This window comes from Rhodococcus sp. WWJCD1 (genome assembly GCF_002258735.1).
Lineage (GTDB): Bacteria > Actinomycetota > Actinomycetes > Mycobacteriales > Mycobacteriaceae > Rhodococcoides.
The window spans coordinates 112,493-203,387 of the sequence record NZ_NOXY01000021.1 but is presented as its reverse complement, the minus strand read 5'-3'; the positions used below and the strand labels follow the sequence as shown (position 1 = coordinate 203,387).

Annotated in this window: 73 protein-coding genes and 1 rRNA gene (1 of these 74 only partly in view); 37 read left to right on the top strand and 37 right to left on the bottom strand. The window is 65.0% G+C overall.

Going from position 1 to position 90,895, the window contains the following annotated elements; genetic code table 11:
• Both CH286_RS16170 and CH286_RS16165 read right to left on the bottom strand, forming a co-directional pair.
• Nucleotides 1–95: ribosomal RNA gene (locus tag CH286_RS16170) — 16S ribosomal RNA — on the bottom strand; the annotation flags it as partial.
• A 467-nt stretch (nt 96–562) separates the two neighbouring features.
• On the bottom strand, nt 563–1,972 hold the full coding sequence (locus tag CH286_RS16165; protein ID WP_094609719.1) for a plasmid pRiA4b ORF-3 family protein: 1,410 nt from the start codon (nt 1,970–1,972) through the stop codon (nt 563–565).
• A 103-nt stretch (nt 1,973–2,075) separates the two neighbouring features.
• Here CH286_RS16165 and CH286_RS16160 point away from each other — a divergent pair, with 103 nt between their 5' ends.
• Complete coding sequence (locus tag CH286_RS16160; RefSeq protein ID WP_094609743.1) at nt 2,076–2,963, top strand: LysR family transcriptional regulator; 888 nt, start codon at nt 2,076–2,078, stop codon at nt 2,961–2,963.
• A gap of 50 nt (nt 2,964–3,013) precedes the next feature.
• Here CH286_RS16160 and CH286_RS16155 read toward each other — a convergent pair whose 3' ends face one another.
• From CH286_RS16155 to CH286_RS16125, 7 genes are all read right to left on the bottom strand, one after another.
• Nucleotides 3,014–3,712 (bottom strand): SDR family oxidoreductase, encoded by a 699-nt coding sequence (locus tag CH286_RS16155; protein WP_094609718.1) that lies wholly within the window; start codon nt 3,710–3,712, stop codon nt 3,014–3,016.
• Nucleotides 3,713–3,821: 109 nt separating this feature from the next.
• Complete coding sequence (locus CH286_RS16150) at nt 3,822–4,370, bottom strand: LpqN/LpqT family lipoprotein (protein WP_094609717.1); 549 nt, start codon at nt 4,368–4,370, stop codon at nt 3,822–3,824.
• A 76-nt stretch (nt 4,371–4,446) separates the two neighbouring features.
• Nucleotides 4,447–5,364: a hypothetical protein gene (locus tag CH286_RS16145; RefSeq protein ID WP_094609716.1), complete on the bottom strand. Its 918-nt coding sequence runs from the start codon at nt 5,362–5,364 to the stop codon at nt 4,447–4,449.
• 4 nt (nt 5,365–5,368) lie between these two features.
• On the bottom strand, nt 5,369–6,295 hold the full coding sequence (locus CH286_RS16140) for a hypothetical protein (RefSeq protein WP_094609715.1): 927 nt from the start codon (nt 6,293–6,295) through the stop codon (nt 5,369–5,371).
• A gap of 63 nt (nt 6,296–6,358) precedes the next feature.
• Nucleotides 6,359–7,198: an HAD family hydrolase gene (locus CH286_RS16135; protein WP_094609714.1), complete on the bottom strand. Its 840-nt coding sequence runs from the start codon at nt 7,196–7,198 to the stop codon at nt 6,359–6,361.
• Nucleotides 7,199–7,226: 28 nt separating this feature from the next.
• Entirely contained in the window at nt 7,227–8,432 is a 1,206-nt protein-coding gene (locus CH286_RS16130; protein ID WP_094609713.1) for a metallophosphoesterase, read from the bottom strand.
• Between the two features lie 9 nt (nt 8,433–8,441).
• Nucleotides 8,442–13,562, bottom strand: a complete 5,121-nt coding sequence (locus CH286_RS16125) for an AAA domain-containing protein (protein ID WP_094609712.1) — start codon at nt 13,560–13,562, stop codon at nt 8,442–8,444.
• 293 nt (nt 13,563–13,855) lie between these two features.
• Here CH286_RS16125 and CH286_RS16120 point away from each other — a divergent pair, with 293 nt between their 5' ends.
• Together CH286_RS16120 and CH286_RS16115 are read left to right on the top strand one after the other, a co-directional pair.
• The gene (locus tag CH286_RS16120) at nt 13,856–14,545 is read left to right on the top strand and encodes a TetR/AcrR family transcriptional regulator (protein ID WP_032403858.1); all 690 of its coding nucleotides are present in this window, start codon (nt 13,856–13,858) and stop codon (nt 14,543–14,545) included.
• Nucleotides 14,546–14,945: 400 nt separating this feature from the next.
• Nucleotides 14,946–20,423: an ATP-binding protein gene (locus CH286_RS16115; RefSeq protein WP_094609711.1), complete on the top strand. Its 5,478-nt coding sequence runs from the start codon at nt 14,946–14,948 to the stop codon at nt 20,421–20,423.
• A 97-nt stretch (nt 20,424–20,520) separates the two neighbouring features.
• On the opposite strand, the gene CH286_RS16110 is transcribed toward CH286_RS16115, so the two are convergent.
• The 4 genes from CH286_RS16110 to CH286_RS16095 form a co-directional block, all read right to left on the bottom strand.
• On the bottom strand, nt 20,521–20,733 hold the full coding sequence (locus CH286_RS16110) for a hypothetical protein (protein WP_141215851.1): 213 nt from the start codon (nt 20,731–20,733) through the stop codon (nt 20,521–20,523).
• 98 nt (nt 20,734–20,831) lie between these two features.
• Nucleotides 20,832–21,707 (bottom strand): pseudouridine synthase, encoded by an 876-nt coding sequence (locus CH286_RS16105; protein ID WP_094609742.1) that lies wholly within the window; start codon nt 21,705–21,707, stop codon nt 20,832–20,834.
• A 3-nt stretch (nt 21,708–21,710) separates the two neighbouring features.
• Nucleotides 21,711–22,553, bottom strand: a complete 843-nt coding sequence (gene trhO, locus CH286_RS16100; protein ID WP_037153401.1) for an oxygen-dependent tRNA uridine(34) hydroxylase TrhO — start codon at nt 22,551–22,553, stop codon at nt 21,711–21,713.
• An 18-nt stretch (nt 22,554–22,571) separates the two neighbouring features.
• Nucleotides 22,572–24,224, bottom strand: coding sequence for an alkaline phosphatase D family protein (locus CH286_RS16095; RefSeq protein WP_094609709.1), 1,653 nt, complete (start codon nt 24,222–24,224; stop codon nt 22,572–22,574).
• Between the two features lie 127 nt (nt 24,225–24,351).
• Here CH286_RS16095 and CH286_RS16090 point away from each other — a divergent pair, with 127 nt between their 5' ends.
• The 3 genes from CH286_RS16090 (at nt 24,352) to CH286_RS16085 (ending at nt 27,633) form a co-directional block, all read left to right on the top strand.
• Nucleotides 24,352–25,824, top strand: coding sequence for a cryptochrome/photolyase family protein (locus tag CH286_RS16090; protein WP_094609708.1), 1,473 nt, complete (start codon nt 24,352–24,354; stop codon nt 25,822–25,824).
• A 403-nt stretch (nt 25,825–26,227) separates the two neighbouring features.
• Complete coding sequence (locus tag CH286_RS28225) at nt 26,228–26,662, top strand: DUF222 domain-containing protein (RefSeq protein ID WP_255182670.1); 435 nt, start codon at nt 26,228–26,230, stop codon at nt 26,660–26,662.
• Nucleotides 26,638–27,633, top strand: a complete 996-nt coding sequence (locus CH286_RS16085; protein ID WP_369597540.1) for an HNH endonuclease signature motif containing protein — start codon at nt 26,638–26,640, stop codon at nt 27,631–27,633. The genes CH286_RS28225 and CH286_RS16085 overlap by 25 nt, the downstream gene beginning before the upstream one ends.
• 107 nt (nt 27,634–27,740) lie before the next feature.
• On the opposite strand, the gene CH286_RS16080 is transcribed toward CH286_RS16085, so the two are convergent.
• Nucleotides 27,741–28,805, bottom strand: coding sequence for an iron-siderophore ABC transporter substrate-binding protein (locus CH286_RS16080; RefSeq protein ID WP_094609707.1), 1,065 nt, complete (start codon nt 28,803–28,805; stop codon nt 27,741–27,743).
• A 102-nt stretch (nt 28,806–28,907) separates the two neighbouring features.
• On the opposite strand from CH286_RS16080, the gene CH286_RS16075 reads away from it, so the two are divergent.
• Nucleotides 28,908–29,729, top strand: coding sequence for an SDR family NAD(P)-dependent oxidoreductase (locus CH286_RS16075; RefSeq protein WP_094609706.1), 822 nt, complete (start codon nt 28,908–28,910; stop codon nt 29,727–29,729).
• A complete protein-coding gene (locus CH286_RS16070) occupies nt 29,729–30,223 on the top strand; it encodes an SRPBCC family protein (RefSeq protein ID WP_037153306.1) in 495 nt (164 codons plus the stop codon). Before CH286_RS16075 ends, CH286_RS16070 begins: the two co-directional genes overlap by 1 nt.
• Before the next feature lie 3 nt (nt 30,224–30,226).
• Here CH286_RS16070 and CH286_RS16065 read toward each other — a convergent pair whose 3' ends face one another.
• Complete coding sequence (locus CH286_RS16065) at nt 30,227–30,736, bottom strand: mycothiol transferase (RefSeq protein ID WP_037153308.1); 510 nt, start codon at nt 30,734–30,736, stop codon at nt 30,227–30,229.
• A 99-nt stretch (nt 30,737–30,835) separates the two neighbouring features.
• Between CH286_RS16065 and CH286_RS16060 the strand changes: the two genes are divergently transcribed.
• Complete coding sequence (locus CH286_RS16060; RefSeq protein WP_094609705.1) at nt 30,836–31,870, top strand: NADPH:quinone reductase; 1,035 nt, start codon at nt 30,836–30,838, stop codon at nt 31,868–31,870.
• A gap of 1 nt (nt 31,871) precedes the next feature.
• On the opposite strand, the gene CH286_RS16055 is transcribed toward CH286_RS16060, so the two are convergent.
• Nucleotides 31,872–32,345 (bottom strand): phosphoribosyltransferase, encoded by a 474-nt coding sequence (locus CH286_RS16055; protein WP_094609704.1) that lies wholly within the window; start codon nt 32,343–32,345, stop codon nt 31,872–31,874.
• 83 nt (nt 32,346–32,428) lie between these two features.
• Between CH286_RS16055 and CH286_RS16050 the strand changes: the two genes are divergently transcribed.
• From CH286_RS16050 to CH286_RS16040, 3 genes are all read left to right on the top strand, one after another.
• Entirely contained in the window at nt 32,429–33,097 is a 669-nt protein-coding gene (locus CH286_RS16050; RefSeq protein ID WP_094609703.1) for a class I SAM-dependent methyltransferase, read from the top strand.
• Nucleotides 33,098–33,106: 9 nt separating this feature from the next.
• A complete protein-coding gene (locus tag CH286_RS16045; protein ID WP_037153314.1) occupies nt 33,107–33,469 on the top strand; it encodes a VanZ family protein in 363 nt (120 codons plus the stop codon).
• Nucleotides 33,470–33,621: 152 nt separating this feature from the next.
• Nucleotides 33,622–35,121, top strand: a complete 1,500-nt coding sequence (locus tag CH286_RS16040; protein WP_170944765.1) for a stealth family protein — start codon at nt 33,622–33,624, stop codon at nt 35,119–35,121.
• Here the strand turns inward: CH286_RS16040 and CH286_RS16035 are convergent.
• Nucleotides 35,118–36,029, bottom strand: coding sequence for a phosphodiesterase (locus tag CH286_RS16035; protein WP_094609741.1), 912 nt, complete (start codon nt 36,027–36,029; stop codon nt 35,118–35,120). The genes CH286_RS16040 and CH286_RS16035 overlap by 4 nt on opposite strands.
• 158 nt (nt 36,030–36,187) lie before the next feature.
• On the opposite strand from CH286_RS16035, the gene CH286_RS16030 reads away from it, so the two are divergent.
• Entirely contained in the window at nt 36,188–36,997 is an 810-nt protein-coding gene (locus CH286_RS16030) for an alpha/beta fold hydrolase (protein ID WP_094609702.1), read from the top strand.
• A gap of 75 nt (nt 36,998–37,072) precedes the next feature.
• On the opposite strand, the gene CH286_RS16025 is transcribed toward CH286_RS16030, so the two are convergent.
• Both CH286_RS16025 and CH286_RS16020 read right to left on the bottom strand, forming a co-directional pair.
• On the bottom strand, nt 37,073–38,200 hold the full coding sequence (locus CH286_RS16025) for an acyl-CoA dehydrogenase family protein (protein ID WP_094609701.1): 1,128 nt from the start codon (nt 38,198–38,200) through the stop codon (nt 37,073–37,075).
• 16 nt (nt 38,201–38,216) lie between these two features.
• A complete protein-coding gene (locus CH286_RS16020; RefSeq protein ID WP_094609740.1) occupies nt 38,217–39,392 on the bottom strand; it encodes an acyl-CoA dehydrogenase family protein in 1,176 nt (391 codons plus the stop codon).
• Between the two features lie 78 nt (nt 39,393–39,470).
• Between CH286_RS16020 and CH286_RS16015 the strand changes: the two genes are divergently transcribed.
• From CH286_RS16015 to CH286_RS16000, 4 genes are read left to right on the top strand one after another with little or no spacing between them, the layout of a single operon-like run.
• Entirely contained in the window at nt 39,471–40,025 is a 555-nt protein-coding gene (locus tag CH286_RS16015) for a histidine phosphatase family protein (protein ID WP_094609700.1), read from the top strand.
• Nucleotides 40,026–40,039: 14 nt separating this feature from the next.
• Complete coding sequence (locus CH286_RS16010; RefSeq protein ID WP_032403841.1) at nt 40,040–40,522, top strand: RidA family protein; 483 nt, start codon at nt 40,040–40,042, stop codon at nt 40,520–40,522.
• A 39-nt stretch (nt 40,523–40,561) separates the two neighbouring features.
• Complete coding sequence (locus tag CH286_RS16005; protein WP_080730752.1) at nt 40,562–42,052, top strand: ABC transporter permease subunit; 1,491 nt, start codon at nt 40,562–40,564, stop codon at nt 42,050–42,052.
• Nucleotides 42,049–42,795, top strand: a complete 747-nt coding sequence (locus CH286_RS16000; protein ID WP_094609699.1) for an amino acid ABC transporter ATP-binding protein — start codon at nt 42,049–42,051, stop codon at nt 42,793–42,795. Before CH286_RS16005 ends, CH286_RS16000 begins: the two co-directional genes overlap by 4 nt.
• Before the next feature lie 141 nt (nt 42,796–42,936).
• On the opposite strand, the gene CH286_RS15995 is transcribed toward CH286_RS16000, so the two are convergent.
• Genes CH286_RS15995 through CH286_RS15980 form a run of 4 tightly spaced genes read right to left on the bottom strand, consistent with a single transcriptional unit; the run spans nt 42,937 to nt 48,352 of the window.
• A complete protein-coding gene (locus CH286_RS15995) occupies nt 42,937–45,000 on the bottom strand; it encodes a xanthine dehydrogenase family protein molybdopterin-binding subunit (RefSeq protein ID WP_094609698.1) in 2,064 nt (687 codons plus the stop codon).
• Nucleotides 44,997–45,992, bottom strand: coding sequence for an FAD binding domain-containing protein (locus CH286_RS15990; RefSeq protein ID WP_094609697.1), 996 nt, complete (start codon nt 45,990–45,992; stop codon nt 44,997–44,999). Before CH286_RS15990 ends, CH286_RS15995 begins: the two co-directional genes overlap by 4 nt.
• Nucleotides 45,989–46,489, bottom strand: a complete 501-nt coding sequence (locus CH286_RS15985) for a 2Fe-2S iron-sulfur cluster-binding protein (protein ID WP_094609739.1) — start codon at nt 46,487–46,489, stop codon at nt 45,989–45,991. The genes CH286_RS15990 and CH286_RS15985 overlap by 4 nt, the downstream gene beginning before the upstream one ends.
• 54 nt (nt 46,490–46,543) lie before the next feature.
• Nucleotides 46,544–48,352: a DEAD/DEAH box helicase gene (locus CH286_RS15980; RefSeq protein WP_032380623.1), complete on the bottom strand. Its 1,809-nt coding sequence runs from the start codon at nt 48,350–48,352 to the stop codon at nt 46,544–46,546.
• Between the two features lie 276 nt (nt 48,353–48,628).
• Between CH286_RS15980 and CH286_RS15975 the strand changes: the two genes are divergently transcribed.
• Nucleotides 48,629–50,416, top strand: coding sequence for an AMP-dependent synthetase/ligase (locus CH286_RS15975; RefSeq protein WP_037172286.1), 1,788 nt, complete (start codon nt 48,629–48,631; stop codon nt 50,414–50,416).
• A gap of 62 nt (nt 50,417–50,478) precedes the next feature.
• On the opposite strand, the gene CH286_RS15970 is transcribed toward CH286_RS15975, so the two are convergent.
• Nucleotides 50,479–51,096 (bottom strand): alpha/beta hydrolase, encoded by a 618-nt coding sequence (locus CH286_RS15970; protein WP_032380625.1) that lies wholly within the window; start codon nt 51,094–51,096, stop codon nt 50,479–50,481.
• 81 nt (nt 51,097–51,177) lie between these two features.
• On the opposite strand from CH286_RS15970, the gene CH286_RS15965 reads away from it, so the two are divergent.
• Nucleotides 51,178–54,627 carry a TM0106 family RecB-like putative nuclease gene (locus tag CH286_RS15965; RefSeq protein ID WP_094609696.1) on the top strand — a complete coding sequence of 1,150 codons (3,450 nt, stop codon included), beginning with the start codon at nt 51,178–51,180 and terminating at the stop codon, nt 54,625–54,627.
• Here CH286_RS15965 and CH286_RS15960 read toward each other — a convergent pair.
• Both CH286_RS15960 and CH286_RS15955 read right to left on the bottom strand, forming a co-directional pair.
• Nucleotides 54,597–55,811, bottom strand: a complete 1,215-nt coding sequence (locus tag CH286_RS15960) for an alanine racemase (RefSeq protein ID WP_037153337.1) — start codon at nt 55,809–55,811, stop codon at nt 54,597–54,599. The two genes, CH286_RS15965 and CH286_RS15960, sit on opposite strands and share 31 nt — an antisense overlap.
• A gap of 76 nt (nt 55,812–55,887) precedes the next feature.
• A complete protein-coding gene (locus CH286_RS15955; RefSeq protein ID WP_032403836.1) occupies nt 55,888–56,529 on the bottom strand; it encodes a TetR/AcrR family transcriptional regulator in 642 nt (213 codons plus the stop codon).
• A gap of 123 nt (nt 56,530–56,652) precedes the next feature.
• Here CH286_RS15955 and CH286_RS15950 point away from each other — a divergent pair, with 123 nt between their 5' ends.
• The gene (locus CH286_RS15950) at nt 56,653–57,966 is read left to right on the top strand and encodes a D-arabinono-1,4-lactone oxidase (protein ID WP_094609695.1); all 1,314 of its coding nucleotides are present in this window, start codon (nt 56,653–56,655) and stop codon (nt 57,964–57,966) included.
• A gap of 134 nt (nt 57,967–58,100) precedes the next feature.
• Entirely contained in the window at nt 58,101–59,588 is a 1,488-nt protein-coding gene (locus CH286_RS15945; protein WP_094609737.1) for a molybdopterin-dependent oxidoreductase, read from the top strand.
• Between the two features lie 19 nt (nt 59,589–59,607).
• On the opposite strand, the gene CH286_RS15940 is transcribed toward CH286_RS15945, so the two are convergent.
• Both CH286_RS15940 and CH286_RS15935 read right to left on the bottom strand, forming a co-directional pair.
• Nucleotides 59,608–60,549, bottom strand: coding sequence for an adenosine deaminase (locus CH286_RS15940; RefSeq protein ID WP_094609694.1), 942 nt, complete (start codon nt 60,547–60,549; stop codon nt 59,608–59,610).
• 10 nt (nt 60,550–60,559) lie between these two features.
• Nucleotides 60,560–61,351, bottom strand: coding sequence for an enoyl-CoA hydratase/isomerase family protein (locus tag CH286_RS15935; protein ID WP_094609736.1), 792 nt, complete (start codon nt 61,349–61,351; stop codon nt 60,560–60,562).
• Nucleotides 61,352–61,440: 89 nt separating this feature from the next.
• On the opposite strand from CH286_RS15935, the gene CH286_RS15930 reads away from it, so the two are divergent.
• On the top strand, nt 61,441–62,586 hold the full coding sequence (locus tag CH286_RS15930) for an acyl-CoA dehydrogenase family protein (RefSeq protein ID WP_032396497.1): 1,146 nt from the start codon (nt 61,441–61,443) through the stop codon (nt 62,584–62,586).
• Nucleotides 62,587–62,683: 97 nt separating this feature from the next.
• On the opposite strand, the gene CH286_RS15925 is transcribed toward CH286_RS15930, so the two are convergent.
• The 3 genes from CH286_RS15925 to CH286_RS15915 form a co-directional block, all read right to left on the bottom strand.
• Nucleotides 62,684–64,138: a DHA2 family efflux MFS transporter permease subunit gene (locus CH286_RS15925; protein ID WP_032403833.1), complete on the bottom strand. Its 1,455-nt coding sequence runs from the start codon at nt 64,136–64,138 to the stop codon at nt 62,684–62,686.
• Complete coding sequence (locus CH286_RS15920) at nt 64,135–64,797, bottom strand: PadR family transcriptional regulator (RefSeq protein ID WP_249305341.1); 663 nt, start codon at nt 64,795–64,797, stop codon at nt 64,135–64,137. Before CH286_RS15920 ends, CH286_RS15925 begins: the two co-directional genes overlap by 4 nt.
• Nucleotides 64,798–65,104: 307 nt before the next feature.
• Nucleotides 65,105–65,308: a cold-shock protein gene (locus CH286_RS15915; protein WP_008714360.1), complete on the bottom strand. Its 204-nt coding sequence runs from the start codon at nt 65,306–65,308 to the stop codon at nt 65,105–65,107.
• A gap of 173 nt (nt 65,309–65,481) precedes the next feature.
• On the opposite strand from CH286_RS15915, the gene CH286_RS15910 reads away from it, so the two are divergent.
• The 8 genes from CH286_RS15910 to CH286_RS15875 all read left to right on the top strand — a co-directional run bounded on the left by CH286_RS15910 (nt 65,482) and on the right by CH286_RS15875 (nt 78,808).
• Nucleotides 65,482–66,225, top strand: a complete 744-nt coding sequence (locus CH286_RS15910; RefSeq protein WP_094609693.1) for a GNAT family N-acetyltransferase — start codon at nt 65,482–65,484, stop codon at nt 66,223–66,225.
• Between the two features lie 66 nt (nt 66,226–66,291).
• Nucleotides 66,292–67,308, top strand: coding sequence for a glutathione S-transferase family protein (locus tag CH286_RS15905; protein WP_094609692.1), 1,017 nt, complete (start codon nt 66,292–66,294; stop codon nt 67,306–67,308).
• A 30-nt stretch (nt 67,309–67,338) separates the two neighbouring features.
• The gene (locus CH286_RS15900; RefSeq protein WP_037153347.1) at nt 67,339–68,058 is read left to right on the top strand and encodes a hypothetical protein; all 720 of its coding nucleotides are present in this window, start codon (nt 67,339–67,341) and stop codon (nt 68,056–68,058) included.
• A 43-nt stretch (nt 68,059–68,101) separates the two neighbouring features.
• A complete protein-coding gene (locus CH286_RS15895; protein WP_094609691.1) occupies nt 68,102–68,941 on the top strand; it encodes an LLM class F420-dependent oxidoreductase in 840 nt (279 codons plus the stop codon).
• 110 nt (nt 68,942–69,051) lie between these two features.
• Nucleotides 69,052–70,164, top strand: coding sequence for an ABC transporter ATP-binding protein (locus tag CH286_RS15890; RefSeq protein ID WP_094609735.1), 1,113 nt, complete (start codon nt 69,052–69,054; stop codon nt 70,162–70,164).
• Nucleotides 70,161–70,931 (top strand): ABC transporter permease, encoded by a 771-nt coding sequence (locus tag CH286_RS15885; protein WP_032403829.1) that lies wholly within the window; start codon nt 70,161–70,163, stop codon nt 70,929–70,931. The genes CH286_RS15890 and CH286_RS15885 overlap by 4 nt, the downstream gene beginning before the upstream one ends.
• A gap of 231 nt (nt 70,932–71,162) precedes the next feature.
• Nucleotides 71,163–74,891: an ABC transporter ATP-binding protein gene (locus CH286_RS15880; protein WP_255182673.1), complete on the top strand. Its 3,729-nt coding sequence runs from the start codon at nt 71,163–71,165 to the stop codon at nt 74,889–74,891.
• 110 nt (nt 74,892–75,001) lie between these two features.
• Entirely contained in the window at nt 75,002–78,808 is a 3,807-nt protein-coding gene (locus CH286_RS15875; protein WP_094609690.1) for a multifunctional oxoglutarate decarboxylase/oxoglutarate dehydrogenase thiamine pyrophosphate-binding subunit/dihydrolipoyllysine-residue succinyltransferase subunit, read from the top strand.
• A gap of 227 nt (nt 78,809–79,035) precedes the next feature.
• On the opposite strand, the gene CH286_RS15870 is transcribed toward CH286_RS15875, so the two are convergent.
• Complete coding sequence (locus CH286_RS15870; RefSeq protein ID WP_037153351.1) at nt 79,036–79,686, bottom strand: TetR/AcrR family transcriptional regulator; 651 nt, start codon at nt 79,684–79,686, stop codon at nt 79,036–79,038.
• Nucleotides 79,687–79,755: 69 nt separating this feature from the next.
• On the opposite strand from CH286_RS15870, the gene CH286_RS15865 reads away from it, so the two are divergent.
• Genes CH286_RS15865 through CH286_RS15855 form a run of 3 tightly spaced genes read left to right on the top strand, consistent with a single transcriptional unit; the run spans nt 79,756 to nt 83,123 of the window.
• Nucleotides 79,756–81,327, top strand: a complete 1,572-nt coding sequence (locus tag CH286_RS15865) for a flavin-containing monooxygenase (protein ID WP_032403041.1) — start codon at nt 79,756–79,758, stop codon at nt 81,325–81,327.
• Nucleotides 81,324–82,157 (top strand): SDR family NAD(P)-dependent oxidoreductase, encoded by an 834-nt coding sequence (locus CH286_RS15860; protein WP_032403040.1) that lies wholly within the window; start codon nt 81,324–81,326, stop codon nt 82,155–82,157. Before CH286_RS15865 ends, CH286_RS15860 begins: the two co-directional genes overlap by 4 nt.
• A gap of 12 nt (nt 82,158–82,169) precedes the next feature.
• On the top strand, nt 82,170–83,123 hold the full coding sequence (locus CH286_RS15855) for an alpha/beta hydrolase (protein WP_094609689.1): 954 nt from the start codon (nt 82,170–82,172) through the stop codon (nt 83,121–83,123).
• On the opposite strand, the gene CH286_RS15850 is transcribed toward CH286_RS15855, so the two are convergent.
• Complete coding sequence (locus tag CH286_RS15850; protein WP_094609688.1) at nt 83,079–83,966, bottom strand: glycine betaine ABC transporter substrate-binding protein; 888 nt, start codon at nt 83,964–83,966, stop codon at nt 83,079–83,081. The two genes, CH286_RS15855 and CH286_RS15850, sit on opposite strands and share 45 nt — an antisense overlap.
• 206 nt (nt 83,967–84,172) lie before the next feature.
• Between CH286_RS15850 and CH286_RS15845 the strand changes: the two genes are divergently transcribed.
• From CH286_RS15845 to CH286_RS15830, 4 genes are read left to right on the top strand one after another with little or no spacing between them, the layout of a single operon-like run.
• A complete protein-coding gene (locus tag CH286_RS15845; protein ID WP_032403038.1) occupies nt 84,173–85,147 on the top strand; it encodes an ABC transporter substrate-binding protein in 975 nt (324 codons plus the stop codon).
• Nucleotides 85,147–86,298 (top strand): ABC transporter ATP-binding protein, encoded by a 1,152-nt coding sequence (locus tag CH286_RS15840; protein ID WP_037153363.1) that lies wholly within the window; start codon nt 85,147–85,149, stop codon nt 86,296–86,298. The genes CH286_RS15845 and CH286_RS15840 overlap by 1 nt, the downstream gene beginning before the upstream one ends.
• Nucleotides 86,295–86,960 carry an ABC transporter permease gene (locus CH286_RS15835; protein ID WP_032403036.1) on the top strand — a complete coding sequence of 222 codons (666 nt, stop codon included), beginning with the start codon at nt 86,295–86,297 and terminating at the stop codon, nt 86,958–86,960. The genes CH286_RS15840 and CH286_RS15835 overlap by 4 nt, the downstream gene beginning before the upstream one ends.
• Nucleotides 86,957–87,649: an ABC transporter permease gene (locus CH286_RS15830; RefSeq protein WP_032403035.1), complete on the top strand. Its 693-nt coding sequence runs from the start codon at nt 86,957–86,959 to the stop codon at nt 87,647–87,649. Before CH286_RS15835 ends, CH286_RS15830 begins: the two co-directional genes overlap by 4 nt.
• A 106-nt stretch (nt 87,650–87,755) precedes the next feature.
• On the opposite strand, the gene CH286_RS15825 is transcribed toward CH286_RS15830, so the two are convergent.
• The 4 genes from CH286_RS15825 to CH286_RS15810 form a co-directional block, all read right to left on the bottom strand.
• Nucleotides 87,756–88,961 (bottom strand): NAD(P)-dependent malic enzyme, encoded by a 1,206-nt coding sequence (locus tag CH286_RS15825; RefSeq protein ID WP_170944760.1) that lies wholly within the window; start codon nt 88,959–88,961, stop codon nt 87,756–87,758.
• A gap of 267 nt (nt 88,962–89,228) precedes the next feature.
• Entirely contained in the window at nt 89,229–89,522 is a 294-nt protein-coding gene (locus CH286_RS15820; protein WP_052058643.1) for a hypothetical protein, read from the bottom strand.
• Nucleotides 89,519–90,133, bottom strand: coding sequence for a MarC family protein (locus CH286_RS15815; RefSeq protein WP_032375910.1), 615 nt, complete (start codon nt 90,131–90,133; stop codon nt 89,519–89,521). Before CH286_RS15815 ends, CH286_RS15820 begins: the two co-directional genes overlap by 4 nt.
• On the bottom strand, nt 90,130–90,895 hold the 3' portion of the coding sequence (locus tag CH286_RS15810) for a PHP domain-containing protein (protein ID WP_037153364.1). The gene runs 71 nt beyond the window's last position; 766 of the gene's 837 nt are visible here — the last part of the coding sequence; the start codon falls outside the window, past its right edge; its stop codon occupies nt 90,130–90,132. Before CH286_RS15810 ends, CH286_RS15815 begins: the two co-directional genes overlap by 4 nt.

Below are 90,895 nucleotides of genomic sequence, written 5' to 3'. Positions count from 1 at the left end.
CCGCTCGTGTACCCCGAAAGGCCTTACCGCTCGACTTGCATGTGTTAAGCACGCCGCCAGCGTTCGTCCTGAGCCAGGATCAAACTCTCCGTAAAAGACTCTCGATCAACAGTCGAAACTGCAAATCAGTCATAAACATAAAGAGTCAAATCACTAGCAAATAAACTCAACTAGCATTTTCAAACAACACCCGACAACAACCACCACAAGCGGATGGCTGATACATCGAACGCTTTCACCAAACAAAAATTCGGCACTGACATTCATCGACACACTGTTGAGTTCTCAAAGAACACGCACACACTCGAACCCCACGAACACACAGTCCGAAGGCCTCAAGGGCAACTGTTCCAGCCTATCCCAGCTTGGTCTCGGACACAAGGCCCGACTCTTGGGGGATAAAACCTGCCGAGCCACACGTCCAACCTCGTTCACCCAGTCCGTGAAGACCGGGTCGGTGTCCGTCGCTCTGACTCGACAAAAGTTACGCCACCAACCCCACCAACGCAAATCGGCAGGTCAGGAGTGTCCACAGCAAGATCGACCCCGTTGGACGCCCGAATCAGGTGAGCAAGGCGTCGCGCGCGAATCGCCGCGACCAGCTCGGCGAGTCCGATACACCCTGCCGGAAGTAGAACTGCGGACCGTGGGCACCGATGAGGTCGAGGAAGCTCACTGTGGCCTGCGCCGCGAACTGCGCGTCGAACACACCGGAATCCTCACTTGCCCAACCCAGCTCGGCCACGGTCTCGATCAGCATTTCGTTGCGATGGGTGGAGGAGGCAGATGCAGCGAGCGAGATCAGGAAGAGCGTCGCGGCGTCGGTCTCGTACGTCTCCTTACCCAACGGAAGTCGCGAGGCTGCATGTCGCCACAGCCCGACTGGGTCGGCGGCCAAGCTCGCCCCTAGCTTCGTGCGCATCAGTCGCCCCTTGGATACCCGCGTCAATCCGAGGTGTCGCACGGCTTCGCGAAGGTCGGTCACCTGATGGTGGTCGATCTCGCGGTTGCTCGTTCCTACCCATCCAAGACCCCAATCGAGCTCTTCGCGGATCGCCGCGATGAGTGCGGGCTTGAGATAGCCGGCATCTGTCAGGACAACTCCGTCGTCGCCGATCCGGGCGAGGAACCACACCACCTTGGCCATCGCGATCTCGGCCACCGGAAGATCCACCGAACTCTCGATGGTGAGTTCGCATCGGGGTAGCAGCGCCATCAAGGACGGCACTTCCGTGGGACGCACGCGATCGAAGAGTCTGCCGATAGCGGGTGCCGTCGCCACCGCCTCGGCGAGAACCGAGCGTCCCGTGTCGAGCGCGTGCAACTTCTTGTTGACCGCACCGACGTCGAACCGGTAGGGGTTGAATGCCGGACCCCACCTCTCGAGCAGGCGGGGAAATTCGGGATCGGCTGGATCGGCAGCGATGTCGAGATCCTGCGCATAATGCGACGGCCCGCCGCAATCCTCGGGCGGGCACGCGCGAGCTCCATCGAGGCAGACCGATCGCAGGTCGTCGATGTCCGAATCGATCTGCTCCAGAACGATGGTGTGTGTCCATCCGTCACCGAAGTCGTACTCGTAGATCAGCACGGATCCGCGCACCGTGAGCACCTCGTCGAGCCGAACCCGCTCTTCGCTCACTGCCTCGTCGTCCGGTTCGTGATCGAGTGTCTCGGCCATCTCGAAGCGACGCATCGCACCGACGGTTCCGATGCTGAAGGCGTGCATGTGCCGGTCTTCCCAACCCAGCACGCACTGCAACACCGAGTGCAGTTCGGACAGCAGCAAGTCCGAGCGCACCCGCACCCGACGCCAAATCTCCGGTCGCGTGTGATCGATGGTCACTCCGAGCACCAGGCTGACCAGGCTTCGCCCCGTAACCTGTGTCGTACCGCCGTCCGATAGCTCCCCGGGATCGGGGAGATCCGGGACCACCGACAAGTGCCGGACGCGGCCGGTTCTGATCGACATGCGATCGACCTTAGCCGGATCGATGCGTCGGACACAGGCGTCGGACCCCGTGAGGCGATCCGACCCGTGCGGTGAGCACACGGCCGTCACCTACCCTCGAACCGTGCCGACCTTGCGTGCCCTCGAATGCTTCGTCGCCGTCGTCGAGTGCGGCTCGGTCACCGCGGCGTCGGTGCGCCTACACCTTTCGCAACCCGCCCTGTCGCATCAGTTGGCCGCGTTGGAAACCGAGATCGGCACATCCCTTCTCGAGCGACTACCTCGCGGCGTTCGTCCCACCCCGACCGGGTTGGCAATACTCGCCGACGCCGAAGCCGCACTGGCAGCGGCCGATCGGGTGGTCGAGACCGGACGAGCCGTGGCCGACGGTTCTCGCGGACGACTGCGGCTGGCCTGTGTGGAAACGATGACAGTCCCTGTGGTCGCTCCGATCGTGCGCACGTGGGCCCGTAAGTATCGCAACGTCGACGTGGAGCTTTCCGAACACAGCAGCGCCGACGCCATGGCCGACTCCGTGGCCACCGGCGCGTCCGACCTGGCCGTCGGCCCAGCGTCCGACCGATTCACCGGGCAGGTCACCGAGATCGGCACCGAGGACATCGTCGCGGTGATACCCGAAGGCCTCGACCTCACCGACGAGCCGAGCATCTCGTGGAACGACCTCCGCGGTAGACCGATGGTCCACTACCACCCGTCGAATGGACTCGGAGGGTGGATAGACGCCGAGGCCGCGGCGCACGATATTTTCCCGACGGTCAGCACGCGTACTCGAAGCGCCACTACCGCAGCGCAATTGGCCCGCGCAGGCTTGGGGATTGCGCTGGTGCCGACGTCTGCTCTCCCTGACCGATTCGACGGCGTCGTCAAGCCCCTACAACCGAACCTGCGTCGCACCGTGGTCGCAATGGTCGGATCGCCGAGTGACGCCTTGGTTCAGCGATTCGTCGCCGACCTGCTCCGCCGCGGGATTCCAGCCGGCCCGCGGCGATGACATGCGTTAGCTCGTCCCCACCAGCAACAACAACCCGAGCGACACCCGCCTCAGACGAACCGTCCTCCGCCGTCGACGTGCACGGTGGTACCGGTGACGAATGTGTTGGTGAGCGCAAAGAGCACCGCGGCCACCACGTCGTCCGGCCGGCCGACCCGACCCGCAGGATTGGCTCGCGCTGTCTCGGCGAAGAACGGGTCCTTCCCTGCTCCCATCGAATCCCACGCGCCGGAATCGACGATGCCCGGCGACACCGCGTTGACCCGAATCGGAGCCAATTCGACCGCGAGCGCCTCCACGAGAAACACCACGGCCCCGTTGGTCGTCGCCATCACCGAGAGACCGGGTGCCGGCTTCCACGCGGCCACCCCGGAGAAGAACAGTAGCGAGCCGCCCTTCGCAATACTCGATGCGAAATGCTTGGCCAGCACAATGGGCCCGATCACTTTCGTGTCGAACGCCTTTCGGATGTCGGCGACGTCGAGGTCGGCGACCGAACCGTTCGCGTGATCGGCCGCGAGACTCACCACGTGATCGACCGATCCGACCTCCGCGGCCGCTGCAGCGATCGATTCCTCGTCGGTCAGATCGACGATCACCGAGGTTGCCCTTGGACCCATCGCCGCGGCCGCGTCGTTCAGCACATCCGGACGTCGACCGGCGAGGATCACCTCGCCTCCCCCGTCGACGATCTCGGCCGCAACGGCCCGCCCGATTCCCGACGCTCCACCTATCAGCAGTACTCGCATGACGCATCACCCTTCGCTCGATTGGTACCTCACCAGCCAAGCGAAGAGTTCACCGTCGGACAATCGTAATTACCTGCTACTGCCATAAATTACATCGATGGATCCGAGGCTACGATCCGTCGGTCGTCAAGCCGTCGTTGATCGCTGTGACGTCGAAGGCCAACGCGTCGAGCTGAGATGCCAACGTCGTTACCGTCAACTGCACCAGGTACTGGGTATCGACGCCCACCAACACGTACCGAGTCGTCACCGCTGCTTCGAGTTGTTGCGCGACGTAGGAACCCCGAATGAATCGCGACGGCCAACCGAGCCACGACGCCGTACTCGCCTCGCGCTCCACCCAGCCGGGCATCGCCCGCCCGTCTCCGAAACCCAACGCCATCAACGCTTCCGGATCGATCGTGCGCGAGAGAGCACCGACGAGAAGCACAGCATTGGGAGCGAATCCGTTCTCCACGAGATTCGGTTCCACGATCACCTGGGTGGCACCGGGAAACTGCGCCGGATCGAGCGTCTGCCAGCCTGCAGGCACCGGCACGGTGATGCCCAGCTCTGCCGCCGCGGCACCGTCGAGCGGGGACACCCGTATCGCGTGCGCGTTCAAGTACTCGGCAATCGTGGTGGGTTCGGTCGGCTCCGGCGACTGGGCGTCGTTCACAGCATGGGCCTTTCGGTGGCGGACGAATCACTGGCACGCCAGAGGCTACCTCCGCCGATCCGGGCCTCGACAATCGCTAGAGGCAGTGCCCCGCGGGAAGCCGATCACTGCGCGACTCCAGCCAGCCACCGACCGCGTCGAGCATGGCGGTTCCGTCGGTGAACGAACCCGAATCCGGTTGCGCCGCAATCGCTACACCGACACGTCCAGCAACGGTGGTGACGATACCGACTTGTCGCACGACGTAGCCACCATCCACGCGCGGCCCCCAGCCGCCTTTGAACGCTGCGTCGGACAGCTGCCCCAGGCCCCACTGCTGCTCCGGCACAACATTGTTCATCATCTCGACCACGGGTCCTGCATCCGGAATGCACGACAAACCGGCCGCGAACGTCGCCTGGTCCTGCGTAGACCATTCGGTCTGCCCGAACGCGCTGAATTCGGGACGGATCCGCTCCCTCCGAATCGTCGTGGCAGAGTCACCGCCTTGCCGCAGAACCGACTCGACCGCGGCACCCGCAGCAGCGGAATCACCCAGCGAACCCCACAGCACGTCGGCCGCCGCGTTGTCGGAGCTTTCGATTGCCGCTGCGGCGTCGGCCAGAACCGCGTCACCGCCATTGCGTAGAGCGGCGACGGCCATCGGTACTTTGACCGTCGACCACGCGACACCGGAGGTCCACGTTCCGAGCACGGTGGCCGGACCGCCGCCGACCGGAACCAGAGCAAGGCCGATGGGGCCACCTGCCGCGGATTCGAGTACGCCGAACTCCTCAGCGAGATCGGCGACAGACAACGGTTCGACCGGAACTGCGGTGCTCCACACTCCAGGGTCCGACGTCGGTCGGTCCGACCGGGGCATCGGCAGGGACGTCGACGCGGAGACCCCCGACGTATCCGTCGCAGTGCCGTCGTCCGTGGCAATCGTGCAACCGGAGACCAGCAGTGCAAGCGAAAGAGCGACCGCGTAGAAGCTTCCGTTGCCGCGGTGCATCGACCTAGAAGAGGTAGACAACAGCGTTCTCGCCACCGGTGCACGTCACCAACTGCGCGGACGACACGCAGTTCATCTCGTACCGCTTGCCGGTGACAGGACTGCTGGCCACCACCGTTCTGGAATTACGATCCGAGCCGCCACGCGTGTAGGCCAACCGCACTTCCTCGGCGAACGGGCACGACGTTGCTGTCGACCCCACTGCCGAACCCCGAAGGCCGCCGGTCGACGCAACGGTGGCCGGGCAGGTCTGCGCACCCGCCGGCAGAGTCGTCATGGCCGATTCCTGTCCACCCGTCGAGGAGGAGCCCGGCACCGCGCCCGAAGCGCTGCCGTCGCTCTCCACCGACGGCGGTGCGGCACTCGCCGACGCCACGGCTGTACTGGCGTCGTCGCGCAGCGTCAACCAGGCGAACACTCCACCGAGAATCAGTGCTACCGCCACCAGAACGGCAACGACGATCCAGAGACCGCCGTTCCCATTGCGCGGCGACTGCGGCGGACCACCCGCGAACACCGGCGGGAAGGGAACTGCGCCGGGCCCTCCCGACTGCGCTGCGACATCGGGCTGCACTGCGGCACGAGGCTGCGCTGCGACATTGGGCTGCACTGCGGCACGAGGCTGCGCTGCGACATCGGGCTGCACTGCGGCACGAGGCTGCGCTGCGACATTGGGCTGCACTGCGGCACGAGGCTGCGCTGCGACATTGGGCTGCACTGCGGCACGAGGCTGCGCTGCGACATTGGGCTGCACTGCGGCACGCGGCGGGCGAAGGGGACGACCGGACGGAGACGGGGAATCGGAAGCCCCGGAGTCGGCAGTGTCCGGTGAATACCCCGGCGGTGGAATCACTCGATCGGACGGATTCGGCTGCGCGCCGTACTGCCCGTAGGCGCGCTGCGAGGGGTCCCCCGAACCTGGATAGCTCATGGTGTCCTTCTGCCGATGATGGGGCCAGCCTTTCACACAGGGTCGAAACGAGCAGACCGGACGTTACAGTTCGGCGCGGAGTGCGGTGAGTTCTTCCAGGTAGCGTGCGACCGCGTCGTCGTCGTTGCATCCGAGGACTCGATCTGCGACGGCAAGCACCGGTGCCGCGGCATTCGACGGACACAACGCCGTGCCCGCCCAGGCGAGCATCGGCAAATCGTTGCGCGCATCTCCTACTGCTGCAACCGAATCCGCCGATACACCCCACTGCTCACACAACTCGCGCAGCGCGCTTGCCTTCGAAACTCCCGCAGCGGACATCTCGATGTACGGCGCACCCGAGTGCGTCAACTCCACCCCGGTCAGGCCGGCCGCAGCGACGAGCTCGTACAGGGCCTCACTGCTCGTATCCCTGTGTCGGGCAACAATTTTGACCGTCGGCTCGACCTCGGCCGACAAGCCGTTATCGGAGAGTTCCATCTCGTGGGGTTGCCGATGATGGTCGGCGAACACGCACAGTTCCGCATACCCGGCCTCTGCCACGAATCGAGTGGCACCGACGGTCGCGAAGGCCACGCCGGGTACGAGAGACCGCACGACCGACTTGACCGACGCGACCGTCTCGGCCGGTACCGATCTGGTACCGACGATGTTGGGGGTACCGTCGGCCAGATCGAGAACCACCGCCCCATTGGCCCCGATAGCCGTCCCCCGGAAGCCACAGGACGCAGCGAGTTCGTCGATGGAGTGACGCGCCCGTGCGCTCGCCCACACCACCCTTATTCCGGCGGCGTCGGCACCGGCCATCGCGTCGGCCGTGCGCGCCGAAATCGTTCGGTCCGAACGCAACAGCGTGCCGTCGAGATCGGTTGCGACCACAACGACGTCTTCGGCTCTGTTCACGTCACCGATACTGCCAGGTGTCGCTGCCTCAGCCGGCGACCAACGTCAGAACGGAAATCTCACTCGGTGCGAACACCCGGAACGGCGGACCCCAAAAGCCCGATCCGCGGCTGGTGTAGAGCTGAGTTCGGTCGCCATGACTGCTCAGTCCGTGTACGACCGGCTGGTCGAGGCGGACCAATGCCGAGAACGGCCAGATCTGGCCGCCGTGCGTGTGACCGGACACCTGCAGATCGACACCCGCCAGGACGGCGTCGCCGATCTGTTTGGGCTGATGGGCCAGCAACAACACAGGCGTCGAGGGATCGGTACCTGCGAGAGCTCGAGGAAGATCGGCACCGTGGCCTGGCGCACCGGAACCCTTCGCCGTGGCGTCGTCGACGCCGGCGATGATCAGGGCATCGTCACCGCGATGGAGCACCACGTGCCGATTGTGTAGAGAGTTCCACCCGATGCTCTCCATGTGATCGAGCCACTCCTGCGCCTCGCCGAAGTACTCGTGATTGCCGGTGACGTACACGCGCGCCGATGTTGCGAGCATGGATTCGAGCGGTGCCGCCTGCTGTCGACGCCGACCGACCGAACCGTCGGCTATGTCTCCCACATGGGCCAACACATCGGGTTCGAGTGCATTGACCGCATCGGTCAATCGGTGCGACCACGTTGTCCGATCGAGCGGACCGAAATGCGTGTCGGTCACCAGAACTACTCGCAGACCGTCGAATCGAGGGCCGAGCCGGTCGATCCGCACAGTCGTGTGCCGCACCCGCGGTGTGCGCATCGCCTCGTAGTGACCCCACAGGGCAAGGACCACCACAATTCCCACGGTCGAAACCGACACGATCCGCGATCGCACCGGGTCGTCGACTCCGGCGAACCACAGGCCGAGCCGCAGCAGCAACGACAGCGCCGACCACACGAATGCGATCCAGACCAGACCGAGCAGCACATCTCCGACGCGCGCCCAGGCATCTTCGCTTCGCCCCTCGGGACCGGGCCGGTGACCCATGTACATCGACGTGGGCAGCGCGAGGAACGCGGCGGCCGCAACCGAGGTCCCGACGACCTGCACAGCCGATCCCCACTGTGCGCCCGCGAACACAACCGTCCACGTCGGCAGCGCGAAAAGTACCGCGCAGACCGAGAACACGACGGTGGGCACCACTATCCGGCGGCGACGCGAACGAGAGGGTGAGGCCGGCCGGTCGGGTTGCTGAGTCCGGCGATCTGTCATCGGCGGGCGCTACGGTCGACGCCGCGTGGTGTAGCCGCGGAGTCCGTTGAGCGGGAGTTCGTGCTCGGCGATCTTCTGGTCCTCCGATTCTTCGAGACCGACGCTCGTCTCGACGTCGGTCTTCTCGGGCTCCACCGGACTTTCGTCCGCCCCGTTCGACTCGGCAGTGCCGGACTCGGCAGTGCCGGACTCGGTAGTGCCGGACTCGGGCGGCACGACGCTCGGCGTGGTCTCGTCTCGAGCCGCAGCCTCCTCCCCTGCCCGTGCAGGTGATGTCGCTCCGTTGTCGGCCGAATATTCGGCCTCTGCGGGTGCCTGCTTCTCGAGCTTGGGCTGCGTAGATCCGTTGGTCATCGGCGATCGACTCGACGTCGCAGACCCGTTCGGGTGTGCAGAGCCACGGGACGCGGTGGACCCGCCGGATCCGTTGGTCGCGTGAGCGCCGTTGGTTCCCGACCCGTTGGTCGTTCCGGTTCCGTCGGCGCTTCGAGAGCCGTTGGTCGGCGTCGGAGTCGATGTTTCTCGATCTCCGGAGTTGGCCTCGGTCGGGATGTCGATGTGCGGCATGCTCCACAGGGACAGCACCGATCGATGGTGCACCGAAGAGTCGTCGGTGGACGAGGTATCGAAGGCACCGGAATCGTCGAACTGCGAGGCCTCGAGCGGCACCGGCGTCCACGCTTCGCCGGAAGACGTAACGCCCTCCACCACAACACTGTTGGGCTTGATTCCCAGCTGCGCCAACGTTGCCCAGAGACTTTCCAACGCCGCATCGTGGTCGAGGTAGTACTCCGATTCACGTACCCGCCAGAACGTCCAGCCGCAGCGCTTGAGTTCCTGCTCACGCTGCAGATCGGCCAACCGCTGCGCCGAGGTGGACAGGAAGGTGTCACCGTCGCACTCCACCGCCAGCCGCGAGGATTCCCCGGTGACCACGAGGCCCAGACGCCGATTGTTCACCATCACACCGGGATTGACGTGAAATCCACGTTCGACGAGGTCGCTCCACAGCTGCTGCTCGAGAAGCGTCTCGAAGGGGGCCGTCCGGACCTCCCGTGAGACGTTCACCGGCATCGGGTCGGCCGGTGCGGGCGAAACGGAGGTGACATAGCTCAGCAACGAGTTGCGCAGGTCCGCTCGCTTGAGGCGGTCGACCGTCACCGAGTGGAAGAGCCACAACTGATCCTGTGCCCGCGAGGCCGCCACGTTGAACCGCCGCTTGTACTGGTTGGCGGTGAGGGTGGCGAAATTTTGGTCGGGTGCCACCACCATCGAGAGAAACACGACGTTACGTTCGTCTCCCTGGAAGTCCGGCGGTGTGCCGACGCGCAGCCGCCGCTGCTCCCACTGTTCGATGCCGATGCGCTTGATCAACTCGTTGCGAATCTCGTCGACCTGCGACTGTCCTTGCAGCACAACGACGCCGAAGGTCAAGTTGTCGTACGAGGGATCCTCGAGGCAGTCGGCGATCTGTTGAGCGATCGCAACGGCCTCGGTGCGGTTGACGAGCGACGCATTCTTTCCGGTCACCGTTGCACCGCGAACGTACGTGTGCCGCAACGGCGGTAACCGATCTGCCCCGAACTGCCGCACGGGAACGAGCGGTGAGTCTCCGTAGAACTGCTGGCTCGACCAATTGATGATCTCGGGCATCGACCGGAAGTGCTCGCGTAACCGCACCACCTGGCCGAACCTGGTGCGCAGCATGGAGAACAGACTCGACCTCGGCGTCAGAGTTGCCCGTACGTGTTCGGGCAGATCGGGCAGGTAGACGTCCAACCGATCGAACACGTCCTCGAGGGTGCCGGTCTGCATGACATCGGCTGGTGCGCACTGCCGGTCGTCACCCACCACGATCACGCGAGGCGCGAGATACAGCAGGAAGAGGCTGGTGATGTCGGCCTGGCTGGCCTCGTCGACGATGACAACGTCGAAGCTACCCGGTACCGGCGGAATCGACGCCAGCACCTGCGAGAGCGGCATGACCCAGGCAGGCACCGCGCTCTGCGCCTCGCGCATCGCCGATCGTGCTGCACTGCGGTAGGTTTCGGCGTACTTGCCGGCCCCGGATCCGATGCTGGAGATGTGCTCGCGGTAGGTCTGCAACGCACGGACCTCGACGGCCGTCATGCGCTCGAGACTGTTGCGCCACGCACTCGCGGCAGCGAGACGGGTAGTGAGATAAGCGATATCGGTATCGGCAGCGGCCAATTCCGCTTCGAGTTGCTGTTCGAGACCGCCATGATGCTGCTCGCCGACCCACTCGCGAGCACGACGCCACGCCCAGGCCTTCGACATCTGCCAACTGAGCTCGTCCCATTCGAGATCGGCGGCGGTGTCCTCGACCAGATCGAACAGGGCGGGTGCCACCGCGGACAACGACGCCGACATCGATTCGAGCAGGAGTTGATCTTCTTGCTCTGCACATGCCTGCGAATACGAGGCAACGGCGGCAGCCAATTCCACCGGATCGGCGGTGCTCAACGCACTCACCAGGGTCGAGCCCTCGGGCGACGGCCCGGCATCGATGCGAGTGGCGACCGAGAACTGCAGGGCCTCGAGTTCGGCACGCGCGGCGTCGATGTCCGCTCGCTGGGCGATGGCGTCGGCAGCTCCGGCGACCTCGTGAGCCTCGGCCAGGCTTCGAATCCACGGTGCCGCAGGGGAAATGGCGTAAAGACGGTGCACCAGGGCGTCACGTGCGGACACCACCTGCGCCACCAGGCCGAGCCGATCGGCGATCCGCGCCACGTCGTTCACACGAATCGAACGCGTTCCGTCGAGCGGAACGACGATCGCAAGGTCGGCCAGCAGCACCGCTGCGCTCTGCACGGAGTCCAGCGCGCGGAGGTGTTCGGCCACCAAGCGCGCGGCCATCGCCGTCGTCGCGGGCTGTCCGTCGACCGTGGCCACGATGTCGAGAGCCTCGACGGCTTTCTGTTCCTCGCTGCGACGGAACCGCGGCTTCCATTCGACACCCGACTCCAGTGCTCCGGCCAGCGCATCCATCGCCGCCAGCGCCGCCGACGAACTCGACGAACACTGCACGTCGTGCGCACCGACGTAGCGATCCGACGCAGCTGCCGTCTCCACCATCAGGTCCAGTCCGCTGACCCGGGACCACAGGTGCGCGGCTTCGCCGGACAGCACCGAATCGGTCAGGCGCGAATAGGAATCGTCGAGTTCGACCACCGCTCGAACTCGGGCGGCAAGTTCTTCGCACAGTTGCCTGATCTCGGCGGACACCGCCGGCTGCACGCCGTCGAGCAGCGTGATGAGGGACTGGGCCTGGGGCGAGACAGTGTCGATCTGCGCACCTGCACGCTGGCAGAGCACTGCGAGTTCGGCCGAATTCGGCAGCATCGTCTCCGGGCGGGGCAGCACCTGGCGGGAGCGCAGTGCACGATTCTCGTCCGAGGTAGCGATCAACGTGCGCAAGCGATCGACCTGAGCACCGTCGAGTGGTGGCCGATCGGCCAGCAGCGGGCCCGGCAGCCACTCATGTGAGCTCTCGGCCGCTTTGACCTTGCGCACGATCGACGACACCGTGCCGTCGTATCCGTCCGAAACATACTCGTGCACAACAGTTTCGGACTCACGGAGCGCGCTGACGCGGTCCAGCAGCTCGGCTCGCCGAGTGAGAGCCGCCGCACGCTGCGTCGTCAGTGCCTCGATCTTCTGCACCTCGCTGGCCTCGTCGAACGAGGTCTTGCGTTCGGCTATCTTCGCGACGCTGCGGTTGAGCTCGTCCGAACCACCACGAGAGAGGTCGGTGATGGACACGCAGAGCTCCTGCAGCTCCGGCGGCAGTTTGTCACGCAGCACCCGCAAAGCTTGTGACTTTTCACTAGTGACCAGAACCCGCTGACCGCGCGCCAGCAGACCTGACATCAGGTTCGCGATGGTGTGGGTCTTGCCCGTACCGGGTGGCCCCTCGACCACGACACCGCTGTCGCGTCCGAGACGTTCGATGATCTGCGACTGCTCCGCGTTCGCCGGCAACGGAAACAGAGGATCCTCGGCCAGTACCGCCGACTCACCTGCTCCGGTGCGCTCGAGCCACGCCAACCGATCGGCCGGTTCGATGGCGTCGACGAGCTGCGCGAGACCCAGCGGTACCGGGGAGTCGGCGAACTCGAGATCGGCGATCATCTGCTCGTAGTACTCGACCAACGCAAACGAGTTGCGGGTACGGAGCACGAGGGCAGGCGAGATGGTCAGTGTTCGGTCGTCGTCGATGTAGGCGAGAGCTCCGGGCGGTCCGACCCGATCGAGTACCTCGATCTCGTGCCGCGGAACTCGCGCAGCCCAGTTTCGGAGGAATTGCTCCATTCCGGCTCCGACGGGCGAGGTGACCGAGTCGTGAAGTTGCTGCGCCAGGTCAACCGATCCGGAAGTATCGAATTCGTTCGAGCCCGTCAGCAGCTGCCCGTCCTCGAGCCGCGGGGTTGTGTTCGCCGCGAGACGTACCAGCAGGTCCCCGGTACGAACATCCCGCTCGATGTTGGCCGGCTGCGTGACCAGGTGGGTGCGCACACTGCGCTGCGGATCGACGTTGCTCGACGTCAGCAACCCCGACGCCACCACCAGTTCGATCGACTCGGGCCGAGACGCGAGCTCTTGCATCATCAACTGCAGGGCCTGGTAGATCGCGGCCTGTGGACGCCGCTCCCGGTCCTCCTGCGCCCACTCCTTCCACGACTGCGAGTACTCCTCGAAAGCCTTCTTGATCTCGTACGCCTTGCGGATGTCGAAGTCGGCATCGGATTCCTGCGCCTCGGCACGACGGCGGGACGTCACCGACGCCGCGTCGGCCAGCTCCAGCTCGCGGTAGCGGCTGTCGGCGACGATCTGAGGATCGAGCCACCCCGACAGCAGTTCGGGAGGTGCGGGCGGCTCGTCGACCGCGATGCGCGGCGCACGGAGCACCACGCCACCCTGCTTGGCCAGCAGGTCGAGCTGCATGGGCACGTCACCGGAATGCACCCACTCGACCTGGACGTGATCGTCGAATCGCAGCACAGGGTTCGATCTCGCCTCGACGATCTCGCGAAGGAAGCGCAGCAGGCGTTGCACCCTGCTCTTGAGCTCGTCGTCGTGTTCACGACCGGTAGCCGCTGCAGCCGTCACAGTTTCCCCACAAATACTCGAATGGTCGTCCCATTTCAGGGACAGTGCTTGCGCACCCCGGCCACACTAGCCGCTCGAAAGCAGTTGTTCACCGCGTGCTGAGCACACAGAATGCGTTCTAGTGCCCGGTCACAAAGACCGAGTTTCGGTGGCCGTCTGCACCACAGCGGAACACCCCGATCCACTCCCTCGGCGCCCGCTCGAATCCGCACGATGACGCGAGTTCCGCAGCGGGGTGAGATTCGCAGGTTCATCCGGACGGAACCGTGCGCACAATGACGTATAAAGACTGAATGCCTGCTGCGCCGGAGTCCGATGGCGACCTTCCGAATCGGGAGCTGCCGATCACCCCACGCGGGCTACGAACTCGATCCTCGCTCGTCGCGGCCGCACGACGCGTCTTCGAGGAGAGCGGATACCTCGACTCCCGACTGATCGACATCACCCGCGCTGCTCGGTGCTCCGCCGGAACCTTCTACACGTACTTCACCAGCAAAGAAGAAATCCTGGCCGCGGTGCTCGAACAGGCCAGGGACGACATGCTGCACCCCGGAACGGAACGGGTGGATCCCCACGAAAACCCGGTAGCCGTGATCGCAGCGAGCAATCGCGCCTACTTCGAGGCGTACCAGCGCAACGCGAAGCTGATGGCCCTGCTCGAGCAGGTCTCGAACATCGATCCCGAATTTCGCCGGCTACGTCGCGAGCGCGCCGACGCCTTCGTCAGACGCAATGCTCGCAGCATCGAGAGCCTGCAGAACCGAGGCCTGGCCGACACCGAACTCGATCCCCTTCTCGCTTCCCGAGCCCTCTCTTCGATGATCAGTCGTCTGGCGTTCAATCACTTCGTCGTCGACGCCGCCGGCGGTCGGTCCGCGGCGGACTACGAGGGCCTGCTCGAGACCGCGACGAGGCTGTGGGTCAACGCGCTGCGGCTGCCGTTCACCGACGACGGAGACGCCGAGCGAGGGCTGGATGCGTGACGTATCGGCTTACTCGACGGGACTCGGCCGAGTTGTACCCACCGGTAATGTACTCGCCGGTAGGAACGTAGGTGTCCGAACAGCGAATTAGCTGTTACGCCAACGCTACTCGCGGGTACGAGAGTGTTACTGCCCGGTAGCACCGTCCGGAAGGAATCGAAATAGGTTGTCACAGAGGATAATTCCGATCTTGGTGATCAATCACACTCACGCCGAACGTCGTTGGCGATGCACGGGGGCGCATTGCAGTTAGAATAGGTCGGTCGGAGTGCTGCATGAGCGTAGGAGTGGAGCCTGCGGAACGACCCGATGGCACATAAACGGACATGCTCAGCACCAATCCACGTTCCATCGAGAGTGCACCGACGAAGTGCGCCCATACCGAGCGAAGAGAGATACGTTGTTCAAGCGGATTGCAGTAGTCAACCGAGGCGAGGCAGCAGTACGGCTGATCCGAGCCGTCCGAGAGCTCAACGCCGAACACGATTACGGCATCCGCACCGTAGCGCTGCACACCGAGGCGGAGAAGCGGGCCATGTTCGTCCGCCAGGCCGACGAGGCCGTCACGCTGCGTAAGCCTGCGAGCGGCTCGGCGTACCTCGACTACAGCGTCCTCGAGGCGGCGCTGGTGGAGTCGGGTGCCGACGCAGTGTGGGTCGGGTGGGGCTTCGTCGCCGAGGACCCCACGTTCGCGGACCTCGTCGCCCGACTGAACATCACCTTCATCGGCCCGTCCGCCGACGCGATGCGTCTGCTCGGCGACAAGGTCGAGGCCAAGATCCTCGCCGAAAAGGTCGGCGTACCGGTCGCACCGTGGTCCGGTGGACCGGTCGAGACCCGCGCCGACGCCAGGCGTCACGCAGCGGCGATCGGCTACCCGCTGATCATCAAGGCCCGCTCGGGCGGCGGCGGGCGCGGTATCCGCAAGGTCTTCCACGAGGACGAACTCGAACTCTCCCTCGAGCGCACCCAGGGCGAGGCCGAGCGCTCGTTCGGCGACCCGGTCGTGTTCCTGGAGCGTCTGGTCACCGATGCCCGCCACGTCGAGGTACAGGTCATCGCCGACAGCCACGGCAACGTGTGGGCTCCGGGTGTGCGCGACTGCTCGATCCAGCGTCGCAATCAGAAGGTCATCGAGGAGTCCAGCTCGCCGCTTCTGACCCAGGAACAGGCCGATCAGCTGCGCACGGCCTCCGCCGAACTCGTCAAGGCCGCCGGCTACCAGGGCGCAGGCACCGTCGAGTACCTGTACCAGCCCGAGCAGAAGATCTTCACGTTCCTCGAGGTCAACACCCGACTTCAGGTCGAGCACCCCATCACCGAGTACACCACCGGCATCGACCTGGTGAAGCTGCAGATCCTCGTCGCCGACGGTCAAGCACTGCCCGGCGAGTGCCCCACCGAGTTCGGTCACGCCGTCGAGGCCCGCCTCAACGCCGAGGACGCCGACAACGGCTTCGCGCCGGCTCCCGGCACAGTCGAGCTGCTCAAGTTCCCGCTCGGCACCGGCATCCGCGTCGACACCGGTATCGCCCAGGGCGACGTGATCCCGCCCGACTACGACTCGATGGTCGCCAAGGTGATCGCCTGGGGCCGCGACCGCAGCGAAGCTCTCGCACGGTTGCGGAACGCACTACGCGAGACCACCGTCGTCATCGACGGCGGCACCACCACCAAGTCCTTCCTGCTGAGCCTGCTCGACCGCGAGGAAGTCATCTCCGCCTCGGCCGACACCGGCTGGCTCGATCGCACCGAGGCCGGCTCGCAGGTGGGCCCGACGGCCGTCGCGGACATCGCCATCATCGCCGCGGCCATCGATGCCTACGACGCCGAGGAAGGCCGCGAGCGCACCGCGTTCCTCAACTCCGCTCGCGGTGGTCGTCCGCGCGCCACCCATGCCATCGGCCGCACCGTCGAACTGAACTACCAGGGCCAGGCCTACAAGATCGAAGTAGGCCAAACCGGCACGCACCGCTACAGCATCGACGGAGATGCCATCGGGGAGTTGCAGGTCGACGTCGAACGCCTCGGCGCCTACGAGAGCCGTTTGGTCATCGGCGACCGTCGCTACCAGGTCGTCACCGTCGCCGGAGCCGCCCACTTCCTCGTCGAGGTCGACGGCATCAGCCACCAGATCTCCCAGGACGAGGCCGGGTTGGTCCGCGCGCCTGCCCCCGCCGTCGTCGTGGCCGTCCCGGTCGCCGTCGGAGACGAGGTCGAAGCGGGACAGACCCTCGTCGTCCTCGAATCGATGAAGATGGAAACTGCCGTCCGGTCCCCGTACGCGGGCACCGTGCGTGAGGTACTGGCCTCGGTCAACGGCCAGGTCGACGCCGGAGCAGCCCTGCTGCGCGTCGATCAGGCCGGTGAGCAGAAGGTGTCCGAGCAGGCACCGCGCGTGCAGTTCCGCGGCATCGACGACGCCGCGCAGCGCTCGCCGCAGCGCCGCGCCCTGGACCGCCTCGACGAGCTCGCAGCCCTCATCACCGGTTTCGACGTCAGCGGAGCTCGCGCTCGAAACCTGTTGTCCACCTACGAGACTCTGCGTGCCGACGTGCCGCGGAACGACTCGGAGCTGGTGAGTGCCGAACTGTCGTTGCTCAACACATTCGCCGATATCTGTGAACTCTCGCGCAACCGACCGACGATGGACGAAGAGAGCAACGACGAGCGCGTCCACTCCCCTCGCGAGCACTTCCACTCGTTCATGCAGTCGCTCGACGCAGACGTGCAGGGACTGCCGGAATCGTTCCGAGGCAAGCTCACTCGCGCCCTGGCGCACTACGACGCCGCCATCGACGAAGGCCGCACACCCGAGCTCGAAGAAGCCGTCTACCGCGTCTTCCTCGCCCTGCAGCGTATGGAGAACCAGGTTCCGGTCATCGCTGCCCTGCTCGGCCACTGGCTCAGCGATTGCTCGGAACAACCCGACGCCACTCCGGCCATGGCCGAGGTACTCGAACGACTCATCGGTGCCACCCAGGCCCGCTACCCCGTCATCGGCGACGTCGCCCGCAACCTGCGCTTCCGACTGTTCGACGAGCCGCAGATCCGCACCGCACGAGAGAAGATCTACGACGGAGTCCGCGGCAGTCTGCAGTACCTCGCCGAGAACCCCGACGCCGCCGACTACTCGGCGCGCGTCGCCGCTCTCGTCGCTACCCCGGAGCCGTTGATCGAGCTGCTGGCACAACGGATCACCGATCCCGGAGCCCTGCTCGAGGTGATCACCCGCCAGTACTACGAGATCCGCACCCTCGAAGACGTCAAGGCCTTCGACCGCGACGGCAAGCACTTCGTCACCGGTAACTTCGAGCTCTCCGGCGAGCGACTGCACCTCGTCTCCACCGCCACCGACTTCGATTCTCTCGCAGCCACTCTCGATGCGGTCGAGGACATCGCCGGTCCGTCACCGGAGCACCTGGCCGTGGACCTCTACCTGTCCTGGCCGGACGCGCCGACGGACGGCGACGCCCTCTCGGAACAACTCCAGGCTGCACTGGCCGCGCACCCGAGCACCGGCCGCTGGCGTCGCGTCACCGTGACCGCGTTCGGGTCCGCGACCCGAAAGATGACCTACCGCCGCACCACGGTCGAGGGATCCGAGCCCCTCGCCGAGGACACGATCATCCGGGACATGCACCCGCTGACCGGTCAGCGGCTCGACCTGTGGCGACTGAAGAACTTCGACGGCGTTCGCCTGCCTGCCAGCGCCGGAACGTACCTGTTCCACCTGACGTCGAAGGCCAACCCCTCCGACGAGCGACTGGTTGCCCTGGCCGAGATCCGCGGTGTCACAACACAGTTGGACGACGCCGGCAACATCGTCGCCGTACCCGAGATCGAACGCACCGTCGCAGCCTGCCTCGACGGAATCCGCCGGGCCCAGGCCGGACGCGGCAAGAAACGCCTCGACGCCAACCGCGTCGTGCTCTACGTCTGGCCGGTACTGAACGTGCCCGCCGACCGCATCGCCACCATCGCCCGGCACATCGCGCCGCTGACGATCGGTGCAGGCCTCGAGGAGATCACCCTCATCGCACGTCTGGCCGAAACACCCGGCGCAACACCGCGAGAGGTCGCGTTGCGTCTGTCGTACCGATCCGGCGCAGGCATCGTCGCCAAGGTGACCCCGCCGCCGACCGAGCCGATGCGCCCACTCGACGAGTACACCCAGAAGGTGCAACGCTCCCAGGCCCGCGGCACCGTGTACCCGTACGAGCTCATTCCGTTGCTGAGCAGCAACGGTGGCATGTTCACCGAGTACGACTTCGACGCCGACGGCGTACTCGCACCGGTCGATCGTCCCTACGGCCGCAACACCGCAGGCGTCATCGTCGGTCTCGCGACCACACCGACCGCCAAGTACCCCGAGGGCATCACTCGCGTCGCACTGTTCGGCGACCCGACCAAGGCACTCGGCACGGTCGCCGAGGCCGAGTGCTCGCGGATCGTCGCGGCCATCGACCTCGCCGAGCAACTCGGTGCGCCCGTCGAGTGGTTCGCATTGTCCTCCGGTGCAACGATTTCCATGGAATCGGGCACAGAGAACATGGACTGGGTCTCGCGCGGCCTGCGTCGCATCATCACCTTCACTCAGGCCGGCGGTGAGATCAACATCGTCGTCGCAGGCATCAACGTCGGCGCGCAGCCCTACTGGAACGCCGAAGCCACGATGCTCACCCACACCAAGGGCATCCTGGTGATGACCCCCGACAGTGCGATGGTGCTCACCGGAAAGCAGTCCCTGGACTACTCCGGTGGCGTCTCGGCCGAGGACAACTTCGGTATCGGTGGCTACGACCGCGTCATGGGCCCCAACGGCCAGGCGCAGTACTGGGCACCGAACCTGCGGGCCGCGTGCGACATCCTGTTCGCGCATTACGACCACGCGTATGCCGCACCGGGAGAACGCTTCCCACGCCGCGCAGCCACCGCAGACCCGACCGAGCGCGACGTGCGTACCTACCCGCACGTGCACCCGTCGAGCGACTTCACCACCGTCGGCGACATCTTCTCCTCGGTCACCAACCCGGACCGCAAGAAGCCGTTCGACATTCGCACCGTGATGCGCGCCGTGGTGGACCAGGACCACTCGGTGCTCGAGCGTTGGGCCGACATGGCCGACGCCGACACTTCCGTGGTGTTCGACGCCCACCTCGCCGGAATCCCGGTGTCCGTCATCGGTATCGAGTCACGGGCCATCCCCCGCAAGGGCTGGTTCCCCTCCGACGGCCCCGATCAGTGGACCTCGGGCACCTTGTTCCCGAACTCGTCGAAGAAGACCGCTCGCGCCATCAACGCCGCCAGCGGAAGCCGGCCGATCGTGGTGCTGGCCAACCTCTCCGGCTTCGACGGATCACCGGAATCGCTGCGCAACATCCAGCTCGAATACGGTGCCGAGATCGGCCGTGCCATCGTCAACTTCGACGGACCGGTCGTGTTCTGTGTGGTCTCGCGTTACCACGGCGGCGCGTTCGTGGTGTTCTCCGGAGCGCTCAACGACAACATGGAAGTCCTCGCCGTCGAGGGATCCTTCGCCTCCGTACTCGGTGGTGCCCCGGCAGCAGCAGTGGTGTTCACCCGCGACGTCAACGCCCGCACCGCAGCCGACTCCGAGGTCAAGGAACTCGAAGCACGACTGAACGCAGCCGAGGACGACGCCACCCGCTCGGCACTGCGCGTCGAGCTCGGCACTGTGCGAGCGAACGCCCGCAACGCCAAACTGGGTGAAGTGGCAGCCGAATTCGAGGCCATCCACAACATCCAGCGCGCGCAGAACGTCGGATCGGTGCACCACATCGTCCCCGCCGCCGAACTGCGCCCGCAGCTGGTCGCCGCCATCGAACGCGGAATGGCGCGGTCGTTGGCCAAGTAGGGCTCTGGTTCTCGCAAACGCGCGCGCGTTTGCTGGAGGCCCACGGAATGGTTACCCATTCCGCAAGCGTCTGGCGAATGCGCGCGCGTTTGTCGGTTCAGGGGAGGTTGTACTGAGGAATCGTGGCCACGATTCCGGTGCACTGTCCCGTGAAGATGGTCAGCGCGCAGGCCTCCCACAACCGAGACAGATCCGAAATCGCTCCGCTAGAGCTACCGGTGCTGGCGCTTCCGGTATCGGCTACCGCGACCGCAGGCGATGCTACGGCGATGACTGCGGCTCCCAACACGACAGCAATACGACGCTTCACGCTGTTCTCCTCTTCGATTCCGTCGAACACGTTCCGAACGCGACGGTAATCGCGCGCCCGAATCGTCACAATCGTCCGAACGAACGATTCGAAACCCGTCAGACCTCGAGTACGCGGGCGCTGACGAAGCGCCTGGCCTCACCGGTCAGGGGGTCCGTGAAGTTCAGTGCCCGGGCGAGGAGCTGCAACGGTCGGGTGAAGTCATCGGCAGGAACCGAGGTGAACACCGGATAGTACGGGTCGTTCTCGATAGGAATACCCAACGAGGACAGATGAATCCGCAGCTGGTGCGTCTTTCCCGTCTTGGGAAACAGTCGATAGCGGGCACGATCACCGAACGTTTCGCCGAGTTCGATGCGCGTCTCGCTGTTCGGCTCCCCCGGCTCCTCGTACGCCGTCATGACCCCGTGCTCCTTGAGGATTCGGCTCCGTACGATGCGCGGAAACTGCAGCGCCGCATCGAATCCCGCGACGGCCTCGTATTCTTTGGCGACGTTCCGCGTCGAGAAGAGTTCCTGATACGGCCGTCGGGCATGCTTGGTCTTGGTGAAGAGCAGCACCCCGGCGGTGGCGCGATCGAGTCGGTGCGCGGGCGTGAGGTCGGGGCAGTCGAACTGCTTACGTAGTCGCACCGTCGCGGTTTGTGTGACGTGCCGACCACGCGGGATGGTGGCGAGGAAGTGCGGCTTGTCGACCACCAGCAGGTCGTCGTCCTCGTGCAGGATGCCGATCTCGAACGGAACCGGAACCTCCTGCGCTGGAACACGATAGAAGTACACCTGACTGCCGGCGCGGTACCGTGTGTCGACGGAAACGGGCCTGCTCTTCTCGTCGACCACTTCGGCGTCGAGCATGGCCCGCCGCCAGTCGTCCTCGGGCATCTCACGTTCCAGATACTCGGCGATCGTGGTAGCCGGATCACCATGCGGTAGAAGCAGTCTCAGAGGCGCGAGACCGTCCCGAAAAGGCAGCATCACTCAGGCGCAATCGAGACAGATCAACCGCAAACCACGGCCGGCATCACCGTCGAAGTCCTGGTACCGCGACGTCGGGTTGCCGCAGGAACTGCACCGACCGATGACGGCGGTGTGGTCGGAGAAGTTCTGAGCCATCCGCTTGTCGAAAACGAACAGCGAGCCCTCCCAGAGCGCGTCGTCACCGAAAGTCTCTGCGTATCGGACGATTCCGCCGTCGAGCTGATAGACCTCCTCGAACCCACGGGCCACCATCAGCGAAGACAGCACCTCGCACCGCACTCCCCCGGTGCAGTAGGTGACCACCGGGGACTTCTTCAGATGGTCGTACGCACCGGAATCGAGCTGCGAGACGAAGTCCTTCGTCGTCTCGACGTCGGGGACGACAGCATTCTTGAACTTTCCGATCTGCGCCTCGAACGCATTTCGGCCGTCGAAGAAGACGACGTCGTCGCCGCGGGAATCGACCAGCTCGTGCACCTGCTCCGGGCTCAGATGAGTGCCACCGCCGACCACGCCGTCGGCGTCGACCTTCAGCTCCCCGGGCGCTCCGAATGTGACGATCTCGTCCCGGACTCGAACGGACAACCGAGGGAAGTCGTTGCCGAGGCCGTCGGACCACTTGATGTCGGCCGCCTTGAAGGCCGGGTAGCTGCGGGTGCCGCGGACGTACCTCTTGACGTCGTCGACGTCACCGCCCACCGTCGCGTTGATGCCGTGTTCGGAGATCAGGATGCGTCCGGTCAGGTTGTTCGACGCGGCCAGCGACTGTTGCCACAGCCTGATCGCTTCGGGATCGGGCAGCGGAGTGAACACGTAGAACAGGACGATTTTCGGTACAGCCACGCTGTCCAGTATGGCGTGTCAGCCCCGTGGTGGCGCTGCCGCCCGAACGCGCTGAGTGCCGGAGTCGACGGTGAAGCCCGCTCCCCAGTACACCGCGGTCTGCGGATCCTCCTTGGCGTTGAGGAACCAGTGGTCCATCCGAGCCGCCGTCTTGGTGACCTCGAAGACGCCGAACCCGTGGCTGTCGAGGTCGACGAACTTCACGTGGTGGTTGAGTGCCTTGAATGCTTCCTCGGCGACCCGACCCAGCGTGTGCGGCGGAGTGTGCGTCAGATCGTCGATGTTGGCCGAGCTCACCGAGGTGACGACCAGCTCCGTGGCAGCAGGCTCGGTGGTGGCGTAGTGCGCCGCGTCGAGAGGCACCTCGCAGGCCCAGGCCGAGTGGATGTCGCCGGTGATGAAGACCGTGTTGTCGACGCCTGCATCGACGATCGCTCCGAGCAGCTTGCGGCGGTCGGCGGTGTAGCCGTCCCATGGATCGGCGTTGTAGGGCAGACCGCCCTCGGGAATGCCGAGCAGCGAGGTGACCGCCCTGGCGGCGTCGCGGTCGAGCGGCGGGATCAATGTCGGAGTGATCATCACCGGATTGCCGACGATCTTCCATTGCGTCGGCGACGAGACGATGCCGTCGGTGAGCCACTGCATCTGCTCGGCACCGGTGATGGTCCGGTTCGGCGAATCGACCTCGGGACCGTTGAACGGCAACACCTGCTGCGAGCGGTAGGTCCGTAGGTCCAGCATCGAGAGTTCGAGCAGGTTGCCGAACCGGAGCCTGCGGTACAGATGACGGTTGGTCGCCGTGCCTGCCGCGCGTACCGGCATCCACTCGTAGTAGGCCTGCTCCGAATTGGCCTTGCGCGTGTACCAATCGCCCTCGGTGGCGGGAGTGTGGTTCTCGGCGCCGCCGTCGTACGCGTCGTTGGCCGACTCGTGGTCGTCCCACGTGCAGATCCACGGGACGTCGACGTGCGCGGCCTGCAGATCCGGGTCGGACTTGTACTGGCCGTGCCGCTGGCGGTAATCGGCGAGCGTGACGATCTCGTGCGTGGGCGAATGCTGCCGCACGACGCCGTCGCGCCCCGGGAAGCCGCCCGTCTCGTACTCGTAGATGTAGTCGCCGAGGTGCACGATGGCGTCCAAGTCCGTCCTGGCGGCCAAATGCCGGTAGGCACCGAAGTAGCCCGACTCCCAGTTGGAGCACGAGACGACGCCGAAGCGCATCGCATCGACGTCGGCATTGTTGGCCGGTGCGGTGTGCGTGGTCCCGACGGCCGATGCCGCGTCGCTCGTGCGGAAATCGTAGAAGTACGTGGTGCCTGCGCTGAGGCCGTCGACGTCGACCTTGACGGTGTGATCGGTATCGGGGCCGGTCGAGACGGTGCCGGAGGAGACGACGTCACCCATGTCCGCGCTACGGGAAATCCGCCACGTCACCGACACCTGCGGGCCGACGCCGGAGCCCGGGGTGGCGTCGGGTGTGGGGGTGATGCGGGTCCAGAGAACGATCGCGTCGGGTACCGGATCTCCCGACGCCACCCCGTGCAAGAAGCCTCGGTCGCTGCCCTGCGCGTGGGCAGTCGCAGGCAGGGTCGTGGCCACTCCGGCCACTGCGACGGCCACCGACGACGAGCGAAGAAACGTCCTTCTGGAAAGCGCAGACTCAGCGTGCATCGGGTCAGTCCATGCGATGGATGGTCGGTGGTCAAGTAAGGCGCGCCTGGGTCGGCCCCAGTGTTCACCAGCCGGCCATGCTCCGGACGCTGGTTTGCCTTCGTCGCTGCGGGAGAACACTCCGAGAATGGACGCTCTGTGGTTGTTCGGTGATCAGCTCGGCCCGCACTTCCACTCGGTGGACGAGCATGCCGAGCGAGACGTGCTGATGATCGAGTCGCGGCGCGTGTTCCGACGTCGGCGATACCACCGACAGAAGCTCCATCTCGTGTTGTCGGGAATGCGTCATCTGGCCGATGAGCTGGGTGATCGCGTCACCTATCTGCAGACCGAGACGTACCGCGAGGCGTTGGCCGAGTACGGCAAACCCGTGGTGGTGTTCGAGCCCACCTCACACGCGGCGGAGAAGTTCGTCGCCGCCTTGCACGAGGAGGGCCTGGTCTCGGAGATTCTGCCGACGCCGATGTTCGCGCTTCCCCGGACAGAGTTCGCCGACTGGGCGGCCGAGCGTGGGACCTTCCGGATGGAGACGTTCTACCGGGAGCAGCGCAAGAGATTCGACGTGCTGATGGACGGTGCCGATCCCGTCTCGGGGAAGTGGAACCTCGACGCCGAGAATCAGTCGCCACCGCCGAAGGGTCGGTTGACCCTGGGTGTCGAAGAGCCGTGGTGGCCGACCGAGGATGCCATCGACGATCAGGTGCGCGCCGACCTCGACGACTGGGACCTCGACACCGTCGGAGTCGACGGGCCACGAGTATTCGCGGTGACGGCGGCCGAGGCATCGGAGGCGTTGGCGCACTTCGTGAATTACCGCTTGGACGACTTCGGCAAGTACGAGGACGCGGTGATGGCCGACGACTGGACGATGTCGCACTCGCTCCTCTCGGTCCCGCTGAATCTTGGCCTGCTGCAACCGCTGGACGTGGCGCACGCTGCCGAGGACGCCCACCGAGACGGCACCCCGCTGGCGAGTGTCGAGGGTTTCGTTCGGCAGATTCTCGGCTGGCGCGAATACGTATGGCACCTGTACTGGCATCTGGGGCCGGAGTACCTCGAGCGCAACAAGCTCGAAGCGCATGAACCCCTTCCGAGTTGGCTGACGGAGTTGGACGGCGACGCTGTGGTGGCGAAGTGCCTGTCGTCGACGGTGGACGGCGTGCGCGACCGCGGCTGGGTGCACCACATTCCCCGACTGATGATCCTGGGAAACTTTGCGCTGCAACATGCCTGGGATCCGCGAGCGTTGACCGACTGGTTCGCAACGGCTTTCGTCGACGGGTTTGCCTGGGTGATGCCGGTGAACGTCATCGGCATGAGTCAACACGCGGACGGCGGAGTGATCGCCACCAAGCCCTACGCCTCGGGCGGGGCGTACCTCAATCGCATGACCGACTACTGCAAGCCGTGCGAATTCAACCCGAAAAAGCGACTGGGCGACGACGCCTGCCCTTTCACCGCCGGCTACTGGGCCTTCGTACACCGGCACCGCGAGATGTTGGCACTCAATCACCGCACGGCGCGTCAGGTGTCGTCGATGAACCGATTGAGCGACCTCGAGCAGGTGTTGGAACAGGAACGTCAGCGCGAGGTGTACTGAAGCGCCGGATGCCTGCACCGCAGATTTCCGAACTTCGAGAGCGTCGCGCTCGGTGACGAAACGCCGCATCGGTCCGATGGCCGTACGTTGGGCGAATCTGCATGCGCGACGCTCCCCGCATGGTCACGGACCGCCCGCGCGGCAGATGAACCGCCACGAAGACACCCAAGTAACGCCAGCGGCGGATGGGAACGAGTTGATGCTGGTCGATTACGCGTAAAAAATCGAAATAGTCACCGCGTGCTCGGACCGGAATCGCTGCAGCGATCACCATCACGAAACGGGCTCCGCAGCTCCTACCACAGGCTACCGACAGGTATCGATTCGCGAATCTTTATGCACAGCAACAGTTTTCGATTGCACTATGATTGCCAGTCGAACGCACGTTCGATACACTTGCTCTATGACCACAGAGATCTGGCAACTGAGCGAGAGTGAACTCCTCGCCGACTCTGCCGCGGTCTCCCATCAGATCCAGTTGTTGGAGGCCCGGCGGATCGCTCTCGTCGCCGAAATCGACACCCGCGTCTCGCGGGAGAAACTCGGCTTCCCCGGACCCGCCGGCTGGCTGACCTCCACCACTTTGCTTTCACCGTCCAAAGCAAACAAGATTGTCGCCCTCGCCCGCGGCATGGCTGCGTTTCCCGACATCGCCGACGCCGTCAACACCGGCGTCATGACCATCGACCACGCCGCCCTGATCCTCACCTTCGCCGAAACACCACCGAAGAACCTCCCCCAAGAAGGCCAGGACATCGCCCGCGCCGCCATGATCAAAGCTGCGACCGGACCACAAGCGCGCGCACCGACCGCATCCGCGAAGCGATCACCAAACTGAAAGACACCTACGGTGGCAACAAGCCACCACCCGAGGACACCGACCGCAACGAACTGTTCGCCTCGAAAACCTTGAACGGGCGGCTGGCGCTCAAAGGTGACTTCGATGCTGTCACCGGTGAGAAGCTGCTCACCGCACTCTCGCCGTTGACCGAACCCCGCCCGGCCGCGGACGGCACTCAAGACGACCGCAGCCCCGCTCTACGCCGCGCCGAGGCGTTCGGACACATCCTCGACCGCTACCTCGCCTCCAGCAACCGACCCACCGAGGGCGGGGAGAAGCCGCACGTCAACCTGCACATCACCCTCCGCGACCTCACAAACCTCCGCGGCACTGCAGCAGGCGCAGGCTCCGGTGACCGTGACAGTGACAGTGACAGTGACAGTGGCAGCGGCAGCGGCAATGACGAAAACACAGGTACGGCAACCAGATCCGATAGCGCGAGCAGCAGCACCCGCGGCGGTGATGCCGATGGTTGCGACAGTGGACCGGCCACCGATCGTGGCGCGTATCGGGACCTGTTCGGCGACGGCACCACCGTCGGGTGGCTGCCCTGGATGGGACCACTCACCCGCGAGACCTCCCGCCAACTCGCCTGCGATTGTCTCCTCACCGCGATCGTCATGGACGAGAACGGCTCCCCGATCAACCTTGCCCGCACCGCCCGCACCGTCACCGCCAAACAGAAACGCGCGTTGACCGCCCGTGATCACGGTTGCGCGTTCCCAGGCTGCGGCAAACCCGCAGCCTGGACCGAAGGCCACCACATCTGGCACTGGACCGACGGCGGACCCACCGACATGAACAACCTCGTCCTATTGTGCGGATTCCACCACCGACTCATCCACCACAGTGACTGGGAAGTCTTCATCGCCGCCGACAACCACCCGTGGTTCATCCCGCCGGCCACCGTCGACCCGTACCGAGAACCCCGACAATCCCACGCCAGAGCCGGCCCCCACATCACTTGATCCCTCCAACGCACACCAGCCCCGCACCGAGTACACGGTGCGGGGCTGGAAGAGGTTGTCCTACGGGATGATTCGAGTAGACCACCGTGGCCTCCCCTACGCTCCGCTCAATTAGCCGACGACGTGCCGGTGTCGACCTTCGCGACAGCCTCGTCGATCATCGGCACATATCGCTCGAGTGCCCAGGGCACAGTCAGCGGATTGATGATGGACGACCCTGTGACGAACGACTGATCCGTCGGCGCAACGACCGAACCCCGGGACACGGCCGGAATCTGCTTATATGCAGGCTGATTCTCGGTGTCGGTGCGGTTCTGCGGGTCCGAGTAGAAAGTGAAGATCACGTCGGAATCGTTCAGCAGATTCGCATTCTCCAACCCGATGACCGACGAGTCGGTGCCCTCGGTCTCGTCGAGCGTGTTCACCACCGGATCGACCTGCAACCCGAGACCGCGAACCATCGCAACGCGCTGCTCGTCGGCGAGAAACACTCCGAGCGTGCCGGGGCCGGTGTTGTAGATGTACGAAAAGCTCACGTCCGCGTACTCGGGGTGCTGGGCGGCGGCGTCCGCGAAGCGGTTCTCGATCTTGTCGATCTCCTCCGCGGCCTTCTCCTCCTCACCCATGGCCTTGCCGATCACGGTGATCTGGTCTTCCCAGGTAGTTGTCCACGGCTGCTCCTCGTACGCAACCACCGGGGCGAAGGCACTGAGCTTGTCGAACTGATCCTGCGTGATGCCGGACCACGGTGCCAGGATCAGATCCGGTTCGAGCGCCGCGACGGCCTCGATGTTCAATTCGGTACCGCCGGTGAACTGTTGGGGAAGTTCGGCACCCAACTCCGTCACGGCGTCGTGCACCCACGGCAGATAGCCGGTGTCGTCGGCACCCCACGAATACTCCTCGACACCGACCGGGACGGTGCCCAACGCGATCGCCGTCTCGGCCGAACCCTGCCCGAGAGTCACGATGCGCTCCGGCTTCTCGGTGATGACCGCCTGCCCCAAAGCCGAATCGATCGTCACGGACGCGAAGTCACCGCCGTCGGCGTTCTGCGTCTCGGCGGTGTCGCTGCTGCCACATGCGCCGACCACAAGGACCGACACGGCGAGCGCGGACAGCGCGGAGAACCGTCGAACAGACCGCCGACCGGCCGTTGGAGCAGAAAACATGGTTACCTCTCGATAAGCAAAGGGACGTTAAAGTTAGACTAGGCTAACCTCTCATTGAGATTCAAATGCGCTGCACAACACGCATTCGCTACGGTGGGACACATGAGCCTTCCTCGTCCCGCACCCGATCGGACTGCCGTCGTGACCGGAGCGTCTTCCGGCATCGGGGCTGCCATCGCTCGCCAACTCGCCTCCCGAGGCCACGGCGTCACCCTCGTCGCCCGGCGTGCCGACAAGCTCGAAGAGTTGGCACAGGAGATCCGAGCACGGGGAGTCCGAGCCGAAGTGCTCGCCGCAGACCTCTCCGACCGCACTGCTCGCGCCGAACTGCTCGGACGCATCACCGATCTCGGCCTGATCCCGGACATTCTGATCAACAACGCCGGACTCTCCACCCTCGGACCCGTCGCAGAATCGGATCCGGATGCGGAAATGAACATGATCGAGGTCGACGTGGTCGCCGTCGCAGACCTCTGCACCCGATTCCTCCCCGGCATGATCGAACGCCGACGCGGCGCGCTGCTGAACGTCGCCTCGACCGCCGCATTCCAGCCTTTGCCCGGGCAGGCCGGATATGGCGCATGCAAGGCGTTCGTGCTCTCCTACACTCAATCTCTGACCGGAGAACTGCGCGGAACCGGAGTGACCGCCACCGCGCTGTGCCCAGGACCGGTGCAGACCGGATTCGGTGAGGCCGCGGGCTTCGCGAAAGACGATGCAGAGAAGGCACTTCCGTCGATCATGTGGGTGTCGGCGGAAACGGTGGCCAAGACTGCCGTCGACGACATGACCAAGGGACGCATGGTCTCGATCCCTGGGCCGGCCAACCGCATCGGATCGATCTTCGCTCAGATCACTCCGCGAACCCTGTTGGTGCCCATGCTCACTCGTATCCATCCCGGCCTGAAGAACGGTGCATCGTAATGAAGCGCGAACTCGTGGTCTCCGACAGCATCGTCGTGAACGCCGACGCCGACACTCTCTACGCTGCAATCAGCGACCCCACCAAGATGGGGCAGTGGAGCCCCGAAAATACCGGCGCAACGGTCCACGAACCTCGCGAGAGTGCTTACGTGGGAATGGTGTTCGACGGAACCAACAAGCGCGGCCGGGCGAAGTGGATCACTCGCTGTACCGTCACGGCGGCGGACCCGGGCAAGACCTTCGAGTTCCGCGTCCACGCGATCGGAAAGAGCACTCCGAAGATCAAGGGCGCGAACGCAACCTGGCGATACGACTTCGAGCAGGTCGTGGACGGCACAAAAGTCACCGAAACCTGGACCGACGACCGAACGAAATGGCCCGACGCCCTGGCCCTCGTGTTCGACAAGATCGTCACCAGCGGCAAGACGTTCCCGCAGTTCCAGCGTCGAAACATCCGTAAGACGCTGGAGAACCTGCAGAAGCGTTACGCCTGACGGCTAGGCCTGCCGGGTGTACAGGCCGAGAACGTACGAGGCCTGCCCGGCATGCTGCAGGTCGTCGGACACCACGGACACCAGCCGTGCACCCAGCGTGACGGGCGGATCCCAGTTCTCGTCGACGATCCGGTCCAGATCGTCGGTCGAGATACTGCTCACGTACGCAACGGTTTTCGAGTGCACGGCGTCGTGGTACTCACGCAGCAACTCGGCGCTCGAGGTGACCTGAGCGACGTCCGAGGACGATTGGCCGTAGCCGATGTCGGACTTGTCGAACGGTAGTCCGAAACGCTCGAACCACGAGTCCGACGTCCAGACCTGTTCGCTCCCGGCCACACCCGCGATGTGGTCGTCCTGCACCCGCGTCAGGTGCCACAGCAACCACGCGATGCTGTTGGCGTCGGCGTCGGGTCGATACGTCAACGCGGCAGTGGGGATTTCGTCCAGCACCGAGTGGACGAGTTCCTTGATCCGGCCGAACGCGTCGGTGAGCAGGTCGTTGTGATTCATAAAGATCCATCTCTTCTCTGACAGCACTGATGACCACTCATGCATACCCCGATGAGGCCGCAGGGAACATCGGAGCGGTCCGAGCGCGTTGCAACAGATATGACTGCTCCAGCAATTGTGTACACCCGCACCGGCGATTCGTCCGTCCTCGAGCTGAAGGATCGCGAGGTGACCGAGCCCGCCGCAGGCGAAGTCCGCGTCCGCATCGTGGTCTCGGGCGTCAATCCGACGGACTGGAAGAACCGGACCGGCTCCGGCCCGGGTGAGAAGCTGGCATTCGACGAGGTGGTACCGAACCAGGACGGTGCCGGAGTGGTCGACGCGGTCGGCCCCGACGTCGATGGCGTCTCCGTCGGAGATCGTGTTTGGGTGTACCTGGCCCAGCACCAGCGTCCCACTGGAACAGCACAGTCTTTCGCAATCCTGCCCGCCTCCCGGGTGGTACCTCTGCCCGACGGCGTCGGATTCGACGTGGGCGCAAGCCTCGGGGTGCCCGCGATGACGGCGCACCGCGCACTCACGGTGTCCGAGGACGGACCCGCGCGGCTGCACCCGGGCGCACTGGAAGGCAAGTCGGTACTCGTCGCCGGTGGTGCCGGTGCCGTCGGCCATGCCGCAATCCAATTGGCCCGCTGGGCAGGCGCGACCGTAGTGACGACGGTCAGCGGACCGGAGAAGGGCGCACTGGCGACCGCCGCGGGCGCGCATCACGTGGTGAACTACAAGGCCGGCGACGCCGCCGCCGAAATTCGTGAATTGGTGCCTGCCGGAGTAGATCTCGTCGTCGAGGTTGCTCCCGCACAGAACGCCGCACTCAACGCTGCCGTGGGAGCGAACCGCGCATCGGTGGCCGTCTACGCCAACAACGGCGGAGACACAGTGACCCTCGACGTCCGACCGAACATGGTGCTCAACACCCGCTACCAGTTCGTACTCCTCTACACCGTCGGCGACGAGGCATTGCGTAACGCCGAGGCGGACGTCAGCGCCGCGGCGGCCGCAGGTGTGTTGGAGGTGGGTGAGGCCACCGGTCTACCACTGCACCGCTTCCCGCTGAGCGAGACCGCTGCCGCGCACGACGCCGTCGAGAACGGAACCGTCGGGAAGGTGCTGATCGACGTCTCCAGCGAGTAACTCAGGTGATGACCGGCAACGTGGACCATGGAAAGTTGATCCACTTGTCGGTCTCTCGCCACCAATAGTCCGGCTGCACAATGGTTCTCGGCTTGGTGTAGATCACGGCCGACCGCACGTCGGGCGTATGCGCCTTCAGTAGATCGATCACCAGAGCCAGGGTGCGGCCGGAATCGGCGACGTCGTCGACCACGAGCAACTTCTTGCCGACGATCGCGTCGGTGTCCAGAAGTGGTTCCAGGACAACGGGATCGGGCAGAGTTTCTTCGATGTCGGAGTAGAACTCGACATTGAGGGTGCCCGCAGCCTTGACGCCCATCGCGTAGGCGATCGCGCCCGCGGGAATGAGTCCGCCGCGGGCGATCGCGATGACGATGTCCGGAACGAACCCGTCGTCGACGATCTTCTTGGTCAGATCGCGCGAGGCATCTCCGAACGTCGCCCACGTCAGTACTTCACGTTCCTGTTCGGTCATGACACACCACTCTACTCAGATCCACTGTTGCCGAAACAGCAAATTTGTTTGCGTCCGTGGCCGCGAGCGGGCAGTCTCGAAGTATGGCCGACCACACACATGCTCACACTCCTCCCGCCGACGGGACCCACGCAGAACCGGATTTCGAGAACGGTGCCTTCGACGAAGCGTTCTGGGACGACCTCTACAACCAGCGGACCGCCATCTGGAGCGGAAATCCCAATGCCGTGTTGGTACAGGAAGCGTCCGAGCTGACTCCGGGCCGCGCCCTGGACATCGGCTGCGGAGAAGGTGCCGACTCCCTGTGGCTGGCCGGTGAAGGCTGGCACGTGACCGGCGTCGACATCTCCGATGTTGCCCTCGGCCGCGCTCGCGCAGCACAACAGGCACTCGAGCCGCGGACACTCGCAGTGAACTGGCAACAGGAAGACGTTCTGGACTGGACTCCCCCGGCCGCGGCGTTCGATCTGGTGTCGGTGCACTTCCTGCAGGTGCCACCGGACGAACTCGAACTGACCACCCGCAGGTTCGCCGCAGCGGTCGCACCTAACGGGCGTCTGCTGATCGTCGGGCACAGTCCCAGCGACAGCCATGCCTCGCAGCATCCGGCCAAGCACCGACTGTTCGCACCGGAACCGGTCGTCGCAGCGGCAGGCGACGAATTCGAGGTGATCCACGCCGAACACCGCACCCGTACGACGCCGGACGGCGACGAGCGAATCGACACGGTGGTGGTGCTGCAACGCCGGTAAACTCGAGCGGTGTTCTCGCTGTCGACGTATCGAATTCCCCTGGCCGTCACGTTCGTCGTCGCGTTGATCGTTCTCTTCACCCCCGCGTCGGGGGTGCCTTCCGGATTCCAGCACAGCGACAAGATCATTCACTTCACGCTGTTCGCGGCCCTCGCCTACACCTCCCGTCTGGCCGGAATCGGCTGGGCGAGGACCGCTCTGTGGGTACTGGCGTTCGCGGCGCTCTCGGAGTTTCTGCAGGCGATCCTGCCCCTGGGACGCTCGGGATCGGTCGCCGACGCTCTCGCCGACTCTGCCGGAGTTGTGGTGGGCCTGGTCGCGGCGAACTGGGTTCTACCGCAGCGCGTCAAGAAAGCCCCGGACCTGCACTAGACTGAGTCCGCACCGGGTTCCCCGGCCAGCGCGCGCACTCAGGAAGGAACGCCATCACCTCGTCTTCTGCCCCGCACGATATCTACCTCGTTCCACCGGAGCACGAGACAAATGATGCCGTCACCCGAGAATCTGCAGCGTCCGCAGCACGCCTGAGCGAACGATCCGACGTGGTCAGCCACGACGGCCGCTACGCCCTGACGATCACCTCCACCACCCCACATCAGGCGATGGTCGAGGATCTACTGTTCGTCCGCGCCGTCCTCGACGCCGCACGAATCAAATACCTGCTCGTTCGCGGCAACGACGAACGACCCGTCATCGCCATCGAACTGGCTGCCCGGGACGCGCTCACCACAGCGCTGGTGCACGCCTGCCGCGCCGAGCCGTTCTACTCCAAGACCGTCGACGCCCGAGGGAAAGCCGTGCTGGTTGCCGACGGCACACTCTCGCCGTCCGCGAACGCGCGGATCGTGCGCCTCTACCGGCCGCGCGTCGAGCCGTTCAGCGGGTTGTACTACGGCGCGTCGACGGCCGTGCAGATCGAGCTGTGGTCTTTCTCCCCGTCCGAGATCGTGCTGCCGATCGAGAACTCCTTGACCCGCCGCAACATTCGGCCCGACGAGGCCGTCCGCGGCACCGTCGAACGCTTCGGTAGAACGTGGCCGACCATCGAGAACATGTTTGCCGACCATGCGTCGGACATCAATTTCGACATCGACATCGTGTTCTCCTGGGTCGACGGCTCGTCCGCAGAGTTCCAGGCTCAGCGTGCGCGGCGGATGGCGAACTACGTCGTCGGCGAGGGTGACGATTCAGCGGCCCGCTACCGACAGATCGACGAGCTGAAGTACGCCCTCCGGTCGGTCCACCTGTACGCACCGTGGATCCGGCGCATCTTCGTGGCCACCGACTCCCCGAGGCCGGCGTGGCTCGCCGACCATCCCAAGGTGACATTCGTTCCGAGCGAGGCGTTCTTCGTGGACACCTCGGTTCTGCCGACACACAACTCGCAGGCCGTCGAGAGCCAGCTGCACCACATCCCTGGCTTGTCCGAGCACTTCCTGTACTCGAACGACGACATGTTCTTCGGTCGTCCGGTCAGCCCGTCGATGTTCTTCTCCCCCGGCGGAATCAGCATGTTCATCGAGGCGACGACGCGAATCGGGTTGGGCTACAGCGACGCCGATCGCAGCGGCTTCGAGAACGCGGCGCGGGTGAACCGTCGAATCCTGCAGGACCGATTCGGAATGACCACCACCCGACATCTGGAACACGCAGCAACTCCGTTGCGCCGCAGCGTGATGCAGGAAATGGAGAACGAGTTCCCGGACGAGTTCGCCTCCACAGCGGCGAGTGCATTCCGAGCGAGTACCAACATCTCGGTGACGAACTCGCTGTACCACTACTACGCATTGATGAGCGGACGCGCGGTGGTCCAGAAAGACGCGAAGGTTCGGTACATCGACACCACGTCGGTAGCGGGCCTCGACTTGATGGAGAAGCTGCTCCCCAAGCGATCTGTCGACTTCTTCTGCCTCAACGACGGCAGCTTCCCCGAAGTCGACCTGGATCTGCGCACCCGCACCGTCACGCAGTTCCTGGACAAGTACTTCCCCATCGTCGCGCCCTGGGAACGCGAACAGCGTTAGGCGTCGCTGAACGTCTTCCGCCGTGCGCTGTCTGCGATGGTGACTCCCGCCGCATCGAGCCTGCGTGCCGTCTCTTCCGCCGAGACCGGTTCTCCCACAGTGTCGTACGAGCCCGTCGGCACCACCGAGTGCACGACGGTGTCTTCGTAGACGTGGACCAGGTTGTAACCCTGGGCACCGTCGCGACCGCGCAATCCGCCTGCGGGCACGTTCAGATCCTGGGTGTAGCACGTGGCCGACGCCACCGAGACGGGAATACCCGCGAACGTGGCCGTCGTCGAATAGTGCAGGTGCCCAGCAAGAATGGAGCGCACATCGGTACCGCGCAGCACGTCGGCCAGGCGCGACTGATCGATCAGCTCGACCAGCACTGCGAGATCGAGCACGGTCGGCACCGGCGGATGATGCATCGCCAGGATCGTCCCGAACTCGGCGGGCGTGGCGAGTGTGTCGGCGAGCCAGGCCAATTGCTCGTCGCCGAGCTCACCGTGATGGCGGCCGGGAACCGTCGTGTCGAGCGTGACGACGCGCAGGCCGTCGACGTCGTGGACGCGATCGATGGACTGCACGGTCGGTTCGGCGTCGAGCAGCTTCTGGCGAAACGTCGCACGGTCGTCGTGATTGCCCATCGCCCAGACGATCTGCGCACCGAGCTCCTCGGCCACCGGCTCGACCAACGCCCGCAGCTTCTCGTAGGCGCCGGCCTCACCCTTGTCGGTCAGGTCTCCGGTGAATACCAACGCGTCGGGTCGCACACCCGAGTTGCGTACGTCGGTCAACACCTGTTCGAGCCGCAACTCACTGTCCACGCCGCCGTACAACCGACCGCCACCGTCGACGAGATGCGTGTCGCTGACGTGCAACAAGCAGTGATGGGGGCGTGGGTACTCGGCCATCCGAGACTTCATCGAACTCTCGCTCACGATCGGACCTACCGTTTCACGTTCGCCCGGCCGGGCGAACGCCACTGCTGCAAGCCAAGCATACGAGCGTTCACTGAGAAAAAGCTGGTCGAATCTTCGCGGTGAACACCGCGGAAACTTTGAGCGTGTGACAGGTTGAGAGCATGACGAAACCGAAGTGGACTTCACTGCTCGCGGCCGCGGCATTGACCGTGGGCACGATGGTCGGTATCGGCGCGGCCCCGGCCGCTGCGCAGGGCCTGCCTACCGTGGTTCTCGTACACGGAGCCTTCGCCGACAGCACCAGCTGGGACGGCGTCGCAGCGAACCTGCGCGGCCGCGGCTACCCGGTGGTGACCGCAGAGAACTCGCTGCGCGGGCCCGCGATCGACGCGGCCTCCGTGACCGATGTTGTCGAGAGCATCGACGGCCCGGTAGTCCTGGTGGGCCATTCGTACGGCGGCACGGTGATCAGCAACGTGCACGCCGACAATGTGGAGGCGCTGGTCTACGTCGCCGCATTCATGCCCGTCGAAGGTGAACCCGTCGCGCTCGAACTCGATCCGTTCCGATTCCCCGTGACGGCCCTGGTTCCGCCGGTGATCGGCCTGTCGATCGTCGACGACTCGTCCAACCTGATCGGCAAGAACGTCGACTCGTACATCACCCCCGCGCTGTTCCGCCCGTTCTTCGCGCCCGACGTGAGCGAGGAGCAGGCTGCGCGCATGGTCGCTCACCAGAAGACCATCGCCGCCGGTGCACTGCTCGAGCCGAGCGGCCCACCGTCGTGGGCGGATACCCCGTCCTGGGCGTTGATCCCCCAGCAGGATCAGATCATCCCGACCTCGGCGGAGCGCTTCATGGCGCAACGGGCCGGGGCGACGGTGACCGAGGTACCGGGCTCGCACGCGATCCTGGTCTCCAACCCCGCAGCCGTGGCCGACCTTGTGGTTCAGGCCGATTCGGGCAGCTGACGTCTCTGGACACGACTCGGGCCCGGTCACCTTTTCGAAGGTGGCCGGGCCCGAGTCGTGTCTTTCCGAGGAGCGTCAGATCCCGATGAGATCGTGATCGGAGACCTTCGACGCCAGGATGCGCAGGTGCTCGTCGGCACCACCGAGAGTGTGCTCGATGGCCACGAGCCGACTGGTGTAGTGCCCGACCGGATACTCGGCGGTGACGCCGATGCCGCCGTGCAACTGAATCGCCTCTTGGCCGAGCTTGCGCCCGGACCGCGAAATCTGCAGCTTCGCCCGCGACGCGATCGTCGTGTCCACGTTGCCGTCGGACAGTGACATCGTGGCGTAGAGGCTCATGCTGCGGGCGAGCTCGAGCAGCACGTACATGTCCGCAGCGCGGAAGGTGAGCGCCTGGAACTTGGCCAGCGGAACCCCGAACTGCTTGCGCGCCTTGAGGTAATCGGTGGTCAGGCGGAGCGCTTCTTCCATCGCACCGATTGCCTCCGCACACAGCGCGGCCTGCGCCCGCACCTCGGCACCGGTGATCGCGGCAGCTGCGTTCTCGGCGGTGCCGAGCGGCTCGGCCGCGACGTCCACGAATTCGATCTGTGCGGCGCGCTGACCGTCGTGCGTGGCGTAGGACTTGCGCGTGAGACCCGTCGCGTCGGCGTCGACGACGAACAGTCCGGTTCCTCCGGCGGGAAGCACGGCGCTGACGACGATCACGTCGGCGCTACCGCCGTGCGGTACCGGATTCTTGACACCGTTGATCGACCACGACCCACCGTCCTCGGTGGCAGTGGTGGCGACCTCGATGTTGGGCCAGCGGCTGCCGGATTCGTTGTGCGCGAACGCCAGCATCGACGATCCCTCGGCCACCGGCGGCAGGAGGCGCGAGCGCTGCTCGGCGCTGCCGAGTTCGGAGATCAACCCGCCGGGGACGAGCACGGCGTCGAGAATCGGCTCCGGCGCGAGCCGTCGTCCGACCTCGGTCATCACTGCCATGATCTCCACGGGACCGGCGTCCATGCCGCCGTCCTCTTCGCTGAACGTCAGACCCAGCAGGCCGACCTCGGCCAACTGCTTCCAGACGTCGGTGCTCCAACCCAGCTCACCGTTAACGATCTTGTTGCGCTTCTCGGTGTCGTACGCCCGCGTGAGCACCTCACGAGTGGTGTCGCGCAGCAGCTTCTGCTCTTCGTTGAGTTCGAAATCCATGTCTTCAGATGCTCCCTTACAGTCCGAGAATCGCCGAGGCGATGATGGTGCGCTGAACCTCGTTCGAGCCGCCGTAGATCGACACCTTGCGGTAGTTGAGATACCCCGGTACCGAGCGCTGCGCCCAGCCTTCGCTCTCGATGTCCTCGCCCGCCTCGTAGGGCAGCGAGTCCGGGCCGGCGACGTCCATCAGCAATTCGGTTGTGGCTTGCTGCAATTCCGATCCCCGCAGCTTGAGAATGGACGAGGCCGGATTCGGCTTGCCGTCGTCCGAGCTGGACACCAGGCGCAGCTGAGTCAGCTCGAGGGCGAGAAGTTCGTTCTCGACCTCGGCCATCTTGGCCGCGAACAGTGGGTCCTCGAGCAGCGTGCCGCTGCCGACCTTGGTCTGCGCGGCGTGCTTCTTCGCCTGTCCCAGATGCACTTTGGTGTGTCCGGCCCGGGCGACGCCGGTGCGCTCGTTGCCGAGCAGGAACTTGGCGTAGCTCCAACCCTGGTTCTCCTCGCCGACGAGGTTCTCGGCCGGAACGCGAACGTTGTCGAAGAAGACCTCGTTGACCTCGACGCTGCCGTCGATCAACTTGATGGGCCGCATCTCGATGCCGGGGGTGTTCAGATCGATGAGCAGGAAGGAGATTCCGGCCTGCTTCTTCGGCGCGTCCGGGTTGGTCCGCACGAGCGCGAAGATCCAGTCGGCGTACTGGCCGAGCGTCGTCCACGTCTTCTGCCCGTTGACGATGTAGTCGTCACCGTCTCGAATAGCGGTGGTGCGCAGCGACGCCAGGTCCGATCCGGCCTCGGGCTCGGAGAAGCCCTGGCACCACCAGATGTCGAGGTTCGCCGTCTTGGGCAGGAACTTCTCCTTGAGCTCCTGAGAGCCGAACGTCGCGATGACCGGGCCGACCATCGAGGCGTTGAAGGCCAGGGGCTCGGGCACCGACGCCAGCTGCATTTCGTCGAGCCAGATGTGGCGCTGCACAGCGGTCCAGTCGCGGCCACCGAACTCGGCGGGCCAATGCGGCACCGCCAAGCCGTTCTCGTTGAGGATTCGCATGGTCGTGACCACCTCGTCCTTGCTCAACTCCTGACCGGTCGCGCTCTTCTCGCGAATCTCGGCGGGGACCTTCGTGGTGAAGAACGTCCGCATCTCGTCACGGAACGCGGCCTCTTCTTCTGTCAGGGCAAGATTCATCGACAATCCTCCAAGCTCGTTCACGTATCTTCGTATCGACCGTACTCCCTGGTAACTCTGGGATATTCTCCGCTCACTATGACTTTTCTGGCACTGGTTCGGCACGGTGAAACGAACTGGAATCTGCACGGGCGTCTGCAGGGCTCGTCGGACATTCCGCTCAACGACACCGGCCGTGCTCAGGCCCGCGAGGCCGGCTACGAACTCGAGTACCGCCAGTGGGACCACCTGGTCAGTTCACCGTTGATCCGAGCAGCCGAAACCGCCGACATCATCGGTGCACACCTCGGCCTGACACGCACCGCCGAGTTCCCCGATCTGGCCGAACGACACTTCGGCGAGGCCGAAGGATTCACCGACTGGGACGCCTATTCGCACTGGCCGAACGGTATGTACCCAGGCTTGGAGCCCCGCTCCGACCTGATCGTGCGAGGCGTGCGAGCCGTCGACGACATCGCCTCTCGCTACCCGGACTCGGCGGTGATCGCCGTGGCGCACGGCGGTGTCATCCGAGCGATCTTCGACGCGATCCGACGTCGGCACTCTCCGCGAATTCTGAACGCGGGTGTCTCCACCCTCGAGCACGACGGTTCTCGCTGGACCGTTCGCACCATCAACGGTGTTGCGGTCTGACAGGATTTTCGTTCATGGAGATCGAACGTCGCATCACCGAACTCGGTTTCACGTTGCCCGGGGAACCGACCGCTCCGCCCGGTTTCGAGTTCTCGTTCGAGTGGGTGCGGGTACGGGGCAACCGAGTGTTCGCCTCGGGGCATTCTCCCTTGGCCCCGGACGGCACCCTGGCGGGCCCGTTCGGTGCAGTCCCGTCGCACGTAAGTCTCGACGCGGCCACCGATGCCGCGCGCGACACCGCATTGGCTCTCCTCGGTAGCGTCGCCCGCGCCGTCGGCGATCTCGATCGAATCAGCGCGTGGCTCACCGTCACCGGTTCGGTCAATGCCGATCACGGCTTCACCCAGACCACAACGGTCGTCAACGGCTTCTCCGACCTGGTGCTGGCGATCTTCGGTCCCGAAATCGGTGCGCACGCACGCACTGCACTCGGGGTGGCCGCACTACCGATGAACAACACCGTGGTGGTGTCAGCGGAATTGGAGATCGACGGGTAGGTTTCGATGCACTCGTAGTTACGGTGAAAGCAGGCGCGGATGGTGCGCAGATCTACTCTTGCTCTGGTCGCGATTCTGATCGCCATACTGGGGTTGTCCGGATGCAGCTCGTCCTCGCAGTCGTTGCTGGACCGCGTCCGCGACGACGGGGTGCTGGTGGTCGGCACCGAAGGCACCTACAGCCCGTTCAGCTATCAGGGCGCGGACGGGCAGCTCACCGGGTACGACATCGACGTGATCAACGCCGTCGGTGCGGAACTGGGGGTACGCGTCGACTTCGTGCAGACGCCGTTCGATTCGATATTCGCCGGCCTGCAATCCCAGCGATTCGACCTCATCGCCAACCAGGTCTCGATCACCCCGGCCCGGCAATCGGCATACGACCTGTCCACGCCCTACACGGTGTCGGAAGGTCAGATCCTCACCGCTGCAGACGACTCCACTATTTCGACTCTCGCCGACCTGGCAGGCAAGACCACCGCCCAATCCTCGACGAGCAACTGGGCCGAGGTCGCTGCGAACGCAGGTGCCAACGTCGAAGCCGTCGAGGGATTCGTCCAGGCGGTCACCCTCGTCAAGGACGGCCGCGTCGACGCCACCGTCAACGACTCCCTCGCGATCGCCGAATACCTGCAACAGACCGGCGATACCGGTGTGAAGATTGCCGGCGAGACCGGGGACACGACACTGCAATCCTTCGTGGCCCGCAAGAACAGCGGCCTGATGGACGAGGTCGATACGGCCGTCGACACGCTGCGTGAGAACGGCACCATCGCCGAGATCTCGAAGAAGTACTTCGGCAGTGACGTCGCCGCACCGACGGCAGACACCGTGGTTCCGGTGAGCGACGACGCCGCGTCGACGGCACCGTCCAAAACTCAGTTGGTCCTCGACAACTTGTGGCCGATGCTCAAAGCCACTGTCACAATGACCATTCCGCTGACCGCAATCAGTTTTGTGGTCGGACTCGTCATTGCCCTTGCAGTCGCGTTGGCCCGCATCTCGTCGCTCGAGCCGCTCGCTGCGGTCGCCCGGTTCTACGTCTCGATCATTCGCGGCACTCCCCTGCTGCTGCAGTTGTTCATCATTTTCTACGGGCTACCGCAGTTCGGGATCGTGATCTCACCGTTCCCGGCCGCCGTGGTCGCGTTCTCCTTGAACGTCGGCGGTTATGCCGCCGAGGTCATCCGTGCGGCGATACTGAGCGTGCCCAAGGGCCAATGGGAGGCCGCGCAGACCATCGGCATGGGATACCGAACCACGCTGCAGCGCATCGTACTTCCGCAAGCGCTACGGACCGCGGTACCACCGTTGTCGAACACGCTGATCTCGTTGGTCAAGGACACCTCGCTCGCGTCGACCATCCTGGTGACCGAGCTACTGCGCGTAGCGCAACTCGCGGCGGCACCGACCTTCGACTTCTTCACCCTCTACTCCGTTGCAGCGCTCTACTACTGGCTGATCTGCATCGTTCTCTCGTTCTTCCAAGGCAAGCTCGAAGTCCGACTCGACAGGTACGTGGCCAAATGACAGACCTGCTGGAAGTATCCGCTCTGAAGAAGTCGTTCGGGCCACTCGAGGTGCTGAAGGACATCTCGTTCACCGTGCCGTCCGGCACCGTCACCGTCATCATCGGGCCGTCCGGATCCGGCAAGACCACGGTCCTCCGCACGTTGAACGCTCTCGACCGAGCCGATGCGGGGATCATCCGAATCGGCGATGTGTCGGTGGATTTCGCCGAACCCGTCGGCGCGGCTCAACTCCGACACTTCCGGGCTCAGAGTGGCATGGTGTTCCAGAGCCACAACCTGTTTCCGCACAAGACGGTGTTGCAGAACATCATCGAGGGACCGGTGATCGTGCAGAAGCGGGCCAAGGACGACGCCGTCCGCGACGCTCACGCAATCCTCGACCAGATCGGCCTCGACGCCAAGTCCGATCAATACCCGTTCCAGCTCTCCGGCGGCCAGCAACAGCGCGTCGGAATTGCTCGCGCCCTCGCCCTGCATCCCAAACTGATGCTGTTCGACGAGCCCACCTCGGCCCTCGATCCCGAACTCGTGGGCGAAGTACTGGCCGTCATCAAAAACCTTGCCGCCGAGGGGTGGACGATGGTGATCGTCACCCACGAAATCCGCTTCGCCCAGCAAGTCGCCGATCAGGTGCTGTTCATCGAGAACGGCGTCGTCCTCGAACGCGGCACGCCGGAGCAGGTGCTCGTGAACCCGGCCGAGCCCCGCACCCGACAGTTCCTGCAGCGGATACTTGCGTAGAGGGGCTGCGCCCCATGTGAGTGGAGCCTGCGAAACGAATCCGTCGAGGCATGTGAGTGGAAAGTCGTAGTGGGTGACGAGACCGGAGTGGAGCCTGCGGAACGAGCGCAGGCTCCGCCACTCACATGCGGCGAAGCCGCTCTAGAGATGCGGCAGCACTTTGTCCAGGGTGATCGGAAGGTCGCGGACTCGGACGCCGGTCGCGTTGTAGACCGCGTTCCCGATGGCCGCCGAGGATCCGACTGCACCGATCTCACCGATTCCCTTGCCACCCATAGGCGCGAGTTCCGTATCGACCTCGTCGATCCACACGGCCTCGAGATCGGTGACGTCCGCACACGCCGGGATGTGATACTCGGCGAGATCGTGGTTGGCGAACCCGCCGAACTCGTGATCGACGATGCCACTTTCCATCAGCGCCATCCCGAGCCCGAACGTCATGCCGCCGATGAGCTGAGACCGAGCCAGCCGTGGATTCATCACCGCGCCGATGCCGAACACCCCGAGCATCCGACGCACCCGTACCTCACCGGTGTCGATATCCACGGCAACCTCGGCGAACTGAGCGCCGAAAGCCATGCGCGCCAGCTCCTTCTGCCCCTCCACGTCATCGGTCGTATCGGCCTCGGCCGAGTTGCCCGGCTCGTAGGAACCCTGGGATTTCAGCGCGTGACACACCTTGGTGACGGCCCAGCCCCACGACGAGGTACCCGAGGAGCCGCCGGCTCCAGGTGCTTTCGGCAGTACGCTGTCGCCGAGTTCGAGTGTGACGGTATCCGCGTCGACGTCGAGAGCATCGGCGGCAATCTGTCGCAGCACGGTCCGCGCGCCGGTACCGATGTCCGACGCGGCGACGGACACCGTGATCGTGCCGTCCTGCTCCACCCGCGCCGCCGCGGTACTGGGCGAAATCAGCACCGGGTAGCTGGCCGTCGCGACCCCCATGCCCACCAGGACGTTGCCTTCTCTGCGCTGTCCCGGAGTCGAGACCCGACGGTCCCAGCCGAACTTCTCGGCTCCCTCGCGTAGGCATTGCACCACGCTGCGTGAGCTGAACGGGTTCCCACTCGCGGGGTCGACGTCGGGCTCGTTGCGAATGCGCAACTCGATCGGGTCGATTCCGGTGGCCTCGGCCAGTTCGTCGATGGCCGTTTCGACGGCGAACATGCCGGGCGCTTCGCCGGGTGCCCGCATCCACCGCGGCGTTCCGACGTCCAGCTTCGCGAGTCGGTGAGTGGTGCGGCGATTGGGCGCCGCGTAGATGTGCCGAGTCGATTCCGAGGTCTGCTCGCAGAACTCGAAGATCGTACTGGTCTGCTGAAACGAATCGTGCGCGATCGCCGTCAGTGCGCCGCTCGAATCAGCACCCAGGCGAACATGATTGAGCGTCGGCGTGCGGTATCCGACGACATCGAACAGGGCCTGCCTCGGCAGGACCAGCTTCACGGTCTTACCGGTGGCCCGTGCAGCCATCGCCGCGAGGATCGCATTGGGCCGAGTACTGCCCTTGGCTCCGAATCCGCCGCCGACGTTCTCCGCGATCACGCGAACGTTCTCGGGCTCGAGACCGAACGCCGTGGCGAGGTCACCCTGAACACCGGACGGTGCCTGCGTCGAATCCCACAGCGTCAGAACGCCGTCGGACCACTGCGCCGTGGTGGCATGCGGCTCCATCGGACTGTTGTGCATCGGAGACGTCGAGTACCAGCTGTCGATCACGTGCTCGGCCGTCTCCAACGCAGCATCCGGATCGCCGACCGTGACGTCCGTGGGGAAGCCCGCGTTCACCGATTCGGGCGCGTACAGCGACCGGTGCTCCGCGGTCAGCGTGTTGTCGGGTGAGCGCACGTCGCCGTACCGCACCTGCACCTGGGCAGCGGCGGCTCGCGCGGCTTGGAGGGTCTCGGCCACGACGACGGCCACGATCTGGCCGCGGTACGCGACGGTGTTCGATTGCAGCACAAGCAGTTCTGCATCCTCGACCTCGCCGAGCTTCTCGGCGTTGCCGTGCCACAGGACGGCGTGCACCGAGGAGTCGGCACCGAGTTCGACGTGCTCGACCGTCCCGGCCGGAACTGTTGCGGGCACGTACCAGGCATACAACTGCCCGACGGCCGGCGGCTGTTCCGCGGCGTAACGCGCCCTACCGGTGACCTTTGAGATGGACTCGGTACGCCTGATCGACTGTCCGATCGATGCGGTCATGACCGAACCTCAGAATCTGTGAGTTCCACCAGAGTGCGGGACACGAGATTGATCACCAGCGGAATCTTGAACGCGTTGTCGCGTAACGGCTCTGCTGAATCGAGCTCGAGCGCCATGGCCCGCCGGAACGACGCCTCCTCGGCGGCCGTGCCCAACAGTGCGTGTTCGGCGGTGTGTGCTCGCCACGGCTTGTGCGCGACGCCGCCCAGCGCGATCGACACTCCGCGCACGATTCCGTCCTCGACGTCGAGAACAGCGGCAACGGAGGCGACTGCGAACGCGTAGGACTGCCGATCCCGCACCTTGCGGTAGGTGGAGACGGCAGTGTCGGCCGGCTTCGGAATCTCTATCGCCGTGACGATCTCGTCCCGAGCCACCGTGTTGTCGCGCTCGGGCTCGTCCCCCGGGAGCCGGAAGAAGTCGTCGATCGCGAGAACACGTTCGCCGTCGACTCCGCGAACGACGATGCGCGCATCGAGTGCCGACAGCGCAACCGCCATATCCGAGGGGTGCGTCGCCACGCAGGCCTGCGAAGCCCCGAGAATGGCCAAGTTTCGGTGTTCACCCGTGCGCGCAGGGCAGCCCGAGCCTGGTTCGCGCTTGTTGCACGGCTTCGAAGAGTCCATGAAGTAGACACAACGAGTGCGCTGGAACAGGTTTCCGCCGGTGGTCGCCATGTTGCGTAGTTGACCCGACGCACCGGAGAGCACTGCCCGCGAGAGCACGGGGTAGCGCTGGCGCACCACCGGATGCACGGCGAGGTCGCTGTTGGTCACGGCCGCACCGATACGCAGGGAACCGTCGGCGGTCACCTCGATGTCGTGCAACGGCAATCGCGTCACATCGATCAGAGTCGACGGGCTCGAAACCCCGAGCTTCATCAGATCGACGAGGTTGGTTCCTCCGCCGAGCAGCATCGCGTGCTCGTCCCGGGCGAGGCGGGCCACTGCGTCGTCGACCGCGGTAGCGGCGTCGTACTCGAAGGTCTTCACGATGCGTCCTGCACGGCCGGAACGATGTTGGCGTACGCACCACAGCGACAGAGGTTGCCGCTCATACGTTCTCGCACTTCACCCGAATCGAGTTCGACGTCGGTGGCCTCGAGGTCCTCGGTGACGGCACTGGGCCAACCCTGCTTGGCCTCTTCGACCACCGCGACCGCCGAGCAGATCTGCCCGGACGTGCAGTACCCGCACTGGAACGCGTCACGATCGACGAAGGCCTGTTGCACCGGGTGCAGCGTGTCGCCGTCGGACAACCCCTCGACCGTGGTGATCTCGCGATCCTGCTGCGCGACAGCGAACGTCAGGCAGCTGTTGATCCGACGACCCTCGACCAGAACGGTGCAGGCACCGCACTGCCCGTGATCGCACCCCTTCTTGGCCCCGATGAGGTCGAGGTTCTCTCGTAAGGCGTCGAGCAGGGTGGTTCGGGTGTCGCAGTCGATCTCGCGATCGGTGCCGTTGACACGCAGAGTGACGTGGGTCATGCCCGGCTGGATACCCGCGGCCTCGGCCACCAAACGCTCGACCTCGAGGTCGTGCTAGCGCCTGCCCTTGAACTTTCCTCCGCCGCGGGGCCCGCCGCTGCGTCCGGGAGGACCGGAATCGGGCTGCAGCTGAATCAGCACGCCACTGATGCGGGTACGGCGCAACGCCTCGACCGTCTCGTCGGCGAGATCGGCAGGCAGCTCCACCAGCGAGTGATCGGGGCGAATGCTGATGTGCCCGAAGTCGCTTCGGCGCAGTCCGCCTTCGTTCGCGATGGCACCGACGATGGCACCGGGAGCAACGTGATGACGCTTTCCGACGCTGATGCGGTACGTCGCCATCTCCTGGCCCGTCTTGCGGTGATGCGAACTGGCCGCATCCTCGTCGAACGTGCGAGGTGGACGCGGCTCACGCGGCTCGCGGGGCGCCCGCGGCGGGGCAGGCGGCTCCGGCTTCAACAGGAACGCTTCGCCGTCGCGCGACTGGATGGCCAGCGCTGCTGCGATGTCGACCAACGGCACGTCGTGCTCGCGCTCGTAGTCCTCGATGAGGCGGCGGAACAGAGCCAGATTCTCGTTGCCGAGGCTCTCGGTGATGGAGTCCTTGAACTTCGTCACGCGCTGCGCATTGACGTCGTCGACGCTCGGGAGCTGCATCTCGGTGATGGGCTGGCGCGTCGCACGTTCGATGGCCTTGAGCAGGTGACGCTCCCGGGGCGCGACGAACAACAGTGCCTGACCGGCGCGGCCCGCTCGACCGGTGCGGCCGATGCGGTGCACGTAGGACTCGGTGTCGTGCGGGATGTCGTAGTTGATGACGTGCGAGATCCGGTCGACGTCGAGACCACGGGCCGCCACATCGGTGGCCACGAGAATGTCGATCTGGCCGTTCTTGAGCTGGCCGATGGTGCGCTCACGCTGAGCCTGCACGATGTCGCCGTTGATCGCGGCGGCCGAGAAGCCCCGTGCGCGCAGTTTCTCCGCGAGCTCCTCGGTGGCCTGCTTGGTGCGCACGAACATGATCATGGCCTCGAACTCTTCGACCTCGAAGATTCGAGTGAGGGCCTCGAGCTTGCGCTGGTGGGCAACCTGCACGTAGCGCTGGGTGATGTTCGGTGCCGTCGACGTCTTGGTCTTGACGGTGATCTCCACCGGGTCGTGCAGATACTGCTTGGAGATCTTGCGAATCGCGGCCGGCATCGTCGCCGAGAACAACGCAACCTGCTTGTATTCGGGAGTGTCGGACAGGATGCGCTCGACGTCCTCCTGGAAACCCATCTTGAGCATCTCGTCGGCCTCGTCGAGCACGAGGTATTCGAGCCCGGACAGGTCGAGTGTGCCCTTCTCGAGGTGGTCGATCACACGTCCCGGTGTGCCGACGATGATCTGGGCACCCTTGCGCAGGCCGGACAGCTGAATGCCGTACGCCTGGCCGCCGTAGATCGGCAGAATGTGCAGGCCCGGGATATGGGTGGCGTATTTGCCGAACGCCTCGGCAACCTGGAGTGCCAGCTCGCGCGTCGGGGCGAGCACCAATGCCTGCGGCACCCGACGCGAGACGTCGAGACGGGACAGGATCGGCACCGCGAACGCCGCGGTCTTTCCGGTTCCGGTCTGCGCGAGGCCGACGACGTCGTTGCCCGCCATCAACGGTGGAATGGTGGCCGCCTGAATCGGCGACGGGCTCTCGTAACCGACGTCGCGCAGGGCCTTCAGGACCCGCTCGTCTATTCCGAGATCGGCAAAGGTGATGTCGTCATCCGTCGTCGAAGGCGACTCACCTGCGTGGCCCTGGACGGGAGGGGTCGAACTCGTCTCGTCAGACGTCACGGCGGCATCCTGATCAGATTCTGAAGTGCTCATATATCGCCGAGTTTAGTACCTGCTCGACCCCAGCGACCCCTTCTGCGCTGATCAGGTGACGAAAACGGTGCCACCGACACCTCGTGCGAGCAGCCTCACAGACACGACCCGGCGGCGAGGGGCGGCTGCGGACGGTTAAGTTGTACTCCGAGTCACACTCAACTCCCCCTGAGCCGACCAAAAATTCACAAACCGGACACCCTCGGTGGTGCGTTACGGACCGGGGTGTGATGAAATGCACAACTACCACGCTATTTTTCCGTAAGGGGTCCAGCAGTGCGCGAATATTCTGTGCCGGCGTCGTTCACCATTCCCGACGACGCTTCCATGGCCGACACCGTTTTCCGGTACGAAAAGGAATCGCCGAACCTCGTACCGTTCCAGCGACTCGTGAACGGCACCTGGACCGACGTCACAGCGGGCCAGTTCGCCAAAGAGGTCACCGCCGTAGCCAAAGGCCTGATCGCATCGGGCATCGAACTCGGCGACCGCGTCGCGATTCTCAGCGCGACGCGCTACGAATGGGTCGTTCTCGACTACGCAATCTGGACCGCGGGCGGATGCACCGTCGCGATCTACGAGACCTCCTCGGCCGATCAGGCCCAGTGGATCCTCGAGGACTCGGCGACCAAGTTGCTGATCGTCGAGACCGCGTCCCATGTCTCCAACCTGAAGGACGTCACCGACGGTGCCGCCGACCTGCGTGAGGTACTCCAGATCGACGACGGTGCCATCGACGAGCTGACCACCCGCGGCGCGGGAGTCAGCGACGAGGACGTACACACCCGTCGGCACCAGGTCACCGCCGCCTCCCCCGCCACCCTGATCTACACCTCGGGCACCACCGGCCGCCCCAAGGGTGTGCAGCTCACGCATGCGAACTTCTACGCCGAGGTCCAGGCCACCCAGATCGCCCTGCACGACTCCATGCGCGAGGGCAACCGCACACTGATGTTCCTCCCGATGGCGCACGTGTTCGCCCGCGCGGTGTCGTTCGGCTCGTTCGAGTCGAAGGTGACCGTGGGCCACACCTCGGACGTATCGACACTGGTGGATCAGTTCGCCGTCTTCAAGCCGAACTTCATTCTCTCGGTGCCGCGCGTGTTCGAGAAGGTCTACAACTCGGCCAAGCAGAAGGCACACGACGGCGGCAAGGGCAGCATCTTCGACAAGGCCGCCGCGACGGCCATCGAGTGGAGTGAGGCCCAGGAGAAGGGCGGCGCAGGCCTGGTCCTAAACCTCAAGCACACGGTGTTCGACAAGCTCGTCTACTCCAAGTTGCGGGCCGCCCTCGGCGGCAACTGCGATCGTGCGGTCTCGGGCGGCGGCCCCCTCGGCGCTCGCCTCGGCCACTTCTTCCGCGGCGCGGGCGTCCCGGTCTACGAGGGCTACGGACTGACCGAGACCAGCGCGGCAGTCACCGTCAACACCACCAAGGAACAGCGCGTCGGCACCGTCGGCAAGCCCATCGACGGCCACGCGGTCAAGGTCGCCGAGGACGGCGAGCTGCTGCTCAAGGGTCCGGTGGTGTTCAGCGGCTACTGGCACAACGAGAAGGCCACCGCCGAAGCGATCGTCGACGGGTGGTTCCACACCGGCGATCTGGGGTCGATCGACCAGGAAGGCTTCGTCTCGATCACCGGCCGCAAGAAAGAAATCATCGTCACCGCGGGTGGTAAGAACGTCGCTCCCGCGGTGCTCGAGGACGCCCTGCGCGCCAACGCCATCATCAGTCAGTGCCTCGTCGTCGGCGATGCCAAGCCGTTCATCGGTGCGCTGATCACCCTCGATCCCGAGGCACTGCCGGGCTGGCTCGAACGCCACAGCCTTTCTGCCGACATCCCGTTCTCGGAGCTGTCGAAGAACGCCGACCTCGTCGCCGAGATCGACAAGGCCGTGGCCGAGGCCAACAAGAAGGTCTCCAACCCCGAGCAGATCAAGAAGTACACGATCCTCGAGAACGACTTCACCGTCGAAACCGGAGAGCTCACCCCGACGATGAAGCTCAAGCGCAACATCATCCACTCCGAGCGTGGCAGCGACATCGAGGCCATCTACTCGTAGATCGAACACAAGAGAAAGGGCCCGGCGTGCTGTGCACGCCGGGCCCTTTCTCGGTTCTCGGGTCAGGACATGTGCTCGTCGAGGAACTCCGCGACCGCCAACGTCACCTGCAGGTGGATCTTCTCGTGCAGTAGGTCGTGGCCTCCGTCGTCGAACTCGTGCAGGGACGCGTCGGGCACACCGCCGATCCACTCGCGGACTGCATCGATCGGAGCCAAGCGGTCGTCGACACCGTGCACGGCGAGGATCGGAATCACATTGTCGGAGAGGTCGTCGGAAGCGCCCGTCACCGACTTCGGAGTGCCACACAGCACAGCGCACCGGACCGCCTCCGGATGCGCGCCGAGTGCTGCGATGGCCGTCGCGGCACCCAGCGAGTGCCCCATCAGCGCGAACGACAGTTCGGGATGCTCGGCCTCGGCGATGTCGAGCAGCTGCAGCGCATTCTGAGCCAGGCCAGGTATCTGAGCCGCGTCGGTCAACTCCCCTTCGGTGAGACCGTGGCCGACATGGTCGACCGCCCACACGTCCACTCCGCGTCCGTTCAACACCCGGGCGAACCGGTGATAGTGGCCGCTGTTCTGACCGAGACCGTGGAGGAACACAAGACCGAAACGAGCATCGGGAACGGTCCAGTTTCGGTAATGGACAGCACCGGTGGCTCCGTCGAAAAATGGCATTCGATCATTTTGCCTCCTCTCGTCGGCATCCGCGCGCAACGTGACCGGCGCCGCTGTCGTCGATGGCTAGGGTGGGCACTTGTGTTCCTCCTCGGCGATCGGGTCGTCTACAGCGCCAGCGACCTCGCGGCGGCGGCGTCCTGCGAATTCGCATTGCTTCGCCGACTCGACGGGTTGACCGGACTGATCCCGCGCGCCGCCGCCGAACCGGACCCCATGCTCGACCGCACGTCCGCACTCGGATTCGAACACGAGCGGCGTCAACTCGCAGCCTTCGAGCTGCGCTACCCCGGAGGCGTCCTGACGATGGACAGACCGGGACGCACCGCCCAGGAACTGGCCGACGCCGCGTGGGCAACCTTCACCGCGCTGACCGCACGCACCCCCGTGGTGTACCAGGCAACCTTCTTCGACGGCCGGTTCCTCGGCTTCTGCGACTTTCTGGTGGCAGAGGGTTCGGGCTACGGCGTGTACGACACCAAGCTGTCGCGGCACGCGAAGGTGCCGGCTCTGCTCCAGTTGGCGGCGTACGCAGATGCGCTGCGGGCCGGCGGAGTGACTCCGAGCGACGATGTACACCTCGTGCTCGGTGACGGCAGCGACTCCGTTCACGTTCTCGCCGAGATACTTCCGGTCTACCGGCAGTCCCGGGACCATCTGCAACACATCCTCGACGAGCACCACGCCGAAGGCACCGTCGTCGATTGGTTCGATTCGCGCTACTCCGGGTGCGGGCAGTGCGAGGCCTGCGTTGTCGAGGTGGAACAGCACCGAGACCTGGTTCTCGTCGCCGGCATGCGCGCGAGTACCCGCGAGAAGCTGCTCGACGCGGGAATCACCACGGTGGACGAGCTGGCCTCCTCCACGGGGATTGTCGACGGGATGTCCACTCGTACGGCGGCGAACCTGCGCGCCCAGGCGGCGCTGCAAGTTCGCCAGGAGCACAGCGGAGAACCGGAATTCGAGATCTTCGACGCCGACGCCCTCGGGGTGATCCCCGAACCCGACCCGGGCGACATCTTCTTCGACTTCGAGGGCGATCCACTGTGGGCCGAAGCCGGGAGTAGCGAATGGGGGCTCGAGTACCTGTTCGGCGTCTACACCGCCGACGGCGAGTTCCTTCCGTTCTGGGCGCACGATCGCGCGCAGGAACGCCGTGCCCTGATCGACTTCCTCGACTACGTCTCCGCACGCCGCGCCGCATACCCCCGCATGCACGTCTACCACTACGCGCCGTACGAGAAGACCGCACTGCTGCGCCTCGCCGGGCGCTACGGAGTGGGCGAGGACGCCGTCGACAACCTGCTGCGGGACAACGTATTGGTAGACCTGTATCCCGTTGTCCGGTCTGCAGTACGCATCGGAGCTCGGTCCTACAGCATCAAGAAACTCGAACCGCTGTACATGCCCGCCTCCCGTGACGGAGACGTCACCGACGCCGCCGCATCGATCGTCGAATACGCGAACTGGTGCGATCTGCGCGACCAGGGCAAGGATGACGAGGCCGCCGCTCTTCTGGCGGATATTGCCGAGTACAACCGTACCGACTGCGAATCGACTCTACGACTGCGCGATTGGTTGCTCGAACGCGCATCGGACGCCGGTGTTCCGCCGCGGGTGAAACAGGAGCTCGACCTCGACAAGAGCGCCTCCGACACCGCGAGCCCGCTGGAACTCGAACTTGCCGAGTACGCGGGACTGCCATGGGACCGCACCCCGACGCAGCAGGCCGTGGCCCTGTTCGCCGGTGCCATCGGCTACCACCGCCGTGAGCGAAAGCCGTTCTGGTGGGCCCACTTCGATCGACTGACCCATCCGATGGACGAGTGGCCCGATGCGGCGGACGTATTGAAAGTCGAACGCGCGGAACTGGTGCACGACTGGATGAAAACGGCACCCACACAGCGGGTTCTACGACGACAGATCAAGCTGGTGGGACATCTGAGCAACGGCGTGCTCGGGGGCTCGAAGGTCAAACTCCTCTACGCAGAACCGGCCCCGGAAGGGCTGCCGAAACAGCAACCTACCCATCGCGCGACCACGTCGGTCGAGATCGTGCAGACCGGCTACGAGGGCACCCTCGACATGGTCGTCGTGCAGGAGAACCTACGCAAGGGCGTGACCGAATACACCGACTTTCCCATCGCGACGGCGCCCGAGCCGCCGCCTGCGACCAAATACCTCGAAGAGGCGATCGTCGCAGCGGCCACCGAGGTCAGCGCTGCCCTGCCCCACCTTCCGCCTACGGCCATCGCCGATCTGCTGACGCTGTCCGCGCCCCGAACCCGTTCCGGCAAAAGCCTTCCCGCGGTACAGGGCCACGACTACGCGGCTGCGGTCACGGCAGCGCTGCTCGATCTGGCGAACTCCTATGTGGCCGTTCAAGGCCCACCCGGGACCGGGAAGACCTACACCGCCGCGCGAGTGATCGCCGAACTGGTCGACGTCCATCACTGGCGCATCGGCGTGGTGGGCCAGTCTCATCACGTGGTGAACAATCTGCTGGACACCATCGTGGCCGCCGGGGTGGACTCGGCCAAGGTGGGCAAGAAGGCCCCGACCGCCCACACCGTCGTCGAACCCACCGACTACACCCGTTTCGTCACCGACGCCGAGCAGGGCTGCGTGATCGGCGGCACCGCCTGGGACTTCTCCAACCCCGGCCGGATACCGCGCGGGGCCCTGGATCTGCTGGTCGTCGACGAGGCCGGGCAGTTCTCGCTGGCCAACACCATCGCCGTCTCGGTGTCTGCCCGCAACCTGTTGCTGCTCGGCGACCCGGCGCAGCTTCCGCAGGTCAGTCAGGGCACCCACCCCGAACTCGTCGACGAATCCGCCCTGGGCTGGATCACCGACGGTCACCCGACTCTGCCCGCCGATCGCGGGTACTTCCTGGCCACGACGTGGCGGATGCATCCGGATCTGTGCGCGCCCGTCTCGGCGCTGTCGTACGAGGGCAAACTTCAGTCCAACAAGGCTGTGACACAGTCTCGTTCGCTGTCAGGGCTGGAGCCCGGCCTGCACACCGTCTATCTGGACCATCACGGTAACTCCACGGACTCGGTGGAAGAGGCCGACGAGATCGTCGCACGAGTGCAGGGCCTCTTGGGTCGATCGTGGAGCAACCCCGAGTCGTTCGACGGCGCGCGGCCGATGGAGCAGTCCGACTTTCTCGTCGTCGCGGCCTACAACGCTCAGGTCGCCGTCGTCCTCGAGCGTTTCGCGGCCGCCGGACTGGGTGACGTATCGGTCGGAACCGTCGACAAGTTCCAGGGCCGACAGGCACCGGTGGTGTTGATCTCGATGGCGGCATCGGCGATCGAGGACGTTCCGCGTGGCATGTCGTTTCTGCTCTCGCGCAACCGACTCAACGTCGCCGTCTCTCGCGGTCAGTGGGCCGCGATACTGGTCCGATCGAGAGCACTGACCCAGTACTTGCCGTCGACCCCGGCCGGACTGCGCACGCTGGGCACCTTCATGAGCCTGTGCGAGAACGGAATTCAGCCGAACGCCATGCCCTCGCCGCGGTAGGTGGGGACCGACTCGACGGATCCGTCGGCGTGCACCAGATGCAGGGTGTCGAATCGTTCGCACAGCTCGCCCGCCTTGGCGTGCCGGAACCAGACGCGATCACCGATCTTCACCTCGTCGGCCCCGCTCACCGGAGTCTGCACCTCACCGGCACCCTCGTTGCGCAGTAGCTTCAGCCCGGACGTCACTACTCCGGCGGCCTTTCTCGACCACGCCACCGGCCTCGGGGATCGCGACCCCGACGCCGGACCCGACGCGATGTAGCCACCGCCGAACAACGTTGCGATCTGCGGCGTCGGCTTGCGCACCGCGGACAGCGCGAAGAACAGCGACGGCTCGGCCGAGAAAGCGCGATACCGATCGAACAGCGTCGGCGCGAACAGACCCGATCCGGCGGTGACCTCGGTGACGACCGGATCGGCCGCCGAGAAGTCGATCGACCCGGTGCCGCCGCTGTTGACGATCTCGATGTGACCCACCGCCGCGGACACTGCCTCGACCACTGCCCTTCTGCGCGTGGAGATCTCACGAGACGAGAGCGACTTCATCCACTCCACCGCGACATTCGAATCAGGCACACCGGCGATCTGCGCCTCGTAGAACATCAGGCCGACGACCCGGAACCCCCGCGAGTGCGCGTCCCGCGCGAAGGCGGCAACCTGCTCGGGATCGCGAAGCGGAGAACGCCTGACCCCGATGTGCAGCGGCCCGATCCGTAGCGAGGCATCGACATCGATACAGATACGGGGCTTGAGAAGGTCGCTACGGGTGGCATCGCGCACGATGTCCAATTGCGCGACGTCGTCGACCATCAGTGTGATGCGACCCGACAGAACCCGATCGTTGACGACCTCGACGAGAGCCGTGCGGTCGACACTCGGATAGCCCATCAGGATGTCCTCGACCCCCTGGCGCGCGAGCCACACCGCCTCACGCAGCGAGTACGCCATGACCCCGCTCACGCCTTCTGCTGCGAGCACCCGATCGAGGACCGCTCGGCAGCGCACCGACTTGCTGGCGATCCGAATCGGCACCCCCTTCGCTCGCGCTCGCAACGCCGCCGCATTGGCATCGAGTGCGACGGAATCGACTGCAGCCAAAGGAGATTCGAGACCCTCGGTAGCGGTGGCGATACGAGACAGTGGTGTCGTGTCAGTGGTGACGACACCGGCGATCGAACTCATACTTCACCATTCCTTCGTCGTCGTTGCCGGACCCACACAGTCAAACACTCCGCAGCCGAGAAGTCCCGGCGAGTGCTCAACGGTCCAGGGCTTTGCCCGCGATCAGCCCGGACAGGTCGTCGATCTGAGCCAGCACCTCGAGGTCGTCACCGTCGACCAGCCACCGCAGCACCAGCCCGTCGAGCGTCGCCATCCCGAAGCGCGCGATCGACTCCACCGGCTCGAGCCATCTCGTGCCGGTGTGATCGGAGCACTTCTCGAAGAACAACCGGGCCTCGGAGTCGCGGATCCGGTACTGCCCATTGGCAATTTCGGCCGCGGTGGCGGACCCGAGCGCGCGATGCCGCAGGAGGTAGGTCTTGATCTCGTACGCGAGCAACTGCCGATCCGGCGACTTCTCGATCAACAACCACACTGCGCTCAGTCCGCCGTGCACCAGCTCGCGCAGACCCCGAACTCCTGGCAATTCTCGGGTGCCGACAGCGCTGTCCAACGCCGCGTGGAGAATCTCGGTGACGTCGACGATGAGGTGCTCCCCCATCGCGATCACCAGATCCTGCTTGGTCTCGAAGTGGTACTGCACGATGCCCTTGGTGACGTCGGCGTACTCCGAGAGCGCGCGCACCGTCAGGGACTCGATACCCACCCGCTCGGCTACGTCGATCGCCGACTGCACCAGTTGTGCGCGTCGCACATCCGCGGGCAGCCTCGATTGCATGACCCGATACTAGGGGGCTGCCGAAGTCTGTGCCCCATATTGATCCACGGGGCGCGACCCCGAGGGTTCGGGAGTGGAGCCTGCGGAACGACCCTGCGGCTTCGAGGGTGCGATAGTGATTCGATGATCGAGCGGTCGCGGCAGAACTGGGCGGGCAATCAGCAGGCATATCCGGCGCATCGTGCCGAGCCCGCATCGGTGGACGAAGTGCGCAGCGTTCTGCAGGGCGCCGTCGATCGGTCTCGGTCGGTGCGATGCGTCGGGGCTGGTCACTCCTTCACTCCGATCGCCGTCACCGACGGCGTTCAGATCAGCCTCGATTCCTTGCGTGGGATCGAATCGGTCGTCCGCGACGACGACGGTTCCGCCCGGGTGACGGTGCTCGCCGGCACTCGGTTGCGCGAGCTGACCGCGCGGCTGTGGGACCTCGGCCTGGCCATGACCAACCTCGGCGACATCGACGAACAGTCCGTCGCCGGAGCCATCTCCACGGGCACCCACGGAACCGGTGCCCGCTTCGGCGGCATCGCCACTCAGGTGCATGCTCTGGAGCTGATGACCGCGGACGGCCGGCTCGTCCGGTGCTCCCGCGACGAGAACACCGAGCTGTTCGACGCGGCCCGCATCGGTCTCGGTGCGCTCGGCGTCATCACCCGAGTCACGATCGACTGCGTTCCGGCGTTCGCACTGCGGGCCGTCGAGGAACCGTCGACGCTGACGGCAACGCTCGCCGAGCTCGAAGCCACCGTCGCTGCCGTCGACCACTTCGAGTTCTACTGGTTTCCGCACACCGACCGTGTGCTGACCAAACGCAACACCCGCCTGCCCGGGAACGCCGTGCTGCGCCCGCTGGGAAAGGTGCGCTCGTACCTCGACGACCAACTACTGTCCAACACGGTCTTCGAGGGGCTCAACCGCATGGTGACGCGGGTGCCGGCCCTGATTCCTCGACTCAACGCAGTCTCGGCCCGGGCACTGTCGGCCCGCGAGTACACCGATCGCTCGTACCGAGTGTTCGCGTCCTCGCGGACGGTCAGATTCGTCGAGATGGAGTACGCAGTGCCGGCATCCGAGATCGGCCGGGTGCTGCGCGAGGTGGATCGCTGGCTCGAGCAGTCTTCGATGTCCATCGCGTTTCCCGTCGAAGTACGATTCGCCTCCGCCGACGACATCTGGCTCTCCACGGCCTACGGACGCCCGACGGCCTACATCGCTGTGCACCAGTACCACCGCCGCGATCACCGCGAATACTTCGACGCCGTCGAGGCCATCTGCCGCAGCGTCGGCGGCAGGCCACACTGGGGCAAACTGCACTCCCTCGGCAGCGACGAACTGCGTGATTCCTACGAGCACTTCGACGATTTTCTCCGCGTCCGCGATTCGATGGACCCGCACAAGGTGTTCGGCAGCGAGTATCTCGAACACCTGCTGTCCTGAGCGGTTGATCGGCGTGACGATGCGCGCAATTTCTGCTCCGCTTCTGCGACCTTCGAGTAGATTTCCCCAGGCCAACGCTCCGAGTGGAGCGTCCCGTGCACGCAGCCACTCCCCGCACGCTTACATTGGAGCGAGTGAGCACAGGTAAACGCGCGCTGTCCGGCATCATCGCCGCCGGAGTCGTCCTCGGTGTCGGTGAATTGATCGCCGTCCCCATCGGACCGAACTCATCGCCACTGACGGCCGTGGGGTCATCGGCCGTCGACAACAGTCCGGCCCCGGTCCGTGAATGGGCCATCGACACGTTCGGCACCTCCGACAAGCTCGCCCTGTTCATCGGCATGGCTCTGGTGATCGCTGCTATCGCCGCCGCGGCAGGCATCGCCCGCAAACCGATCGGTGCTGTGGTGTTCGCAGCGCTGGGCGTGCTCGGCGTACTCGCGGCGGTGACGCGACCCGACGCAACGGCCTTCTACGCAGTCCCGACCATCGGCGGCGTCATCGTCGGCATCGTTGTGCTGCACGCCCTCATCGGAGCCGCCACCCCGGCGACCGAGGGCATGAACCGTCGCAGCTTCCTGACCCTCGCCGCCGGCGCCGCGGTACTCGGCGTCGTCGCCGGAACGGCCGGACGGATGCTCACCTCGGCGCGCGCCGTCACCGCCGATCGACTCGGCTTCATGCTTCCGACCCCGACGCCGCAACCACCGATACCGGCCGGGGCAGACCTGCAGATCGACGGCCTCGCGTCGTACATCACCCCGAACGAGGACTTCTACCGCATCGATACCGCGTTGGTCGTGCCGCGGGTGGCGTCGGATACGTGGTCGCTGCGTATCCACGGCATGGTCGACCGCGAGATCGAGCTGACGTTCGCCGATCTGGCCCAGCGCCAGGCCGTCGAGAAGACGGTCACCCTGACCTGTGTGTCGAACATCGTCGGCGGCGACCTCGTGGGCAACGCAACGTGGATCGGCTACCCGCTCGAGGACATTCTCGAAGAAGCAGGCATTTCGCCGGATGCCGACATGGCGCTGTCGTCGAGCAGCGACGCCTTCACCGCGGGCACTCCCCTGGAGGTACTGCTCGACGGGCGCGACGCCTTACTGGCGGTGGGGATGAACGGTGCACCGCTGCCCGTCGAGCACGGCTACCCGGCGCGGCTCGTCGTTCCGGGTCTGTACGGATACGTCTCGGCGACCAAATGGGTCACCGACATCGAGATCACCCGCTTCGACAAGGTGACGGCGTACTGGACCGATCGCGGCTGGGGCGCTCTCGGACCGATCAAGACCGCCTCGCGCATCGACACCCCGCGATCGGGCAGCTCGGTGCCCGCCGGGAAGTCGGTAGTCGCGGGCGTCGCCTGGGATCAGCACACCGGTATCGAGGGCGTGGAAGTGCAAGTGGACGAGGGCAATTGGGTGCCGGCCACGCTCTCGGAGGAGTACTCCAAGGACACCTGGCGGCAATGGACGGTCGAGCTCGATCTGGCTGCGGGCCAGCATTCCATCCGAGCCCGCGCCACCAACTCTGCCGGAGAGCTGCAGACCAACAAGACCGCCGACACCGTTCCAGACGGAGCCACCGGCTACCCGAAGATCTCGGTGACGGCGAACTGATCCAGACAGTCGCGCTGATCTAGACGGTGACGAAGCTCGCGCGAATCGAGTTCTCGGCCAATTGCTTTCGCTCGGCCGCGGTGAGGCCCATTCCCGCTTCGAGGGCAGAGAAGTTGTCGTCGACGTAGCCGCCGAAGTAGGCGGGATCGTCGGAATTGATCGACACCGACAGGCCGCGCTCGAGCATCTGCCGCAACGGCAACTGCTCGACGTTGTCGATCACCTTGAGCCGAACATTGGACAGCGGGCAGACGGTAAGCGGAACCTGTTCCTCGACAAGTCGATTCACCAGTGCCTCGTCTTCCAGGCACCGCACCCCGTGATCGATGCGCTCGACCTTCAGCAGATCCAGTGCCTGCCAGATGTAGTCGGGCGGGCCTTCCTCACCGGCGTGAGCCACCACGTGCAAACCCTCGGCGCGCGCCTTGGCGAACACGTCGACGAACAACGACGGCGGGTAGCCCACTTCGGCGGAATCGAGTCCGAGGCCGATGATCGGAGCCTGCATCGCCAACAGGTCGTCGAGCAGTTGATTCGCGTGCAGTACCGGCTTGTCGCGCAGAATCGACGCGATCAGCCCACTGGTGACGCCGAATTCGCGCTCACTGGTCGCACACGCGTCGGCCAATCCCTCGACGACGGCCTGGAGCGGTACACCGCGCTCGGTGTGCGCCTGCGGGTCGAAGAAGATCTCCGCGTGCGTCACCCCGGCCTGCGCGGTCCGGCGGAAGTAGGCCCGGGCCAGATCGGCGAAATCCTCGGCGGTCTGCAACACGGCCATGTTCGCGTAGTACAGATCGAGGAAGGATTGCAGGTCCGTGAACTCGTACTTCGCGCGTAGTTCGTCTATATCGTTGTACGGCAGCGTGATTGCGTTGCGCTCGGCAAGATCGAAGATCAGCGGAGGTTCGAGCGATCCTTCGATGTGCAGGTGCAGTTCGGCCAGCTGATCGTTACTCACTCATACGATTCTACTTGCCCGTGTACGTCGCCTTACCCGGGCCGACCTCGAGGAAGCTCGCGACCGCGCCGCGCAGATCCTCGGTCTCGAACAGAGCGCCCGAGACCTCCGAGGTGATCTCGTCCGCGTGGGCCACGCCACCGGAACGCGACGCTGCCACAATCTGTTTGGTTGCCGCGTGCGCGACGGTGGGGCCGTCGGCCAGTCGATGGGTCAGCGCGAGCGCCGCAGCGTCGACGTCGTCGTGGATCTGATTGACCACGCCCCACTCCTTCAGCGTCTGCGCGTCGTACAGATCTCCGGTCATGACGAGCTCGCGAGCCCGACCCGAACCGGCTCGCTCGGCCAGACGCTGCGGTCCACCCATCGACGGCGTCAGACCGACGACGGTCTCGACCAGACCGAACTTCGCCTTCGGTCCGGCCAGGATGATGTCGCAGGCCAACGAGATCTCGAACGCCGCAGTGAGCGTCAACCCGTGCGCGGCGTAGATCACCGGGCACGGCAGCGCCTCGAGTGGATGCGCGATGCTTGCGAACAAACCACGCCACAGATCGGCACCCTGCGCAGCGGACAGGCCCTGGAACACGTGCACGTCGACGCCTGCCGAGTTGACCTTGCCCTCGGCGCGCAGCAGCACTGCACGAGGCGGACTCGCGACGAGATCGGCGACGTTCGCGGCCACTGCATCGAACATTGCCTGATCGAAGAGGTTGAGCGGACCGTGATCGAAGGTGAGCACAGCGATCTCTGCGCCGGCATCGGTGGTGGATCGAACGAGCGAAGTGGGTGCGTCAGCCATGGTTCGCATAGTGCCACACCCGTCTCGGGCGGTTGTTACCAGCGAGTATTGTGCGCAGGTAAGTCACCGTTACCGAGAGGAACACATACATGAAGCGCAGCCTGTTCGAGGCCGATCACGAGGACTTCCGTGCATCGGTGCGCGAGTTCGTCACCCGAACCATCACCCCGGTCGAGGAGAAGCTCGTCGAACAGCGGTACATCGACCGCGAGATCTGGCTCGAAGCGGGACGCAACGGCTTCCTCGGGCTCGAAGTACCGGAGGAATACGGCGGCAGTGGAGCGGAGGACTACCGATTCAACGCCGTCCTCGCCGAGGAACTCGCCCGCTCGAGTGCCGCGGTGGCGTCGTGCTTCGGTATTCATGTCGACATCGTGGCTCCGTATCTCGTCAAGCTCACCACCGAGGAGCAGAAGAAGCGCTGGCTGCCCGGCTTCTGCAGCGGCGAGATCCTCACCGCGATCGCCATGACCGAGCCGTCCGGTGGCTCCGACCTGGCCGCGCTGAAGACCACCGCCGTCAAGGACGGCGACGACTTCATCATCAACGGCTCCAAGACCTTCATCACCAACGGCAACTCGGCCGATCTCGTCATCGTCGCCACCCGCACGACGCCGGAGAAGAAGGCCAAGGGCATCACGCTCTTCGCCGTCGAGAACGGTACCGAAGGGTTCTCTCGCGGCCGCAAGCTCGACAAGGTCGGTCAGCCCGAATCCGACACCGCCGAATTGTTCTTCGAGAACGTGCGGGTACCGAGCTCGAACATGATCGGCGAATTCGACGGCGGCTTCATCCACATGATGCAGCTGCTCCCCCAGGAACGCATCAGCTGCTCGGTGGCCAACCTCGGACACGTCCGCCCCATTTTGGAGGAGACGCTGCAGTACGCCAAGGACCGCAAGGCCTTCGGTCAGCAGATCGGCTCGTTGCAGTGGAACAAGTTTCTGCTCGCCGAGCTCGTCACCAAACTCGATGTGGCACAGGCGTACATCGACAACTGCATTGCCGCGCACGGAATCGGTGAGCTGACGGCCATCGACGCCGCCAAGGCCAAGTGGTGGAGCTCGCAGGTGCAGAACGAGATTCTCGACCACTGCGTCCAGCTGCACGGCGGCTACGGATTCATGAACGAATACCGCGCCGCCCGTGCCTGGAAAGACGCTCGCGTGACCAAGATCTGGGCCGGATCGAACGAAATCATGAAGGAACTGATCGGCCGGGATCTGGGCCTGTAGTGCACTTCGCGTAGGAGTGGAGCCTGCGGAACGACCCGATGAGCAGTGGTGCGGTCAGGTGCCTTGGAAGGCGCATGACCGCACCACTGCCAGGCACTTACTTGAACGCAGGCCGGGCGTAGAAGCAGACGGCGATCATGCCGACGATCAGCACGGCGGCGGGCAGAATCAGCGACTGCGACATGGCGGTGGTGAATCCGTCGCGCAGCATCTCCGGGACGCGGCCGGCGAATTCGTTTGCCCCCGAAGCTGATCCACCGCTGGGTAGTTCGGCGGCCAAGCGCGATTGGATGAGCGCGCCGATGCCGGCGCTACCGAGTACCGAGCCGATCATTCGGGTGGTGTTGTAGATGCCCGAGCCCGCGCCCGCCTGACTCATCGGCAGATTGCGGGTTGCCGTGGCCGCCAACGGAGACCAGATCAGCGCGTTCGCCACACCCATCGCCGCGATGGGCAGAAGCAGCCTCCAGATCGCGGTGGTGGGTGTCATCTCGTACGCGAACCACAGCAGCGCGGCCGCGAGGATGAACAATCCGGATCCAGCGATGTAGCGGGGATGCGTCTTGTCCACGAGCTTGCCGACATTGGGCGCGAGGATTCCGGTGAGCAGGGCCATCGGCACGAACAGCAACGCCGATCGGGTAGGCGTCAAACCGGTGACACTCTGCGCGTAGAACATGATCGGCAGCATCATGCCGGACATCGCGAAGCCCATGGCTGCAATACCGATGTTGGACAGCGAGAAGTTCCGGTCGCGGAACAGTGCCAAAGGCACCAGCGGCTCGTTCTTGTTCACGGACTGCCAGTAGACGAACCCCGCGAAGACGAGCAACCCCACACCGATGAGGATCCAGACGCCGGTACCCCAGTCGTACTTCTGACCTTCCTGGATGCCGAAGACGATGCAGAAGAGTCCGACGGCACTGAGGGCAACGCCCAGTAGATCGAACTTGTGATCGTGGGTCGGCAACACCGGAACGAACTTCAGCGCCAACGCAATTGCGATAATTCCGACCGGCACGTTGATGAAGAAGATCCACTCCCAGCCGAGCGAGTCGACCAGCACACCGCCGAGAATCGGCCCGACGAGCGTCGCGACGCCTGCGACTGCGCCCCATGCTCCCATCGCAGTTCCGCGCTTCTCCGCCGGAAACACACGAGTGATCACGGCCATCGTCTGCGGGGTGATCATCGCTGCGCCGAGACCCTGAACCGCACGCGCCGCGATGAGCATCTCGATCGACCCCGACAGTCCACACCATACGGACGCGAGGGTGAAGAGCACGAGGCCGGCGATGTACAGGTTCTTCGGGCCGAACTTGTCACCCATCCGACCCGTGACCAGCAGTGGAACGGCATAGGCCAGGAGGTACGCACTGGTGACCCAGATGACGTTGTTGATGTCCGTGTTCAGACCGGCGAGAATCGCGGGCTGAGCGACGGCCACGATGGTGGTGTCCACCAGAATCATGAAGAAGCCGAGGCACAGCGCCCACAGGGCGGGCCACGGTCTGATGTCGTTGTGCAACGGCGCGGTCTCGACGGCGTTCATAGCGTTCTCCTAGTTCCCCGAGGCGTCGGGGTCGTGTGGCAGTGCCCCGAGGTGTCGGGGTCGTGTGGTCGGTGCCGATCGGTCAGGGTGGTGTGCTGTGCGGAAATGGCATGCGGCCACTCGAGCTCGCCGCTGTCGAGGCGATCGATGTAGCTCGTCAACCACTTCACTTCAGCGGCCAGCATGTGGTAGGTGTAATCGATTCCAGCCCAGTAGATTTCGGACGTCTTACGTTCTCGCGCCAGGCGCTGAAATCCGGACAGTTCCTCGATTTCTCGAGCCAGGTCTTCGATTCGCGCACGGAGCAAAGCGATCGCCTCGGACGCCGGGAGGTTGTGCATCTCGGACAGGCCGAGGGTGAACTGTGGATATTCGCGCACCGGGGAACGAAGGATCTCGGCGAGCCGATCGACGAGGACCCGCCGGCCCGCGGGGGTGATCTCGTAGGTCGTGCGCTCGGGACGATTTCCCCCGCGGTCGGTTCCGACCTCGGCGATCAACTCCTGCCCGTGAAGTCGAGCGACCGCGTGATACAGCGAACCGGGACGGATCTTCACGATCCGGTCCTCTTTGCGCTCGAGAAGGAGCTGATACATCTCGTAGGGATGCATCGGCGCCTCCGAGAGCAGGGCGAGGACCGAGACCCCCAGCGGATTCACTGCATCCCCTCGCATCGACCCCCCCATCTGGATATCCCAATCGAATTATTCCAGTTGGAATATACGGTCATGGTCCTACGAAGAGCAACCCGGACAATGCTCTGACCTGGGTATCAATCGGACATACAGCGCACAATGCCCTATCGAGCGCGTAAGGGACACCGACCGTAGCCGATGTCCCGTTCGAACAGACGAAGGCCGGATACTCGGAATTTCTTCCGTGTATCCGGCCTTGTCACCGAGTTTCTGGTGGAGATTACTTCGAGAAGGTCACTCCGCCAGGAGAAATCGGGTTACGAAGCTTGAATCAGATGGCGCGGACGCCGGTAGCCTGGGGGCCCTTCTGACCCTGGCCCACCTCGAACTCCACGCGCTGGCCCTCGTCGAGCGACTTGAAGCCGCTACCCTGAATCTCCGAGTAATGAACGAAAACGTCCGGTCCGCCACCATCCTGCTCGATGAAGCCGAAGCCCTTTTCGCCGTTGAACCACTTCACACTGCCCTGCGTCATTCTGTAAACCTTCTGTAAGCGAGCTAGATCTTCACGTCGAAGCTCTAATCTCAAATGCGAGTCTGCCATCTATCGGCGCTGAGCGAAACACCGGGGGCAAAAAAGTTCGAAAGATTGCTTTTGGACGGTGAAACCAGAACGTCGCCCACGGGCTCGATAGCTAGTCTCGACACGTGGATTTCCCCCTTTTCGACGCCGGCCGGTTCGACTCCCACAAACTCGACATCGTTCGCCTGGCCTGGTGTCGACAACTGGGCCTGGACGACACGGCTCTCGGCACCGACGCCGACCGCGTCGAACATCTCGTTTCGACGGACAACGTCACCGTGTTGTCACTGGCCGGGACCACCGTGATTGCAGGGCCGTCCTGGGCGGTGGATGCCTCCCGCTCGATCACCGGCCGCCCCGGTGCGGACCGAACCTGGGTGTCCTCGCTACTCGGAGACCGCTCGGCGCACTACGAGATCGGCACGCACTCGCTGGCGTACGGCTCGGACATCGGCCATTCCATCGATGTGCACGATCCGCTGATATCGCACGATGCTGTGCACGTCCGCAACCTGGCGGCGAAGTGCGACGATGCCGACGTTGCCGAGGCCTTCGGAGAATCGGTTTCGCGGAATTGGTTCACGCTCCTCGGCGACGACAGGCCCGCAGACTCGGCGCACTCGCTCGCCTCAGCCGGTTATTCGGAAGAGCAGCTGATTCTGGCCGACATGCGTGTCCTGACCGACCCGGATCATCGCCGACGGGGTCACGCTCAGGTGGTCGGCCGACTGGCTACCAACGACGCCATCGACGAGGGCTTGATCCCGCAGTGGCGCTCGCGACCCGAGAACTCCATTGCCCGACGCCTCGCCGCGCGGCTGGGATACACCGAACTGGGCGTGTGCCACACAGCTGTGGTTCGAGCCTGACCCGGTTGAGGAGGCTCCGAACTGGGTAGCGTCGGAAGGAACCAGTCGAGGTGAGGAGCAACAAGCATGGCCGATGACGCCGCGTACGTGGAACCGGGCAAGGAATTCAAGAGGGACACGAACTACATTCCGACGCGGATCACCGCCGACGGCCGGGACGGTTATCCGGTGGAGCCGGGACGGTATCGCCTGATTGCTGCGCGCGCCTGTCCGTGGGCTCATCGGTCCATCATCGTGCGTCGACTGCTGGGGCTCGAAGATGTTCTCTCCCTGGGCATTCCGGGGCCTACCCACGACCCGCGCAGTTGGAACTTCCAGGAAGAGCCCGGCGGGATCGATTCGGTTCTGAAAATCGAGAGGCTGCAGGACGCCTACTTCGCCCGGTTCCCGGACTACGAGCGCGGCGTCACTGTCCCCGCCATCGTCGATGTCCCTACCGGCGAGGTCGTGACCAACGACTACCCGCAGATCACGCTGGATCTGTCGACCGAGTGGACGCAGTACCACCGAGACGGTGCCCCTGATCTGTACCCCGAAGCACTGCGCGGCGAGATCGACGAGGTCGCTGATCTGGTCTTCGAGGACGTCAACAACGGTGTCTACCGCTGTGGATTCGCCGGATCGCAGGAGGCATACGACAAGGCCTACGACCGCCTGTTCGCGCGCCTCGACTGGCTCGTCGAACGCCTGTCCACGCAGCGTTACCTCGTCGGAGACCACATCACCGAAGCCGACGTACGCCTGTTCACCACCCTGGTGCGCTTCGATCCCGTCTACCACGGCCACTTCAAGTGCAACCGAAGCAAACTCAGCGAGATGCCGGTGCTCTGGAACTACGCACGCGATCTCTTCCAGACCCCCGGGTTCGGCGACACCGTGGACTTCGACCACATCAAGCGGCACTACTACGAGGTGCACCGCGACATCAACCCGTCGGGCATCGTGCCCAAGGGCCCGGACCTACAGGGCTGGCTGGAGCCGCACGGGCGGGAATCACTGGGCGGATCGCCCTTCGGCGACGGCACCGCTCCCCCACCGCCGAAGCCGGACGAGCTCGTACCGGCAACTCACTGGGTGCACTGACCCGCAACTCTCGACGAGAAAAGAGGACCCATGGCCGGCAAGAAAGACGACGCGCAGGTCGAGGTCTCGAACGGTGGCAGGCTCGAACGCGCGTTGGTCAACATTCTCGACAACGCCAGCCGCCTGCAGGGGCCTGCCGTCGACAAGTACGTGGCGCACGTGCGTCGGGCACACCCGTACGACACGCCCGCACAGATCATCGAACGCCTGGAGAAGCGATTCCTGCTCGCGGTTACCGGCAGCGGTTCCGCAGTGGGCGGTGCTGCGGCCGTACCCGGCATAGGAACTGCCGCCTCGCTCGCCGCAGTGGGTGCCGAAACCGCCTTCTTCATCGAGTCCTCTGCACTACTGACGTTGTCGGTCGCGTCCGTGCACGGCATCCCCGTCGAGAACCACCAGCAGCGACGGGCATTGGTGCTGTCGGTTGCTCTGGGCGAATCGGGAATGCAGATCGTGCAGCGCACGGTGGGCAAGACCGCCAAGAACTGGGGACCGCTGATCACGTCCCGCATCCCCGGCGGCGCGATGACCAGCATGAACAAATCCCTCGTGAAGAAGTTCATCACCAAGTACCTCGCCAAACGCAGCGCGCTGCTGGTCGGCAAGATGCTGCCCGCCGGAATCGGTGCGGCGATCGGCGGTGCAGGAAACCGCGCCGTCGGTAAGGGCGTCATCAAGAATGCCCGGGAGGCATTCGGTCCACCGCCCGCGCGGTTCCCGGAAAATCGGATCATCGAGCCGGACGAGTGAGAATGCGCGGAATCTTCGCGGGCGTGAGGCGTTGACACCGAACATGACTTCCACACCTGAACTCGGCAAGTACGGCGTCTGGCGACTTCATTCGGCATTCACCCCCGAACTGTCGCGAGCGATCGAATCCTTCGGCTACGGAACGATCTGGCTCGGCGGCTCACCGCCGGCCGATCTGACCACCACGGAGGAGATACTCGACGCCACCGAGACGGTGGTCGTGGCAACCGGCATCGTCAACATCTGGTCGGACGCAGCCGCCGACGTCGCGCAGTCGTATCACCGGTTGGAGAAGAAGCATCCGGGACGGTTCCTCCTCGGAATCGGTGCCGGCCACCCGGAGGCAACGCAGGAATACACCAAGCCGTACGACGCTCTGGTGGCATATCTGGACGAGCTCGACACCGCAGGAGTGCCGGTGGAGCGACGCGTCCTCGCCGCGCTCGGCCCCAAGGTTCTTGCGCTCGCCGCCGACCGCACGGCCGGTGCGCATCCGTACCTGACCACCCCCGAGCACACCCGTGAGGCGCGGGAAGCATTGGGGCCGAACAAGATTTTGGCACCCGAGCACAAGGTGGTTCTCGAATCCGACCCACAGAAGGCCCGAGCAATCGGCCGACCACCGGTGAACAACCCCTATCTTCACCTCCGCAACTACACCAACAATCTGAACCGGCTCGGCTACTCGGACGACGAGATCGGGGACGGTGGCAGCGACCGGCTGATCGACGCTCTGGTGGCGCACGGCACGGCCGACGCGATCGCCGCACGATTGAGGGAACACCTCGCCGCGGGCGCGTCCCACGTGACACTGCACTCTCTTCCCGACGACGCCGATCCGCTCGAGACCTACCGCGACATCGCCGCCGCGCTGCTTCGCTGACACAGGGGCCGCACCCGCGACGACGTCGGTCTCACCCCGTAGCCTCGTGTACCGGTTGCCGCGTGCAACCGGTACACGTGCAGTTCGACGGCCAGGGGGATTCCGCAGCGATGACCAGCTACTCGGGAGCAGCGCTGGAAGCGCAGGCACTGACCAAGCAATTCGGCACAGTTCGGGCGGTGTCGGACCTGAGCTTCGTCGTTCCGCGCGGCACCGTCACCGGATTCCTCGGTCCCAACGGATCGGGTAAGACCACCACGCTGCGCATGCTGCTCGGGCTCGTGGCACCCACCTCGGGGATCGGTCTCGTGAACGGCGCACCGTTCGGTGCAGCAACACACCCGGCCCACACAGTGGGAGCCGTTCTCGACTCGCTGAGCATGCACCCCAAACGGAGCGCCGCTCATCACCTGAAGATCTACACCGCGGCGATCGGCGTGCCCGACAGCCGCGCCCTCGACGTGCTGCACCTGGTCGGCCTCGGCGATGCCGCCCACCGCCCCGCAGGCGGCTTCTCACTCGGCATGCGGCAGCGTCTGACGTTGGCGACAGCCCTGCTCGGAGACCCCGAAATCCTCGTGCTCGACGAACCGGCGAACGGTCTCGACCCCGAGGGCATCGCCTGGCTCCGCGATTTCCTGAAGGCATTCGCGGCCTCGGGGCGGACGGTACTGATCTCGAGTCACATTCTTCGTGAAATCGAGCAGACCGTCGACAATCTGGTGATAGTCAGCGCCGGCTCGTTGATGTATCAGGGCTCGATCGCACAGTTGCGGTCCACCCGCCCGAGCCGTGTGCTCGTGGCGGCATCGGACCCGGCGACACTGGCGATCGCATTGGCATCGAACGGCCTCAACGACACCCAGCTCCTGCCCGACGGCCGCATCGGCGTCGCAGGCACCGACGCGGCCACGATCACACGTATCGCCGCAACCGCCGATGTCACGGTGTTCGGAACCACCGCAGAGCACGTCGATCTCGAGCAGGTGTTCCTGTCGATGACGGCGGGGCAGTACACCGCGGCACCGGTCGGTCAGAATCCGTACGGGCCGCCGCCGGGACAACCGCAGGGTTATGCACAACCGCCGAACTACGGTCCGCCGCAGAGCTACGGCCCGCCTCCGGGTTACGGCCCACCTCCGGGGTACGGCCCACCTCCGGGGTACGGCCCACCTCCGCCCGAATACGGACCGCCGCAGAACTGGAACGGAGGCCGGCGATGAATGCGCTGCTGACGTCGGAGATCCGCAAGGTCACGACGCTGAAGTTCTGGTGGGCACTCGCGATCGCGCCGATCGTCGTCGGAATCTTCGCGTCCGTCATCACCTCGGTGATCGCGAACCAGTTGGGTCCGTACGAGGAGGACCTCGATATCTCGGGTGGTGTCGCCTCGATCGGCCTGTACGTCGCCGCCGGAGCCGCAATCCTCTTCGCCGGGATCTTCGGTGCCGTCAATGCCGGGACCGAGTTTCGCCACAAGACCATCACCACCAGCTTCTTGACGGCCCGCGGCCGCGACGGGGTGATCGCCGCCAAACTCATCGTCACCGCTCTGTTCGGACTCGGGTACGGCCTGGTCGTACTGCTGGCAAGCCTGATCTGTCTGCTGATCTTCAACGACCGGACCGTGATGCTCGACGGCCCGTTCATCGGTGTGGTCGCGTCGTGCCTGCTGGCCGTCGTGCTGTGGTCGATCATCGGTGCGGGGCTGGGCCTGCTGCTCAAATCTCCGACGTGGGCGGCCATCGTGCTCGTCGCCTGGCTGCCGTTCGGCGAGGGTCTGCTCTCGCTGATCCTCTTCGGGGTGGGGTTGGGACCTGTTGCCACCGTGCTGCCGTCGAACCTGACCCTGCCGACGATGGCGGCCACACAATTGGACGACGCCGGCGATCTGGCGTCGTGGCCATGGGCACCGCTCGGGCTCGCATTGTGGGCCGCGATCCTCACCGGCGGCGGCTGGTTTCTGGCCCGCACCCGCGACATCGACTGAGGTCGGAACCGGTACCCGCGATCGCCGACGAATGCTGTCGGTGATCGGGTCTACTTTGGTTTATCGATGGCACACAGTAATTCGGTGACGAACCGCGGCGCGGCAGTTGATCGCGACGCGGCGAACAACGGCACCCTCGTCGAGTCCGTTCCGCCACGTGATGATGTCCCGGCCGACAGCGCAGCGTCGAGCGCCCCACGTGGTTGGGTCCGCCGCCTGACAGCGCAATGCATGCTGCACCGGCGCACGGCGCTGGGCGCACTGGGTGTGACGATGATCGCCGCCGTCATCGACATCTCGTTCCCGCTGCTCACCAGAGTGGCGATCGACGACGCGACCGCCGGCAAAGGCGACGTGATTCTCACGGTCGCCGTCGCCATCGCACTGTTGGGTCTGGTGCGATTCGCCTGCCAGTTCGGCAGGCGCATGCTCGCCGGCAGGCTCTCGATCGACGTTCAGCACGATCTACGTCTGGATCTGCTTGCATCGTTGCAGCGGCTCGACGGTCGCAAACAGGACGAGATCCGTACCGGCCAGGTCGTGTCGAGATCGATCACCGACCTGCAACTCGTCCAGGGTCTACTGGCCATGGTGCCGCTCTCGGCCGGAGCGATACTGCAGTTCGTCCTCGCCCTGGTGGTGATGGCGTATCTATCGCCGTTGCTCACCGTCGTCGCAATCCTCATCGTTCCCGCGGTGAGCATCGTGGTCTACCGAATGCGGCCGACCCTCTTCGCCGCCACCTGGTCTGCTCAACAGCGTGCCGCCGATCTGGCGCAGCATGTCGAAGAGACCGTCACCGGGGTTCGAGTGGTCAAGGGCTTCGGTCAGGAAGCCCGCGCGGTCGATCGCATCGAACAGCTCGGTCGCACCTTGTTCGCCGAGCGCATGCGGTCGGCGAAGATCAACTCGCGGTTCGCGCCGTCGATGGCCACCATTCCGCAGCTCGGTCTCGTCGGAGTCATCGCCCTCGGCGGATACCTCGCGCTGCAGGGCCACATCACCATCGGCACGTTCCTGGCCTTCGCGACCTACGTCGCCACGCTGTCCGCCGTCACCAGGACCGTCTCGTCCGTGGTGATCATGGCCCAGCTCTCGCGCGCGGCCGTAGAACGCGTCTACGAGGTGGTCGACACCGAGCCGTCCGACCCGGAACCGGCGCGGCCTCTTCCGTTGCCCGACGGGCCTCTCGGGGTTCGAATCCGTGAGGTGACGTTCGGGTTCGAGCCCGAGCGGGACGTACTCACCGATCTGAGCCTGACCATCTCGCCCGGGGAGACCGTTGCCGTCGTCGGACATGCGGGTTCCGGGAAAACCGCACTCGCCCTCCTGCTGCCCCGCTTCTACCGCCCTGCCGAGGGGCACATCGAGCTGACGTCCGACGGCACTTCGATCGATATCGACGACCTCGACTCCACGTCACTGCGCGAGGCGGTGTCACTGGTGTTCGACGAGCCGTTTCTGTTCTCCGACACCATCGCCGCCAATATCGCCCTCGGCAGGCCCGACGCCACTGCCGACGACATCGAGCGCGCGGCGCGCCTGGCGCAGGCCTCCACCTTCATCGACGCATTGCCCGAGGGATACGACAGCCTGGTCGGCGAACGCGGGCTCACACTCTCCGGAGGACAGCGCCAGCGCATCGCCCTGGCGCGCGCATTGCTCGTGGAACCGCGAATTCTGATTCTCGACGACGCCACGTCCGCCGTCGACGCGGAAACCGAAGCTGCGATCTTCGACGCGTTGCGTGGTATCCGGACGCGGGCGACTCTCGTTCTCGCTCATCGCCGCTCGACCCTGACACTGGCCGACCGCGTCGCCGTGCTCGACAACGGTCGGATCATCGACACCGGGACGGTCGACGAACTCGACCGGCGCTGTCCGTTGTTCCGCGCACTCCTGGCCGGTGGCGACGACGAACCGGGCACCGAGCCGGCCCACGACCCGATCGAGCAGCCCTCTGCCGAGACGCTGTGGCCCGAGACCGCGCCTGAATCGTCGGCCGAGCCCAACAGCGTCGCAGCGCCAGGAGGCGGCGGTGGGCACGGAACTGCGATGGCGGGGGCGTTCGGCTCGCTGGCACCGACACCCGCCATATCCGCGGCCGTCGCGGCCCTGCCTCCGGCAACCGAGGACCCGGCCGCATCGGGATCCGATCTCCGTCGACCCGATCCGGGATTCCGATTGTCGAGACTGCTCGGCCCGGTCCGGATCTTGCTCGCCGCCGTGGTCGTTCTGCTCGCACTCGACTCGTTGGCCTCCATCGCCTTTCCCTCACTCGTTCGCTACGCGGTGGACAGTGGAGTGGCGCGCGGAGACTCGAACACGCTGTGGATCGCCACGTCGATCGGCGTCGTACTGGCAGCGGCGAGTTGGTTCGTCGTCTGTTGGACGACGGTCATCACTGCGCGGGCAGGCGAGCGAGTGCTGTTCGGCCTCCGAGTTCGCAGCTACGCGCACATTCAGCGACTCGGCCTCGACTACTACGAGCGTGAGCTCTCGGGCCGCATCATGACTCGGATGACCACCGACGTCGATGCACTGTCGTCGTTCATCCAGACCGGGGCATCGACCGCTGTGGTGAGCGTGTTGACCGTCGTCGGTATCGCGGCCGCCCTGCTCGTCACGGACCTCACTCTCGGCCTGGTGGCCTTGGCGGTCGTGCCGCCCCTCGCCGTGGCCACCGTGATCTTCCGCCGGATCTCGTCGGCGGCGTACTCGACGTCCCGCGAGCGCATCTCGATCGTCAACGCCGACTTCCAGGAGAACGTCACGGGCCTGCGCGCCGCACAGGCGTACCGGCGTGAGGAGTACGCCGCATCCCGGTTCGCGGAACGCTCCGACCGTTACCGATCCAGCCGAATGCGCTCGCAGACCGCGATCTCGGTGTTCTTTCCGCTCATCACGTTGCTTTCCGACATCGCCCTCGCCGTCGTCGTGTTCGTCGGCGCACATCAGATCGCCACCGGCACCACCACCGCGGGCACCCTCGTGGCGTTCGTCCTGTATCTCGGACTGCTCTTCGGACCGATCCAGCAGCTTTCGCAGGTGTTCGACGGTTACCAGCAGGCACGGGTCGGCGTCGGACGCATCGGCGATCTGTTGCGCACCACGAGTTCGATCGAGACCGCCACGACCGCGAACACCACCGCGCTTCCCGGCGGACGCCTCCGTGCCGACATCGACCTCGTCGACGTCGGGTTTCGCTATGCCGGAGCACACTCCGACGCACTGAGTGAGGTATCTCTCACCATCCCGGCCGGCACCACTGTCGCATTGGTCGGGCGCACCGGAGCAGGCAAATCCACCGTGGTGAAACTGCTGGCCCGGTTCTACGATCCGACCTCCGGATCGGTGCGCGTCGGCGGAAACGATCTGCGCGACTATCGACTGTCCGACTATCGGCAACGACTGGGCGTCGTACCGCAGGAAGCGCACCTGTTCACCGGAACCGTCGCGTCGAACATCGCCTACGGCAGACCCGATGCCAGCCGCGCCGACATCGAGAACGCGGCTCGCTCGGTGGGCGCTCTGACCACCATCGCTGCACTTCGCGGCGGTATGAACCAACCCGTCGGAGAGCGCGGCCAGGGGCTCTCCGCAGGCCAACGGCAACTGATCGCGCTGGCGCGAGCCGAACTGGTCGACCCCGATCTGCTCCTCCTCGACGAGGCAACCGCCACGCTCGATCCGGCCACCGAACGCACCGTCCTCGCGGCGAGCAATGCCGTCGTTCGTACCCGCACAGCCGTGGTTGTCGCGCACCGATTGGCGACCGCCGCACGGGCAGATCTGATCGTCGTCGTAGACGGCGGACGTATCGTGGAGACTGGACGACATTCGGACCTTCGCGCCCAGGGCGGTTTCTACGCTCGGTTGTGGACTGCGGCCGAAACGAACCGGGGGAATAATTCGATAGTCCAAGGAGTCATCGACAACGAGGCCGATGGTTACCGGTGAGTACATATCACAGCTACGTCCCGGGCGCACGTGAGCTGGACCAAAGGTCTAGCCTGGACTTGTACGCGCGCTGAACGGGAACGAAGACAGAAACGAGGCGAACTACTGCCGTGAGCAGCAGCTCTACTACCCAATTCGGACAAAATCAATGGCTGGTCGACGAGATGTACCAGCGATTCAAGCAAGACCCTTCCTCCGTCGACGCGAGCTGGCACGAGTTCCTCACCGGTTACGACCCCGAGGCCGTGACCGACGAGACCGCCGGCAGCTCGAACGGTGCGTCCGGTAACGGCAACGGCGCAGCCTCGAACGGTAGTTCGGCCAAGTCCGCTCCCCCCGCAGCACCCGCGCCTCCCGCCAAGCCTGCCGCCTCGGCTCCGCAGAAGGACAGCACTCCCAAGGCCGACGCTCCGAAGGCTGCCCCGAAAGCCGCCGCCCCCAAGGCCGAGCCCGCAAAGCCTGCGGCCGCTGCACAGCCTGCCGAGAAGAAGGCCGCTCCGGCGAAGTCAGCCCCGGCAGCAGCCGAATTCGGTGAAGAGTCGAGCAAGATTCTGCGCGGCGCCGCCGCAGCGGTGGCGAAGAACATGTCCGCCTCGTTGCAGATTCCGACCGCGACCAGCGTGCGTGCAATCCCGGCCAAGCTCATGGTCGACAACCGCCTCGTGATCAACAACCATCTCGCTCGCACCCGCGGCGGCAAGATCTCGTTCACGCACCTGCTCGGCTACGCCATCGTGCAGGCCGTCAAGGCGTTCCCGAACATGAACCGCCACTTCGCCGAGGTCGACGGCAAGCCGAACGCCGTCACTCCGGCAGCGATCAACCTCGGTCTCGCGATCGACCTGCCCGGCAAGGACGGCAACCGTTCCCTCGTCGTCGCGGCCATCAAGAACACGCAGGACTTCACGTTCACGCAGTTCTACAACGCGTACGAGGACATCGTCCGTCGTGCTCGCGACGGCAAGCTCACCGGTGAGGACTTCCAGGGCGTCACCATCTCGCTGACCAACCCCGGTGGAATCGGAACCGTGCACTCGGTGCCGCGTCTGATGAACGGCCAGGGAGCCATCATCGGTGCAGGTGCCATGGAGTACCCGGCAGAGTTCCAGGGAGCCAGTGACGAGCGACTCGCCGAGTTCGGCGTCGGCAAGCTCATGACGCTGACCTCGACGTACGACCACCGCATCATTCAGGGTGCAGAGTCGGGCGACTTCCTCAAGACGATCCACAACCTGCTGATCAGCGACGAGTTCTACGACGAGCTGTTCCACTCGCTCAAGATCCCCTACGAGCCCATTCGCTGGCGCAAGGATCTGCCCGAGGGCACGGTCGACAAGAACACCCGCGTGCTCGAACTCATCGCGGCGTACCGCAACCGCGGTCACCTGATGGCCGACACCGATCCGTTGCAGTTCACCAAGGACAAGTTCCGGATGCACCCGGACCTCGACGTGATCAGCCACGACCTCACGCTGTGGGATCTCGACCGCGAATTCAAGGTCGGCGGATTCCACGGCAAGGACAAGATGAAGCTGCGGGACGTGCTCAGCGTTCTGCGCGACTCGTACTGCCGCCACGTGGGCGTCGAGTACACCCACATCCTCGAGACCGAGCAGGTCACCTGGTTGCAGGAGCGCGTCGAGGCCAAGCACGTCAAACCGACTGTGGCGCAACAGAAGTACATCCTGAGCAAGCTCAACGCAGCCGAGGCGTTCGAGACGTTCCTGCAGACCAAGTACGTCGGGCAGAAGCGCTTCTCGCTCGAAGGTGCCGAGTCGGTCATCCCGATGATGGACTCCGTCATCGACCAGAGCGCCGAGTACGCCCTCGACGAGGTCGTCATCGGTATGCCGCACCGCGGCCGACTGAACGTGCTCGCCAACATCGTCGGCAAGCCCTACTCGAAGATCTTCACCGAGTTCGAGGGCAACATGAACCCGGCCGCCGCACACGGCTCCGGCGACGTGAAGTACCACCTCGGTGCCGAGGGCACGTACATCCAGATGTTCGGTGACAACGACATCAAGGTCTCGCTCACCGCGAACCCGTCGCACCTCGAAGCCGTCGACCCGGTTCTCGAAGGCCTCGTCCGCGCCAAGCAGGACCTGCTGGACAAGGGCACCGGCCAGGGCGGCTACTCCGTCCTGCCGCTGATGCTGCACGGAGACGCTGCATTCGCAGGCCAGGGCGTCGTCGCCGAGACGCTGAACCTGTCCGATCTGCGGGGCTACCGCACCGGCGGCACCGTGCACATCGTCGTCAACAACCAGGTCGGCTTCACCACGTCACCGGAGTTCTCGCGTTCGTCCGAGTACTGCACCGATGTGGCGAAGATGATCGCCGCGCCGATCTTCCACGTCAACGGCGACGACCCCGAGGCCTGCGCCTGGGTGGCTCAGCTGGCGGTGGACTTCCGTCAGAAGTTCCACAAGGACGTCGTCATCGACATGATCTGCTACCGCCGTCGCGGCCACAACGAGGGCGACGACCCCTCGATGACGCAGCCGGCGATGTACGACGTCATCGACACCAAGCGCAGTGTCCGCAAGAGCTACACCGAATCGCTCATCGGCCGTGGAGACATCTCGCTCAAGGAAGCCGAGGACGCACTCCGCGACTACCAGGGCCAGCTCGAACGCGTCTTCAACGAGGTACGCGAACTCGAGAAGTACACCCCGGAGCCCAGCGAATCGGTCGAACTCGACCAGCAGTTGCCTGCCAAGCTCACCACGGCCGTCGACAAGGCCGTGCTGCACCGCATCGGCGATGCGCACCTCGACGTTCCCGATGGATTCAACGTGCACCCGCGCGTCAAGCCGGTGCTCGAGAAGCGTCGCGAGATGGCGCACGAGGGCAAGGTCGACTGGGCCTTCGGCGAACTGTTGGCGCTCGGATCGTTGGTCGACGAGGGGCGCAACATCCGCTTCTCCGGCCAGGACACCCGCCGCGGCACGTTCACCCAGCGTCACTCGGTGATCATCGACCGCAAGACCGGTGCCGAGTACACGCCGCTGCAGAACATCGGCAGCGACAACCCCGGCAAGTTCATGGTCTACGACTCCGCGCTCAGCGAGTTCGCAGCCGTCGGCTTCGAGTACGGCTACTCGGTGGGCAACCCGGACGCACTGGTGATGTGGGAAGCGCAGTTCGGCGACTTCGTCAACGGCGCGCAGTCCATCATCGACGAGTTCATCTCGTCCGGTGAAGCCAAGTGGGGCCAGCTCTCCGACGTCGTGCTGCTGCTGCCGCACGGCCACGAGGGTCAGGGTCCCGACCACACATCGGGACGCATCGAACGCTTCCTGACGCTGTGCGCCGAGGGCTCGATGACCGTCGCACTCCCCTCGACCCCCGCAAACTACTTCCACCTGCTGCGCAGGCATGCGCGCGACGGCATCCGTCGCCCGCTGATCGTCTTCACTCCGAAGTCGATGCTGCGCAACAAGGCAGCAGTGAGCAACATCGAGGACTTCACCGACGGCAAGTTCCACTCGGTGTTCGACGAGCCCACCTACGACACCGGCACCGGCGATCGCAGCGCGGTCAAGCGAGTGCTGATGGTCAGCGGCAAGCTCTACTACGAGCTCCTCGCTCGTAAGCAGAAGGACAACCGCGAAGACGTCGCGATCGTCCGCGTCGAGCAGCTCTACCCCGTGCCGGTCCGTCGTATCCGGGAAGCGCTCGAAAGCTACCCGAACGCAACGGAATTCCGTTGGGTTCAGGAAGAGCCTGCGAACCAGGGTGCATGGCCGTTCTTCGGTCTCGCACTGCCCGAGCTCATGCCCGAGAAGCTGGTCGGCATCAAGCGCATCTCGCGTCGCGCAATGTCCGCCCCGTCGTCGGGATCGAGCAAGGTGCACGCAGTCGAGCAACTCGAAATCATCGACGAGGCCTTCAAGGCAGTCGGCGAAGACTAGATCTCCGACAACGACAGCGGCCCACTTCTTCGGAAGTGGGCCGCTGTTGTCGTTCCTGGGCCCCCGTTCGCGTCAATGGACCCTTGCATACGTCTGAAGAGTGCAATGGTTCATTCACGCGCACCCCGGACACGAGTGAATGGACCCCTGCATACGTCTGAGCGGTGCAAGGGTCCATTGACGCGGGCGGGGGTGGAGCGCGGGCGGGACGTCGCGATGGGGGCTGGTCAGGCGTCCGCGTCGGAGTCGGCTCCCAGTAGTGCGGAGATCATGCTCGGCGCCAGGGCGACGGCAGGCAGGGCGTTGACATTGAGGTCGATGAGTTCGTCACGGCTGATGTGGGGATCCCGGAGCCAGGTGATGGTCGCTTCCTCCACGAAAGCGATCCAACCGCGGACGGCGAGGTCGATGGTGGGGGTCACGTCCATGTCGAGGCCGGCGAGTTGGACGAGAGTTCGCTCGGCCATGGTGGTGCGTGTCTGCTCGAACACCTCGCGCATCAGGGGGTCTCCGCTGGCGGTGCCGCGAAGCAGGGAGATGAAGGTGTCGCGCTTCTCGGTGACGTAGTCGACGTAGTTGGCGATGGAGTCGCGGAGAATCTCGAAAGGTTCGAGGTCTGGGTCGGGGGCTGTGCGCTCGATCATCGACCGGGAGGCCTCGCGAACTATTTCGAGGTGAAACTCCTGCTTGGACGAAAAATAGTGGAACAGTAGGCCTCGCGAGACACCTGCCTGGTCTGCGATGTCCTCGACGGAGATCTGCTCCAGAGGTCGGTCGGCGAGCATTTCGGTACCGAGCTCGATCAGCTGAGCTCGGCGTTGCTCGGGACTGAGCCTGGTCCTCTTCGTCGTCGCGCCGGGGCTGTTCACGAACGCCATGCAACCACCCTACTGAATATTAGTCAATAACTATTGACTCACACTCAATAAGCTTCTACGCTCCCCTACATGAGTCTTCCCGTAACAGACACTTCGGACCGTGCAACGTCGCCGCGTCACGTCGATACGCTGATCATCGGCAGCGGATTCGCCGGCCTCGGTGCGGCGATCAAGCTGACGAAGGCAGGCAAGAAGGACTTCGTCGTCATCGAACGAGGCCACGACGTCGGCGGCACGTGGCGCGACAACACCTACCCCGGTGCCGCCTGCGACGTGCCGTCGCACCTGTACTCGTACTCGTTCGCCCTGAATCCCGACTGGACCCGGTCGTTCTCCACGCAGCCCGAGATCCAGAAGTACATCGCCGGGGTGGCGCGCAAGTACGGCGTCATGGACAAGCACGTGTTCGGCACGGATGTGACCTCGGCTCGCTGGAACGCCGAGACCAACCGCTGGGACGTCGAGACCACCTCCGGCAACTACACCGCGAAGATCGTCGTCTCGGCCGTCGGCGCGCTGTGTGAGCCGAACCTGCCCGACATCAAGGGCATTCACGACTTCGAGGGCGACGTGTTCCACTCCGCCCAGTGGAACCACGACGTCTCCCTTGCCGGCAAGCGCGTCGCCGTCATCGGCACCGGCGCGTCGGCAATCCAGATCGTGCCCGCCATCGCGGGCCAGGTGAAGCACCTCGACGTGTACCAGCGCACCGCGCCCTGGATCCTCCCGCGCGCCGATCGCCCGTACACCAAGCTCGAACGCTTCGCCTTCAAGCACGTTCCCGGCTTCCAACGTCTCTCTCGCGCCGGCATCTACGCGATGCGTGAGACCCAGGTCGTCGGACTGGCCAAGGCTCCGGCCTTCATGAAGCCCCTGCAGTGGGCGTCGGAGAACCACCTGCGCACCCAGATCAAGGACAAGGCGTTGCGCGCCAAGGTGACGCCGAACTTCCGCATCGGCTGCAAGCGCATGCTGATCTCGAATGCGTACTACCCGGCTCTCGCCCAGAGCAACGTCGATCTCGTCACCGACGGCATCGCGGAGGTCCGCAAAGGATCCATCGTGACCAAGGACGGCACCGAGCGGCCGATCGACGCACTCGTCGTAGCCACCGGCTTCCACGTCACCGACTCCCCCGCGTACCAGGGCATCACCGGTAAGGACGGTCGCACGTTGGCCGAAACCTTCGACGACGGTGGCCAGCAGGGTTACAAGGGCGCAGCGGTGGCGAACTTCCCCAACATGTTCTTCCTGGTGGGGCCGAACACCGGCCTCGGACACACCTCGATGGTCTTCATGATCGAGTCGCAGATCAACTACCTGGTCGACGCGTTGAACACCATCGACAAGCACGACATCGGCACCATCGAGGTGCGCAAGGACGTGCAGGACGAGTACAACGTGACGCTGCAGGACCAGCTCTCCAAGAGCGTGTGGATGAACGGCGGGTGCGCCAGCTGGTACCTCGACAAGCACGGCAACAACACGACACTGTGGCCCGGCTTCACGTTCGAGTTCCGCAGAATGACCAAGCAGTTCGATCTGGATGCGTACCGTAGCGTCGCCAGCGCAGACCTCTCCTCCGGATCGTCGGCAGACACCGGCACCGGCAACAACACAGACAAGGTGGCCGCTCGATGAGCACATTCACAGGCAAGGTAGCCGTCGTCACCGGCGCGGGCTCGGGAATCGGCCGGGCATTGGCCCTCGAGCTGGCCGGGCGTGGAGCGAAACTGGCACTGTCCGACGTCGACACCGCCGGACTCGACGAGACGGTCCGACGAGTCGAGGCACTCGGCGCCGAGGTCAAGTCGGATTTCCTGGATGTTTCCCAGCGCGAGACCGTCCTCGATTACGCCGAGGCCGTCGTCGCGCACTTCGGCAAGGTCAACCAGATCTACAACAACGCAGGCATCGCGTACCACGGTGACGTCGACAAGTCCTCGTTCAAGGACATCGAGCGCATCGTCGACGTCGACTTCTGGGGAGTCGTCAACGGCACCAAGGCATTTCTGCCGCACATCCAGGCCTCCGGCGACGGCCACATCATCAATATCTCCAGCCTCTTCGGCCTGCTGGCGATCCCGTCGCAGTCCGCGTACAACGCAGCGAAGTTCGCCGTCCGTGGGTTCAGCGAGTCGCTACGGATGGAAATGCTGATCTCCAAGGCACCGGTGAAGGTGACCGTCGTCCACCCCGGCGGCATCAAGACTGCCATCGCGCGCAACGCCACCGTCGCCGAGAACTACGACCAGGCGGACTTCGCGAAGTTCTTCGACACCAAGCTCGCCAAGACCACCCCGCTCGACGCGGCCAAGACCATCCTCAAGGGTGTCGAGAAGGGCAAGGGGCGCGTGCTGATCGGCTCCGATGCGATCGCCCTCGATCTGCTGCAGCGCATCACCGGCTCGCGATACCAGGGCCTGATCGTCGCCGTCTCCAGGCGCGCGCTGCCGCGCACCAAGAAGTAGGCGGGTCGCGTCGTGAAAGCCTTCTACGTTCCCCTGCCGATCGTTGCGGCCGCACTGAAGCCGTTCTACCGACTCGCGCTGAATCCGCGGTTCTCGTTTCGCACCCAGCGGATGATCCTCGAAGCCGGGGCTCCGCTGCAGACGCTCCCGCACGGAACCGTCGCGCAGAAGTTGACGCTCGCCGGACGCCGCGCCGAGCGTGTCACCGTCGGTGCGACCGAACGCGACACCGCAATTCTGTATCTCCACGGCGGCGCGTACACGATCGGATCGATCAACACGCACCGCTCCTTGGCCGCGCACCTGGCCCGGGAATCGGCCAGTGCCGTCTACGTGCTCGACTACCGGCTGGCCCCGGAGAACCCGTACCCGGCCGGTCTGGACGACGCCGTGGCGGCATTCCGCGAGCTGGTTCGTGTCCACGGCCTCACCCCGGATCGCATTGCCATCGCAGGCGATTCGGCCGGCGGCGGTCTGACGGTCGCCACCGCCCGACGACTGGTGGACGACGGGACGAGCCCGGCTGCCCTCGGGTTGATCTCGCCGTGGGTCGATCCCGGTGCGCGCGACGCCCCGAAGGATCGCGATCTGGTGGTCAACACAGGCTGGTCGTACAGCTCGGCCGATGCGTATCTGGGCGCGGGCGATCCGCTCGATCAGGGCTTCGCACCACTTCTGGGAAACCTGGACGGCCTGCCCCCGATCGTCATGCACGTCGGCACCGACGAGGTCCTGTACGCACAGATCACCGCGTTCGCGGACAAGCTGCGCCTGTCCGGCGCAGAGCTCGAACACGTGGAGTACAAGAAGCTCTGGCACGTGGCTCATCTGCAGGCGTCGATCCTGCGTGAGGCGGCCGAGGCCGTCCAGCACATGGGCGCTTATCTGGGCCGCAAGGTCAGGGCCTCGACGAACGACGCCTCACAGATTGTGCTCACCGAGCCAGCGGCCAGCGACATCGCCTGACGCAACACCACCACGGACCTCGCCGATCATGTCGGCGAGGTCCGCTGTCGTCAGCTCCCCCGCCACCACCGAGAACGACCTCAGAGCACTCTCGCTCAGCACCCCGTTGCGGTAGAGCGGAACGACATTCTGCGCTGGATAGACGTGCTCGTCGTCGGGCAGTGTTGTGAGGTCTTTCGCCAGCGGGCCGAACGACGCGGTGCGAATTGCGAGAGCGTCCACAGCACCCGAATTCAGGTCGTCGACGGCGAACTCTGCGTCCGGGTACACCATGAACTCCGAGAATCCGGCCCCGGTGAAGCTCGGGCTGCCCACACCCTCTGTCCTCACGTCCATCGGATGTACCTCCCCCTCGACCGTCCCCACTGTCACATCTTCCCGACGCAGAAATTCGGCGACCGTCTCCCCGTCGTCCGACGCCGAGTCGGGAGCAACTGCAATCGCCAATCGATCCTCGGCCGTCGCGTAGTCCCCCACCGACAATCCGGCGGGCAGTGAGCGGTTCAGCTCGGTGAACACGTCCTCGGCCTCGGTTGCGCCTGCGAGCGTGTCGAAGGTGCGCAACAGGTCGCCGGTCAGGTCGGGAACCATGGACACCTCGCCGCGATCGAGGGCCGCGAGGTAGTCGGCCCGATCACCGAGGCCGTCCTTCACTTCGACGTCCACCCCCGTCGAGCGCAAACCACCGGCGTAGATCTGTGCGAGCAGGCGAGAGATGTCCGTGCTGCCGGATCCGACGACGATGGGCTCACCAGCAGGGTCGGCCGACTCGGCGGTACTGCAGCCGCCGAGGAGTCCGGCGATCGATACCACCACCGCCGTGGCCAGAACCGACGAACGCACTGTATTTTCTCCTGTTCACTGCCCGTGTGGTTTACCGATCCCGACCGCGGGGCACTAGTGCGAACGAGACGGTAGTCGAACCAACCTTATGGGCACGCTGATTTCGACTACCATCCCGAGCAGCCCGAGTCCTGGTTCTTCCGATGCCCCCAGGGGCCCATCGGCGGAGATGGGTAGGACTGTGCCCGAACCGATGGAAGGACACCATGACCACCTCCCGAATCACGCGTGCGTTCTCCGCTCCGAAGGCGGTGGCAGCTGTTGCCGCACTCGCTCTCTCGGTCACCGCCCTGACCGCCTGCGGCGGCAATTCGGATCCACTGTCCAGCGGTGGAGGCGAGACCAACAGCGACACGAACTCCATCATCATCGGCTCCGCCAACTTCCCCGAGTCGGAGACCGTGGCGAACATCTACGCCGAGGCACTGCGCGCCAACGGTTTCGAGGTGAGCACCAAGCTCAACATCGGCAGTCGCGAGGCCTACATCCCCGCAGTGCGTGACGGGTCGATCGACATGATTCCCGACTACACCGGCAACCTGCTGCAGTACTTGGACGAGTCCGCGACCGCTACGTCCTCCGAAGACGTGCTGGCGGCCCTGCCCGCCGCACTGGGCGACGACCTCACCGTGACGGCCCAGGCCCCCGGCGAGGACAAGGACGCCGTCGTCGTCACTCGTCAGACCGCCACCGAACGCAACCTCACCACCATCGGCGACCTCGCGCCGTTCTCCTCGGACGTGACCTTCGCCGGTACTCCCGAATTCCAGGAGCGCGTCGGCGGTCTGCCGGGTCTGCGCGACAAGTACGGCCTGGACATCTCGGCCGGCAACTACATCCCGATCTCGGACGGCGGCGGGCCTGCCACCGTTGAGGCTCTGGTCTCCGGACAGGTCGTTGCCGCGGATATCTTCACGACGTCGCCTGCGATCGCGCAGAACGATCTGGTGGTGCTCGAGGACCCGGAGAACAACTTCGCCGCCCAGAACATCATCCCCGTGCTGCGTACGGCCAAGCAGTCCGACAAGCTCACCCAGGTTCTCGACGCAGTGTCGGCGCAGATCACCACCGACGAGCTGATCGCGCTGAACACCTCGGTGTCCGGTGACGAGAAGGTCGAGCCGGCGGCAGCGGCAGCGGCGTGGGTCAAGGACAAGGGCCTGGACCAGCCGGTCAGCTGATGATCACCTTCGAGCACGTCAACAAGACGTATCAGGACGGCACCACGGCGGTCGATTCCTTGGACCTGGTGATCGAGCCACACTCGTTCACCGTGTTCGTGGGGCCGTCCGGCTGCGGCAAAACCACCTCGATGCGGATGATCAACCGCATGATCACCCCCACCTCGGGCGTGATCACGGTGGACGGTCGCAACATCGCCGACACCGATGCCGTGAAATTGCGCCGGGGCATCGGCTACGTCATCCAGAGTGCCGGGTTGCTTCCGCATCGCACCGTCGTCGACAACGTCGCCACGGTGCCCGTGCTCAACGGCGAATCTCGTCGCGCAGCACGGAAAGCTGCACTCGACGTCCTCGAGCGTGTCGGCCTGGACCCGGCGTTCGCCTCGCGCTACCCCGCGCAACTGTCCGGTGGGCAGCAACAGCGGGTGGGGGTGGCCCGTGCACTGGCCGCCGACCCGCCGATCCTGTTGATGGACGAGCCCTTCAGCGCGGTGGACCCGGTGGTTCGCGAGGAACTGCAGACCGAGATGCTGCGCCTACAGGCCGATCTGAAGAAGACGATCGTCTTCGTCACCCACGACATCGACGAAGCCGTCCGGCTCGGTGATCACATCGCGGTCTTCGGACCACAGGGCCGACTGCAGCAGTACGACAAGCCCGAGACCGTACTCGCTGCGCCTGCCACCCCGTTCGTGGCCGGTTTCGTCGGTCGCGACCGTGGTTACCGAGGCCTGTCGTTCCGGTCGGCGCAGTCGGTGACGATGCACCCGATCCACACGGCCGTGCAGGACGAGGTGAGCAGTCTTCGACTCGACCAGGGGCAGTGGGTACTGGTGGTCGACTCGCAGCGGCGTCCGCTCGGGTGGATCGATGCAAGCGGTGTCGAGAAGGTGCGCGACGGCCGAAGCATCGACGAGAGCACGGCGGCGGGCGGGTCGTTGTTCCTCGAGGGCGGAGATTTGCGTCAGGCACTCGACTCGGCGATCTCGTCGCCGTCGGGCATCGGGGTTGCGGTCGATTCGTCCGGGGCGGCAGTCGGCAGTGTCGACGGTGCGGAGATACTCGAAAACCTTGCTGCACAACGCAAGTCCGAGGACTCCGAGCGCAACCGGCACCACTTCCTCACGGCCGGGGACACAGACCAGTGACCTGGCTGTTCGACAATTTCGATGTCGTTCTCGGCTACACGAAGACACACCTGTACCTCTCGCTCGTCCCGCTGTTCGTCGGACTGCTGATCGCCATCCCGCTGGGCACCGTCATTCGCAACACCCGCTGGGTTCGTCGTATCACGTTGACGGTGGCCAGTATTGCGTTCACCCTTCCGTCGCTGGCCCTGTTCGTCACCATCCCGGCCGTGGTCGGTCTGCCCGTTCTCGATCCGCTGAACGTCGTGATCGCTCTGGCCGTCTACTCGACGGCGCTGCTGGTGCGCGCGGTTCCCGAGGCACTCGACTCGGTACCGTTCGCCGTCGTCGATTCCGCCGAGGCGATGGGCTACTCGACACTGCGCCGAGCAGTGACCGTCGAACTGCCACTGGCACTTCCGGTACTCATCGCCAACATCAGGGTCGTCGCGGTCACGAACATCTCACTGGTCTCGGTGGGCTCGGTGATCGGTATCGGCGGCCTCGGTCAGCTGTTCACGCAGGGCTACCAGCGTGACTACCCCGACCAGATATTCGCGGGCATCATTTCGATCGTGTTCCTGGCGTTGGTGTTCGACGCGGCCCTGTTCCTACTGGGTCGTCGGCTCACCCCGTGGACGCGCCTCGGCACGGGCTCGTCGAAGAAGAAGGCACGCGCATGAATCTGTTCTCGGAGGCGTTCTCGTACATCCTCGACGGCGGAAACTGGTCGGGGCCAACGGGAATCGGCGCACGGCTGATCGAACACATGTGGTACAGCTTGCTGGCGGTGTTGCTCTCAGCAGTGATCGCCGTACCCATCGGCCTGTTGATCGGTCATCTACGACGCGGTGAGGCGGTGATCGTCGGCCTCGTCAACGCACTGCGTTCGCTGCCCACCCTCGGCATCCTGGTGTTCCTGGTTCTGGTGATCGGGTTGGGGCTGGTGCCGCCGATCATCGCGCTCGTGCTGCTCGGTATCCCGCCGCTGCTGGCCGGGACGTACTCCGGTATCGCCAACGTCGACGCGAACGTGGTGGACGCCGCCCGGGCGATGGGCATGACGGAAACCCAAGTCCTGCTTCGGGTCGAGATTCCGAATGCGCTCCCCCTGATCCTCGGCGGACTCCGCAACACCACTCTCCAGATCATCGCCACCGCAACGATCGCGGCCTACGTCAACCTCGGCGGGCTCGGCCGCTACATCTTCGACGGCCTGGCGCTGTACGACTACCAGCGGGTTCTGGTCGGCGCGATCCTGGTGGCCGTGCTGACCCTCGTCGTCGACGGACTGCTCGCTCTCGCAGTGTGGACATCCGTTCCGGGAACCGGACGGCTGCGCCGGATGCCGACCGGACTGGCGAAGGTCTGAATCGACTCGAACCGAAAGCCGCTCGACGAAGGCGTCTTCGAACGAAAGACACCGGCGAACCACTGGCCCTGGTAGGGCTGGGTTCGCCGGTGTTTCTTCCGTTTTCCTACGCGACGCCCTCGGCTCGCGCTGCTGCCGCAACTGCGTCCGCAACGGCCGGGGCGACACGAGGATCGAGTGGGCTGGGCACGATCTTGTCCGCAGCCAACTCGTCGCCGAGAACCGAGAGGATTGCCTCGGCAGCGGCGAGCTTCATGCCTTCGGTGATACGGCGAGCGCCCGCGTCGAGCGCACCCTTGAACACACCGGGGAAGGCGAGAACATTGTTGATCTGGTTCGGGAAGTCGCTGCGTCCGGTCGCGACGATGGCGGCGTACTTTCTCGCCACCTCCGGGTGGATCTCCGGGTCCGGATTGGACAAGGCGAACACGATGGACTCCGGGGCCATCGAGGCGATGCAGCCCTCGTCGACCTTGCCTGCGGACAGACCGAGGAACACATCTGCTCCGGCCAATGCCTCGGCCACTCCGCCGGACAGTGCACGCGGGTTGGTGCGCGCAGCGAGATCGGTCTTGACGCTGGTGAGGTCGTGGCGATCGGAGGAGACGATCCCCTTGGAGTCGAGCACCACCACGTCCGGGATGCCGGCCAGCAGGAGCATGTTGGTGCACGCGACGCCCGCTGCGCCGGCTCCGGAGACGACGACCTTCAGTTCGGACGTGTTGCGGCCCTGAACCTTCGCTGCCCCGTTGAGCGCAGCGAGGACGACGATGGCGGTGCCGTGCTGGTCGTCGTGCATCACCGGGCACTCGAGCGCCTCGATCACCCGGCGTTCGATCTCGAAGCAGCGCGGGGCCGAGATGTCTTCGAGGTTGACGGCACCGAAGCTGTGCCGCATCCGCACGATGGTCTCGACGATCTCGTCGACGTCGTTGGTGTCGAGGACGATCGGGATGGAGTCGAGACCGGCGAACTTCTTGAACAGTGCGGCCTTGCCCTCCATCACCGGCAACGACGCCCGTGGGCCGATGTCGCCCAGGCCGAGCACTGCAGAGCCGTCGGAGATGACGGCGACGAGGCGATCGGTCCAGGTGTAGCGCTTGGCGAGCGCCGGGTCGGCCGCGATGGCGCGGCTGACCTGGGCCACTCCAGGGGTGTAGGCGATGGACAGATCGCGCTGGGTCTCGAGCGGCGCCGCCAACTCGACCGACAGCTTTCCGCCGAGATGCCCGGCGAAGATCTCCTCGTCGGTGATCGCGGCCGGCACTGCCGGTGCCGAGTTCGGTGCTGTGGTGTCTTCGACTGCCGTCACGGTGAAAGCTCCTCGCACTGTCGACCTCGACCAGCAAGGCGACGCATGTCAACGAAGTGAGTGGTTCTGGGAATGGAGAGCGCTCGGAGTGCGCCAGTGCTGGCTGCAAACTGCCGAAAGCGTGTCTCGCAGGTGCGGCGGGTGTGCCGACACGATCAGCGATGGGCTGTAGCCCTATCGGTGGGCTCAGTGTGCCACACCGCTCGGCCACCTGACCACAGAGTCAGGAGCGAACCCCGTCTGCTGTCCTCATTGCCACCCCTGTCGTCATTGCCACCACTGTGTCCACAGCACCAGGCCGGTGACGACGAAGACGACGAGTGCACCGACGAACGCGGAGAACCCGCGCCGATGATCCGCGATGCGTTGGGCGACGACGGCCACCACGGCGGCAGCGATGTGTGCAGCGACGGACAGACCCCCTGGCCCGGGGAATCCGCGGGAGTGTCCGAGATATTGAGTGACGGCGACACCGATCGCGAGCACCACCAGACCCGCGGTGACGACACCGCTGAACCCCCGCAGGAAGCGGAGCCCCGCTCCCGCCCTGGCCCCGGTCATCCGCCGGCCACGAATCCGCGAACCGAATCCGCGATCAACTGCACCGCAATGGCGGCGAGCAACAAACCTGCGATACGCGCCAGCAGCGAGATGCCACCTTCACCGAGAAGACGGATCAGTACGGTCGAGAATCGTAAGATCAAGAAGAACAGCACGTGAATAGTGATGATGCCCAACGCAATTGCCAGTAACGAGCCCGCGTCACCGTCGGCCTGGCTGACGTAGACGATCACCGCGGCGATGGCACCGGGACCTGCCATCAGCGGAGTCCCGAGCGGCACGAGGGCGACGTTGACGTCCTCCGCCGCGGAGTCGCCGCCCGCACCCTTGCCGGTGAGCAACGACAGGGCGATGAGCAGGAGCAGCAAACCGCCCGCGCCCTGCAGTGCCGGGATGCCGATGTGCAGGTAGCTCAGAATCGCCTGACCGCCGATGGCGAACACCGAGATGACGGTCAGCGAGACGGCGGGTGCCTGCCATGCGGCCTTGTTGCGAGCTTCCTTGCTCTTGCGGCCCACCAGGGACAGGAACACCGGGATAGCGCCCGGCGGGTCCATAATGACGAACAGGGTGATGAGCACGGTCAGGTAGAGCGTCACATCGAAGGTCATGAGCGAGCCGCCGCAACTATTCGGTCGTATTGGTCCGGGGCAGTGGTGTATTCGCCGAGTTGCACCGTCTTGTTGGTCCCGTGGTAATCCGAGGACCCCGTGACGATCAGGTCCAGTTCGGCGGCGAGATCGGCCATCACCACAGTGTCCTCGGGCGAATGATCCATGTGATGGACCTCTACTCCGCCGAGCCCCAACGGCGTCAGTTCTCGAATGTGGTCCAGGTCGAGGATGCGTCCGCGCGCGCGGGCCCGAGCATGCGCGAGCACACTCACCCCGCCTGCTGCTGCGATCATCTGTACCGCAGCCTCGAGTGGAGTGTCCACCTTCTCCACGTAGTACTTGCCGCTGGTCGCCAACGGACCGGCGAACGCGGCGTTCATGTCCGGAACGTATCCGGCGTCGATCAGCGCGCGGCCGAGATGGGGACGTCCGGCTGCGGCACCGGCCGAGGCCAACACCGCGTCGGGATCGATCGGCAGACCGTCGGCCGCCATGTTCTCGGCGATGGCTCGCAACCTCGTCACCCGTTCGCCGCGCAGACGCGCTCGCTCGGCCGCGAACGCCTCGTTCTCGGGGTCGAAGAGGTACGCGAGCAGGTGCACGGGAACCGGTTCGCCGTCCTCACCGCGTCCGGTGCACGAGAGTTCCATACCGCGCACGAGCGTCAGACCGGGAGGAACGGCCGCGGCCGCTTCGTCCCAGCCCGACGTGGTGTCGTGGTCTGTCAGCGCCACCACCGACAGTCCCGCCGCCGACGCC

What these genes read in the sequence shown, in the direction of transcription:
- CH286_RS16005 (WP_080730752.1), top strand. Translation starts at nt 40,562, where the DNA reads ATGGTGCGCAGATCTACTCTTGCTCTGGTCGCGATTCTGATCGCCATA.
- CH286_RS16020 (WP_094609740.1), bottom strand. Translation starts at nt 39,392, where the DNA reads ATGAATCTTGCCCTGACAGAAGAAGAGGCCGCGTTCCGTGACGAGATG.
- CH286_RS15845 (WP_032403038.1), top strand. Translation starts at nt 84,173, where the DNA reads ATGACCACCTCCCGAATCACGCGTGCGTTCTCCGCTCCGAAGGCGGTG.
- CH286_RS16090 (WP_094609708.1), top strand. Translation starts at nt 24,352, where the DNA reads ATGGACGCTCTGTGGTTGTTCGGTGATCAGCTCGGCCCGCACTTCCAC.
- CH286_RS15830 (WP_032403035.1), top strand. Translation starts at nt 86,957, where the DNA reads ATGAATCTGTTCTCGGAGGCGTTCTCGTACATCCTCGACGGCGGAAAC.
- CH286_RS15880 (WP_255182673.1), top strand. Translation starts at nt 71,163, where the DNA reads ATGCTGCACCGGCGCACGGCGCTGGGCGCACTGGGTGTGACGATGATC.
- CH286_RS15960 (WP_037153337.1), bottom strand. Translation starts at nt 55,811, where the DNA reads ATGAGTTCGATCGCCGGTGTCGTCACCACTGACACGACACCACTGTCT.
- CH286_RS16140 (WP_094609715.1), bottom strand. Translation starts at nt 6,295, where the DNA reads ATGAGCTATCCAGGTTCGGGGGACCCCTCGCAGCGCGCCTACGGGCAG.
- CH286_RS15900 (WP_037153347.1), top strand. Translation starts at nt 67,339, where the DNA reads ATGGCCGGCAAGAAAGACGACGCGCAGGTCGAGGTCTCGAACGGTGGC.
- CH286_RS16130 (WP_094609713.1), bottom strand. Translation starts at nt 8,432, where the DNA reads ATGACAGATCGCCGGACTCAGCAACCCGACCGGCCGGCCTCACCCTCT.
- CH286_RS15890 (WP_094609735.1), top strand. Translation starts at nt 69,052, where the DNA reads ATGACCAGCTACTCGGGAGCAGCGCTGGAAGCGCAGGCACTGACCAAG.
- CH286_RS15905 (WP_094609692.1), top strand. Translation starts at nt 66,292, where the DNA reads ATGGCCGATGACGCCGCGTACGTGGAACCGGGCAAGGAATTCAAGAGG.
- CH286_RS16035 (WP_094609741.1), bottom strand. Translation starts at nt 36,029, where the DNA reads ATGAAGTCTCGGATGGCCGAGTACCCACGCCCCCATCACTGCTTGTTG.
- CH286_RS15870 (WP_037153351.1), bottom strand. Translation starts at nt 79,686, where the DNA reads ATGGCGTTCGTGAACAGCCCCGGCGCGACGACGAAGAGGACCAGGCTC.
- CH286_RS28225 (WP_255182670.1), top strand. Translation starts at nt 26,228, where the DNA reads ATGACCACAGAGATCTGGCAACTGAGCGAGAGTGAACTCCTCGCCGAC.
- CH286_RS16025 (WP_094609701.1), bottom strand. Translation starts at nt 38,200, where the DNA reads ATGGATTTCGAACTCAACGAAGAGCAGAAGCTGCTGCGCGACACCACT.
- CH286_RS15865 (WP_032403041.1), top strand. Translation starts at nt 79,756, where the DNA reads ATGAGTCTTCCCGTAACAGACACTTCGGACCGTGCAACGTCGCCGCGT.
- CH286_RS16080 (WP_094609707.1), bottom strand. Translation starts at nt 28,805, where the DNA reads ATGTTTTCTGCTCCAACGGCCGGTCGGCGGTCTGTTCGACGGTTCTCC.
- CH286_RS16105 (WP_094609742.1), bottom strand. Translation starts at nt 21,707, where the DNA reads ATGCTGCCTTTTCGGGACGGTCTCGCGCCTCTGAGACTGCTTCTACCG.
- CH286_RS16060 (WP_094609705.1), top strand. Translation starts at nt 30,836, where the DNA reads ATGACTGCTCCAGCAATTGTGTACACCCGCACCGGCGATTCGTCCGTC.
- CH286_RS15935 (WP_094609736.1), bottom strand. Translation starts at nt 61,351, where the DNA reads ATGGCTGACGCACCCACTTCGCTCGTTCGATCCACCACCGATGCCGGC.
- CH286_RS16065 (WP_037153308.1), bottom strand. Translation starts at nt 30,736, where the DNA reads ATGAATCACAACGACCTGCTCACCGACGCGTTCGGCCGGATCAAGGAA.
- CH286_RS16075 (WP_094609706.1), top strand. Translation starts at nt 28,908, where the DNA reads ATGAGCCTTCCTCGTCCCGCACCCGATCGGACTGCCGTCGTGACCGGA.
- CH286_RS15950 (WP_094609695.1), top strand. Translation starts at nt 56,653, where the DNA reads ATGATCGAGCGGTCGCGGCAGAACTGGGCGGGCAATCAGCAGGCATAT.
- CH286_RS15925 (WP_032403833.1), bottom strand. Translation starts at nt 64,138, where the DNA reads ATGAACGCCGTCGAGACCGCGCCGTTGCACAACGACATCAGACCGTGG.
- CH286_RS16050 (WP_094609703.1), top strand. Translation starts at nt 32,429, where the DNA reads ATGGCCGACCACACACATGCTCACACTCCTCCCGCCGACGGGACCCAC.
- CH286_RS16000 (WP_094609699.1), top strand. Translation starts at nt 42,049, where the DNA reads ATGACAGACCTGCTGGAAGTATCCGCTCTGAAGAAGTCGTTCGGGCCA.
- CH286_RS15885 (WP_032403829.1), top strand. Translation starts at nt 70,161, where the DNA reads ATGAATGCGCTGCTGACGTCGGAGATCCGCAAGGTCACGACGCTGAAG.
- CH286_RS16030 (WP_094609702.1), top strand. Translation starts at nt 36,188, where the DNA reads ATGACGAAACCGAAGTGGACTTCACTGCTCGCGGCCGCGGCATTGACC.
- CH286_RS15955 (WP_032403836.1), bottom strand. Translation starts at nt 56,529, where the DNA reads ATGCAATCGAGGCTGCCCGCGGATGTGCGACGCGCACAACTGGTGCAG.
- CH286_RS16145 (WP_094609716.1), bottom strand. Translation starts at nt 5,364, where the DNA reads ATGCACCGCGGCAACGGAAGCTTCTACGCGGTCGCTCTTTCGCTTGCA.
- CH286_RS15820 (WP_052058643.1), bottom strand. Translation starts at nt 89,522, where the DNA reads ATGACCGGGGCCAGGGCGGGAGCGGGGCTCCGCTTCCTGCGGGGGTTC.
- CH286_RS15860 (WP_032403040.1), top strand. Translation starts at nt 81,324, where the DNA reads ATGAGCACATTCACAGGCAAGGTAGCCGTCGTCACCGGCGCGGGCTCG.
- CH286_RS15915 (WP_008714360.1), bottom strand. Translation starts at nt 65,308, where the DNA reads ATGACGCAGGGCAGTGTGAAGTGGTTCAACGGCGAAAAGGGCTTCGGC.
- CH286_RS15895 (WP_094609691.1), top strand. Translation starts at nt 68,102, where the DNA reads ATGACTTCCACACCTGAACTCGGCAAGTACGGCGTCTGGCGACTTCAT.
- CH286_RS16120 (WP_032403858.1), top strand. Translation starts at nt 13,856, where the DNA reads ATGCCTGCTGCGCCGGAGTCCGATGGCGACCTTCCGAATCGGGAGCTG.
- CH286_RS15930 (WP_032396497.1), top strand. Translation starts at nt 61,441, where the DNA reads ATGAAGCGCAGCCTGTTCGAGGCCGATCACGAGGACTTCCGTGCATCG.
- CH286_RS16010 (WP_032403841.1), top strand. Translation starts at nt 40,040, where the DNA reads ATGGAGATCGAACGTCGCATCACCGAACTCGGTTTCACGTTGCCCGGG.
- CH286_RS15970 (WP_032380625.1), bottom strand. Translation starts at nt 51,096, where the DNA reads ATGCCATTTTTCGACGGAGCCACCGGTGCTGTCCATTACCGAAACTGG.
- CH286_RS15840 (WP_037153363.1), top strand. Translation starts at nt 85,147, where the DNA reads ATGATCACCTTCGAGCACGTCAACAAGACGTATCAGGACGGCACCACG.
- CH286_RS15815 (WP_032375910.1), bottom strand. Translation starts at nt 90,133, where the DNA reads ATGACCTTCGATGTGACGCTCTACCTGACCGTGCTCATCACCCTGTTC.
- CH286_RS16015 (WP_094609700.1), top strand. Translation starts at nt 39,471, where the DNA reads ATGACTTTTCTGGCACTGGTTCGGCACGGTGAAACGAACTGGAATCTG.
- CH286_RS15980 (WP_032380623.1), bottom strand. Translation starts at nt 48,352, where the DNA reads ATGAGCACTTCAGAATCTGATCAGGATGCCGCCGTGACGTCTGACGAG.
- CH286_RS16055 (WP_094609704.1), bottom strand. Translation starts at nt 32,345, where the DNA reads ATGACCGAACAGGAACGTGAAGTACTGACGTGGGCGACGTTCGGAGAT.
- CH286_RS15985 (WP_094609739.1), bottom strand. Translation starts at nt 46,489, where the DNA reads ATGACCCACGTCACTCTGCGTGTCAACGGCACCGATCGCGAGATCGAC.
- CH286_RS15995 (WP_094609698.1), bottom strand. Translation starts at nt 45,000, where the DNA reads ATGACCGCATCGATCGGACAGTCGATCAGGCGTACCGAGTCCATCTCA.
- CH286_RS16095 (WP_094609709.1), bottom strand. Translation starts at nt 24,224, where the DNA reads ATGCACGCTGAGTCTGCGCTTTCCAGAAGGACGTTTCTTCGCTCGTCG.
- CH286_RS16070 (WP_037153306.1), top strand. Translation starts at nt 29,729, where the DNA reads ATGAAGCGCGAACTCGTGGTCTCCGACAGCATCGTCGTGAACGCCGAC.
- CH286_RS16155 (WP_094609718.1), bottom strand. Translation starts at nt 3,712, where the DNA reads ATGCGAGTACTGCTGATAGGTGGAGCGTCGGGAATCGGGCGGGCCGTT.
- CH286_RS16165 (WP_094609719.1), bottom strand. Translation starts at nt 1,972, where the DNA reads ATGTCGATCAGAACCGGCCGCGTCCGGCACTTGTCGGTGGTCCCGGAT.